This window comes from Aromatoleum aromaticum EbN1, from assembly GCF_000025965.1.
GTDB classification, from domain to species: domain Bacteria; phylum Pseudomonadota; class Gammaproteobacteria; order Burkholderiales; family Rhodocyclaceae; genus Aromatoleum; species Aromatoleum aromaticum.
In genome coordinates, this window is sequence record NC_006513.1 from 1,588,968 (window position 1) to 1,704,310 (window position 115,343).

Genomic DNA, 115,343 nt, shown 5'->3' on the forward strand with positions numbered 1-115,343 from the left:
GACCAGACGGTCGAGACCTGGCTGGCCTGCCACCGCAATGCGTTCCAGTGGTTCAACGGCGTCGTCAGAGCGGGCCCCGGAAATTCGGACAGCCGGATAGGTGGTAGCCTTGCCCCAGCGATGGCCGCGTGAGCGGCCCTGAAATGGAGCAAGAGCATGACGAGAAGGAAACGGCGAAACCACTCGCCGGCGTTCAAGGCGCAAGTGGCGGTGGCCGCGCTCAAAGGAGACAAGACGCTGGCCGAGCTGGCGCAGCAGTTCGACGTCCATCCGAACCAGATCGCCGACTGGAAGAGCCAGTTGATGGAGCGCGCCGCGCACGTGTTCGGTGACGCCTCGGCGACCGCGACCGCCGCACCGGATCTGACGAAGCTGCACGCCAAGATCGGGCAGCTGACGCTGGAGAATGATTTTTTAGAAAGCGCGCTCACCAAGGCGGGCCTGCTGAGCGCAAGAAAATGATCGACCGCACCCATGAACTGCCGCTGACGCAGCAATGCCGGATTCTGCGTCTGGCGCGCTCGTCGATGTACTACACGCCGCGAGAAGTGTCGGCGCACGATCTGGCGCTGATGCGCCGGATGGACGAACTGCATCTCGAGCACCCGTTTGCCGGAGCGCGGATGCTGCGGGATTTGCTGCGCGCCGAGGGGCATGCGATCGGGCGCAAGCACGTCGGCACGCTGATGCGCCGCATGGGCATCGAGGCGCTCTATCGCAAGCCCAACACGTCCCGGCGCCGCCGCGGTGACGAGATCTATCCGTACCTGCTGCGGGATCTGAAGATCGAACGCCCCAACCAGGCGTGGGCCGCCGACATCACCTACATCCCGATGCGCAAGGGTTTCGTGTATCTGTTCGCCATCATCGATTGGTCCTCGCGCCGAGTGCTGGCGTGGCGGCTGTCGAACACGCTGACCACCGACTTCTGCCCATGTCGTTATACACAACTCAGGCCGCCTCATCGCGTAGCGCCTGTATGGTGGCGGCGGCATCCATGACGCGCTGCAAGCCCAGCCAGATGGTCTTCACACCCGGCTCGCCGTCGCCCTTGCGCGCCAGGAAGCCGCCGAGGGTGGCGATCAGGCGCAGCACTTCGTTGATGGTGGGCGGGGTGGCGGGCGGTTTCTTCTTCGTGAGCAGATACGCGCCGCGGATCTCGTCGGGGTCGAAGAAGAGCGTGGCATCCAGCTCGGGGCAGGTTCGGCCGGTGCGCATCAGATGCGCGATGCGCCAGGCGACGACCATGAACAACGCCAGCGCGCGCTCCAGGCGCTCGATGGCGGACAGTTGCAGCGCTTCGATCCGACAGCCGTTCTTGAGCACGTGAAAGAAAGTCTCGATCTCCCAGCGCGCCCGATACCAGTCGATCAGCTCGACCACGTCGGCAGCCGTCGCAGCTTCCCGGTTGGTGAGCAGGCGCCACTCCACGGGCTTGGTGCCGGCCGGCGCGCCGATCTCGCGCGCCACGATGCAGGTGGCCGATACCGTGCCCGCCTTGCCCGCAGGCAGGCTGACCCGTCGGGCCCACAGTTGCTGGCGCACCTCGCGCGCCTTCTGGCCGTGGCGCGAGCCCATCGTGAACACGATCTCGCCCAGCGGCTCGCCTGCGCAGGTGTGCGACCACAGCTTCGCGCCCTCTGGCAAGCAACGGTTGTGCTTGGCCCGCACCAGCCAGTCGGCCGGCGTGCCCAGCGTCTGGGCGCGCAGCATCATTTCCATCAGATCCGCTTCGCGGTCGGCTACATACACCAGGCGGGTGGTCGCCATCCCCGTGGCCAACTCCGCGACCCGCTCGTAGCCTTCGGGCCAGCGCGCGCTCTCCTTGATGCTGGTGCGCTCGCCTGGTTCATCGACATCCTCGCGCGCCCACATCCACGCATCGAGCACGCCCAGCGGTTCGCGCTCGGGCGTCACCGCATAGGTCGGGTGCAGGTACATGCCGCGGCGCGCCTCGTAGTTCAGCCGCCCCAGACCCGCGATGCCCTGCCCGTTGAAGTCCAGCTCGGTCGTGTCCTGCAGGCACAACACCACCGGATGGGCACGCATGCGGCTGCGGGTGCGCTCCCAATGCGGCGCCAGGATCGCCTGCCAGTCGACCTCGTCGTTGCCCAGGAAGCGGTACGCGCCAACCGTCTCGCCCCAGCCCCGGCACGCCATCGGAATGCCCGCCGTCGGCTTCGCCGACAACCGCTCCATCAGCACCTTCGCCCGCTTGTTCAGTCTCTCGTCGCCCAGCGCCATCCCCGCAAACTCCTCCACCACCCAGCTCTTCGTCGCCAACAGGTCACCCAAATTGCAAAAGTAGACGCGTTTTTATATGGGTTTACAAGCACTTCGTGTAAGTCATTGAAGGTCAACGATTATTCAGATCGGCGTGCCGGCGGTGCGGAGTTGTGTATAACGAGATGACTTCTGCCTCGATGCGGTGCGCGAAGCGCTGCATCGCTACGGCCGCCCGGAGATCTTCAACACCGATCAGGGATGCCAGTTCACCAGCACCGATTTCACCGACCTGCTCAAAGACAACGGCATCCAGATCAGCATGGACGGCAAGGGCTGCTGGCGCGACAACGTCTTCGTCGAGCGGCTGTGGAAGAGCGTGAAATACGAAGAGGTGTACCTCAAGGCCTATGACAGCGTCGCCGAGGCCAAGGCCCACCTGGGCGCCTACCTGCGCTTCTACAACGAACGCCGGCCGCACCGCGCTCACGACGGGCGCACCCCCGACCAGGCGTACTTCGGCGCGCTCCGCGATGAGACGCCGCTGGCGGCATGACGGCACAAAGGCTGGCTCCGTGGATTTATGGACGATGCGCTTCGCGCACCGGGCCGCTTGCCGTGGAAAAGTCTGACGACTTTCCCACCGCGCAGCCCTTCGCCCACAAGCTCCACCGAGCTCGAACCGATTTTTATAAAATATGAGAAAGTCAAAACCAACCCAGACCTCGGGCCCCCGGCCCTAACCGGCAAGGCTCCACTTATCGAACCGGATTCCCTGTCCAGACAATCGGGGCCACCTCTGTCGCCCGGGTCATCATCGACAACCCCAAGTGCGCGATCACCCGCGCCTGCACCCGCGACCCGCAGGTGCAGCGCGCCTACGCCGAGTGTGCCGAAGGATTCGGTTTCAGGATCTCCCCGTGTCCGCCGGCCGATCCCCGTAAAAAAGGGATCGTCGAGTCGGGAGTAAAATATGTCAAACGCAACTTTTTGCCGCTGCGCGAGTTCAGGAGCCTCGCCGACGCCAACCGGCAGGTGGCCGACTGGGTCATGGGCGAGGCCGGCAACCGCTGCCACGGGACGACGCGCGAGAAGCCGCTGACGCGCTTTGCCTCGGTCGAGAAGGCGCTCCTGCTGCCGCTGCCGACGGTGCCGCCGGTCCTGGCCACTTGGGTGAAGGTGACGGTCCATCCCGATACGCACGTCAAATTCGGACTCTGCCTCTACTCGGTGCCGTTCCGCCTCGTCGGGCAGGAACTGTGGCTACGGGCGACGCACACCTCGGTACAGGTGTTCCACGAGCACCAGCTCATCGCCAGTCATCCGCGGCTCAAGGATCCGGGGCGCCGCTCGACGGTGCGCGACCATCAGCCGCTCGAGGCGCAGGCCTATCAGCTGCGCGATCCGCAGTGGTGCCTCGAGGCCGCGACCCGGATCGGTTCGGCCTGCGCGGCGCTGATCGAGGCGCTCTTCGCCGACCGCGTCCTCGACAACCTGCGGGCCGCCCAGGGCATCGTCCGCCTGGCCAAGACCTACGGCAGCGCGCGCCTGGAGGCCGCCTGTGTCCGGGCGCTGTCCTTCGGCAGCCCGCGCTACCGCACGGTCAAGACGATCCTTGCCAAGGGGCTCGACCAACAGGCGGCGCAGAGCTCGTTCGATGCGCTGGCCGAGACCTATACCCGCGGCGGGCGCTTCTGCCGCGATACCAAATCCCTGCTGACCCACTAAAGGCGCATCATCATGAATCCGATTCCCGAACTCACTGCGTTCCTCAAGCAACTGCGCCTGTCCGGCATCCTCGATTCGCTCGATCTGCGGAACCGCCAGGCGATCGAGGGCAAACTCGCCTACACCGAATTCCTCTCCATCCTGATCGGCGACGAGGTCGCCCGGCGCGACCAGAAGAAGGTGGCGATGCGCCTGCGGCGCGCCAATTTCCGCGGCGAGAAGACGATCGAGGCGTTCGACTTCGACCGCCTGCCGAACCTCAATCGCAGCCTGATCCAGGATCTGGCGACCGGCCGCTACCTGAGCGAGAAGGTGGCCATCCTGATCGCCGGCCCGTGCGGCACGGGCAAGAGCCATCTGGCGCAGGCGCTCGGCCATTGCGCCGTGCGCCAGGGGCATGACGTCGTGTTCACGATGCAGACGCAACTCGTCGGCTCGCTGCACGCCGCGCGCGCCATCGGCAGCTTCGAGCGGCGCTTCCAGCAATTGGCTCGTGTGCCACTCCTGGTGATCGACGATTTTGGTCTGAAACCCCTTCGTCCACCGCACGACGAAGATTTCCACGACCTCGTCGCCGAGCGCTACGAGCGCGCATCAACGATCGTGACGAGCAACCTGGACTATGACGAATGGGGCGATGCCTTCCCGGCCAACCGCATGCTCGGCGCCGCCACCCTCGATCGGCTGCGGCATGGCGCCTACCGCGTCGTCCTCGACGGTGAGAGCTACCGCGCGCCGAAGCCATCGCCGGACTCGACCAGGGCGCCCGCGCGCTCGCCGGCGGCGGCCAAGGCGCGCTGAGGACGCCAGCCGTTTGCAGCGCCGTCCTCGGCGCTGCAAACCCCTTCAGCGGCGATCCCGCGGCCTCAACCCCCTGGGGCTCCGCCCCACACCCCGCGCTCGCCGCGGGGCAGCCGCCGGGGATGAAAAACATCCCCGGCACCTCCCCGGAGCATTGGCCACCCTCCACGGCGTCAAGGGGCTTTCGCGGCATAAACGGGCCGATGAAACCGGCCCATTTATTCCACGGTCCCCGTGACCCCGTTCCAGGCGAAAAGCCGGCCCCGCATCGTCCCGCTTTCGCCGGCGTCCGCCGGGTCCGTCCGCCCCTTTCTGAGCCTTCCATAACGCATATTTCGGTCCAATTCGACCCTTGCGCTTATGAGCGTTTTACCCCATCCTCCGCACCGTTCGAAACGCCACTTTCAAACCCCTCCAAGTGGCGCCATTACGCCGATCATGCCCGGCGCCTTTATGCCGATCCGTGACACATGCACGCCGGCCGGGCGGACGAACTTGCAGCTCGGGCAGGCTTTCGGCTCGGACGGCTTGCGCTCCTCCTTCTTGCGGGCGGATGCGTTCGCCTTGCCGTCGTCCAGTTCGAGGGGTAGATCGTCAGTCGCAAACCCGAGTCGCAGCACGGTCCCGCTGTGATCCAGCAGCACGGCGCGTTCCTTGCCCGGATGCGGCCTGAGCACGCGGCCCACCATTTGAATGTAGCGAATCAGGCTCTTCGTCGGGCGGGCGAGGATCATGCACTCGGTCGCCGGGCAGTCCCAGCCTTCGGCCAACAATCCCACGTTCGCCAGGATCATGGTTTCACCGCGCGCAAAGCGATCCAGCACGGCGGCGCGTTCGTCGTCGTCGAAGTGATAGTCGATATGCGCGGCGGCGATGCCGGCCCGGATGAACTCGGTGACGATGTGCTGCGAGTGCGCGATGCTCGTAGCGAACACCACGGTCTGTTTCCCGCGCGCCAGCTTGAACCAATGCTGCACGATGTCGCCGATGAGTTGCGGCTTATCGACCGCTTCCGCGAGTTGCGTCTCGCTGTAGTCGAGTTCGCCACCGATGCCGCGCTGTGTCCGCACGCCGGAAAGATCCGGGTCGGCAGGCGCATAGCACTCCACGTCGACCAGATTGCCGAGTTCGACCAGTTCGCGGATCGTCGCGCCGATGACAAGCTCCTCGAACAGCGGCCCCCGGAGTTCGTCGTAGTGCTTGCCCAAGCCCGGCGCGAAGGGCGTAGCAGACAGACCGATGACCGGGACGCGGTTCAGCTTGAACATCAGCTCCCGGTATTTCTTCGAGCCCGCTGCTGCGTGCGCCTCGTCGATGATGAGGAGCGCCACGTCGTCCGGGATGCCGCGCACGGCGATGGTGTCGATGCTGCACACCAGCACCTTCGCGTCGAGGCTGCGCGTGTTGTCCCCTTGCAGGATGCCGTGCGGGATGCCGGCGCGGGTCAGGTGCGCGGAGGCCTGCGCCACCAGTTGCTTCCTGTTGGCGATGAACAGCACTCGCTTTCCCTTGGCGACCGCTCCGCGAATCATGGCCTCGGCGGAAACCGTCTTGCCTCCACCGGTCGGCATGTAGGCCAGCACCCTCCTAACCCCCCGGGCCAAGGCAGAGCGTGTCTCGTGAAGCGCCCTTTCCTGATACGGGCGAAGCTGGGTCGGGGCGCTCATACCTCACCCCCGATTCCCATGTCGCGTTCCGCGATCCGAACATCGTCCTCGAAGTCGCCCGAAACAAACTTGCTTGCCTTGGCCCGGGGGTTTTTGGGCTTGGGGTTGGCTCCTGCGCGCGGTGCGTGCTCCCTATCTTTCATTTGGAACTGCGATTCGCAATGCGATCGTAATGCGGTCGCATCGCCTTCGCATTTGTCATTATTCTGGCTGCCCGATTTTCCCTTTCCCCACCGGGCTTTCGCGGCAGCCCTACCGGCATTGCTCGCCTTGTTGATGGCGTCGTAGGCAGCTTCGAGTTCTTCGTCCAAGCGCCAGTGAAGCCATTGCCCGTGCAGCACATCGAAGAACGGTTCGACCATCGGGCGGATCTCGGCCCATTCATCAATCGACATACCGGCAATGCGGGCGAGCGTGCGGTCATCGTCCTTCGGCGGGCCGCTGCGCCAGTATGCGAACAGCAAGCGAAGGTATGCGCCGTGCTCTTCGGCGGTCAGATGAACGGTGTCTGCGATGTGCGCCGGCAGGTTGAGCACGAACTTATACGGCGTCTTGGGAGCGTAGCGTGCCGTCATGCCAGCCACCCCCACACAAGCGCCACCAGCGCGGCCACAGCGGGCGCGGAGACTGCCAGCAAGCCCAGCAGGTGCGGCGCAATGAATCCGCGCTGCCCGTACTCTGCGAGGCCTGCACGGGTCGCCGGGTCTTGCGGATCGATCCGGTATTCCGCGATGACGCGACCGTGGAAGGCAATGTCCTTCGACAGGATCGCCCATCCGTCATCGATCAATTCGTCGACATACGCGGCAAGTCGCCACGAATGCGGGAACGTCGGCTGCGACACCGGGCCGGCGATGAGCGCGGCAAGGGCCTTCGCCTTGACGGTTCCGGGCTTCGGCAGGATCGGCGCGCGGGATGCCGGCTTCAGTTCCGGAAAAAGGTCGGCGGAGGTAGAATGGCGCTTGTCACGGGCGCTCGCTTCCGAAGTTTGGGGGCGGGCGTTTTTCATTACGCCACCTCGCCAGATGCGAGTGCATCAACCTTCGCTGCATCCCACAGCAGACGGCCCCCCGGAAGCTTGGCGGGGCGAATGCCGTGGAAATGGCCCTTGAGGCACAGTTCGCGGCGCAGGGTTTGAGGCTGATACCGCACGACGGCGGCGGCCTCGGAAGTCGTATAACGGCGGGGGGTGTTGATTTGCATGGCACTCACTCCTTTTCAACGAGTGGTGCCACTTTGCTAAGCCGCTCTCAAGGGTTCGCTAACCCATGATTTTCAGCCGTTGCGCTTCTTGCGCTCCTCGCTGGCGACAGTGCAGAACCGCGCGTAGCTCATGTTCATGTGGGGGCCAGCTTTCGGACCCTCGATATACCGTCCGACTCGGTTGTCAAAAACCTGCCATCCCCTTGGCGGCTTCGCCTCGATGGCTTTCCAGAGGTCAGGATTCTTCAGTTCCGGCGACTTCGCCAGCAGTTTGGCGATTGCCTTGCGAACTGGCCCGGGCGTGTTTGGCTTTCTGCCGCGTTTGAATTTCACGCCTATTCGTGCTGCATCCAACATCCCGGCAGCCCGGCAGGCCATGTGCAATCCGCGCAAATGGGCTTCCATAAGTGCGATGTTTTTCCCGATGTATGCCTGCAATGCGTCGTGACGCATCCCGCGTAACAGCACAATGGTTTCTTCGGGCAAAGTCACCCCGTGCAAACCGTCAATGAAGTCATCTACGGCTTCAATCGGGTAGTCAAAGTGCGACAGGCACACAAGTTCGGCGTCGCTTTGGTCGAGATAGCGCCAGACGCCATTTTCATTCGTGCGGTTAGCTCTGCTTTCTGCCATGCATCGCGCTCCTTCTCGCGCTCCTTCGTTTGGGTGCCGCGCCAGCCGGGTGAAGGTGTCCCGGTTTTCCCTCCGTCGAGGTAGGCGCGGCATTGCTCGGTCAGGCGCTCAGGGCCTCGATGACAGCGGCCGGATTGCGATCGATGACGTTCAGCAGCACGAGTGCGGGGCCGTGTGGCGTGCGATCGCCTCGCTCCCAATGACGAAGGGTTGCAGTCGAGAATCCGAAGCGGGCCGCGAACTGCTCCTGCGTCATGCCCACCTTGGCGCGTAACGCCTTCACGTCCACCGGGCGCGGGCGGTGAACGCGGGTTGCCGGGGCGCGGCCTTCGGCGTGATCGATGGCCTCCATCAAACCGCGCTTGATGCTGTCGAATGCGGTGCTCATGCTCGTTTCCCTCTCCATGCTTTGACCAGTAGCGTCGTCAATCCCGCCAGTTCGTTGCGCTCCGCCTTGCTCAGGTTGGCCCGGTCGCCCTTGGCGAACAGCGTCAACAGGTACAGCGGCATGGCGTCGTCGTGGAAGTAGTAGATGACGCGAACGCCCCCGCTCTTGCCCTGCCCACCGCGCCGCCAGCGCAATTTGCGCACGCCTCCCGTGCCTTCCATTAGATCGCCGTCCTTCGGGTGCTCGGCCAGATAGCGGATGATGTCTTGCCGCTCTTCGGCGCTCAGCAGCTTGTCGGCGGTGCGGATGTACTCGGGCAGCTCGGCAACGGTTTGCATGGGTAGGAGTGTAATCCATTGGAACAGTTCAGGCACTGCGCAGGGTAACCACGTTGCCGGCCGGTTTCTCGCCTTTCTCGATGGCGTCGAGCCTCGCCTCCCACGCCACGAGTGCGGCGCGCTTCTCGTCGGTGTAGCTGTGTCGATCGTAGTGGGCGGCCTGAACTCCGCTGATGCCGTGGCTCAACAGTTGCGCGCGGGTGTCGCGTGATATTCCCATGCCGGCGAGCATCGTTTCGCAGGTGCGGCGGATGTCGCGCAGGTCGAAGGGCTCGCACTTCATGCCGACGCTGATTTCGGCGGCGCGCTTGCCCGGTGTCGTGAAAATCATCGCCACCTTGCCGTGCGTCGAGAAGAGCCACATGCCGCCCACGTCGCCGGGGGCTTCGCCGGCAGCTTCGGCGCGCTTCTGCTCGCGCTTCTTGGCCCGGGCCACCAGACCAGCAGCGAGTGCAGCGGCTTTCGGTGCCAGCGGCAGCAGGTGTTCGCGGGCGCTCTGCCGTTTGCCCTTGCCGTCCCACAGTCGAAGCGTCGCGGTGTCGGCGTCGTAGTCGCTCACCTTGGCGCGCAGCAGTTGCGCCATGCGCTGCCCTCCGGCGAGAAGCGCCAGCCGCAAGGCTTGGTCCGGCAGTTCGTCGCCAAGGGCTTTGATGTAGGCGCGCAGCTCGTCGGCGGACAGGGTGCGGTTTCCGGCCTGCACTGCGATGGCGGGAATGTTGTCGACCGGGTTGTGCTCGATACCGAAGGCGATTAGATCGGCAGGCATCGCGGAATCGAAGGGCGCGCGCTTGGCGGCATTGAAGGCGGCAGACAGGTAGCTGCGCAGTATCCCGGCGGCGCGTTCCTTGCCGGCCTCGCGCACCTTGCGCACCATCGCGGCGATCTGGTGCGAGGTCACTTCGCGGGCCGGGGCGGCGGCAATCGTTTCGTGCGTGAAAACGTGGCACTTGAAGGCGGAACGGGTTGCGGCGGCGCTCTTGTCCTTGCCAGTGCGTTCGAGATGGCCCGTGTAGGCGTCACACAGCGCGCGAAGGGTGTAGCGGCTGCGTTCGTCGGCGGTGCGCTTGGCGGCCTCTTGCGCGGCCTTGGCGGCGGCTTTCGCTTCGGCCTCCTGCCGGTCGAGTTCGCGCGGGTCGGTGCCGGACTCCACCAGCACTTGCAGGCGGTTCGCTTCTGCGCGGGCGTCGTCGAGATTCCAGGCGCGCACGTCGCCTATCGTGCGGCGGATGGTTTGCCGGTTCAGCTTCGCCTCGAAGATGTAGGACTTCGCGCCAGCCGTCGCGCGCACAGCAAGCCTGGGGGCCACGGTGTCCCACAGGAAAGCTTGCTTCGTCCCGTCCGGGCAGTTGAAGCGGCGGATGCGGTCGGGCGTCAGGCGTTCGCGTTGCATGATATGTCCTCTGGGTTCTGGCTACACGGGGTAGCCGGCCTCTGATGACACACGAGAATTTGGCTACACGCGCTCCCGTGTAGCCACGGTGTAGCCAGATTGTAGCAATATCGCTCAACACAAATCAACGTTCTGATTCGTGTAGCCTTAGCGCAATCAGTCACTTACTGCAATTTCGGTGTTGAATGGGAGTGGGCGGAATTGATGGAAATTGTGACTCTTAATCAGTAGGTCGTAGGTTCGAATCCTACTGCCCCCACCAACAGATTCAAGCACTTAGGCCAGTTCTCGCGGACTGGCCTTTTGCTTTCTGGAGGTCCGGGAACGACTGGGGAACGACTAGAAAAAATCCGACGGCGCACTGCATCGTCGATCCTGGTCCGGTAGAGCGATCCTGAGCCAAGTTTGGAAAGGTATCGACGATGAAGCCCCGTACACACCACCTTCGCAGAGCGCGCCGGCGCCGCGACACGTCGTACCTGTCCTCGAGCCACCCGCGCTGCTGCCGATCAGGGGTTGGGGCTATCGAAGACTCCAGCTTGGGCCGCAGCGATCTCGTCCCCGAAGCTGTGGCCGCGCTGGTCCGTCTTCAGGGCGACAGATGCCGCCGTGTCACGTCCTTCGTGCTGCAGCAGTCCCTTGATGACGTCGCCGAGGTTGATGCAGGGCGGCGTACATAGCTCGGATAGCCGACGGTGGACCCTCTCGTCGACCACGATCTGAACCTGCTCGCTCGCGGGACACTCCTGCTCCACCTCGCATACGGGCGCATGGATCCCCCGCTCCTGATGACGCAGCAACCCCTTGATGACCGCATTGACGTCGTTGTAGGGCGTGGCGCAAAGCCCCATCAACCGCTCATACACCGTGCGATCGACGCTGATCTGCATATGCTTTCCGGGATGCAGCAAGCTCTTGATGACATCATTGAGATCCCGATGGGGCTCGATGCAAAGCGCCATGAGCTTGTCGCGGATCTCCCGGCTGACGGCCACCTGGATCTGTTCACTCATTTCAGCCTCCTCGATCACACTGGATAACGCTGTAATCATAGTCAACGCTGGCGCGGCAGCGAGGGCGGCTCATCCGATCGTCTCAACGCGGTTCATTCCATCAACCCGGCGATCAAATACATCCACATCCGCTCGCCCTGAGCTTATCGAAGGGCGACGGCCGGAGTTCCCGAACTGCAGCAGCAGCATTCCCGGCGACGGCGGTCGAGCGGGGCACCTGCGTTCCCGTCGCGCGCCGCCCTCTCGGGAAGCCTGCTCGCCGGCTTGCGTCCGACGGAAGCGAGGCGTCCTTACTCGCTATTCGCGCGCGAGCCGTCGGTATGCCCCGCTGTGGAAAATCAGCGGCGGGTGGTCTTCGCGGTCGAAGCGGACGACTTCCGACAGGAACAGGAGGTGGTCGCCGCCCTCGTGGCGGACGGTGTTGCGGCACTCGAAGCGCGCGCAGCAGCCGCGCAGCAGCGGCACGCCGTACAGGCCCTCGTCGATGTCCAGGCCGGTGAACTTTTCATCGGAGCGCGTCGCGAAGAGTTGCGACAGGTGCTGCTGGTCTTCCGACAGCACGTTGACCGCGTAGTATTCGCAGGCTTCGAACACCGACAGGCTCTGGAGGTGGCGCGCCAGGCTCCAGACGATCAGCGGCGGGTCGAGCGAAACGGAGTTGAACGAATTGACCGTCAGCCCGATCGCCTCGCCGTTCGCCGCCCGGGTCGTGATCACCGCGATGCCGGTGGCGAACATGCCGAGCGTGTCGCGGAACGCGCGGGTGAATTCCTGGTGGGTGACGGGCGGCTGGGACATGGGCAGAGGCCGGGCGGCGGATCGCAGGTTTTCGCCTGCCGCGCCTGAAGTGAATGGAACCAGCGATTATCGCTGCGCAGGCGGCATCGGGCAACGCAGACGAAGGGAACAGCGGGCAATGGACACAGACAAGACTTTCGCCACCCGGCTCGTCGACTGGCATCGCCGCCACGGCCGGCACGACCTGCCGTGGCAGCACAGGTGCGACGGCGTTCCCGATCCGTATCGCGTATGGCTGTCGGAAATCATGCTGCAGCAGACGCAGGTCGACACGGTGATCCCGTACTACGCGCGCTTTCTGGCGCGCTTCCCGGACCTCGCGGCGCTCGCCGCGGCGCCGGTCGACGAGGTGCTCACGCTGTGGAGCGGACTCGGTTACTACGCCCGCGCGCGCAACCTGCACAAGGCGGCGCAGGCGGTGGCTGACTTTCATGGCGGCAACTTCCCGTCGCGCGCCGAAGCGATCGCCCGGCTACCCGGCATCGGCCGCTCGACGGCGGCGGCGATCGCGGCGTTCGCATTCGGCGAGCGTGCGGCGATCCTCGACGGCAACGTCAAGCGGGTACTGTGCCGCGCGTTCGGCGTCGCCGGCTTTCCCGGCCAGCGGGCGGTCGAGGCGCGGCTGTGGGCGCTGGCCGAATCACTGCTGCCGCCGACGGATGTCGGCACTTACATCCAGGCGCAGATGGACCTGGGGGCGACGGTGTGCAGGCGCAGCCGGCCGGCGTGTGCTCGCTGCCCACTCGCCGACTCGTGTGTCGCACGCCGCGAGGACCGTATCGCCGAGCTGCCGGCCGCGCGTCCGCGCAAGGCCGTGCCGCAGCGCCGCGTGCGCGTCGCAGTGATTCACGCGGCGGGGCGCGTGCTGCTCGAACAGCGCCCCCCTGCCGGCATCTGGGGCGGCCTGCTCGCGCTGCCGGAAATTCCCGACAGCGAGCCGGATGCCGGGCGCTGGCTCCAAACGCGCTTCGCCCTCGCGCCACGCGCGAGCCTCCAGCTCGCGCCGCTGAACCACGCGTTCACGCATTTCCGGCTCGAGATCACGCCGATCCGCTTCGACGTCGAGGACGCGGGGCGCAGCGTCGCCGAAGCCGGGCATCGCTGGCTCGCGCTCGCCGACCTGGACGCGGCCGGGCTGCCGACGCCGGTGCGGCGCATTCTCGACGCGCTCGCCAGCGCGGCGTGAGCCGCTTGTGTCGGGCGGAAAACGAAGTTTCGGCGCAGCCGAACGCCGAAAGCGCAGCGCTTTCCCGGCCACGGCTTCCCCAACGGACAGCACTCACTTCAGATAATCAGTCAGGATCACCCAACGGCCATCGCGGATCTGCGCGATGCGCCCGTGGCGGTTGCCGAGGTGGTCGTCGGGACCGAAACGATATTCCGGGCTGCCGAAGAAGTCGCGCGGCGTGTGCAGCGATTCCATCGCGGCGACGAAGCGCTCGACGCTGAGCTCGGGCCCGGCCTGCTCAGCGGCCTTGACGAAGAGGTCGGCAGCAGCGTAACCCATCACGCTCCAGACGTTCGGCGCGGCGCCGAAGCGTTTCCGGTAGCGTTCGATCCACTCGGCGAGCGGGCGACTCGCGCCTTCGGCGTAAGGGTGCGGCAGCACGCTGACGCCGTACAGCCCTTCGACGGTCTTGCCACCGAGTTCGTGCGTCTGCGCCGAATAGCCGGACGCGGTGACCAGCATGTCGACGGTCCAGCCGGTCTTGCGCGCTTCGGCGACTGCGGCGACGGTCTCGCGCACCACTGTCGCGAGGACGACGAAGTCGCAGCCGGCGCCCCGTAGCCGCGCGATCTGGCTCGACAGGTCGGTCGCGCCACGCTTGTAGCTGGTCTTCGCGGCGAGCGGCTGGTTCAGCGCCGCCAACGCCCGCTCGACGCCCTTCATGACTTCCAGGCCGTAGTCGTCGTCCTGGTACAGCACACAGACCTGCCGGTAGCGACGGGTCTGCATCATGAAGCGCGTTGCCGCGTCCATGTAGTCCTGGTATGGCGCGAACATCTGGAACTTCAGCGGATGGCGCGGCGCGTATGTCGATTCGTGCGGCGAGAACGGGAACAGGTGGGGCCGCCCGGCGCCGACGACGATCGGCATCGTCGCCATCACGACCGGCGTGCCGAGGTTCGCGAGGAACGCGAACACGTGGTCGCGCTGGATCAGCTTGCGCGCCGCGAGCACGGCTTTCTTCGGGTCGTAGCCGGAATCCTCGACGACGAGCCGCAATGTGCGCCCATGCACGCCCCCGGCCGCATTCGCGTCCTCGAAGCGCATCAGCATGCCGTCGCGCACCGGCACGCCGAGCAGCGCGATCGGGCCGGAGAGGTCCTGGATGCTGCCGACGACGATCTCGTCGCGGCTCACGCCCGGCGCTTCGGCGGCCGCGGTGCAGGAAACGGCCAGCGCAACGACGCCCAAGAGGCGGCGGATGAACGTCATGGCAGCGCAGCGATCGCCATCAGCATGACTCGGTGCAGTGCGGCGCCGCGGCAGCGCTTCGCAGCGGCGCCATGAGCGCCTCGAACGCGTCGGCCGCCAACGGTTTGCCGATCAGGTAGCCTTGCAGGTAGTCGCAGCCCAGCGCGCGCAGGAATTCGCGCTGTTCGGCCGATTCGACGCCTTCGGCGGTGACGCGCAACCCGAGGCTGTGCGCCATGTTGATGATCGCTTCGACGAGAGTCGCGTCGTTGCGGTCGTCCGGGCAGTCGCGCACGAAGCTGCGATCGATCTTGACGATATCGACGGGGAAGCGCTTGAGGTAGGACAGCGACGAGAAACCGGTGCCGAAATCGTCGAGCGCGAAGCAGATGCCCTGCTCCTTGATGTCGCACATGCGGGCCTCGACGTTTTCGCTCCCGCCCATCAGCACCGATTCGGTGATCTCGAAGACCAGGGAGCTGCGGGCCGTGCCGAATTCCGCGAGCAGCGTACGCACGAGCTCCGGCAGGCCGGCTTCCCGGAACTGGACTCCCGACACGTTCAGCGTGAGACGCAGCGGCGGATGGCCGCGCGCCAGCCAGTCGCGCCGTTGGCGCACGACTTCGCGCAGCACCCATTCTCCGATCGGGACGATCAGCCCGCACTCTTCCGCCACCGGGATGAATTCGAGCGGCGAGATCATGCCGCGCTCGGGATGCTTCCAGCGGATCAGCGCTTCGGCTCCGACGAGCGCGCCGCTCGCGCAGTCGACGATCGGCTGGTAATGCAGCTCGAACGCGCGCTGTTCGACGGCCATGCGCAGATCCGCTTCGAGGTGCACGCGCGCGAGCGCATCGGCCTGCATGTGGGGGGCATAGGGCTGGGCGCGGTTCTTGCCCGCCTGCTTGGCCTTGTACATCGCGATGTCGGCGTTGCGCAGCAGCGTCTGGACGTCGTCACCGTCATCGGGAAACACCGTGATGCCGACGCTGCCGGAAATATGGTGACGCGCACCACGCAGCGCGAAAGGCTCGCGCAGCACGGCGACGAGCTTGTCGGCGATCGCGCCGAGGTCCGCACGGTCGGCAAGGTCGTGCACGACGACCGTGAACTCGTCGCCGCCCAGGCGCGCGACCGTGTCCTCGTCGCGCACGCAGCTGTTGAGGCGGCGCGCGACATCCACCAGCAACTCGTCGCCGACGTCGTGGCCGAGCGAATCGTTGATCCACTTGAAGCCGTCGAGGTCGAGGAACAGCAACCCGACCTTGCACCCATGACGACGGGCGTGGGCGAGCGCGCGATCGAGGCGGTCCTGCAGCAGGCTGCGGTTGGCTAGCCCGGTGAGTGGGTCGAAGTTGGCCTGGCGCCACATCGCGACTTCCTGCTGCTTGCGCTCGGTGATATCGCTGAACAGCGTGACGTACTCGGCGATCCTGCCGTCGGTGTCGCGCACGGCAGTGATCGTGACCCACTGCGGATACCTGTCGCCGTCGCTGCGCCGGCTCCACACTTCGCCCGCCCAACTGCCGCTCTCGACGATCGACGTCCACATCGCATCGAAAAACGTTGCCTCGTGGCGTTCGGGCTTGAACATCGACGACTTGCGGCCGATGACTTCGGCGGCGAGGTAGCCGGTGATGGTGCAGAACGCGGGGTTGACGGACGTGATCACGCCTTGCGCATCGGTCGTCATGATGCCTTGGCTGGAGGCTTTGAACACCACCATCGCCTGGCGCATGCGCTCCTCGAAGCGCTTGCGTTCAGTGACATCCCGGACGATCGAGTAGAGCAGCTTCCTGCCGGCAATCTCGATTGGACTGCTCGCCACCTCGACGTCGCGCAACTGCCCGCCGGCGAGCCGGTGGCAGCAGCGGAACGTGTCGGGCTTGCGCGCCTGCACCATCTCGAAGCGGAGCGGCTCGCGACCAGGCACATTGATGTCCTCGATCTTCATGCGTGTCAGCGAGACCGGGTCGTAGCCGTAGTATTCGCAGGCCTTCGCGTTCGCCTCGACGATACGACCGTCGACGGGGTCGATGACGAGCATCACGACACGGCTGTTCGCGAACAGCTCGCGGTAGCGCAACTCGCTTTCGATCAGCGCCTGTTCCATGCGCACGCGCTCGGTAAGGTCGCGCACCAGCACGATGAAGCCTTCCGGGACGAGGCCGCTGCCGGCGAGGCGACTGACCGATGCGCTGAAATGGTGCCTGCCGCGCGGCAAATCGAGCGTGTATTCGACCTGCTTCGCCCCTCCCGTGGCGGAAATTTCCTCCAGCGCCTCATCGAGCTTCACGACCACTGCCGGCGGCAGCGTTCGCGCATACGGACGGCCGAGAAAACACTCCGGCGGCGTCAGCAGCAGTCCGGGATCAGGGGCGTGGAACTCCGCGATGCACCGGTTTTGGTCAACGACGAACATCAGGTCGGGCAACGACGCAATCAGCGCGGCGAGCTTCATTTCCCGATCGCGCAGCTCGCGCTCGGCCCGCTTCTGCAACGTGATGTCTTCCTTGACCGCGACAAAACCCGAAATCATCCCGTCGTCTGCCCGGATCGGGGCGATCGAGGCTCTCTCCCAGTAATGCGCACCGTCTTTGCGCACGTTCTCGAATTCGCCGCGCCACACGTGGCCGTGAGTGATCGTCGCCCACATTGCCGCGTATTCGTCCGCCGAACGATTGCCCGACTTGAGGATGCGCGGATTCTTTCCCACCACTTCCTGGGCGGTGTAGCCGGTGCTGCGTTCGAACTGCGGATTGACGTACTCGATGGTTCCGCTGCGGTCGGTGATCACGATCGATGCCGGGCTGCATTCGATTGCTGTCGACAACTTGCGCAACTGCTGTTCGCCGACATGCGCCACCGACTGGGCACGATCCAGTTCCGCCTCGCGCGCCCGCACTTCGGCGCTGCGTGCCGCCACCAGTCGCTGCAGATCGGCCCGGTGCGCGCGCAACTGCGCCATCTGGTTGGCCAACCCGCCGAGCAGCAGGCTGAACAGCAACACCACGGCGGCGTTCAGCGACAGCCCCAGGTTGTCGCCCGGGTGCCCGAGGCCGAGCACGAGCACGCCAGAAACCATTGCCGCGACAAGGAAAACGACGATGCCGACGACGAGCGGACGGCGCTGCCGAACGTACTCCGGCCAGTTCGCCATGATCACTCCGGCCCCGGTCCGGCCGGCGCATAAGACATCAAGAGTTCCTTCACGCCACCGCTCCCTGACAGGCAGAACACCACTTTAGTGCGACGCCGTGAAATTTCGATGCCAACCACTTCACCCTCATCCCCAATTCATCACGAGCTGCGCGATCCCCGGCCTGCCAGGCCTTCGGGCCGCAGCACGACCACTGCGACGACAACCGCGCCGAACAGCAGCGTCTCGAGACCCGCTGCAGCGGCCAGATGCGGGGGCAACACTTCGCTCGCGAGCGAAATGGCCTGCGGAATCCCGATCACCACCAGCGCGCCCCACAACGCGCCCGCAAGACGGCGCGCGCCGCCGATGAAAACCAGCATCAGCAGCTCGAACGACAGCGCCAGGCCGAACTGTTCCGGGCTGACGAAGCCGATCCAGTGCGCATACAGGGCGCCGGCGAGCCCCGACAGCCCCCCGCCAAGCACGAAAGCCAGCATTTTTGCACGGCCGAGGTCGATGCCGCTTGCCGCCGCGGCGGTCTCGTCCTCACGCACTGCGCGCCAGGCCCGCCCGAGCCGCGACGCCACCCAGCGCCGGCACGCGAACCACGCGAGTACGAGCGCGACGAGGCTCAGCGTCGCCTGCGCGGCCGCAGTGTCCGCGGACCAACTGCCCAGCGTCATGGTCGGCACCGCGAGCCCGGCCGCGCCGCCCGTCAGCGACTCCCAGCGCACCAGCGCTTCCTCGACGATCAGCGCGAACGCGAGCGTGCTCATCGCGAAATACAGCCCGCCCAAGCGCTGCGCCGGCAGGCTCGCGAACCAGCCGCCCGCCGCACCGAGCACGATCGCCAGCGGCAGCGACAACGGCGCCGGCACGCCGTGAAGCGCCAGCAGCGTCTCGGCATACGCGCCGAGCCCGAGCAACGCGCCCTGACCGAGCGGGATCTGGCCGCACTGGCCGACGACGAGAACCACCCCGAGCCCTGCGATCGCGTACGTGAACACGAACGCCGCCTGCGCCAGCACATACTCCGGCCCGAGCGCGCGCAGCGCCAGCGCGCCGAGCATTGCAAGCCCGATCATGCCCGCCGTCCACCGGACGATCCCGTCTGCCCGCATCACCGCGCCTTTCATCGCCGCCGCAAGCCGCCGGCAAGGCCGTGCGGAAACAGCAGCAGCGCGAGCATCAGCAGCACGTACGGCACGACGTCCTTCACCCCTTCGGGCAACGCGAACCCGGCGAGCGCTTCGACGACGCCGATGAACACTCCGCCGGCCAGCGCGCCTGGAAGGCTCGTCATGCCGCCGAGCACGGCGGCGGGAAACGCCTTCAGCGCGACGAGCCCCATGTTCGGATGCACGAACGTGACCGGCGCGAGCAGCAGCCCGGCCGCCGCTGCGAGGCCGGCGCCGAGCGCCCACGCGAGCGTATGCATGCCGGCCACCGATACTCCCATCAGCGCGGCCGCTCCGGGGTTTTCGGAACAGGCGCGCAGCGCGATGCCGGCGCGCGTGCGACGAAAAAACAGCGTCAGCGCCAGCGCGAGCACGGCCGTCGCGCCGATCACGACGATGTGCTCGGCGGCAATCGCCAGGCCGCCGAAGCGCCAGCTCTCGCCGGCGAACGGCAGCGCCAGGCGATGCATCGAATGCGTCGCCGCCGGCACCGAGCCGATGGCGCCGCGCAGCATCATGCCGAGACCGAAAGTCAGCAGCAGCGCAGTCAGGTGCGCCTGGCCGAGCGCCCGGCGCAGCAGCGTGCGCTCGAGCACGGCGCCGAACGCCGCCATCCCGGCGATGCCGCCTGCCGCCGCCCACGCGAGCGGCCAGCCTGCCGCCAGGTGCAGCGCAAGCACTGCGAACGCACCCGCCATCAGCAGCTCGCCCTGCATGAAACTGACCGTCCCGGTCGCTTTGTAGATCAGCACGAAGGACAGCGCGACGAGTCCGTAGATGCAGCCGGTCGCGATGCCGCTGCTGAGTACCTGGACGAGCGCTAGACCGGACATTTCATCGCATCGGGCTGGACGAAGGCTGCGCCGGAACGGGCGCGCGGCGACTCTATCACGGCGCGGCGATGCTATTCTCGCGCCCCATGATTCCGATCGATATTCTCGTCTATGGCATCGGCCTCGCCGGCGTCGCGGCGCAGGCGGCCGCCGGAGTGCTCGAAGCCGGGCGCAAGCGTTTCGACCTCTTCGGCATGGTCATCGTCGCGCTCGCGGCGGCGCTCGGCGGTGGCTCGTTGCGCGACCTGCTGCTCGACCGCACGGTGTTCTGGATCGCCGATCAGAGCTATCTGATCACCGCACTGACGGCCGGGCTCGCGACTTTCGCGCTGGTGCGCTTCGTGCGCCTGCCAGGCAGGCTCTTCCTGCTGCCCGACGCCGTCGGCCTCGCGTTGTTCACCGTCAGCGGCACGCAGGCGGCTCTTGCGCTCGGCACACCGTGGCTCGTCGCGAGCCTGATGGGCGTCGTCACCGGCGTATTCGGCGGCATCGTGCGCGACGTGCTGTGCAACGAAGTGCCGCTGGTGTTCAGCGGCGAACTGTATGCGACCGCATCCTGGGCCGGCGCGCTGCTGCTGATCGCGATGAGAGCGTCCGGCGCGACGCCCGGCCTGGCGGCACTCGCCGCCGGCGTCGTGGTGCTCGTGATCCGCCTCGGCGCGATGCGCTTCGGCTGGCGCCTGCCGGTGTTCAGCGCGCGCCTGTAGCCCTGTATTTGCGCGAACTTGTGGCAACCTGCGCGAATCGGCCGGTTCATGTCACGGAAGTATCATCGCGTCGCGAACGCAGCCCGGGCCAGGGCGCTGTGCATCGCCGCCGGCAGGCGCTAAGATGGCCCCGGCATCGGTTTCGCGGCGCCGTCCCGGAAGCCAACAACGACAGGAGAGTATCCGGAATGAGCTTTATGCGTGAGTTCAAAGAGTTCGCCATGCGCGGCAACGTCATCGATCTGGCGGTCGGCGTCATCATCGGCGCCGCGTTCGGCAAGATCGTCGACTCCCTCGTCAAGGACATCGTGATGCCGGTGATCGGACGGCTGCTCGGCGGAGTCGATTTCCGGCACTTGTACATCAATCTCGGCGACCAGACTTACGAGACGATGGAAGCCGCCGAGAAAGCCGGGGCGCCACTGGTGAAATACGGGCAGTTCATCAACACGACGATCGATTTCCTCATCATCGCGTTCGCCATCTTCGTCGCCGTCAAGGCGATCAACCGCCTCAAGCGCTCGGAACCGCCGCCCCCGCCCGCGCCGGTCGAGGCCGAAGAGGTCAAGCTGCTGCGCGAAATCCGCGACACGCTCAAGCGCGGCTGAACAGGCGAAGCCGTCGACACACTGTCGGGAACGGCCTCGTCCGCGCCGCCTCAGGCGTGGTCGCCGACGTACGGATTGCTGCGGCGTTCCTCGCCGAACGTCGAAGTCGGCCCGTGACCGGGGACGAAAGTGATGTCGTCGCCGAGCGGAAAGAGCTTCTGCCGGATCGAGCGGATCAGCGTCGCGTGGTCGCCCTGGGGGAAATCCGTGCGGCCGATCGAACCCGCGAACAGCACGTCGCCGACGATCGCCAGTCGCGCATCGGCGTGGAAGAACGCGACGTGGCCGGGCGTGTGGCCCGGCACGTGGATGACACGCAGCGTCTCGTCGCCGACCGTCACCGTGTCGCCATCGTGCAGCCAACGGTCGGGCTCGAAGCTCTCGGCGCCGGGGAAGCCGAACGTCCTGGCCTGTTGCGGAATGCCGGTGATCCAGAAAAGGTCCGCTTTCTCGGGCCCTTCGACCGGCACGCCGAGTTCGCGCGCGAGCTGCGCAGTGCCGCCGGCGTGGTCGATGTGACCATGCGTGATCAGGATCTTCTCGATCGTGACGCCGAGCTCCTTCGCTTTCGCGAGGATGCGCTCGAGGTCGCCGCCGGGGTCGACGACCGCGGCCTTGCGCGTCTTGTCGCACCACACGATGCTGCAGTTCTGTTCGAAAGGGGTCACGGGGACGATGCGCAGGTCGATCATGGCAGGCGGGGATCCGGGTTGAGCAGCGCGACAGTTTAGCCGTAAATTTCACTGCGCTAACGCAGCAGCGCGACGCCCTTGACCTGCGCATACACGTCGCGGCCCGGCACGATGCCGAGCTGCGCGGCCGAACGGCGCGTGATGCGCGCGAGCAGCGCCGTGCCGGCAACGTCGAGACGCACCAGCGTGCGCCCCGGATCGGCCTCGTCGAGCGACACGACGCGCGCCGGCAGCACGTTGAGGATGCTCGAATCGTGGCGCTCGGTGAGCGCCAGGCTGACGTCGCGGGCGAGCACGCGCGCCCTGACGCGCGACGCGAGCGGCATGTCGAGGCCGGTGATCCACAGCGGCAGTCCGGCGAATTCGAGCCGCGTCAGCGCGTAGGCCTCGTCATGCGCGGCAACGCGGGCATCGATGACGACGAACGCGTCTTCGTCGTGCGCGAACGGCAGATCGAGGCGCGCCATCACTTCGCCGATCGGCCCGGCGGCGAGCGCACGCCCGTCAGCGAGCAGCACGACGTGGTCGGCCAGCCGCGCGACTTCCTCGGGCGCGTGGCTGACATAGACAACCGGGATGTCGAGCTCGGCGTGCAGGCGTTCGAGGTAGGGCAGTATTTCCTGCTTGCGCTTGACGTCGAGCGCCGCGAGCGGCTCGTCCATCAGCAGCAGCCTCGGACTCGTCGCCAGCGCCCGCGCGATCGCGACGCGCTGGCGTTCGCCGCCGGACAGGCGCCCGGACATGCGGTCGAGCAGCGGCTCGATGCCGAGCAGCGCGATCGCCTGGTCGAGCGGGATGCGGCGCGACGCGGCCGGGACGCGCTTCAGGCCGAATTCGAGGTTGCGCCGCACCGTCAGGTGCGCGAACAGGCTCGCTTCCTGGAATACGTAGCCGAGCGGGCGCCGGTGCGTCGGCACGAAAAGGCGCTGCGCCTCGTCCTGCCACAGCTCGCCGCGCACTGCGAGATACCCGTCCGCGGCGCGTTCCAGTCCCGCGAGACAGCGCAGCAGCGTGGTCTTGCCCGACCCCGAATGACCGAACAGCGCGATCACGCCCCGCCCCGGCAACGCGAGGTCGACGTCGAGGCGGAAACCGGGCCAGCCGAGGCCGAAGCGCGCGCGGATCGCTTCGTCCCCAGTGATCGCGCCGGTTCGCACGGCCCCGGCGCCGAACGGCACAGCGCCGCTCACCGCACCACTTCCTTTTTCCGCCCGTACAGCGCGAGCAGCACGACGAAGCTGAACACGAGCATGCCCGCCGATAGCCAGTGCGCCTCGGCGTACTCGAGCGCCTCGACGTGGTCGTAGATCTGCACCGAGACGACGCGCGTCTTCTCCGGGATGTTGCCGCCGATCATCAGCACGACGCCGAACTCGCCGACCGTGTGCGCAAAGCCGAGGATCGTCGCGGTGACGAAGCCGGGCCGCGCGAGCGGCAGCACGACGCTGAAGAAGGTATCGATCGCGCCGGCGCGCAACGTCGCCGCGACTTCGAGGGGACGCTCGCCGATTGCCTCGAACGCGTTCTGCAGCGGCTGCACGACGAACGGCAGCGAATAGAACACCGAGCCGACGACGAGCCCGGCAAACGTGAACGGCAGCAGGCCGAGCCCGAGCGCCTGCGTGAGCTGTCCGACCGGTCCATGCGGCCCGAGCGCGACCAGCAGATAGAAACCGATCACCGTCGGCGGCAGCACCAGCGGCAACGCGACGACTGCGCCGACGACGCCTTTCCAGCGCGAACCGGTGCGCGCGAGCCACCATGCAATCGGCGTGCCGACGACGAGCAGCACTGCGGTCGTCACTGCGGCGAGTTCCAGCGTCAGGCGGATCGCGGCGAGGCCAGCGGCGTCGATCGCCATTCAGCGGTCGTATCCGTACGCGCGCACGATCGCCGCGGCCTCGTCGCCTGCGAGATAGTCGCGCAACGCATGTGCTGCCGCGTTGTCCCGGGCGCGGGCGAGGATCACGCCGTCCTGGCGGATCGGCGTGTGGAACTGCGGCGGCACGACCCACGCCGAGCCGCGACCGATCGTGCCGTCGGCCGCCACCTGCGACAGCGCGACGAAACCCAGTTCGGCATTGCCGCTCGCGACGAACTGGTAGGTCTGCGCGATGTTCTCGCCGGTCACGAGTTTTTCGCGCAGCACGTCGGCGAGCCCGAGCCGCTTCAGCACTTCGAGCGCGGCCGCGCCATAAGGGGCCGTTTTCGGGCTCGCGACGGCGAGATGGCGGAAGTTGCTGCGCTTGAGCACGTCGCCGTGCGCATCGACGAAGCCAGGCTGCGCCGACCACAGCACGAGCCGGCCGATGCCGTACGTGAAACAGCTTCCGCGCAGCGCGAGCCCTTCCTCTTCGAGCTTCGCCGGCGCCTTCGCGTCCGCGGCGAGGAAGACGTCGAACGGCGCGCCGTTCCTGATCTGCGCGTAGAACTTGCCGGTCGCGCCGAACGCGAGCAGCGCCTTGTGGCCGGTATCGCGCTCGAACGCGGCGGCGATCTGCTGCATCGGCGCGGCAAAGTTCGACGCCACCGCAACGCGCACTTCGCCGGCATGGGCCGGCAGCACGAGGGCAAATAGCGCGAGCGCGAGCAGCACGAGCACGACAGGGCGGCGCACCGTCGCGATCATCGCGGACCTCCCGGCGGCACCCGGTGTGCGTTGCCAGCTTCGACCATGCGGTCGATCAGGCCGCTTTCGCGCCGCGTCGGCGTGGCGCACGCCGCGAGCAGCACCGCTTCCGGCCCGGCGAGCACGACTTCGCGCGCGGCGCGCGTGACGCCGGTGTAGAGCAGTTCGCGCGTCATCACTTTCACCGGCGCCGCCGGCAGCAACAGCATCACTTTCGCGAACTCCGAGCCCTGCGCCTTATGCACGGTCATCGCGAACGCGGTGTCGTGGGCGGGCAGGCGCAGCGGCGCGAGTTCGCGCCAGCCGCCGGCGGGGTCGGGGAACACGACGCCCAGCTCGCCGTGCGCGTCCGGCAGGCAGATGCCGACGTCGCCGTTGTAGAGCCGCAGCAGGTAATCGTTCTTCAGCACGATCACCGGCCGCCCCGCATACCACGGCGACACAGCGAGGCCGGGCGCGTCGGCGAGTGCGGCGCGCGCGCGGCGCGACAGCCGTTCGTTCGTCGCGTCGATGCCGCGCGGCCCGCCGTGCACCGCGCACAGCACGCGAAAACGGTCGAACGCGGCGAACACCGGCGCCGGATCGCCGTCGTACGCGCGCAGCGCGTCGAAATAACCGGCATAACCCTGCTCCAGCCGTGCCAGCACCGCAGCGGACGGCGCATCGCCGTCGTCCGCGAGCCATTCGACTGACGAGTCCGCGCCTTCGCGCAGCCATGCGAGCACTTCGTCGCCGGCGCCGGCGTTGATGCCGGCGGCGAGCCGGCCAATGCCGGAGTCGGCGGCAAAGCGGTGGCTTTCGGCGAACCATACGACGCTGCCGGCGAGCGGCGTCGCGCGGCGCGGCGGCGGCGGTGCGATGCGCCCGGCCGGCGTGTCGGTCAAGGTCGCGAGCCGCGCAACGCAGGAAGTATCGAGCGACGGGTCGGCGCACAGCTCGGCGAACACCGCGCCGGCCTCGACCGCGGCGAGCTGGTCCTTGTCGCCGAGCAGGATCAGGCGCGCGTGCGGCGGCAGCGCGTCGACGAGCCGCGTCGCGAGCGCGAGATCGAGCATCGACGCCTCATCGACGACCAGCACGTCGAGCGCAAGCGGATTGCCGGCGTGATGGCGAAAGCGGCCGGGCTGCGGCGTCACGCCGAGCAGGCGGTGCAGCGTGTGCGAAGTCTGCGGCAGGCGCCCGCGGATCTCTTCCGGCACGGAGGTGCTGCGCGCGCGCAGTGCGTCGAGCATACGGGCGGCAGCCTTGCCGGTCGGCGCGGCGAGCGCGACCCGCAGTTCGGGTTCGGCGCTCAGGAGACACGCCAGCAGCGCTGCGACCGTCGTCGTCTTGCCGGTGCCGGGCCCGCCGCTGATGACGGTCAAGCGCCGTTCGAGCGCGAGCGCGACCGCGAGCTTCTGCCAGTCGGCACGCCCGTCGAGCCGCGCCGCGTTGGCGGCGAAAAGTTCGCCGAGGCGCTCGACGGCGGCCGGCGGCGGCGCTGGCAGCGCGCTTGCGGCGCGCGCGACGAGCGCAGTCGCGAGCCGCCGTTCCCAGTCGTAATGGCGGCGCAGGTACAGCCGATCGGCCGCGTCGAGCAGCAGCGGTCGCGGCTCCGGCGCCGCGGCGCGGCCGACGACGCCGCTCGCGAGCAGCGCCTCGCGCAGCCCGGCAACCGTCTCGTCCACGGCGACGAGCTCGGCGAGCGGCACGCACACGTGCCCCGCGGCGACGGCGAGGCTCGCGCGCATCGCTGCCGTGCGCAGCCGCGGCAGGCACGCGTCCGGCGCGCCGGCAGCGCGCGCCCAGCTCACGGCATGCGCGGCAAACCCGTGCGCGAGCTCGGCTTCGGCAGTCAGGTCGAGGCGCAGGTCGAGAGGGTTCATCGCACGGATTCCGGGGCGGGGACGCCGCCGATCAGGCGGTCGAGACTCGCGAGGGTCGCGGCGTCCGGACGGTGGAAATACACGCCGGCCGGATGCTCGCCGAGCCGCCAGCCGGGCCGCACGCCGCGCACGAAAAGATACAGCGCGCCGCCGAAATGGCGCTCGAAGTCGTAGCCCGGCAGCGTGCGCCCAAGATGGCGGTGCAGCGCGACAGCGTAAAGCAGATGCTGGAGATGGTAGCCGTGCGCCCGCATCGCCTCTTCGAGGCGCGCCGGCGCATAGTCTTCAGGCGTGAAACCGAGGTGGTTCGATTTCCAGTCGAGGACGTAGAAGCGCCCGTCATGCTCGAAGACGAGGTCGATGAAGCCTTTCAGGTAGCCCGCGAGCGCGCCGAACGCGAGCCGCGGCACATGATAGCCCGCGCGTGCGAGCCAGTCGTTCAGCGCTTCGGCGGACAGCCGCGGCGCCGGCAGGTGGAAACCGAGTTCGACGAGCTTGCGGCGGCAGTCGAGGCGGCCGAGCACGATGCCGCCGGGCAGCGGCGTCGCGAGCACGTCCTCGACGAGGCGCTCCAGCATGCGCGCCAGCGGCGCGCCGCCCGGTGCGCGCTGCGGGTGTTCAGTGAGTGCCGCGGCGATGGCCGGCGTGCGGCTCGCTGACGCGGGGAAATCGAGCCGTTCGAACACCGCGTGGATGCAGTCGCCGGCCGTGGGGCCGCGCGGGAAGAACAGGATGTCGTCGTCGCCGGGCGCTGCGGCCGGCGCGATCGATGTCGCGCCGTCGATCGGCGCCACCAGCAGGGCGCGGGCGTCGTGGTCCTGCGCCGCCGCCTCATGGCCTGCGCCGTGGCTCAGCGCGCTGAAACTGCCGATCCGCCACGCCGACGGCAGGCGGACCGGCGGCGGCAGCACATGCAGCGCGTCCGCGGCAGGTTCGGCACTCGCGAGCCGCGCACTGCCGCCCGCCGGCAGGTTGACGATCGCCAGATCGGGTTCGGCGCGCTCGAGCAGCCGCGCCCATGCCGCCTCGATGTCGTCCGTCGTCAGCTTGTGCCGGAGCCATTCCGCGTGGCTTGTGCCGGCGCCGGCGACGAGCCAGTTCAGCAGGCTGCGCGTGCTCTCGGTCGGCGAAGCGGTCTTGCCGTTCTTCTTCAGGTAACAGCCGGCGACAAGATAGCAGCGGTACACCGCGCGCGTCATCGCAACATAGATAAGCCGCAGGAACTCGGCGTCGCGCTCGCGGCGCATCACCGCCTTGACGTCGTCGTCGTCGCGCGCTGACGGACGGAAGTCGAGCAGCAGCCCGCCATCGGCGTCGTGATAGACGCAGCCTTCGCCGTCGTCGCCGCGGCCGGGAAAGCCGTCCCACAGGAAAGGGCAGAACACGACGCCGTATTCGAGCCCTTTCGAGCGATGGATCGTCACGATCTGCACGAGGTTGCGGTCGGATTCGAGCCGCACCTGCGTCGCCTCGCTCGCGCCCGCTTCGCGTCGCCGGGTCGCGAACCAGCGCAGCAGCGCATCCGGCGACGGGTGGTCGGCAGCGGCCTCATGCAGGCATTCGGCCAGATGCAGCAGGTTCGTCAGCCGCCGCTCGCCATCGTCGCGCGCGAGCAGCCGCGCGTTGATGCCCTCCTGCACGATCCAGCGCCGCAGCATCACGCCGAGACCGCGCGCGAGCCACACTTCGCGCAGTTCGGTGAAACGGGCGATCACGCGCAGCAGCTCGGCTTCATCAGCCGCGAGGGCGTCGAGCGCGGCAGCGTCGAAGCCCATCGGCGCGGTCGCGAGCGCGGCCGACAGCAGCGGCAGGTGCGCCGGCTCGGCGATCGCGACCAGCACGCGTTCGAGCTCCTCGGCGTCCGGGCTGTGGAAAACGCTCTGTTGCGACAGCTCGACGCTGCCGACGCCGAGCGCGGCGAGCGCTTCGCGCATCCGCGCGCCCTGGCTGTGGCTCTTGACCAGCACTGCGATGTCGCCCGGGGCGAGCGCACGGGGGCCGATCGTGATATGCCCCGCTGCACCTTCGCCGACGAGGCGGACGATCTCCGCCGCAGTCGCTGCTGCCGCCCGCGCGACGACCGCGGCGCGCAGCGGCAGCACGCCGTCAGCATCCGGCGCAATCCACCACACGCGCAGCGACGCCGGATCGGCCGCGGCCGACGAGTCGACGAACCGCTGGCGCGGTTTCGCGCCTTCGCTGACCGTCTCGTACGCGAGCCCGTCGAGCACGAACGCTGCGGGGTTCGCCGTGAACAGCGCGTTGCAGGCGTCGATCAGGCCGCCGACCGAACGCTGGTTATGGCTCAGCGTGTAGCGCGTGTCGGCTTCGCTGCGGGCGTGCAGGTACGTGTGCAGGTCAGCGTTGCGGAAGCTGTAGATCGCCTGTTTCGGATCGCCGACGAGGAACAGTCCGCCGTGCCGTCCGCCGGTGGCGTAGATGCTGCGGAAAATCTCGAACTGCAGCGGATCGGTGTCCTGGAATTCGTCGATCAGCGCGACCGGGTAGCGCTGGTGCAGCGCCGCCGCGAGCCACGGGTTGTCGGCGCCGGCGAGCGCTTCATGGACGTTGAACAGGATGTCGTCGAACGCGATGCGGCGCCGCTCGCGCTTGGTTTCACGCAAGCGCGTCGAGCCCGTTTCGAGAAAACGCCGTAGCAGCGCGAGGCGCGCGGCGTCGAGCGCGGCGATGACTTCGTCACGCAGCGCGAGTACGCGCGCCGCGGCGTCGAAGAAAGGGTGCTGCGGCGCGCTGCAGTGCTTTTTCACGCATTCATTGAGACGCATCGCCGAAAACAGCGCGAACTTGCCGCCCTGCACGTCGAGCGGTGCAAGCGGGTCGCCGCCGGCGAGCCAACTCGTCCAGCTCTTCGCCGCCAGCGCGACGCTGTCAGCCTTGTAGCTCGTCGCGCTCAGGCCAGGCAGGCCCGCGAGCAGCGCGTCACGGGCGTCGCGCCCGTTGCCGTGCCACAGCGCGCACGCGTCGGCGAACGCCGCCTGGACGGCAGCGAGGTCTGGTTTCACTTCGCCGCCGGCGTCGGGCCAGCGTTTTTGCGCGAGCGGGCGGGCGAGATAGCGGCCGAGCAGCGTGGCCCAGCGCTCCGGGCTGTCGCCGCGCGCGATCAGCAGTTCACCGAGTTCGGCCGCGCAGGCGTCGCTGGCGATTTCGCGGCGCCAGAAGTCGCGCGCCGCCTCCAGGCGCAGTTCGAGGTCGTCTTCGGTGAGTTCGAGTGCGAACGGCAGCGCGGCGGCGAACGGCGTGTCGGCCAGCGCGCGCTGGCAGTAGCCGTGGATCGTGAAAATCGCCGCTTCGTCGAACGTCTGCAGCGCCAGGTCGAGCCGCTCGCGGATCTGCGCGCGTGCGATCGCCTGCGATTCGAGTGCGGCGACGAGTTGCGCGACGAACGGGTCGCCGTCGGCGGCGGTGCCGTCGAGATACGCGAGCGTGCCGGCGATGCGCTCGCGCACGCGGCTTTTCAGTTCGGCGGTCGCGGCGCGCGTGAACGTCACGACGAGGATCGCATCGACCGCCAGCTCGCGCTCGACGAGCAGGCGCAGGAACAGGCCGCAGATGTTCCACGTCTTGCCAGTGCCGGCCGACGCTTCGATCAGGCGGATGCCGTCGAGCGGGCAGCCGAAAACGTCGAGCTCGTCGGCAGCGCCAGGGCCAGGTGCGGGCGTCGTCATGTCACAGCCTCGGGTCGTCGAGATGCGCGACGAGCGGCTGCAGCACTGTCGCGGCGTGGTCGTAGAACGCGTCGTCGAGCGGGTCCGGCAGCCCGCGGAACGCGAGCCGGATCGCCGCGTCGCGGCATTCGCCAAACTCGGGCCGGCCGCCACCGCGCCATTTCTGCTCCGCCTTGTAGCGGCTGCAGTCGTTGACGACCCACGCCCACGCCGATTTCGGAAAGAACGGCAGCGGCCGCATCAGGCCTTCGCGGTACAGCGCGACGAGCGCGGCGAGCTGTCCGCGTGCGTCGTCGCAGTGCCGCAGGCGATAGACGCCGTCGCGCGAATGCCATTCGGTGCACAGCTCCGCAGCCTCGGGCGCGGCCGCGCACAGCGCGAGATGCGCGATCCAGCCGGCGACATAGTCGTTCGCGCGCGCCTCGTCGTAGCGGTGGCGCACGAGCCCGGCCGGGCGCACATCGCCGAACGCGGCGTCGAGCGTCCAGCGTTCGCCGCGGATGTCGAAGTCGAAGTGGGCCTGCAGCGGCGGCAGCGGGTCGGGCGCGAGCGCCGCGCGCAGGCCGTCAGTATAGGCCCGGAGGACGTCGAGTTCGCGCTCGAGCAGGCGCTCGCCGAGCGGCCCGGCGGGGAATTCGCCACCGGCAGGCGCGAGCTCGCGCACGGCTGCGGGGGCGCGTCCGGCGAGCAGCGCCGGCAGCAGCCGTTCGGCGAGCGCCTGGCGCTCGCGCCACACCGGCAGGAACGCTTCGTCGTCGATGAGCTCCTCGTCGCCTTCGGGCACCGTCACGCCGAGCCGTTCGCGCAGCAGGAAGCGGGCCGGATTGCGGAAGAAACGAATCAGCCGGTCGAGCCCGACCGTTCGCCATTCGTCGGCCGGCAGCGGCAGCGGTGCGGCGAAAAACGGCGCTTCGCCGGACAGCCCCGATTCGCAGCCGTCGTCCTCGTCGCGCTCGTCGTCACGAGAGACGGCGCGCGCAGCGGGCAGCCCGCGCGCCGCTGCCTGCAGGCGCGCGCGCAGCGCATCGCAGTATTCGGCGTTGAAGCTCGCGAGCCGCGGGTCGCGCTGCGAGTCGGCGAGAAAATAGTTGCGCGAGAACGCCTGCAGCGGATGGACGACCGTCAGCCGGCGACGCGCCGCAGCGAGCGACGCCGCGTCGAGCGGATCGGCGGCGCACGCGCGCGCGGCGTAGTCGAGCAGCTCGTCCACCAGCACCGAAGGCGGCTTTTCGCTGTTGTCGCGCACGCTGCGGCCCGAGTACGACAGATGCACGCAGTCGCGCGCGGCAAGCAGCAGGTCGAGGAACAGGTTGCGCTCGTCGTCGCGGCGCTGGCGGTCGCCGCGCGCGCCGTGCTTCGCCATCAAGTCGAACTCGACGGCCCGCTCGGCGCCGGGGAACGCGCCGTCGTCGAGGCCGATCGCGCACACGACGCGGTACGGCAGGCTGCGCAGGCTCGTCATCGCCGAGAACGTCACCGCGCCGCAGGGCACGCCGCCGCGCGCCGGATCGTCGAGCAGCGCGGCGAGCGCGTCATGCACGAGCGCGAGCGGCACCGGGCTGCGCAGCCCCCCCGCCGTCATGTTCGCGTGCAGTTCGGCGCTCGCCGCGAGCACCGCGCGCCGGTCGTCGGCCCACTCGACATCGGGCGGGACCAGGCGGTCGAGCAGTTCGACGAGCAGCTTGCGCCAGCCGTCGGCGTCGAGAGGGCGGCGCGTGGCCGCTTCGAGCCACTGCAGCGTCTCGGCGTAGCGCCACAAGCGCCCCAATGCGAGCGCGTCGCCGCCTTCGGGATTGCCGGCGCCAAGGCGCCCGCCGAACAGCACGGGGCCACTGCCATCGCCGTCCTCGCCGGGGCATGCGCTTCCATCGCCGAGCGCATACGCGAGAAACAGCCGGTGCAGGCCTTCGACGAGGCTGTGACGGTCGACGCTTGGCAGGTCGAGCCGGCGGCGATGTGCGCCGTCGAGCCCCCAGCGCACGCCGGCTGCACGCAGCCATTCATGCACCTGCTCGAGATCCGCGCCGTCGAGGCCGAAACGGCGCGCGACCGGCGGCTGCTGCAGCAGGTCGAACACGCGGCTCGCCGGGAAACGGCTCGCCGCGAGCGCGAGCGCCGCGTCGAGCACGCGCGCGACCGGGTTGACGCGCGTCTGGCCGAGGCCGGTGATCGTCCAGGGAATGCGGCGCAACGTCGGCGCGGTGCCGAATACCGCTTCGATCAGCGGTGCCGCAGCGTCGAGATCGGGCGTGACGACGAGGATGTCGTCGGGCCGCGGCGCGTCCGGCGCGGCAAACAGCGCGAGCAGCCGGTCGTGCAGCACTTCGAGTTCGCGCGTAATTGAATGGCACACGTGCACTTCGACGCTGCGGTCGTCGTCGGCGAGCGCGATGCTGCCCGGCGCAGGGTCGACGAGGTCGAGCACCGCGTCGTGCAGTTGCGCCAGCAGGCTCGCGCCGCCGGTCGGGACGAACAGGCTGTCCTCGATCTCCGGCGCGCCTTCGCCTTCGAACAGCAGGTCGATGTGCGCCTGCGTCTGCCGCCCCCACGCGGCGAGCAGCCGGTTGCCGGATTCGAAATAGAGATCCTGCTGCTGGCCGGCGAGCCAGGCGAGGCGTCGCGGCTCGACGATCTCGAACCAGTATTCGCGGCACGGATTGAGCACGTACAGGCGCACGTCGACCCGTTGCGACAGTTCACGCAGCACGTCGCGGTACAGCGGCGGCATCGCCGGCAGGCAGAACACGTGCACCGACTCCGGCAGGAAGCCGGGCAACGCATCGCCGGCTGCGGCGATGACACGGAAAAAAGTTTCCGCCGGGTGCTCGCTGCGCGTCCCCAGTTCCGCCGTCAGCCGGCGCCACAGCCCGGCTTGCCAAGCTTCATCGGCGCGCGCGTCGTCCGGCAGGCCGGCGACTGTCCTCCCCGCGGACCATTCGGCGAGCCAGCGCGGGCGGTACGTGAGGTAGTGATCGAAGGCGCGCGCGACGCGTTCGGCGAGTTCGAAGCGCATCGTCGTGTCGGCTGTCCCGAGGTAACGCGAGAGCCGCGGGTGCGCGCCGGTCCAGGCAGCATCCTGGAACTGCTCGAAAATCCGCCACACGAGCAGCGCCGGCGCGAACGGGGACTGTTCGCCGACCGGGACGACCTTGTCGATCTGGCTCCACAGCCATTGCGCGAGGTACGAAAAGCGCAGGTTCGCCGCGACGCCTTCGCGTCGCGCCACCGCGAGCTCGACACTGCGGCGCAGCGCCGCACTCGGCACGACGATCTCGCGCCCGCCGAACGGACCCGGCTGCTCGACCGCGAGGCGCGCGAGCAGCGTTTCGAGGAGCACTTCGTAGCGGTTCGAGAAGGCGAGCGAGAGCATCGGCACGGGGCATGGCGGATCAGGGCGTCATGTTACCCGCTCCGCGCAGCTGCGGCGTCGCGCCGGCCTGCGGAGCGCGTACGGCGCAAGCAGGCAACCCGAGCTTCGGTCGCCGGGTTGCGTGACCTCCGCCCGGTCGGAAGCCCGGCTCAATCCGCCGGCAGGCCTGTCTGGCGCAGCTGCGCGCGCAAGCGTTCGACTTCATCGACGAGATCGGCGACGATCGCGGCGAGTTCGGGGTCGGCGTCGAAAGCACGTTCCAAGTCGCGCACGCGCCGCGCACGACGCAGGTCGCGACTCGTGAAGCGCGGCGCCGGCGTGACGACGACGCAGGTCAGCACGCCTGCCGCGACGCGCTCGAGCACCCACTGCGTGTCGACGCCGCACGCGTGCGCGAGCTCGTCGAGCGTCAGCGCCGCTTCGTCGAGCAGCAGGCCGGTGAAGACGTCCTGTCGGCTCATCGCTCAGCCTCCCAGACCCTGGCGCGGGTTGAACGCGAGCTCCTGCGCCATCGTTTCGTACAGTCGCCGCGCCGCGTCGGTGTCGGCGGGCGGCAGCACGACTTCGAGCACGAGGTAGAGGTCGCCCGGCTCCGCGGCCGGGATGCCGCGCCCTTTCAGCCGCAGCTTGCGTCCGGTCTGCGAGCCGGGCGGCACCCTGACCGACACCGTGCCTGCCGGCGTCGGCACGTCGATCGACGCGCCGAGCGCCGCTTCCCATGGCGCGACGGGCACTGTCTCGTGGACGTCGCGGCCGTCGACGCGATAGCGCCGATGCGGCCGGAAATGCACTTCGAGGTACAGGTCACCGGCCGTGCCGCCTCCCGTGCCCGGCATGCCCTGGCCGGCGAGCCGGATATGCTGGCCGTCGCGCACGCCTTTCGGAATCCGGACTTTCAGCACGCGCTCGTGCATCGACACGTGGCCCTGCGGGTCGAGCTGCGGCGCGCGCAGCGTGACCTCGCGCGTCGCGCCGTGGAACGCGTCATCCAGATCGATGACGATCTTCGCGTGGTGGTCCTCGCCGCGCGCACGAAAATGCGCCCCCCGCTGCCCATGCCCCATGCCGCCGAACAGGTCCGAGAAGAAATCGCTGAAGTCTCCCCCGTCGCCGCCGGGCCCACGGCGCGTGAATTCGAAACCGGCATCCCAGTTCGGCGGCGGACGGAAATCCTGTCCGGCATGAAAGCCGCGCCCGAGCTGGTCGTATGCCGCACGCCGCTCGGGGTCCGAGAGCACCGCATTGGCCTCGTTGATCTCCTTCATGCGCTGCTCGGCGTCGGCCACCTTGCTGACGTCCGGGTGATATTTGCGCGCGAGCTTGCGATACGCGCGGCGGATCTCGTCGGCCGACGCGCCGCGCTCGACGCCGAGCACCTGGTAGTAGTCCCTGAATTCCATCCGTCCGCGCCTCCCGATCGTGCCGCCGTGCCGGGTCCGGCACTGGTTCCGATTTCAAGATAGAGGCGGCGGCCCCGCTTGAAAAGGGGGCTTGAAGTCCGCCGCTCGCGACATCATATTGAATTTGCAGGGCGCCGCTGCGAATGCAGGCGCCGTGCCGGACGACGAAGTCCGTGCATGTTGAACCTGGATCGACAAGGAGGTTGTCATGTATGAATCCCTTCTGAGCTTTCCCGGCAGCCTGTTCGCCGATTTCGAGCGGCTGCAGCGCGAGCTGCAGCAGTCGCTCGGAGCGGTCGGCCAGCCGAGCAGCATCCGCGCCGTCGCGAGCGGCACGTTTCCCTCGATCAACGTCGGCAGCACACCCGGCTCGGTCGAAATCTACGCGTTCGCGCCCGGCATCGACCCATCGAAGCTCGACGTGCAGATCGACCGCGGCGTGCTGACGCTGTCGGGCGAACGCGAAAGCGCGCTGCCGACAGGCGAGGAGCGGCTCGCCCTCTATGCGTCCGAGCGCTTCGCCGGGCGTTTCCGGCGCACGGTGAGTCTGCCGGAGGACGTCGACCCCGAGCGCGTGACCGCGAACTACCGCGACGGCGTGCTGCATATCTCCGTCTCGCGGCACGAATCGGCGCAGCCGAAACGGATCGAGATCAAGTGAGTCACTGACCACGGAGGACATTGCGATGAACGACAAGCAGGAAGTCACAAAAGTCGAACCCAAGAACGATACCCCGGCGCTGCTGCCGCGGGTCGACGTGTTCGAGGACGGCACCGGCATCACGTTGCTCGCCGACCTGCCCGGTGTGCCGAAGGACAAGCTCGCGTTGCGCGTCGAAGGCGACACGCTGCAGGTGGAAGGCGAGATCACGCCCGAGACGCCGGGGAACATGGAGGCCATCTACGCCGAGCTGCGCTTGCCGCGCTATCTGCGCGCCTTCACGTTGAGCTCCGAACTCGACACCGAGAAGATCGAGGCGCAGTTCAAGGACGGCGTGCTCAGGCTGCGCATTCCGAAACATGCGCACGCGCAGCCGCGCAAAATCGAAGTGAAAGTCGCCTGACGGTCGTGAGACGGCGTTCGCGAAGAACCGGAGGTACGCAATGAACAGGATGACTGAGCTGAAACACGGTCTCGAAGAGGCCTGGCATTCGGTCGCCGAGGGGTGGCGGCAGCTGCGTGACCGGGCCACCGGCGCGCTGACCCACTTCAGCCCGGGGAAGTCGCCGTCGGTCCGCGATACGGGCACGTCCGAAGGGGGACAGTTTCCGGCAGCGACATGGGCGTTGCTCGCCGGCGACGTCCTGGAGGACGACGACAAGGTCGTCGTGCGCCTCGAAGCCCCGGGGCTCGAGAAAGAGGACTTCGACCTCGAAGTCCGCAGCGACGTGCTGATCGTGCGCGGCGAAAAGCGCTACGACCGCGAAACGACGCAAGGGCGTTATCGCGTGCGGCAATGCGCGTACGGCAGCTTCCATCGCGCGATCCCGCTGCCGGTGCCGGTCGAAGCGGACAAGGCGGCAGCGAGCTACCGCAACGGCGTGCTGCGGATCGAGCTGCCCAAATCCGAACACGCGCGGGCGCGGCGCATCGAGATCCGCAGCGCGTGACAGCGCGGCGGGACGGCGGGCAGTGCCCTGCGGGGTAACATGCCCGCTGCCTCGACACGCGACGGACGGACCGGATGGCGCGTATTTACCCGGAAGGCTGGCGACAAATGCCGGCGAACGGCAGGCTCGCGCGCGAGCTCGACACGCTCGCGACGCTCGCCGCCGGCCTGCCCGACGACCACGCTGTCTATCACGGCGTGCACTGGACTCGCGTCGAGCGCGAACACGCGCTGTTCGGCGAAATCGACTTCGTCGTCGTCGGGCCGACCGGCCGGCTGTTGCTGATCGAGCAGAAATCGGGTTTCCTCGACGAGACGCCGCAAGGGCTCGTCAGGACCTACGCGAAGGAAAAGAGCCACGTCGGCGTGGCGATGGCCCGCAGCGCCGGGCGACTGCGCGAGCGTCTCGCCGCTTTCCTCGACGGCCACCAGGCGGACGTCGACACGCTGCTGTACTGCCCCGACTATACTGTCCGCCAACCCGGCAGCGCCGGCATCGATCCGGCACGGATCGTCGACGCCGGGCGCCGCGAACATCTCGCCGCGATCGTGCAGAGCCTGTTGCGCGAAGGGCCGCGCGACTGCGTCGTGCTCGACAACATCCACCGCTTTCTCGCGGACCAGCTCGAACTCGTGCCGGACGTCAACGCGTTCATCGGCCAGGCCGAAGCGCTGTATACGCGGCTTGCCGGTGGCCTCGCCGAATGGGCGCGACGCATCGACATGGAACCGTTCCGGCTGCGCGTGACCGGCACTGCCGGCAGCGGCAAGACGCAGCTCGCGATGGCGGTGTTCCGCGACGCGCTCGAAGCCGGGCGCCGGCCGCTGTACGTCTGCTACAACCGCCCGCTCGCCGACCACATCGCGCTGATCGCACCATCCGGCGGCGTCGTTGCCACTTACCATCAACTGTGCGACCGCGTGCTGCGCGCGCATGGGAACGTGCCGGACTTCTCGCCCCCGGACGCGTTCGAGCGCCTCGAACAGGCGTTCCGCGAACTCGAGCCCGGCGAGGAGTGGCAGTTCGACGAGCTGATCGTCGACGAAGGCCAGGACTTCCGCGACGCGTGGCGCGATGCGCTGCTGCGCCTGCTGCGCCCCGGCGGGCGCGCGTGGTGGCTCGAGGATCCGCTGCAGAACCTCTACGGCCGGCCACAGGTCGCGCTGCCCGGCTGGGTGCGCATCACGAGCGAGCGCAATTACCGCAGCCCGTCGGACATCATCGACACGCTGAACCGCGCGCTGCCGCTGCCGCGCGCGCTCGAAGCCGCCAGCCCCCTCGGCGGCTCCGGGGTCGAGATCCTGACGTGGAAAGACGAGACCGCGCTCGTCGAGCAGACCAAGCGCGCGATGACGCGCGCGCTCGGCCTCGGCTTTCGCCGCAACATGATCGCGACAATCACGTTCCGTGGCCGCGAGCACTCGCTGTTCACGCCGTACGAGCGGCTCGGCGCGCACCGCCTGAAAGCCTTCACCGGCAGCTACGACCTGCTCGGCAACCCGGTCTACTCGGACGGCGACTTCCTGATCGACTCGGTGTACCGCTTCAAGGGCCAGTCCGCGCCATGTGTGATCTTCACCGAGATCGACTTCGACACGCTCGACGAGCTGACAGTGCGCAAGCTTTTCGTCGGCGCGACGCGCGCGAGCATGAAGCTGATCCTGGTCGCGTCGGACCGGGCGGCGCGGCTGCTCGCGCGGCAGCCGGAGTGACGCTGGCCCGGATATTTCACCAAAGCCCGATTCCACAGGAATCGGGGTAACGGGTTGAGCTTCCTTCGGCGGCGACTTTTCCCATAGGCGTGCTGTGGTCACGGTGCGACGGTCCCCCGACGACCGCCGCGAAACTGCGATTGCCCATGGCGGCGATAAGGCAGCCGGAAAGCGTGGTTGGCGACCTGTGTGAGGGACTCGACGTCACTCGGCAGACGTTGTGCCGGCACGTGTCACCAAGGGCGAGTTGCATCCAGCCGGTCTGAAGTTGCTTTCACGGGCTGATCTTGACTTGGAGGCGAATGGCTCACTACAGCCTGGAACAGTCACTCATTGTTTGGATGTGGCTGCCGCCCGATAGGCAACTTCCCTGAGAAAGGCGCCCGAGCCAACGCGCGCAACCGGCCGTATGCGGCGCTCGCGTACTCCACCTGGGATATCGCAAAGTCAACGGCAACGGCAACGGCAACGGCAACGGCAACGGCAACGGCAACGGCAACGGCAACGACAGAGTCATCCTGAAAGAGCGCGCCCGAAGTCGGTCGGGCGTATGATTCGCTCCCGAAGTGCGGTATCCGCCGCACTGCATCATGACCTCGAGATATCTTGAGTTGAGAATTCGAGAGATCCAGCATCCGGCTCGCGTCGTCCCACTGGCATTCCTGATCACCATCCTGATCGGGACTGGGTTGCTCATGTTGCCGATCTCCCGTCCCGATGCGGTAAGCGCTCCATGGATCGTGGCCCTGTTCACGTCCGTCTCGGCCGTGTGCGTCACAGGTTTGATCACCGTGGACACCGGCACCTACTGGTCGCCGTTTGGGCAGTGGGTGATCATGGCGCTGTTCCAGGTAGGCGGGTTCGGCATGATGACAGCTGCCACGCTGCTCGGGCTGATGGTGAACCGCTCCTTCCGGCTGCGTACGCGGCTCACCGCTCAGGCCGAAACGCACACGCTGGGCATCGGGGAGGTCTCCAGCGTGGCCAGGCTGGTGCTGTTCGTGACACTGATCGTTGAGGGGATCGCAGCGCTGGCGCTGATCGTGCGGCTGCGTACGGGTTATGAACTGCCTTGGGCCGAGGCGGCCTGGAGCGGTCTCTTTCACGCCGTTTCCGCCTTCAACAACGCTGGTTTCTCCATCCATGCGGACAGCTTGATGCGCTACGCGTCCGATGGCTTCCTGCTGACGCCAATCATGCTGGCGATTTTGATCGGTGGACTGGGCTTCCCGGTCCTGCATGATTTGCGCAGAAAACTTCGGAGTCCGCACCACTGGTCGGTACACACCAAGCTGACGCTGGTCGGCACCGGCGTGCTGCTGGCAGGTGGCACGATCATTCTGCTCGCCTTCGAGTGGTCGAACCCGCGCACGCTCGGTCCGATGGCGGTGGCCGACAAGGTGCTGTCGGCGATCTTCGCGTCCGTGTCTGCACGCACGGCCGGGTTCAATTCAGTCGACATCGGCGCTCTGACGCATGAAAGCCTTGGCCTGCACTACTTACTGATGTTCATCGGTGGCGGTAGCGCAGGCACGGCGGGTGGCGTCAAGGTGGGAACCGCGATGATTCTGGTGATGCTGGTCATTGCCGAGATCAGAGGCCGGATGGATACCGAGGCGTTTGGCCGGCGTATCAGCCATTCGGCCCAGCGCCAGGCCATCACCGTGCTTGTCCTCGGCAGCGCCGTAGTCGTTCTGGGTACGGTGTTCATCCTGCACACTACTCGAATCGCCACGGATAGAGTCATCTTCGAGGTGGTCTCAGCCTTTGGAACCGTCGGTTTGTCCACTGGCATCACGGCCGAGCTGCCCGCCTCCGCACAACTCATTCTGGCCCTACTCATGTATATCGGCCGGGTTGGCACCATCACCCTCGCGGCGTCGCTTGCGCTGGGAGAGCACCGCATGCCGTTCCGCTATCCAGAGGAGCATCCCGTTGTTGGCTAGGCTATTTACAGAGCAGTTCGCCTTTTCGAAGGGCGACAGTGTGGTCGTGATCGGCCTGGGCCGCTTCGGCGGGGCCGTCGCCAACTCCCTGATGCAACTGGGTCACGACGTGATGGGGATCGACCGCGATGCGGAGCCGGTTCACGAGTGGGCCGATCTGCTCACCCATGCGGTGCAGGCCGATTCGACCAACGCGATGACTATGCGCCAACTCGGCGTGGCCGATTTCGCGCACGCCATCGTGGGTATCGGCGGCGACCTCGCAGCCAGTCTGATGACGGTAATGGCGCTGACCGAACTGGAGATTCCCGACATCTGGGTCAAAGCCATGACGCCCCAGCACGGCAAGATCGCCGAGCGTATCGGCGCGCACCACATCGTCTATCCGGAAGCCGACATGGGCGAGCGCGTCGCCCATCTGATCAGCGGGCGGATGATGGACTATATTGAGTTCGAAGATGGCTTCGCAATCGCGAAGATCCACGCGCCCGCCGCCACCCACGACCTCACGCTCGCCGCGTCGGCCGTGCGCGAGAAGTTCGGTGTCACGGTCGTCGGCATCAAGCGTGCCCATGAAGATTTCCAGCACGGAAAGCCGAACAGTATCGTGCGCCCGGGTGATCTGTTGATCGTTTCCGGCCCCACCAAGAAGGTCGAGGCTTTTGCCGCCAGCGGCCGCCGCCGTTAGCGAGCCCGGTCACCTGCTGATGAGAACGGAGCTGTGCTCCGACCGGCGGGTTCCTGCTTCTACTTCTGAAAGGGCTTTCGGTACATGCTCAACTGGATCCTGAGTCAATTCAAGCGGCAGCGGACTGAAGATCTCGAGCGGGCGCGAGAAATGGTCAGGGCTGCCAAAAGTGGCAGGCAACGTATCGACCCCGTCAAGGCACGCGAGCTGGCCCGCGCACTCGGGATCGAAGTCGATGCCCATCAGAGCATTGATCAGGTAATTGACAAAATCCGACGCTATCTCACACGCATTGGCGAGAGGTGAAACTGACCGCCTGGAAGCACTGAACGAGAGTCAGGCAAGGTGAGCGCGGCCTCTGCTGGTGAGCCCTTTCGAATGACCGTAGTGCCTCGACAACAGGCATCAATCCGAGCGCGAACGAACGGCAGCAACGGGGCGGAAACGGCCATCGACTGTTCGGTATCGCCGCGTCTCGCCACCCAATCCAAATACTCACGTCGATTGCGGTGCGGTGCGCTTCAGGCTTTCGGGCAGTCGCCTTCTGGAAACGAAGCGGAACCCGGGCTTGCAAAAATGGGCAATCGGGCAGATCGCAGACGCACCGCGCCGTGCTCGCGAGATTGACAGGCAGGCTGCGCCTCGGGCATGGCCGAAAGCGACGCCCCGCTTCAACCTTTCTTCGCGAACTTCCCCACCAGCTGCTGCAGCTTCTCGGCCTTGCGGCGTTCGGCTTCCTCGGCGGCGCGCTTGGCCTTTTCGGCTTCGAGGGCATCCTTCTTGCGCTTCGCGGCTTCGGCGAAGCGCTCCTTCAGCGTCTGCTTCGCGTGGGCGCGCTGCTCTTCGGTGACTTCGCCTTCGGGCTTGCCGTCGAGGTCGAAGCGCGCCGTCGCCTTTTCCATGACTTTCAGGTAGCGCGTCGAGGCGGTGTGCAGGCGCATCGCGCTGCGGATCACCTTGCGGTCGAGCTCAGGGAAGCGGGCGGCGATCGCCTTGTCGATGCGCAGCGCGAGCGGCCTGACGTCGCGGAAAGTCGGCGAGGCTTCCTGCAGCTTCAGCAGCAGGCCGCGTGCGTCGAGGTGCGGGCGCTTCGCTGCGGGCTGCGCTTTGGCGGTCGCTTCAGCTGCGGTCGCTTCGGCGGTCTGCGCTTCGGCGGTCTGCGCTTCGGCTTCGGGGGTCTGCGCTTCGGCTTCGGGGGCTTGCTCGTCGAGCTGCGCTTCGGAACGGGTTTCGGTAGTCATTGCGGGGACGGAAATGCTTCGGCTGCGGACGGGAGCGCGCATGATCGCACGAAATACCGCAGGATGGCCGCCGCCACGCCGCGGCCATCCTCATGCATCACGCTTGCGCCCGGCTTTCGGCGCTCAGCTTCACCGCGCAGTACTTGAACTCCGGGATCTTGCCGAACGGGTCGAGCGCCGGCTGCGTCAGCAGGTTCGCCGCCGCTTCGACGTAGCAGAACGGCATGAACACCGAGCCGCGCTGCACCGCTTCGTCGGCGCGCGCTTCGAGCACGATCGCGCCGCGCCGCGTCTCGAGGCGCACGCGCGCGCCCGACTCGATCGCCTGCGCGGCGAGGTCGTCCGGATGCACCGAGCACCACGGCAGCGGCTCGAGCGCGTCGAGGACATCGGCGCGGCGCGTCATCGAGCCGGTGTGCCAGTGCTCGAGCACGCGCCCGGTCGTCAGCACCATCGGGTAATCGGCGTCGGGCAGTTCGGCCGCCGGCAGCGGCCCGACCGCGACGAAGCGCGCGCGGCCGCTCGGCGTGGGGAAATCGGCCTCGAACAGCACCGGCTGCGACGGCTCGTCTTCGGCGAACTTCGGCGCGACGACCGCTCCTTCGGTTTCGAGCGCCGCCCACGTGATGCCGGCGTAGCTCGGCAGCGCCCGGCGCAGTTCGTCGAAAATCTCGGCCGGGCCGGCGTAGTCCCACGCGAGGCCCAGGCGCTGCGCGATGCTCTGGATGATCCACCAGTCGGGGCGCGCGTCGCCGGGCAGCGGCAGCACCGGCTGCGACAGCTGCACGAGGCGGTCGGTGTTCGTGAAGCTGCCGGTCTTTTCCATCAGGCTCGACGCCGGCAGGATCACGTCGGCGAGCATCGCCGTCTCGGTGAGGAACAGATCCTGCACGACGAGGTGATCGAGCCCGGCGAGCGCGGCGCGCGCGTGCGCGAGGTCCGGGTCGGACATCGCCGGGTTCTCGCCTTCGATATACATGCCGCGGATGTCGCCCGCGAGCGCAGCGTCCATGATCTCGACGACGGTCAGGCCGGGCCTGTCGGACAGCTTCGTTCCCCACAGCGTCTCGAACTTCGCGCGCACGGCCGGATCGGCGACGTGCTGGTAGTCCGGGAACATCATCGGGATCAGGCCGGCATCCGACGCGCCCTGCACGTTGTTCTGGCCGCGCAGCGGATGCAGCCCGGTGCCGCGGCGGCCGATCTGCCCGGTCATCAGCGCGAGCGCGATCAGGCAGCGCGAGTTGTCGGTGCCGTGGATATGCTGCGAGATCCCCATGCCCCAGAAGATCATGCTGTTCGGGCTGCGCGCGTAGAGGCGGGCGACTTCGCGCACGGTCTCGGCCGGGATGCCGGTGATCGCTTCGACACGCTCGGGCGGGAACGCGAGCGCAGCAGTGCGGAACGCGTCGAAGCCGGTCGTGCGCGCAGCGATGAAGGCGTCGTCGGTCAGACCTTCGTCGATGATCACGCACGCGAGCGACAGCAGCAGCGTGACGTCCGCGTCCGGGCGGAACTGCAGGAAGCGGTGCGCGTGGCGGGCGAGCGGGGTTTCGCGCGGGTCCATCAGGACGAGTTTCGCGCCCCGCTCGACGGCGTTCTTCATGAACGACGCTGCGACCGGGTGGTTCGACGCCGGGTTCGCGCCGATGACGACAATCACGTCGGCAAATTCGACGTCGCGCACCGGGTTCGACACCGCGCCCGAGCCGATGCCTTCGAGCAGCGCAGCGACCGACGACGCATGGCACAACCGCGTGCAGTGATCGACGTTGTGCGTGCCGAAGCCCACGCGCACGAGCTTCTGGAACAGGTACGCTTCCTCGTTGCTGCCTTTCGCCGAGCCGAAGCCGGCGAGCGCGTGCGGGCCATGCGCGGCTTTTATGCGCGCCAGCCCTGCGGCAGCGAAGTCGAGCGCCTCGTCCCACGTCGCTTCGCGGAACGCTGCGAGCGGGTTCGACGGGTCGAGGTCGACCGCCTTCGGGATGCCCGGCTTGCGAATCAGCGGCGTCGTCAGGCGATGCGCGTGGCGCGGGTAGCCGAAGCCGTAGCGTCCTTTCACGCACAGCCGTCCGGCGTTCGCGGGACCGTCACGGCCTTCGACGTGGACGATTTTCGCCGCCGGGCCGTCGCCGGCGACGTGATAGGTCATCTGGCAGCCGACGCCGCAGTACGGGCATAGCGAGTCAATCGCGCGCATTGCGGGCTTTGCCAGGGGCGCGGCCGGCTCGACGGGCAGCGCGCCCGCCTCCGGCTTCGCCGCGAACGGGCCACCGGGGCGAGGGACTGCCGCGTCGGCGCTTGTGCCCGGGAAATCCGCAAGCGCCGCCGGCAGCAGCGCACCGGTCGGACAGGCCTGCACGCACTCGCCGCAGCCGACGCACGAGGACGTGCCCATCGCGTCGTCGAAGTCGAACACGATCGCGGTGTCCGCACCGCGCCGGGCGAGCCCGATGACGTCATTGACCTGCACTTCGCGGCACGCACGCACACAGCGCGTGCACTGGATGCACGCGGCAAGGTCGACCGCGATGCCGGGGTGGCTGCGGTCGGGCTGCGGCTGCGCGCGCGGGGCGAAGCGTGAGTCCGTCACGCCCAGTTCGTCGCACCAGTGCGCAAGCTCGGAGTCGGGCTTCTCGGCCGCGGCGGGCACGTCGGCGCGCAGCAGTTCGAGCACCAGGCGCTGCGACGCGCGAGCGCGCTCGCTCGTCGCTTTCACCTTCATGCCGGGTTTCGGGGCGCGGCAACAGGACGGCGCGAGCACGCGCTCGCCGTCGATCTCGACGACGCACGCGCGGCAGTTGCCGTCGGCGCGCATGCCGTCGGTGTAGCACAGGTGCGGGATATCGACGCCGGCGCGGCGCGCCGCAAGCAGGATCGTTTCGCCGGGTTGTGCATCGATTTCGCGGCCGTCGAGTTCGAAGCGGACGGGGTTCGTCGGAGCGTTCATGCCGCGCCCTCCTCGTTCTTGCCGGCCACACCCACTTCGTGCGGGAAGAAGCGCAGCACCGATTGCATCGGGTTCGGCGCGGCTTGGCCGAGGCCGCAGATCGAAGCGTCCATCATCACTGTTCCGAGTTCGGTCAGCAGCGCAGCGTCCCACGCCGGCTGTTTCATCAGTTCGGCCGCTTTCGCAGTGCCGACACGGCACGGCGTGCATTGGCCGCAGGATTCGTGGGCGAAGAATTCCATCGCGTTTTCGGCGAGCACGCGCGCGCGGTCGTGCTGCGAGAACACGACGATCGCCGCCGAGCCGATGAAGCAGCCGTATTCGCCAAGGGTGTCGAAGTCGAGCGGCATATCGGCGAGGCGCGCCGGCAGCATGCCGCCGGACGCGCCGCCGGGGAAATAGCCGTACAGCTCGTGGCCTGGCAGCATGCCGCCGCAGTGCTCCTCGACGAGTTCGCGCAGCGTGATGCCGGCGTCGGTGACGACGACGCCGGGCTTCGCGACGCGGCCGCTGACGGAGAAGCTGCGCAGCCCCTTGCGACCGTTGCGGCCGCGGCTCGCGAACGGGCCGGGCTCGCCCGCGAGCGCGGGGGCGACGATGTCGCGCACCCACCACAGCGTCTCGAGGTTGTGTTCGAGCGTCGGGCGGCCGAAGAGGCCCACTTCGGCGACGTACGGCGGGCGCAGCCGCGGCATGCCGCGCTTGCCTTCGATCGACTCGATCATCGCCGACTCTTCGCCGCAGACATACGCGCCGGCGCCGCGGCGGATCTCGATCGACGGCACATCCGGCCACGCGGCGCGCACGCGGTCGAGTTCCTCCGCGAGCAGCCGGCGCAGCGCCGGGTATTCGTCGCGGATGTAGATCCAGATGCCGTCGATGCCGACGACGTGCGCAGCGATCAGCATGCCTTCAATGAAGCGGTGCGGATCGGTCTCGAGGTAATGGCGGTCCTTGAACGTGCCCGGCTCGCCTTCGTCGATATTGACTGCCATGAACCGCGGTGCGGGCTGTGCGGCCACCGTGCGCCACTTGCGCGCAGCCGGGAAGCCTGCGCCGCCGAGGCCGCGCAGGCCGGCGGCGTCGAGCGCGGCGACGACCGCATCACCTGCGATTTCACCGCTGCGCACCGCATCCCACAGCCGGTAGCCGGCGGCCGCGCGGTACGCGTCGAAACGGATCGCCTCAGGCAGCGGCTCGTCGCGCTCGCCGCCCGCGACTACTGCGGCGACGCGATCGGCATCGGCGTGCAGCACCGGGCGCTGCCCGACGACTGCGACCGGGGCACTGTCGCAACGCCCGACACACGGCACGCGCTGCACGCGCACCTCCGCCCCGAGCTGGCTCGCGAGCGACGCGGCGAGTTCGGCGCCACCGGCCATCGCGCAGCCGAGCGATTCGCACACGCGCACGGTCAGCGCCGGCGGCGCTTTCCCGCCGGCGGGGACGAAGTCGAAATGGTGATAGAAGGTCGCAACCTCGAACACCTCGGCGCGCGCGAGCTTCATCGCCTCGGCGAGCGCGGCAAGGTGGTCGGCGTGGAGCGCGCCGTGCTCGTCCTGCAGGCGGTGCAGGTATTCGATCAGGCGGTCGGCGCGCGGCGTCTCGCCGGCGAGCGCAGCCGATGCGGCGAGCCGTGCCGACGCCGGCAGCGGCTCGCGCCCTCGCGGCCGGTCCGCCGATCGTTCGCGGGATCCTTTGCCCGGGCGTGCGCCCGCGCTGCGCTCTTTCTCACCGATCATGCTCGTGCTCACGATTTCGCCTCGTCCGCTCCTTCATCCGTGTCAAACCGTCGCCGGTTTTCCATCCTCGGCGACGGTAAAGTTGCTCTTCGGCGTACCGCAGTCCGGGCACACCCAGTCGGCGGGCACGTCTTCCCACTTCGTGCCGGCGGGGATGCCTTCGTCGGGCAGGCCGTCGGCTTCGACGTAAGGGAAATAGCACGCGGTGCATTGATACGTGGCCATGATGTCGGTCCTTGTCTCTGTGGTTCGGGGTCGGGGGCGGGTCTGTTTGTGGTGTTGCTGTTTTGTCTGGCTTGCGTTCGGGCTTCAGGACGGCGCGAGGAAGCGGCTGAAGCGTTCGCGCCATTCGCCTTCGATCGGCGTCGCGCGCGGCGCCCCGCCGAGATCGGCCCAGACGACGGTCTGCTTGGCGCGGAAGCGCACTTCGTCGCCCATCGAGGCAGTGGTCGTGATGTCCATCGACGTGTTGCCGATGCGGTTCACGACCAGCGTGAAAGTGAGGTCGTCACCGTGCATGCTCGGTGCGATGAAATCGACTTCGAGGTGGCGCATCGGCACGCCGCGCCGGATTTCGGCGTGGAGCTTGTAGAAGTCGATGCCGATGCCTTCATCGAACCAGTCCTCGATGACTTCGTTGCACAGCACCAGGCACTGCGGATAGAAGACGATTCCGGCCGGGTCGCAGTGGTGGAAGCGGATGGATTTCTTGCACACAAATTCCATGTTCAGTCCTCGAGAATGCGGGATACGAATTCGCCGACCGCATCAATCACGGCGGCCGGCTGGTCCTTGTGCGGCGAATGGCGGCAATCGGCGAGCTTGACGAGCTCCACGTCAGGCGCCTGCGCGGCGATGCGCTCGATCTGCGCCATCGTGCCGTATTCGTCGTCCTCGCCCTGGATCGCGAGCACCGGGCAGAGGATGCGCGGAACATATTCCTCGATGTTCCACGCACGAAAATCCGGGTGCAGCCAGATGTCATTCCAGCCCCGGAAGGCCGCGTCGACATCGGCGTGGTGCTTGGCCAGGCGCGTGCGCAGGTCGGTCGTCTGCCACGCGACTTTCGCCTGCGCGATGCTCGACACCGAGATGTCCTCGACGATCACGTGCGGCGCCATGACGATGACGGCAGCAAGCTCCGTCGCGGTGCCGCCGGCGCAGATCAGCGCGATCGACGCACCGTCGGAATGGCCGAACAGGATCGGCCGCTCGAGCCCCAGCGCGGCGAGCAGCGCTGGCAATACCTGAAGGCCTTCGTCGTGCATGTAGCGCGTGTCGCGCGGCAGTCGGGCCGGATCGGACCGGCCGTAACCGGCGCGCGAATAGACGAGCGCTTCGCAGCCGGTCGCGTCCGCGATTTTCTGCGGGAAATCGCGCCACATCGCGACCGAACCCAAGCCTTCGTGCAGGAACACGATCGCCGGGGCGCCGCCGCGCGGATGAGCCGATGGCAGGCGGACGTACTCGAGGTGCGTATCGCCGACTTGTACCTGTTTCACTTCAAACTCCCGATGTTTCCTGAACCGGTGATTATTGCCCGCCGCGGTCAGCACGCAGCGGGCACGGACCGCCGCGCCCCGGCGCCCTGCCGCACGCCGGAACAAGCGGATCGACAGGGATGAAAAACGCGCGCCGCGCTTCTTACATCGAGCAGCCGCGCGCGGGATCGGCGAGCCCTTTCTGGGCGACGCCGACGAGCTTGTTCTCGCGGCCTTCGACTTCGCGCAAATAGACGTCCTGCACCGGGTTGTGCGCTTTCGACATCGTGAACGCGCCGCGCGGGCTGTCGATCTTCGCCGCTTCCATCGCAGCGATCATTGCCGCCTGGTCGAGCTTGCCGCTCTTGACCGCTTCGAGGCCTGCGCCCAGGAGCTGCGCTGCGTCATAGCCGTGCACCGCGTAGACGTCCGGCTTCAGGTCGTAGGCTGCTCTGTACGCGGTGCGGAAGCTCTTGTCCTTCTCGTTCGTCAGGCCGTCAGCGTAGTGCAACGTCGTCAGCACGCCTTCGCCGGCGCCGTTCATCGCGTCGAGCGTGCCTTCGGTGAGGTAGCCCGTGCCGTACAGCGGGATTTTCGCCTTCAGCCCGGCGGCGTCGTAGTCCTTGACGAACTTCGCCGCGCCGCTGCCGACGAAGGACGCGAATACCGCATCCGGCTTGACGTTCGCGATGTCGTCGAGCAGGTGCCGGAAGTCGACGCTCGGGAACGGCACGAAAAGCTCTTTCGCGACCTTGCCGCCAGCCTGCTCGAACGCTTCCTTGAAGCCGGCGGCCGACTGATCGCCGAAGGAATACTTCCACGACACCGTGACGACGTTCTTGTGCCCGCGCTCGGCCGCGAGCTTGCCCATCGCGTACGCCGGCTGCCACGTCGACATCGAAGTACGGAACACGGTCGGCGCGCACAGCGAACCGGTCAGCTCGTCGTTGCCGGCGGTCGGGATGATCAGCAAAGTGTTGGTGTCGCGCGCGACTTTCGCCATCGCCAGCGCGGCGCCCGAATGCACCGTGCCGACGAGCACGTCGACCCGGTCGCGCTTGATCAGCTTGCTCGCGTTCTCCGTCGCCGTCGCCGGGTCCGACTTGTCGTCGGCGAAGAAGTATTCGACTTCGCGCCCGCCGAGCTTGCCGTCGTGCTCGGCGACATGCTGCTTGAAGCCGTTCGTGATGGCGTTGCCGATCGCCGCGTAAGTGCCGGTGTACGGCAGCAGCAGCCCGACTTTCACCTTGTCGGCGCCGTGCGCGAGCGTGGGCAGCAATGCCGCAGCAGCCAGGCTGACTGCGCCGGCAAGGCCGCGCCACTGTGGTTGCGAATGCTTCACTGGTCGTTCCTCCTGTCATCGGGATAATGGGACTATGTCGTCCCATTATCCTTTACGACCCGGGCAACACGCCATCAACGCCCGGCACCCTGCGCGCGCAGCTTGAAGCGCTGGATCTTGCCAGTTGCGGTTTTCGGCAGCTCGTCGACGAACTCCATCCAGCGCGGATACTTGTAGGGTGCCAGATGCGCCTTGACGTGCTGCTTGATCGATTCGGCGAGCGCCGGTGTGCCGCGCACGCCCGGCTTGAGGACGATGAAGGCTTTCGGCTTGATCAGCTGGCCGTCGTCCTCGTGCCCGACGACCGCCGCTTCGAGTACCGCTTCGTGCTCGATCAGGCACGATTCGACTTCGATCGGCGACACGTAGATGCCGCTCACCTTGAGCATGTCGTCGTTGCGCCCGGCATATATGTAATAGCCGTCGGCGCTGCGCGAATACTTGTCGCCGCTCCGCGTCCACGGCCCCTGGAACGTGTCGCGGCTCTTCGCGCGGTTGTTCCAGTACATCGCGGCGCTGGTCGGCCCGGCGATCTGCAGTTCGCCCGGTTCGTCCGCGCCCTCGATGACGAAGCCGGCATCGTCGATGAGGCGCAGCTCGTAGCCCGGCACGGCCTTGCCGGTGGTGCCGTAGCGGACTTCGCCCGGGCGGTTCGACAGGAAAATGTGCAGCATTTCGGTCGAGCCGATGCCGTCGAGGATCTCGACGCCGAAACGCTCGGTCCAGCGCCGGCCGATGTCTTCCGGCAGCGCTTCGCCCGCCGACGTGCAGACGCGGATCGCGAGTTCGCCTTTTGCCGGGCAGTCCGGGCTCGCGAGCATCGATGCGTACAGCGTCGGCACGCCGTAGAAGATCGTCGGACGGTGCTCGCGCAGGCGTCTGAAAGCTGCCTCGGGCGTCGGCCGCTCGGCCATCAGCACTCCGGTCGCGCCGGCCGCGAGCGGGAAAGTCAGGCCGTTGCCGAGACCGTAGGCGAAGAACAGCTTCGCCGCCGAGAACACGACGTCGTCCTCGCGGATGCCGAGGATCGGCTTCGCGTACAGCTCGTAAGTCTGGATCAGGCTCGAATGCACATGCACGGTGCCTTTCGGCGCACCGGTCGAGCCCGACGAGTAGAGCCAGAAGCACGGTTCGTCACAGGTCGTCGGCGCAGTGCGGAACTGGTCGGAAGCGCTGTCCATCAGCGCGGCGAGCGAATCCGCAGCTTGCGGCGGAGCTTCCGCGCCGGCGATGACGAGACGCTCGAGTGTCGGCACGCAGTCGAGCAGCGGCGCAAACGTCTCCGCGAGCGGGGCGGACACGACAGCGATGCGCGCACGGCTGTCGCCGAGCATGTATTCGTAGTCGGACGCGGTCAGCAGCGTGTTGACCGCGACCGGCACGACGCCGGCCTTGATCGCGCCGAGGAACACCGTCGGGAAGTCGATCGTGTCATGGACGCACACGAGGATGCGCTGCTCGCGCATGATGCCGAGCGCACCGAGCGCGTTTGCGAAGCGGTTCACGCGCGCCGCGAGTTCGTCATAGGTATAGCTGCCGGCGTCGTCGATGAACGCGACCTTGCTGCCGCGCCCGGCGGCCAGGTTGCGTCCGATCAGGTCGTCGGCCGCGTTGTAGTCGCGGGGCAGGGTGATTTTCGGCGAACCCGCACCGGGCTGCGCCGCGCTGAGCGTGTGCATTCTGTCTTTTCTCCGTTTGCCCGGCTCGTGCCGGGTCGTGTCGTCCGTTACCGGTCTTGGCGCCGGTGCTTTCCCTGGTTTGAAGCCATCGCCGGCAGATCCGGCAGACGTGGTGCGGTGCCGCTGTCGATCGGACGCGCGGATTCAGGCCGCCGCCCGGGTGAACTCGATCGCGCCTTGCGGCAGCAAATACAGCACGTACGCGCGACCGCCACTGACGGTGGGGCGATGCACGCTGCCCGGGCCATAGACGAACCAGCCCGCGCCATGGCCGTCGAACTTCGCATCGCCTTCGAGCGGCATGATCATGTCGATCTCGCCGTTCGGGTGCGCGTGCTGCGGCCCGACGACGTCCGACATCTCGACGACGTCGACGCTGAAGCCGTGGATCTCCGGACACGGCTTGACGACGCGACCGAACTTGATGCCGCCGTGCTCGCGCTCGCACATCCAGCCGGCGGCGACGGCGTCGCGGCACGCTGCGGCAATCGCCTCGAACTCCGGACTGCCGGGCGGAAAGCGTTCGTTGAGGAATGCTTCGAGCTGCTTGTCGAGCGGCCGGTCCTGGATCTGTCCGGTCACGTTCGCGATCAGCGCCTGGAAGTTTTCGACGGTCATCGTCGGTGTCTCCTGTCGGGATTGGGGGTGCAAATCTTATTATTTATAGCTGGTTTCAGCTGCCGAGCAGCGCGGCGTCGGCGGCGTCGCGCGACAGCGCTTCGAGCAGCGCCGGGCCGCCCTGGACGACGCAGCGCCGGTGGTACGTCGCCAGCGCGCGCAGGCCGCCGAGCTCCTCGCCGCCGCCGGCACGCCCCGGCCCGCCATGCAGGCAGGTCGGCATGACGTTGCCGTGGCCGGTGTGGTTCGCGCCGACTGCCGCATCGACGACCATCACGCGCCCGTGCAGATCGGCGATGCCTGGGACGAGCTCAGCGAGAAACGCCGCGTCGCCCGAATACACCGACGCGACGAGCGAGCCGCGGCCACGGCGCGCAAGTGCGATCGCCTCTGCCGTGTCGGCGTACGGCACGATCGTCGCGACCGGCCCGAACACTTCGACGTCATGGACGTGCCGGGCGTCGAGTCCCTTGTCGCAATACAGCAGTGTCGGCTGCACGAACGCCGAGACGGCCGGATCGGCATCGACCGGGGCGAAATCCACGCCGCCGCCGAACACCGTCTCGCATTCTTCGCGCAGCTTCGCCAGTCCTTCGAGCGCCGCGGCCTGCTGCGCGCGGCTGACCAGCGGCCCGACGCGCACCCCTTCGCTCTTCGGATTGCCGACGCGGTACGAGGCGAGCTTCGCGGCGACCGCGTCGGCGAGCGACCGGCTTGCTGCCGCGGGCGCGAAGACGCGCCGGATCGCCGTACATTTCTGCCCGGTCTTGATCGTCATCTCGCGCACGATCTCCTTCACCGCGAGATCGAACTCGGGCGTTCCGGGCTGCGCATCGGGCCCGAGGATCGCGGAATTGATGCTGTCGGCTTCGATGTTGATGCGCACCGAGCGGGCGACGACATTCGGATGCGTGCGCATGCGCGCCGCGGTGTCGGCCGAGCCGGTGAAGGAAACCACGTCGCATTCGCCGACGTGGTCGAGCAGGTCGCGCGCCGAGCCGCACACGATCGACAGCGCGCCCGCGGGCAGGATGCCGGCCTTGACGACGTCTTCGACCATGCGCTGCGTCAGCCAGGCGGTCGGCGTCGCCGGCTTGACGAGCACCGGCACGCCGGCGAGCAGCGCCGGAGCGGCTTTTTCCCACAAGCCCCAGGCCGGGAAGTTGAACGCGTTGATGAACACTGCGACGCCGGTCAGCGGCATCAGGAAATGCTGGCCCTGGAACGCGTCGGTCTTTGCCAGCGCGACGCGGGCGCCTTCCTTCAGGTGACGCGCCGGGCCGAGCGCCTTGCCGGCACGCGCATAGCTTTTCAGCGTGAAGATCGCGCCATCGACGTCGAACGCGGCGTCCGCTTCCGTCGAGCCGGAATTGCGCAGCGCAATGTCGAAATATTCCGCACGTTTCGCGCTCAGCACTTCGACGATCGCGCCGAGCAGCGCGGCGCGGCCTTCGTAGCCGAGCGCCCGCAATGCCGGCCCGCCGCTCTGGCGGGCGAATTCCAGCGCACGCCCGGTATCGATGCCTTCGGACGAGACCCGCACCAGTTCTTCGCCGGTGACCGGATCCTGCAGCGCGATGCCGTCGCCGGCCCCTTCGAGCCATTGCCCGTATACGTAATTAGCCAGTTTCACGTTGTCTCCTCGTCCTCTTGTTTCTGCATCGCACCCGGACACTCAAGGTCGATGACCGGTTGGGTGGTCGCGCGTCTGGCGCAACTCGTGGAAATAGAATACACCCGCCTTATTCTCCGTCAAGAACTTTACTGCACTATTTTGCTCGATCGCCTCTTCAAAACTGCACTCCTGATCGCATAACCAGCACTGCACTCTGCTTATTGTGGCAATTTTCTGCAGACTGCTTCATTACCCGGTAAAACAAAATGCACTTTACCTCTTGACCTTGCTTAACTCCTGCACTATTGTTCAACCCAACAGCACAGGCAACTGCACAACAGGAACCACGATGAGCTTCAAGACCGACTCCGACGCGAACCAAGTGGATCACCGTGACGACACCGTCACCGGCGCGTCCACGCTGCTGCCGACGCTCGGCCGGCGGGTGCGCGAGATCCGGGACCGGCGCGGCATGACCCGCAAGCTCGTGGCCCGCGAAGCCGGCGTTTCGGAACGCCACCTCGCGCACCTGGAAGGCGGCGAAGGAAACGTGTCGATCATGCTGCTCGACAACATCGCCCGTGCGCTGGACGTGTCGCTGGCCGACCTGCTCGCGCCGGAGACCGAAGACACGGTCGAACGCCGCCTGATCCGCCGCTTTCTCGAGCGCCTGCCGCAGCACCGCCTCGAAGAAGTGGTGTTCCGGCTGATGCGCGACTTCGGCCACGACGAAGCGGTGCGTCGCAAGCGCATCGCGCTGATCGGCCTGCGCGGCGCCGGCAAGTCGACGCTCGGCGGACGGCTGGCGCGCGAGGAAGGGATGCCGTTCATCGAACTCGACCGCGAGATCGAGAAGGAAACCGGGATTCCGGGACGCGAGATTTTCGCGCTGTACGGCCAGCCGGGATATCGCCGCATCGAGAAGCGCACGCTCGAACGCGTCATCCGCGAGCATCAGCGCGCAGTGATTTCGATCGGCGGCGGCGTCGTGTCGCAGCCCGACACTTACGAGCTGCTGCTGTCGAACTGCCTGACGATCTGGCTCAAGGCGCAGCCGGAAGAACACATGGCCCGCGTCATGGCCCAGGGCGACCTGCGGCCGATGGCGGGCAACGACGAGGCGATGGATGACCTCAAGCGCATCCTCCAGGCCCGCGAGCCGCTGTATGCGAAAGCGGACACCGTCCTCGACACGACGGGCGAGACGGTCGATCAGAGTTTCATGAAGTTGCGCCAGCTCGTAATGAGCTGACCCCCCACGAGAGAAGAGGAGACAGAGATGGAAGCAGTCGCGAAGAACCAGGAAACCGCCGTCGAACGCGTCGATTACCGTACCGAGCCGTCGAAGTACCGTCACTGGTCGCTATCGACCGATGGCGCCATCGCCACGCTGACGCTGAACATCGACGAGGACGGCGGAATTCGGCCGGGCTACAAGCTGAAGCTCAACTCGTACGACCTCGGCGTCGACATCGAGCTGCACGACGCGCTGCAGCGCGTGCGCTTCGAGCATCCTGAAGTGCGTACCGTCGTCGTCACGTCGGGCAAGCCGAAGATCTTCTGCTCCGGCGCGAACATCTACATGCTCGGCCTGTCGACCCACGCCTGGAAAGTGAACTTCTGCAAATTCACGAACGAAACGCGCAACGGCATCGAGGACTCCAGCCAGTACTCGGGCCTCAAGTTCCTCGCCGCGTGCAACGGCACGACTGCCGGCGGCGGCTACGAGCTGGCGCTGGCGTGCGACGAGATCGTCCTCGTCGATGACCGCAACTCGTCGGTGTCGCTGCCCGAAGTGCCGCTGCTTGGCGTGCTGCCCGGCACCGGCGGGCTGACGCGCGTCACCGACAAGCGCCGTGTGCGCCGCGACCACGCCGACATTTTCTGCACGATCTCGGAAGGCGTGCGCGGCAACCGCGCGAAGGAATGGCGCCTCGTCGACGACGTCGTCAAACAGCAGCAGTTCGCCGAGCAGATCCAGGCGCGCGCCGAAGCGCTCGCTGCGCAATCCGACCGCCCTGCCGGCGCGAAAGGCGTGCAGCTGACACGGCTCGAGCGTACCGACGATGCGAACGGCTACCACTACGAATACGTCGATGCGGCGATCGACGCCGCCGCCCGTACGATGACGCTGACCGTGCGCGCCCCGTCGGCCGTCACCGCGAAGACCGCCGCCGAAATCGAGGCTGAAGGCATCAACTGGTGGCCGCTCAAGATGGCGCGCGAACTCGACGACGCGATCCTGAACCTGCGCACGAACCACCTCGACGTCGGCCTGTGGCAGCTACGCACGACGGGCGACGCCCAGGTCGTGCTCGACATCGATGCGACGATAGTCGCGAACCAGGACAACTGGTTCGTCCGCGAGACGCTCGGCATGCTGCGCCGCACGCTCGCGCGCATCGACGTGTCGTCGCGCAGCCTGTTCGCGCTGATCGAGCCGGGTTCGTGCTTCGCCGGCACGCTGCTCGAGATCGCGCTCGCCGCCGACCGCAGCTACATGCGCGACGCAGCCGATGCCGAAAACCGCATCGGCCTGTCAGCAATGAACTTCGGCCCGCTGCCGATGGTGAATGGCCTGTCACGCATCGACGCGCGCTTCTATCAGGAAGAGGGTCCGATTGCTGCGGTGAAGGCGAAGGAAGGCACACTGCTGTCGGCCGCCGAAGCGATGGAGCTTGGCCTCGTGACTGCGATCCCCGACGACCTCGACTGGGCCGACGAGATCCGCATCGCGATCGAGGAACGCGCCGCGCTGTCGCCGGACGCGCTGACCGGCCTCGAAGCGAACCTGCGTTTCGGCCCGGTCGAGACGATGAACACGCGGATTTTCGGCCGTCTGTCGGCGTGGCAGAACTGGATCTTCAACCGCCCGAACGCGGTCGGCCCGACCGGCGCACTGAAGCTCTTCGGTTCCGGCAAGAAGGCGCAGTTCGACTGGAACCGCGTGTAAATACGACGCAACCCATACATACAAAACACCCCAGAGGAGCACAGAGATGATCAACTACAGCGAACGCATCCCGAACAACGTCAATCTGTCGGAAAACAAGACGCTCCAGCGCGCGCTCGAGCAGTGGCAGCCGTCGTTCCTGAACTGGTGGGACGACATGGGCCCGGAGAACTCGACGAACTACGAAGTCTACCTGCGCACCGCCGTCAGCGTCGATCCGAAAGGCTGGGCGGACTTCGGCCACGTCAAGATGCACGACTACCGCTGGGGGATTTTCCTCGCGCCGCAGGACGGCCAGAAGAAGATCACGTTCGGCGAGCACAAGGGCCAGGACGTGTGGCAGGACGTGCCGGGCGAGTACCGCTCGACGCTGCGCCGCATCATCGTTACCCAAGGCGACACCGAGCCGGCGTCCGTCGAGCAGCAGCGTCACCTCGGCCTCACCGCGCCATCGCTGTACGACCTCCGGAACCTGTTCCAGGTGAACGTCGAGGAAGGCCGCCACCTGTGGGCGATGGTCTACCTGCTGCACGCGCACTTCGGCCGCGACGGCCGCGAGGAAGGCGAAGCGCTGCTCGAGCGCCGTTCGGGCGACGCGGACAACCCGCGCATCCTCACCGCGTTCAACGAGAAGACCCCTGACTGGCTGTCGTTCTTCATGTTCACGTTCATCACCGACCGTGACGGCAAGTTCCAGCTCGCCTCGCTCGCCGAATCCGCGTTCGACCCGCTTGCCCGCACCTGCAAGTTCATGCTGACCGAGGAAGCGCACCACCTCTTCGTCGGTGAATCGGGCGTCGCCCGCGTGATCCAGCGCACCTGCGAAGTGATGAAGGAGCTCGGCACCGACGATCCTTTGAGGCTGCGCGCCGCCGGCGTCATCGACCTGCCGACGCTGCAGAAGTACCTGAACTTCCACTACAGCGTCACCAGCGACCTGTACGGCGCCGAAGTGTCGTCGAACGCCGCGACTTACTACACGAACGGCCTCAAGGGACGCTTCGAAGAAGAGAAGATCGGCGACGACCACCAGTTGCAGAACTCGGAGTACACGGTCATGGACGTCACCGGTGAGCAGATCCTGACCCGCCAGGTGCCCGCCCTGTCGGCGCTGAACGAGCGCCTGCGCGACGACTGGATCGCGGACGTGCAGGCCGGCATCGACCGCTGGAACCGCATCCCGGCCAAATTCGGCTTCAACTTCCGCTTCACGCTGCCGCACAAGGGCTTCAACCGCCGCATCGGCATGTTCGCCGGTTCGCATGTCAGCCCGGACGGCCACCTGCTGTCCGAAGCCGAATGGACGCACCAGCACAGCAACTGGCTGCCGACCGAGAGCGACCGCCTGTACGTGCATTCGCTGATGGGCCAGTGCGTCGAGCGCGGCAAGTTCGCGAACTGGATCGCAGCGCCGGGTCGGGGCATCAACAACCAGCCGATCGACTTCGAGTACGTGCGTTTCAACTAAGCCATCGAAAAAAACGGGGGCCGGGCGCCGGCCCGCCCCCGTCCAGTGGAGAAGAGACAGCCATGAACGCGCCCGTAGAGCACGCAATCGCCAAGCAGCATCTGATCGACCCGGAAATCTGCATTCGCTGCAACACCTGCGAAGAGACCTGTCCGATCGATGCGATCACGCACGACAACCTGAACTACGTCGTCAATTTCGATATCTGCAACGGTTGCCTCGCGTGCGTGCCGCCGTGCCCGACGGGCGCGATCGATTCATGGCGCAACGTCGAACGCGCCAAGCCGTACAGTCTCGAAGAACAGTTCAAGTGGGACGTGCTGCCCGACACCACCGAGCTCGACAACGTCGACGCGCCGTTCGCGGTCGCGCGCCCCGACGACGAGCTGCCGGCCGAAGTGCAGCACATCACCGAAGTCGCCACTGCCGGCCAGGGCGGCCCCGCGCTCGCGCCGTGGTCCGCGTCGCACCCGTATGTAAACCTTTATGCGCCGACCCGCCCGATCACCGCGACCGTCACCGGCAATTACCGGCTCACCGACGCGGACGCTTCGAGCGACATCCACCACGTCGTGCTCGATTTCGGCTCGACGCCGTTCCCGGTGCTCGAAGGCCAGTCGATCGGCATCATCCCGCCCGGCACCGACGACAAGGGCCGCCCGCACCTGCTGCGCATGTACTCGGTCGCGAGCCCGCGCAACGGCGAGCGTCCGCACTACAACAACCTCGCGCTGACGGTCAAACGCGTCACCGAGGACCATGAAGGCAAGGCTGCCCGCGGCGTCGCGTCGAACTATGTGTGCGACCTGAAGAAAGGCGACAAGGTGCAGGTCACGGGACCGTACGGCTCGACCTACCTGATGCCGAATCACCCCGCCTCGTCGATCATGATGATCTGCACCGGCACCGGCTCGGCGCCGATGCGCGCGATGACCGAGCGCCGCCGTCGCCGGATCGCGCAGAACGAAGGCGGCGAGCTGGTACTGTTCTTCGGTGCGCGCGCGCCGTCCGAGCTGCCATACTTCGGCCCGCTGCAGAAGCTGCCGAAGGACTTCATCGACATCAATTTCGCGTTCTCGCGCGTCCCCGGCGAGCCGAAGAAATACGTGCAGGATTCGATCCGCGAGCGCGCCGACAAGGTGTTCCGGATGCTCAACGACGACAACTGCTACATTTACATCTGCGGCCTGAAAGGCATGGAATCGGGCGTGCTCGAAGCGTTCCGCGACATCTGTCGCGCGAACGGCGCGGACTGGGAGGCGCTGCAGCCGAAGCTGCTGGCCAACGCGCGCTTCCACGTCGAAACCTACTGACCATCAATGCAGAAGGAAAAGGAAATCCGCCATGACCCGCCCCGTCTATATCTGCGATGCGATCCGCACCCCGTTCGGCCGCTACGGCGGCACGCTGTCCGGCGTGCGCGCCGATGACCTCGCCGCGCTGCCGATCAAGGCGCTCGTCGAGCGCAACCCCGGCGTCGACTGGCAGGCCGTCGACGACGTGCTCTACGGCTGCGCGAACCAGGCCGGTGAAGACAACCGCAACGTCGCGCGCATGGCCGCGCTGCTCGCCGGCCTGCCGGTCGAAGTGCCCGGCAGCACGATCAACCGCCTGTGCGGCTCCAGCCTCGACGCGATCGGCATGGCCGCGCGCGCGATTCGCTCAGGCGAAACCGAGCTGATGATCGCCGGCGGTGTCGAGAGCATGAGCCGCGCGCCGTTCGTGCTCGGCAAGGCGGACAGCGCGTTCTCGCGCAGCGCGAAAATCGAGGACACGACGATCGGCTGGCGCTTCGTAAACCCGCTGATGAAAGCGCAATACGGCATCGACTCGATGCCCGAGACCGCCGAGAACGTCGCCACCGACTTCGGCGTCAGCCGCGCCGACCAGGACGCGTTCGCGCTGCGCAGCCAGCAGCGCTGGGCCGCCGCTGCCGAGCGCGGCTTTTTCGAGCGCGAGATCGTGAAAGTCGAAGTGCCGCGCAAGAAAGGCGAGCCGCTCGTGCTCGCTGCCGACGAGCATCCGCGCCCGGACACGACGCTGGCGACGCTCGCGAAGCTCAAGGGCGTCGTGCGCCCCGACGGCAGCGTCACCGCCGGCAACGCGTCCGGCGTCAATGACGGCGCATGTGCGCTGCTGCTGGCTTCCGAAGCGGCGGTCAAGCGCCACGGCCTCACGCCGCGCGCCCGTGTCCTTGGCAGCGCCGCGGCCGGCGTCGCGCCGCGCATCATGGGGATCGGCCCGGCACCGGCGACGCTCAAACTGCTCGCGCGGCTCGGCATGTCGGTGCGCGACTTCGACACGATCGAGCTCAACGAAGCGTTCGCCGCGCAGGGACTGGCGGTACTGCGCCAGCTCGGCCTGCCGGACGACGGTGCGAATGTGAACCCGAACGGCGGCGCGATCGCGATCGGCCATCCGCTCGGCGCCTCCGGTGCACGACTCGTGACGACGGCGCTGAACCAGCTCGAAACCACCGGCGGGCGGTTCGGCCTGGCGACGATGTGCATCGGTGTCGGCCAGGGCATCGCGCTCGCGATCGAGCGGGTGTAATCCGTCCCGCGCCGGGGAAAAAGGTCCAGCCGTGAAACCGGAAGCCATCCAGATCATCAGGGACGAGCACCTCGCGATCAGCGCGGTGCTGTATTCGCTGCGCTACCTCGTCAAGGAGATGCGCCGCGGCGCGGCGCCGAACTTCGCGGTGCTGCGCGCGATCCTCGACTACATAGTGTCCTATCCGGATCGCTGGCACCATCCCAAGGAAGACAAGTACCTGTTCGCCGCCGTCCGGCGTCGCACGCGCGAAGCCGACGGGCTGATCGCACGGCTCGAACGCGAGCATGCACTCGGCTATCCGATGGTCGACGAGCTGAAGAAGCAGCTCGTCGCTTTCCAAAGTGGCGCCAGCGGCGCGCGTGACGCATTCTTCACCGCCGCCGACCGCTACACGGAACTGGAATGGGAGCATCTGCGCACCGAGGAAGACGTCTTTCTGCCGATCGCCGAACGCGTGCTCGATGCGGAGCAGTGGGCGGAGATCGCAGCCGCGTTCCGCGAGAACGACAACCCCTTGTTCGGCATCAAGCCGCGGGAAGAAGCCGAAGCGTTATACCAACGCATCCTGAAGCTGGCACCGGCGCCGATCGGCTTCGGCAGCAACGGCTGAACCGTTGCTTCGTAACAAATGTTGCAATGCACAAAACATCTTGACCTGCCGCGACCTGTGACTACAATGGGATTGTGCACTGCAGCAGGATGAGTCTCCCCGATGTCGGGCCTGCGTGCGACTGCCGAATGTTTCGACCCCTCCAGGAGCCTGCCATGACCAATCCCCCCAACCAGCTCGGCGACCTCGCCAAGACCGCGTTCGACACGTACCTGAAATCCGCGAGCACCGCTTTCGAGTCCGTCGAACGCCTGATTGCCCTGAACCTGAACACGGCACGTTCGACGCTGGAAGACGGCAGCGGATTCGTCCGTGCGCTGCTTGCAGCGAAGAGCCCGAACGAAATTCTGGACCTGCAGTCGTCGTTCGCCCAGCCGCTCGCGCAGAAATCGCTCGCGTACTATCGCAGCGGCTACGAGATCGTCGCGCAGAGCCTCGAAGAGTGCCTCAAGCCTTACGAAGCGCAGTTTGCGGAAGCGAACAAGCTTGCGATCATTGCGATCGAGAAAGCGGCTCAGTCCGTGCCGGGGGGTGGCGAAGTTGCAGTCGCCGCGATGCGTTCGGCGATTGCGGCAGCGAACTCGACCTACGAGAGCGTGACAAAGGCAACCCGGCAGGCTGTCGAAATCACCGAAGCCAACGCCGCTGCGACGGCCGACGCAACGATCAAGGCGATCGAAACAAGCGCTGCCGCAACGCACAAGAAGAGCGCCTGATTTTTCCGCGACGGCGGCCTCGCGGCCGTCGTCCTCATTTGCGTTAGATCCTCCGGCGCCTTCGGGCGCCGGAACTTTTTACGGCCGGACCATCGTCGTCCGGAACCTCTTCGATCGCGCCTGCGTCAAAAGTGCAGGGCTCGTTGCCCGTCGTTGCCTCGTCAGGAGCACGACCGTGACCCAGCAGACCGCCTCGGCGCACTCCGCCCCCCTGCCACACCGCCCACGTCAAGTCTCACCCGTGTCCCGCGCCGGAACGCGCTCCGGGTTTCTTCCATCCGGATGCACCGGTGCGAGCCGCTGACGAATGTTTCACGCCATTTCACTGCTGATCATGCTGTCGCTTCCGGTGCTCCTCAATCCCGCCTCGGCGCAGATGCCACCACTCGGGGCGGCTGCGGCCGGCGAACCCGCCGTCTCCTACCGGCTCGCCGTGCGCCTCGACCCCGGCCGGCGTGAACTGTCCGGCGAAGCCGAAATCACGGTCGACAGCGAAGCCCCGTTCGAGCTGCTGCTGAACACTCGCTTCGAGGCGGGCCCGCTGCGCATCGACGGGGAGTCCGTCGAGATACGGCCGCACCGTCACGGCGCGCTGCAGCGGTGGCTGGTTCCCGCAGGCGCGGCCGGACGTACTCTGGCACTGTCCTGGCACGGCACGCTCGCAGCTCTTGCACCCGGTGTCGAACACCGCGACACGCTCGGCATGCAGGAGCCCGTTGCGGATCCTCACGGCAGCTTCCTGCCGTCCTCCAGCGCCTGGTATCCGCTGGTTGCGCACGAAGGCCGCTCCCTGCTGCACGCGTTCATGCTGAGCCTCGACCTTCCCGAAGGGCAGCACGGCCTCGTCGCAGGCCACCTGCAGTCGGAGTCCGTACGCGGCGGGCGGCTCGTCGCCCGGTTCGACTTCCCGCATCCGGCCGAAGGCATCGACCTGATCGCCGGCCCGTATCGCATCACCGAACAGCATGTGCGCTCGAGCGACGGGCGACCGATCGTGCTGCGCACTTATTTCCATGTCGAACTCGAACCGCTCGCGGCAGGGTATCTCGACGCGGTCCGCGACTATCTCGCGCTGTACGAAAGCTGGATCGGCCCCTACCCTTTCACGAGCTTCGCCGTCGTGTCGAGTCCGACGCCGACCGGCTTCGGCATGCCGACGCTGACCTATCTCGGCATCGAGGTGCTGAAGCTGCCGTTCATCAAGGACACGTCGCTCGGCCACGAAGTGCTGCACAACTGGTGGGGCAACGGCGTCTATCCCGACTACGCGAGCGGCAACTGGAGCGAAGGGCTGACGACGTTCATGGCCGACTACCATTACGCCGAGCGCGCCGGCGCCGACAAGGCGCGCGCGATGCGCCAGGGCTGGCTGAGGGACCTGTCGGGTATTCCGCCGGGCGCCGACCGGCCGCTGGCGGCGTTCACGTCGCGCACGCACGACGTCGACCAGGCGGTCGGCTACGGCAAGGCGGCAATGATGTTCGTGATGCTGCGCGACCGCATCGGCGAGCCGGCGTTCGATCGCGCGATCCGGCGCTTCTGGCAGACGCAGCGCTTCCGCGTCGCCGACTGGGACGACCTGCGCGCCGCGTTCGAAGCGGCTTCCGGCCAGTTGCTCGAACCTTTCTTCACCCAATGGCTCGAGCGCGCCGGCCTTGCCGAAATCGCGCTGAGCGGCGGACGCGATGCGGGCGACGGCGTCGGCGTGACGCTCGCGCAAAACGTCCCGCCGTACGTGCTCGAGGTTCCGCTGCGGATCGACACCAGCGCCGGACCGACGCTGCGCCGCGTGCGTTTCGAGCAGGTCCGGCAGGACTTCGAGATCGAGCTCGATCCGGGCGACAGCGCGACGCGCATCACGCTCGACCCCGACAGCCTGATCCTGCGGCGCCTCGATCGCCGCGAAACGCCGCCGATCCTGCGCGAACTGCAGTTCGACCGGCGCACCGCACTGCTGACGCTCGGCGACGACGCGTTCACGTCGGCGGCGCGCGCGCTCGCGGCCCGGCTGCTCGACCATGCCGCTGCCGCGCACCCGGCCGACGTCGCGCCCGGCCCCGACCCGCTGCTCGTGATCGGGGACGAAGCCCGGATCGGCCACTGGCTGGCGCGCCACGATCTGCCGCCCGCGCCGCCTGAAGTCGCGCACCGCGGCACGGTCCGGGCGTGGACGCTGCGCCTGTCGTCCGGCGCTGCACTGGGCATCGTCGCCGCCGACAGCGCGCCCGCGCTCGCCAATGCGACCCGGCCGCTGCCGCATTACCGCCAGCAGAGCTGGCTGGTGCTGCAGGATGCCCGCACCATCGCGCGCGGCGTGTGGCCGGCCGAACCGCTGTCGGTGCCGGTCATGAGGCACTGACGGAACGGCTCGGGGCATGCGCCAGTCAGGGCGCGGCCGTTACAGCGATGTCCGACGTTCGCCGCTCCGGGACCCTGCACATCGGACGTAACGCCCGCGCCTGGAGCTACGTCCTCTCGGCCGCCGCGCGGTTGACGCCGATTCCCGTCGCTGCGGTGGAAGTCGGTGGGACTGCGTGAGACGAAAGCGGCAGCATCTTCAGACGCCTCGTTTTTGGCCGGAGCTTGAAATCCACGAGCGTCTCCGCGCCGCTGCGGACATCCTGCACGAATTGCAGCTGCTCGGCCTGGTATCGCCCGCCGGGCGGCAGCGTACGTTCGTCGACGCTCACGAGCCATCTTCCCGGCGGAAGCCCGTCGATCCTGAACCGTCCGTCGGCGTCGGTCAGGCGCCGATACTTGAGTTCGCCGCTCGTCAGCGTCACGAGCGCCCCGGCGACGCCGACCCCTCCGGTCAGTGCATCGTCGCCGTTGTCGCGATAGGCCTGCGACGGCATCTCGGCCGCGGACTCGTAGCGCTGCACGCGTCCCTTCATCATGCCCGGCTGCACGAAGCGGAGCTCGACGTAATTGTCGCCATCGGCGCGAATCTCCGTCTCGAGCGGCAACGGCCGCAGCGGCACCTTGCCCGCAGCGCCGGTGCCGGCGAGCGTCAGGAAGCGGCGCCCGATCTTTGCCGCGTCGTAGCGGAAGAAGCCATCCGCATCGGTCATGACGATCGCGCCGTCGAGGCTCAGCGTGACCCCTGCGAGGCCCGCGCCGGTTTCCGCGTCGAGCAGCCGTCCGCGCAGCGGCGCGAGGTCGGGCCGGCGCGCGACCGGGATGCCGAACGGCAGCGTCAGGCTGAGCTCGGCATCGGTCTGACGCGAGAATTTTCCCGAGGTGCTGCGCACGAACAGCGAGACGATCTGACCGCCGCGCAAGGTCTGCTCGAAACCGAGCGTGACGAAGCGATTCGCGTTTTCGGCTACGCTGCGCTGGACGTTCAGATTCAGCCGCGCGCGTTGCCACAACTGCACTCCGGCGCTGACGCCGGCGGTCGAGCCGACTGCCTGACGAATCGTCGAATACGTGTTGTCGTCGCGGATCAGATACAGGCTGTAGGACTGCCGTTCGGACGGGCGCCAGTACATCGACAGCAGCCCGAGCGAAGTCGCGTAGCGCCGGTCGCGCACGCGGTCCTCCGTTGCGCCGAACTCGCCGCTCGCGGCAAGCCCCCAGTGCCCCCTGCTGTACGAGCCGTTGACCCGGAAACCCGGATGGACGAGATCGACGTCCCGGTTCGGCCGCAGGTCGCGCTTGCGACGCAGGAACAGGTCGGCCGACAGGTTGATGCCGAGCGCATCGGGGAGCGCGACCCCGAGCGCGAGCCGCGACTCCTCGAGCGCAGGCCGGCTGACGACGCGATCGAGGTTCGTGCGCTGCCAGAACGCCGTTGCGCGCATTCCCCAGCCTTGCGCGAGCGAATAATCGCCCGACGCACTGACGAACGCCTGGTCGCGATAGTAGCCGGCAAAGCCGGGCTCGGCGTACAGTGCGGTGCCGCTGTAGCGCAGATCGCCCGTGGCGCCATAAACGTAAGTGCGAAACGCGTTGCCGGCGTCATCGCCTTCGCTCGCCGCGAGCTCGGCTTCGGCCGACAATCCGGCGCGCTGCTCGATCGCCTGCAGGCTGTAGATGTTCGCGGTCCGCTCGCCGGATTTCGCGAGATAATTCAGTCCAAGTCGGGAGCTTGCCGACAGCGCGCGGCTCGCTCGCGCGCCGAGCTGCCGGTTCCCCGTGTCGGTGAAGCGGTCGCCCATCTCGTACAGGCCGAAGTCCCACGCGCCCGACGTGTAGCTCGCCTGCACGCCACGGCCGTAGCGCCCATATTCGGTCAGCGGGCTCAATCCGTAGGCGAGATCGCCGACGCCGACCGCGAGCCCCTTGCTCGTGTATTCGAAGCGGTATTCGTCCCAGCGGCCGAAGGTCGCCGCGTGCCGCGCATCCGGTCCGCGCAGCAGGAAAGCGACATGCCGCTCGCCGGCTTCGTCGATCGCGCCCGCGCCGGAAAGCTCCGTCTGCCAACCGGTCTTGATCTCGCCGTCGCGGTCCTGCGCGAGATAGATCAGCCTGGCCTGGCCGGCGATCGTGCGGTACAGGCTCTCGCCGCCGCCGCCGACCGGAAGCAGCTTCACCGCGCGCGACGCCTGCGCCGACAGCTCCGTGCCGTCGCCAACGTTCAGCGAAATCTGGTCGAAGCCGAGTCGCGGCAGCGCCTCGGTGCGGACGTCGAGCGCGAGCTCGCGCGACTCGCGCGGCGCGAGCTCGAGGCGCCCTTCGGCCGGCGCCACCGGATGGCCGAGCGAGCTGCGCGCGCGAAAATCCACCGTGACCGCGGCATTGCCGGCGTTGCGCACGACGAAGACGGCACGATACGGCTGGCCAGAGATCACCGCGTCGGCCAGGTCGAGCGGCGCGACTTCGAGACAGCGCATCGCCTTCACGCGGATCGATACCGTGTGCTCGGCGAAGAGCTCCGGCTGCAGGCGGTTGCGAACGAGATAGCGCACCGCGTGATCGGCCGCCGGCGCACCGTCCGGAACGACGAAGCTGACGAAGCGCACCGTCGTCTCGCCCGGTGCGAGCGTAAACGGCAGGTCCGGGGTGACCGCGCGCCATCCCGGCGGCAGCTGCAGGCGCGGTTCGAGCTCCTGCGCGCGCTCGGAATCGTTGCCGACGCTGAACGCGAGCGTGACGACGTGCCGCGGCTCGACGCTCGCGAGCTCGTGATCGACCGCCTGCACGCGCAGACCGTGCGCCTGCGCGAACACTTCGACCCAGCACAGCAGCAACAGCCACGCGAGCGCGCGGGCGCGAAACGTAAGCACGGGGAGCGGGGAGTACAGGCGGTGAAGGTGCTCAGCGAAGCTCGATCTGCAGCTCGGTGCCGTACAGGTTTTCACCGTCGCCATCCGCGACCAGCAGCGCGCGGTACCTGCCCGGCGGGATCTCGCCGACGTTGAAGCGCGCCCGCACCGATGTGCCCGGGTAGATACGGTATTTTTCGCCGTCGATCTTCGCCTGCGGCTGCCCTTCGAGCGTGTAGAGCTCGAGCCAGAAGCTCGCGCGCACCCAGCGCTCGCCGTCGTTGCCGACGTCGATCGAGAACAGCTTGCGGCCGTCGAGCACCGAGGTCGCGGGATTCGTGAAGGCCAGTGCCGGTTCGGCGCCGGCGCCGACGTCGGTGACGATCTGCACCGCGTAGCGGATCGACTGCGTCAGCTGCACGGTGTTCTTCTTCGCCGCCGCCGGCGCGGCTTCCGCGGCCGCGAGCGGCTCGACCATGATCATGCTCCAGTACGAGCCTTTCAGGCTCGCGTCGTCCGGGACGCGAACTTCGTATGGCGCATGCACGACCTCGCCCGGCGGGATGTGGAACTGTGGCTGCCCGGGCCGGATCCAGCGCGCGTTCGAGCGCGGCAGGCTGCCGGGCTCGGCGTAGTCGTTGCGGCCGCTCGCGTCGAAGCGGTAGTCGGTCTGGTAGAGCTTGACGTCGGCCGGTGTCTTGCCGGTGTTGCGGATCGCGAGCGTGCCGCGGTAGGTCTCGCCGGTCTGCGCGGCCTTTTCGTGCGACAGCGAGCCTTCGACATTGATGCCGGCGATGGCCGCCGAGGACAGCAGGAACAGCGCTGCGGCCGATGCCGCGAGCGTCTTGCAGGAACGTGTCATGGTGTTTCGGTCAGTTGCTGACCACGGAGTAGGTCAGGGTCGTGCTGTAGGTGCCGGGGCCGACGCTGCGCACCGAAAGCCCGCTCGTCTTCAGCCGGATCTGGATGCCGCTGCGGTCGCCGCTGCCGGTGAAAAACGTCTGCGGCGCGCCGCTCACGGTGACGTACGCGGTGCCGCCGCCAATAGTGCCGCTGCCGCTGCCGTCCGACGTGCGCAGTGCCGCGACCGCGACGTCCGACGGCCAGCTCGCGTCGCTGCGCGCGAGCTGCACCGTCCAGCTCGCGCCGCCGGTATTCGTCACGTCGAGCGTCGCGACGTTCGCTGCGCTCTCGATCGGGCTGCGGACGTCGCTGCCGGCTCCGGCTGCGAGGTCGGCCTGATCGACCGTCTCGAACCAGCTGCCGGTGACGACGATGTCGGCGGCGTGGATGGCCGGGGCGGCGAGCAGCGCGAGCGCGCACAGCGCGCCCGCCCACGACGGGCTCCGCAGGGGAGCCGGTCTAAGGGATTTCATGCGGTCCGACTTCTCCGCGATCAGATAGTCGCGGCGATGGTGTACGTCACCGTCTTGCTGGCTGACGTGACGACACCCGCCGCCGAGGTCGCGTCCAGCGTGTAAGTGATCACCTTTCCGCTCTCGTTCAGCGTCGAAATGCCGGTCACGACGTCGGTGGCCACAGTCCCCAGGGTCACCGCGCCAGCGGAAGTGGCGCCAGTCGGCGCGGCGAGACTGACCTTCAGCGTCACGCCTGCGGGCATCGCGGTATCAATCGCAGCGGTAATCCTGCGCGTGCTCTCGTTGGTGGTAATCGCGTAGCTCGACGTAGCGTCGCTCACCTGGTTGGGTGCCGAACCAGCGGTTGCCGCGTTGATCACCAGAGCGCCGGGGTTTCCCGAAACCGACAGTTCATTGATCGGCTGGACTTCATACGTCGCGGATTGCGTAGCGGTGTCCGCGGCAAACGCAACGCCGGCAGCACCGGCGAGCAGAGTGGCCAGCGCGAGCTTGCGGCCGGATGGGAAAGTGCGGGTGGTCATGATCGTTCCTTTATGCGTAGGGAGATGGGCGGAAAGGGGGATCACGCAAGCAATCGCTTTCGGCGACCCACGGCATGCAGCTCTCGCCTTCGAGCAGCCCGCGGATCCGCGAGTCGCGTGAGAACCTCCTGCCGGTGTCGGGCGTCGATCTGCCGGATGAATCCCTCATTCCGTGGCTCGCACAGTAGCAGCACGACGTCGACGTTGCCCGTGCAAACGATCACGGACCGGTCGATTCTCCGCTGCCGCATCCGCTCCATCCGCTCGAGTCCGCCGATCGCCGGTATCGGCTGCGCAGCCTTCCGAAAAGATTCGTCGTCATCGACGATGAGTGCCGTCTGCACGCCGATCATGCAACAATCCTTGCGCCGCGGGAGTCAGCGCCGGGGCCAGGTCCAGGCAATTCCGCGTATCGAAGGTGGAATTTTTACGGAATATCCACCCGTCCCCGGCACTGCGACGCGCGAAACAGCGCCCCGGGCCGCCAGAACCAGGCAACGACGCAAAGTCCACTAGAATGCCGGTTTGCCAGACGCCCGAACCATGACCGCCAGCTCCCCGTTACGCCCGTCCCCTGAACTCCTCGCTCCCGCCGGTTCGCTGCAGATGATGCGCACCGCGTTCGCGTTCGGCGCGGATGCCGTCTATGCCGGCCAACCACGCTATTCGCTGCGCGTGCGCAACAACAGCTTCGGCAAGCTCGAGGCGCTCGCGCAGGGCATCGACGAGGCGCACGCGGCCGGCAAGGCTTTTTACCTCGTCAACAACATCTACCCGCATAACACGAAAGTGCGCAGCTTTCTCGCCGACCTCGAACCGGTCGTCGCGCTCGGTCCCGACGCGCTGATCATGGCCGACCCGGGCCTGATGATGATGGTGCGCGAGCGCTGGCCGGACGTCGACATCCACCTGTCGGTGCAGGCGAACACGACGAACTACGCGGCGGTGCGCTTCTGGGCGTCGATCGGCGTCAAGCGGATCATCCTGTCGCGCGAACTGTCGCTCGATGAAGTGGCCGAGATCCGCGACGCGTGTCCGGAAGTCGAGCTCGAGCTGTTCGTGCATGGTGCGCTGTGCGTCGCCTATTCGGGCCGCTGCCTGCTGTCGGGCTACTTCAACCACCGCGACCCGAACCAAGGCAGTTGCACGAACTCATGCCGCTGGGACTACAAGGTGCATAACGCCGCCGAGGATGACAGCGGCGACGTGCGTCGCGTGCCGCAAGACGCGGGGCTCGGCGGCGGCCCTCGGCACGCCGCGGGCGAGCGCGTATGGCTGATCGAGGAAGGCACACGGCCCGGCGAGCTGATGCCGGTCGAGGAGGACGAGCACGGCACCTACATCCTGAACTCGAAGGACCTGCGCGCGGTCGAGCACGTCGCGCGGCTGGTCGCGATCGGCGTCGATTCGCTGAAAATCGAGGGCCGCACGAAAAGCCCGTACTACGTCGCACGCGCGAGCCAGGCCTATCGGCGCGCAATCGACGACGCGGTCGCCGGCCGGCCGTTCGACGTGCGCCTGCTCGGGGAGCTCGAAGGGCTGGCGAACCGCGGCTACACCGACGGGTTCTACGAGCGCCATCACACGCCCGACCACCAGAACTACCTGCGCGGCCACTCCGAGTCCGGGCGCAGCCTGCTGGTCGGCGAAGTGCTCGGTTTCGACGCGACGCGCGGCCTTGCCGAAGTGGAGGTGAAAAACGCTTTCGGCGTCGGCGACCGGATCGAATTTGTGCATCCGGGCGGCAACGACATCGTGCGCCTCGAACGTCTCGAAGATGCTGCCGGCGCACCCGTCGGGCGCGTCCCCGGCGCCGGGCGGCGCGTATGGCTGCCGCTGCCCGCTACGGTCCAGGGCGCGAGCCCGTGCTTCATCGCCCGCTTCTTGTAGCGACTCGCGCGGCTAAGGCTGGTCGGGCTTGCCCGGAGGCCCGCCGGGCTTGGCCTGGCTCCACGCGAGCATGCCGGCGAAAAGCATCAGCCCGCCCGCCAGCGCGAGCGCAAGTGCCGGGAACGTGAAGAGGAACACTCCCCACCGCAGCTCGCGGAACACCATCGCATCATCCGGGTCGGAGGGATTCACCCACACCGTGATTCTTGGTGAAGCCTGCAGGCCGGCGACGATCGCCTGGCTCGAGTCGCGCGCGTACTGCCCGTCGTGCGGATCGTAGCGGATGCCGTCGTGGTCGACGTCGCCGACGCGGTAGCGATAGCGGATCTGCACCGAATCGAGCGGTGGATGCAGGCTCGACGGCGGCCCCTGCAGGCTCACGGATTCGATCGATGCCTCGACGGGCTGCCAGCTGCGACTGCGCAGCGACTCCACCGAAGGCAGGACGCCATACGATACGACCCCAAGCAGCCCAACCATCAACAATCCAACGCCGATCAGGGGCAAGCCGATGCCCAGGGCCACGGTGCGAAACGCGGCAAGCGGGGAGGGCGGCAGCTGGCGGATCGGCGACATACTCGAAGTTTGACGCCGACAACGCGGCGACACCAGAGCTGTACGAAAAAAATGGGATCAAATCCCACACTGAGACGACGGCTCCGGCACGTGACCCCGGTCTGCGCTATAATACAAAGCTTTGTTTTATCTGAAAATCAGGATTCGCCGTGCTCGTCGCCGCCAACATCACCATGCAGTTCGGGGCCAAGCCCCTGTTCGAGAATGTCTCCGTCAAATTCGGCGAAGGCAACCGCTACGGCCTGATCGGCGCCAACGGCGCGGGCAAGTCGACGTTCATGAAGATCCTGTGCGGCGAGCTCGAGTCGTCCGCCGGCAACGTGTCGAAGGATCCGCATGAGCGCATGGCCTACCTCAGGCAGGACCAGTTCGGCTTCGAGGACGTGCGCGTGCTCGACGTCGTACTGATGGGCCACGAGCAGATGTGGGCCTGCATGGTCGAGAAGGACGCGATCTACGCGAACCCCGAGGCGACCGAAGACGACTACATGCACGCCGCCGAGCTCGAAGGCAAGTTCGCCGAGTACGACGGCTACACTGCCGAGGCGCGCGCCGGCGAACTGCTGCTGGGCGTGGGCATCGGCACCGAACTGCACAACGGGCCGATGAAGAACGTTGCGCCGGGCTGGAAGCTGCGCGTGCTGCTGTGCCAGGCGCTGTTCGCGAATCCGGACATTCTGCTGCTCGACGAACCGACGAACAACCTCGACATCAACACCATCCGCTGGCTCGAGGACGTGCTGAACCAGCGCGACAGCACGATGGTGATCATCTCTCACGACCGCCACTTCCTGAACCAGGTGTGCACGCACATGGCGGACCTCGACTACGGCACGATCACCGTGTACGCCGGCAACTACGACGATTACATGGAAGCGGCGACCCTCGCGCGCCAGCGCCAGCAGTCCGCCAATGCCCGCGCAAAGGAAAAGATCCAGGACCTGCAGGAGTTCGTGCGCCGCTTCTCGGCGAACAAATCGAAAGCCAAGCAGGCGACGAGCCGCCTGAAGCTGATCGACAAGCTGAAGCCCGAGGACGTCAAGCCGTCCAGCCGCCAGTACCCATGGATCCGCTTCGACTACGACGACAAGGACAAGCTGCACCGCCTCGCGTGCGAAGTGCAGAACCTGTCGTTCGCATACGAAGGCATGGCAAAGCCCCTGATCGACAAGTTCTCGATCGCGATCGAGGCGGGCGAGAAAGTCGCGATCATCGGCGAGAACGGCGTCGGCAAGACGACGCTGATGAAGCTGCTCGTCGGCCGCGAGGCGGGAGGCCTCGCGCCGCAGAAAGGTGTCGTGAAATGGGCCGAAAAGGCGAAGCCCGGCTACTACGCGCAGGATCATGCGGCCCAATTCGCCGGCACCGAAAGCCTGACCGAATGGATCGCCGACTACGCACGCGTCACCGTCGACTCGCAGGGCGGCGATCTCGAGACGCTGATCCGCGGCACGCTCGGCCGGCTGCTGTTTTCCGGCGACGACGTGAGAAAGCCGGTCAACGTGATTTCGGGCGGCGAACAGGGCCGCATGCTGTTCGGCAAACTGATGCTGTCGCGGCCGAACGTGCTGCTGATGGACGAGCCGACGAACCACCTCGACATGGAATCGATCGAGTCGCTGAACACCGGCCTCGAGAAGTTCTCCGGCACGCTGATCTTCATCTCGCACGACCGCGAGTTCGTATCCTCGCTGGCGACCCGCATCCTCGACATGCGGCTCGACGGCACGATCACCGACTACCGCGGCACCTACGAGGAATACCTCGCGAGCCAGGGGCTCGAGTGAGCTGAGCCTCGACGGCCTCGCGCCCGGGCGAGGGCCGCCCACGAGGGCGGCTTTTGGTGCCCGGTACCGCACCGCATCGTTGCGTCCGGTAGGCCGGACTACGGCATTCGCGGCAGCGGCCCCTTCGTCGGCTACAATCGCCGAAACACTTCCCTCGTCCACCATGATCGGCATCTTCCTCATCACGCACGGCACGCTCGGCGAATCGCTGATCCAGTGCGCAAGCCACGTGCTCAACAAACGCCCCGCGCAAACCGTTCAGCTCGGCGTCTCCGCCGAGGACGATCCCCTCGACATACTGCCGCTCGCGCGCCAGATGCTCGTGTGGGCCGACAGCGGCCATGGCGTGCTGGTGCTGACCGACGTCTTCGGCGCGACGCCGTCGAACATCGCAGCGAAGCTGGCGGTGCCGGGGAGCATCGAAGTCATCGCCGGGGTCAACGTGCCGATGTTGCTGCGCGTGCTGACTTACCGCGAACAGGACATGAACACGCTCGTGCAGCGCGCCGTCGCGGGCGGCTGCGACGGCGTCGTGCACATCCAGTGACCAGGCGGAGCCGCGATGCCGAGAGCTGAAACCGAAATCATCAACAAACTGGGCCTGCACGCGCGCGCGTCGGCGAAACTCACACAGACGGCGAGCAGCTACGGTGCGGACATCTGGCTCGAGCGCAACGGCCGCCGCGTCAATGCCAAAAGCATCATGGGGGTGATGATGCTGGCTGCCGCGCAGGGATCGCGAATCACCATCGATACGTCGGGACGGGATGCCGACGCCGCCCTCGAGGCCATCCTGGAGCTGATCGCGGACCGATTCGGCGAGGGAGAGTAAACGATGCCCTTCACGATGCACGGCCTGCCGGTTTCACAGGGCATCGCGATCGGCCACGTCCATCTCGTCTCGCACGCGATGCTCGAGGTCAATCACTACCACGTCGCGAGCAAATACCTGCCCGAGGAAATGGACCGCCTCGACGAAGCGGTGGCGACGGTGCAGGGCGAGCTGATCGGCCTCAAGGCTGCCGCGACCGCAGGCCAGTCGCACAGCGAAGTCGGCGCCTTCGTCGACCTGCAGTTGATGATGCTGTCCGATCCGATGCTCGTCGACGCCGCGCGCGAACTGATCGAAGCGCGTCGCTGCAACGCCGAGTGGGCACTCGTTCAGCAGATGGAACACGTCGTCGAGCAGTTCGAGCAGATCGAAGATCCGTACCTGCGCGAACGCAAGGCCGACGTCGTGCAGGTCGTCGAGCGCCTCGTCAAGGTGCTGCTCGGCCATCCGGGCCACCTGCCGCCCAAACGCCGTGACGGGCTCGGCACGATCGTCGTCGCGCACGACCTGTCGCCGTCCGACACGATCGGTTTCCGCGACCATAACATCGGCGGCTTCGTCACCGACGTCGGCGGCCCGACCAGCCACACCGCGATCGTCGCGCGCAGCCTCCGCATCCCGGCGGTCGTCGGCCTGCACCACATCCGCCAGCTCGTCGAGGAGGACGAGCTCCTGATCATCGACGGCACGCGCGGCGTCGTCATCGTCGGACCCGACGAGCATATCGTCGAGGAATACCGGCTGCGCCGCACCGAGCTCGAAGTCGAGCGCTCGAAGCTCAACCGGCTCAAGGACACGCGCGCGACGACGCTCGACGGCGAGAACGTCAACCTGCTGGCGAACATCGAGGGGCCGAAGGACCTCAACCAGGTCAAGGCCGTCAATGCCGACGGCGTCGGCCTGTACCGCACCGAGTTCCTGTTCATCGGCCGCGACGCGCTGCCCGACGAGGAGGAACAGTACGAAGCCTATCGCGCAGTGCTGAAATCGATGCCCGGCAAGCCGGTGACGATCCGCACTTTCGATGTCGGCGCGGACAAGGCGCTCAACGGCGTCGGCACGCGCTTCGAACCGAATCCGGCGCTCGGGCTGCGCGCGATCCGCTACTCGCTCGCCGAACCGCAGATGTTCAAGACGCAGTTGCGCGCGCTGCTGCGCGCGTCGGCGCACGGGCAGCTGCAGATCATGATCCCGATGCTCGCGCACGCGCACGAAATCGACCAGACGCTGACGCTGATCGAAAAGGCCAAAGTCGAGCTGCGCGCCGAACGGGTCAAGTTCGACGAACGGCTCGCCGTGGGCGGCATGATCGAAGTGCCGGCGGCCGCGCTCGCCCTCGGCATGTTCATCCGGCGTCTGTCGTTCCTGTCGATCGGCACGAACGATCTGATCCAGTACACGCTCGCGATCGACCGCTCGGACGAAGCCGTGGTGCATCTGTACGACCCGCTCCACCCGGCAGTGCTGAAGCTGATCAGCGGCACGATCCAGGCCGGCGCGCGCTTCGGCCTGCCGGTGTCGGTATGCGGCGAGATGGCCGGCGACGCGGCGTATGCGCTGCTGCTGCTCGGCATGGGGCTGCGCAATTTCTCGATGCATCCCGGCAACATCCTCGAGATCAAGCAGCAGGTGCTGCGCGCGGACGTCGGCGAACTCGCGCCGCGGGTGCAGCGCATCCTGAAGATGGACGAGCAATCGAAGATACGCGAGGCAGTGCTGCGACTGGCTGGCTGAGCCGGCGCACCGACGCAGCGATACGGGGAACGGGGAGCGGATTTGGGATTGCGGGGGAAATCGGGCCTGGGGCTCGCGGCGCTGTTGGCGCTGCTGGCGCTGTTCGCGCTGCTGGCCGGACGGGTCGGCCTCGACGCCTTCCGCGATCATTTTGGCGCCGGCTTCGCGCGCAACCACGCGCTGCTGCAGGCGCAGAAACTGGTCACCCTGATCACGCGCGAACTGAGCCTGTCGCAGCGGCTCGCCGAACTCGAAAGCGTCCGGCGCTTCCTGCGCGGCACGGACGACTCGGGGCAGGCGGGCGTCGATGCGGAACGGTTCCGGCGCGCGTTCGCCGACGCTTCGGTGTTCCTCATCGCCCATGACGGCGGACACTACTACTTCAGCGACGGCACCGCGCCCGATGCCTGGGTGAAGCCGAGCTACACGCTGCAGCGCGGCGACCCCAAGGACGAGTGGTATTTCGCCACGGTCCGCGACGCCCGCCCGTATGCGCTGAACGTCAACGTCGACGAAAAGCTCAAGGTCACGAAAGTCTGGTTCAACGTGCTGGTGCGCGAAGACGAAGGCGGGCGGGTGCTCGGCCTGGCCGGCTCGGGCCTCGACCTGACGCGCTTTCTCGCCACTTTCGTCGGCACCGTCGATCCGGGCGTCACGAACTTCATCATCAATGGCGAAGGCGCGATCCTCGCCCACCCCGACCAGTCCCTGATCGAGTACGCGGCGCTGACCAGGGCCGCTCCCCGGCGCACGCTGCACGGGCTCGTCGCGGACGGGGCGGACCGCGAAGCGCTGGACGGCATGCTCGCGAGCCTGCACGACGCGCCGGGCAGCGGCGGCGCCCTGCGCGTCGATCTGCAGGGCCAGCCGCGCGTCCTCGGTGCGGCCTACGTGCCGGCGCTCGACTGGTACGTGATCACCGCGGTGGACCTCGGCGCCGCGCAGGTCATCGACGAAACCGTGCTGTGGCCGCTTGCGCTCGGCGCGATCGCGCTGCTGCTGCTGTTCGCCGCCGCCGTCAGCATGGGCGTCGACCGGCTGATCCTGCGGCCGCTGGTGCGGCTGACCGATTCCGCACAGCGCATCGCCGCGGGAGATTATCGCCAGCGCCTGCACACGCGACGCAACGACGAACTCGGCTCCCTGACGCGCGCCTTCGACGGCATGGCGCGCCAGATCGACGCCCACACCAGCGAGCTCGAAAGCCGCGTCACCGCACGCACCCGCGATCTCGCCCAGGCGCGCGACCGCATTGCGGCAACGCACCGGCAGATCCAGGACAGCATCCGCTACGGCGCCCTGATCCAGCACGCGATGCTGCCGCACCGCGAGCTGCTGCACGCGCTGCCCGACGACCACTTCGTGCTGTGGCAGCCGCGCGACACCGTCGGCGGCGATTTCTACCTGTTCCGCGAGGCGCCGGGGCAGTTCCTCATCGGCATCGTCGATTGCGCGGGGCACGGCGTGCCCGGCGCGTTCATGACGATGATCGCGCACGCCGGCTTCGACCTGGCCGTCCAGGAACTCGGACTGTCCGATCCCGCAGCGCTGCTGACGCGCATGGACAGCGCGACGCGTACGCTGCTGCCGGGCGATGCGGCGAGCCGCCACCTCGCGACCAGCATGGACGTGGGCCTGTGCCACGTCGATGTCGCGACCGGCTGCGTGACCTTCGCCGGCGCGCACGCCGATCTCTACCGCTGCGAGGGCGCGCGGTGCGAGCAGATTCGCGGCAGCCGGCGCAGCATCGGCGAGCGGCGGCGCACGATTTACGAGAATGTCATCCTCGCCGACGGCCCCGGCTGCACGTATTATCTGACTACCGACGGGTTCCTGGACCAGGCCGGAGGCGAACGCGGGTACGGCTTCGGCAATCGCCGCTTCGCAGCCGCGCTCGGCGGGATCGCGGCGCAGCCGATGAAGAGCCAGGAAGAAGCGCTGCGGCGACGCCTGGCCGATCACCAGGGAAGCTGTCCGCAGCGCGATGACATCGCGGTGATCGGTTTTCGTGTTCCCGGTCGGGCCGCCGCGCCCGACCCTGTTTCCGGGGGGTGAGAATGGAAGAGGTGGATGTGTTGTCCCTGCGCGAAGCGTTCTCGCGCCAGGGAATCATGCTGGGCTTCAACGGCCCGTTCTCGGCCACGCTGATGGAGGAGATCGGCAAGGCCCTGCGCAAGCACATGGAGGGGCTCGCCGAATCCCCCTCGGCGATCACCGACGTTTTTTCGGCATATATCGAGCTGAGCCAGAACATCCGGCACTACGCCGCGTCGAGCGGCGCGAGCGGCGCCGCGGCCGAAGCGACGATCATCGTTTCGCGCGACGAGGCGGGGCATTACGTGGTCAGTGCCGGCAATGTCGTGCTCCATGACGACGGCGAGACGCTGGTCGCGCGCATAGACGAACTCGCCGCGCTCGACAAGACCGCGCTGAAAGCCGCGTTCAAGACCCAGATGCGCCAGCCCCGCGACCCGCAGGCGAAGACCGGCGCCGGACTCGGGCTGATCGACCTGGCGCGCCGCGCCAGCCAGCCGCTCGCCTGCAGCGTGAAACCCCTTGACTCCCAGCACGCCTTCTTCAGCCTGCGCGTGGTGATTTGAACCGAGGTCCGAAGTGAACGATTTCGAGATTCCCGCCACCGAATCGACTCCCCTCATCCGCGCCGACCGGACAGCCGGGCGGCTGGAAATGAGCGGCGACTCCTATCCGGAAAATTCCTTCGAGCTGTTCCAGCCGGTCATCGACTGGCTCGCCGGCTTTCTCGACAAGGTCCTGCAGCCGCTGACGCTCGAGCTGAAACTGCTGTATCTCAACACGAGCAGCGTGCGGGCGATGATGGACATCTTCGACGCGCTGCAGGACGCGCACGAGCGGGGGCAGGCGGTCGCAGTGAATTGGCGCTATGACAGCGACAACGAGCGCGTCGCCGATCTGGCGGCCGAATTCAAGGAAGACTACACCTTCCCCTTCGAGATCATTCCCGGTCCCTGACGATGAATCCGGGATTTCCCCTGCCGCCCGGCGAGCGCCCGCTGACCGAACGCATCGATGCGCTGCTGAGCAATGCCGAACACCGGGACAACCCGTTGCGCGCGCCGCTTGCCGAGCTCTACGACGTCTTTTCCGACCACCTCTGCCAGCTCGAGCGCATCACCCGCATCAGCGATCACTACCAGGCCGCCGAGCGCGACCGCGGCGCCGGCCATGCCGTCAATTACCGCCGTCAGCTGCGCAGGCTCGAAAAGATCGTGCGCATCAGCGACCAGTACCAGGGCATGCTGCGCGAACTCAACCAGCGCCTCGAATGGCTGTCCCATCGCGACGCCCTCACCGGGCTGCCGAACCGGCGGCATGCGCTGATGCGGTTGCGCGAGGAGCATGTCCGTGCCCAGCGGGGTGGGCGCTCGTTCGTCATCATGATCATCGACATCGACCACTTCAAGGACATCAACGACACCTGGGGGCACGAGCTCGGCGACCAGGCGCTGACGGCCGTCGCCGCGCGCCTCGCAGCGTCGGTGCGCGAATACGACGTGTGCGCGCGCTGGGGCGGGGAAGAGTTCCTCGTGATGCTGCCGGACACCGAACCCTGCACCGCAGGCGACAACGCCGAACGCTTGCGGGCCTGCGTCGGGAACGATCCGGTCATCATCGGCGAGCGGCAGCTGCGCATCACCGTCTCGCTCGGCGTGGGCAGCTGCCGCCTGGGCGAGGAGCTGGCGGAATTCATGAAACGGGTCGACGATGCGCTGTACTTCGCCAAGCACGAGGGGCGGGACCGCATCGCATTCGCCGCGTGAGCCGGTCGTGAGCCGGTCGTCCGGAGAATTTGACAATTGCGCACGGTCACGCTAATTTTTCGCCTCCACGCGCCGATTTGAACCACAGCTTGCGGGCGCTCAATAAATCCGGCTAAAGCGAGGGCGACCCAGTCCGCGTTTCCCAGCCGGCTGGGTTTTTTGTCTACAGCGAACAATATGATCCAACCCCAATCCGTCGGTGCCGTCGTCCCGCAGCGGGCGCATTTCGCCGAGCCGCTGCCGCTGCGCAGCGGCGACGCGCTGCCCGAATACGAACTCTTGTACGAGACCTACGGCGAGCTCAACGCCGCGCGCAGCAACGCCGTGCTGGTATGCCACGCGCTGTCCGGCTCCCACCATGTCGCCGGCCACTATGCGGACGACCCCGGCAACATCGGCTGGTGGGACAACCTCGTCGGGCCCGGCAAGCCACTCGATACACGCAAATTTTTCGTCATCGGCGTCAATAACCTCGGCGGGTGCCACGGCACTACGGGCCCCGCCTCGATCAATCCGGCGAGCGGCAAACCGTGGGGGGCGGATTTCCCGTTCGTCACCGTCGAGGACTGGGTCGCGGCCCAGGCGCGGCTTGCCGACCGGCTCGGCATCGAACGGTTCGCGGCAGTCGTCGGCGGCAGCCTCGGCGGCATGCAGGCGCTGTCGTGGACACTGCAGTACCCGGAGCGCATCGGGCACGCGGTGCTCGTCGCGTCGGCGCCACGGCTCACTGCGCAGAACATCGCATTCAACGAAGTCGCGCGCCAGGCGATCCTGAGCGATCCGGACTTCCACGGCGGGCACTACTACGAGCATGGTGTCGTGCCGGCACGCGGGCTGAAGCTGGCGCGCATGCTGGGCCACATCACTTACCTGTCCGACGACGCGATGGCCGACAAATTCGGCCGCACGCTGCGCCACGGCAAGGCCGTGTACAGCTATGACGTCGAGTTCGAGATCGAGTCCTACCTGCGCTACCAGGGCGACAAGTTCGCCGGCTTTTTCGACGCCAATACCTATCTGTTGACGACCAAGGCGCTCGACTACTTCGATCCCGCGTTCGAGCATGGCGGCATCCTGCGGGCGGCGCTGGCGCGCGCGAGCGCCGACTTCCTCGTCGTGTCGTTTTCGACCGACTGGCGCTTCTCGCCGGCGAGAAGCCGCGAGATCGTCTACAGCCTGCTGCACAACCGCCGCAACGTCAGCTACGCGGAGATCGAGAGCGACGCCGGGCACGACTCGTTCCTGCTCGACGACGCGCATTACCACGAGCTGCTTGCAGCCTATTTCGACCGCATCGAGGTCTGACGATGGCCTACCGCTACGACTACGAAGTGATCACGAAGTGGATTTCGCCGGGCGAGCGGGTGCTCGATCTCGGCTGCGGCGACGGCAGCCTGCTCAGGCACCTCGCCGACGTCCGCCAGGTGCAGGGGTACGGTGTCGAGAACGACGCGGACAAGCTGCGGACCTGCATCCGCAACGGCGTCAATGTGATCCAGATGGACATGGAAAAAGGCCTCGCCGGCCTCGAGGACGGCTTCTTCGACCACGTCATCATGAGCCTGTCGCTGCAGGCGATGCACAACACCCAGGGAATCCTCGCCGAGATGCTGCGCGTCGGGCGCGAAGCGGTCGTCAGCTTTCCGAACTTCGGCTACTGGCGCCACCGCCAGAGCATCCTCAACGGTCACATGCCGGTATCGGAAAGCCTGCCGCACCAGTGGTTCAACACGCCGAACGTGCGCTTCTTCACGATCGCCGACTTCGACGCGCTGTGCGCGATGAACGGCATCGTCGTGCGCGAGCGACTGGCTTTCGACGAGAGCACGCTGATCGAGGAAGAGCCCAACTTCCTTGCCAGCGTCGCCGTGTATCGCCTCGGCCGCCCCGACTGAACTGACCGCCGGGCGCGGCCGTACAACGCGGCCGCGGGGACCAGGGAGTGCCGCGAACCCCGCTTTCCCGAACCCCCTGGTGTCGGCAGGCAATCCCATACGCCAGCGTATCGTTGCAGCGCAGGATTGTAAGCCTGGAGACTGGCTGTCAGAATCTCCCCAAACTGGGCTGGTCCTGCGCGGATGGGCTCCGGATCGCAATACTCCCAACCGCTCATAACCTCCCGGCATGTTTTCGCACAAGACGGTTCTCCTTTCATCCGCATTGTCCATCGTCCTCGTTGCACCAGCCGGTCTCGCGCTCGCCTCAGGTACGGCTGCCATCGAGAGCGACACCCCGGAAACTCCCGCGCCCGCCACTGCCGGTTCTGGCACCGGAGTGCTGACGCTGGCGGCGCTGCTCGCCGCAGGACAGCAATATCTCGCCGCTCCCGTCGCCGCCGCGAGGCACCCGCTGCCGGGCGACTTTCCGGCCCAGCCAAGCCGGGCATCTTCATGACGGCCGATGCCGGCATCGCCGCGGACAACTCCGGCGAAAACGAAGTGGTGCAGCGGGCGGCGATGCTGGAGACGATCCTCGACAGCATTCCGTGCGCCGTGTCGCTCGTCGACCGCGAGCTGCAGCTTGTCGCGTGCAACGAGGAATTCAAGCGCCTGCTCGATTTCCCCCCGCACCTGTTCGCCGGCAGCCTGCCGTCGCTCGAGACGCTGTTCCGCTACAATGCGGCGCGCGGCGAGTACGGCCCCGGCGACCCGGACGAGGTCGTCGCCAGTCTTCTCGCCCGTGCGCTTCATCCGGCTCCCCACAGCTTCGAGCGCCGCCGGCGCGACGGCACGGTACTGCTCATTCAGGGTCGGCCGCTGCCGCAGGGCGGTTTCGTCACGACCTACACCGACATCACAGCCCGCAAGCGCGACAAGGAGCGGCTCCAGCTCGCGGACAAGGTGTTCGAGAACAGCCGCGAGGCGATCGTCATCACCGACCTCGGCCATCGCATCGTTTCGGTCAACCCTGCCTACACCGAGATCACCGGGATCGCGGCAACCGCCGCACAAGGCACGTGCTTCCGGCCCGGCAGCGACGATGGGGACAGCGGCGAGGAGGGCGAGGGCGCAGGCGGGCCGGATTCGCGCACCGTGTGGGCGATCGTCGGCGAACACGGTTCGTGGTCGGGGGAAACGACAGGCGTGCGCTGCGGCGGGCAGCGCTACCCGCGCACGTTGATGATCAACGGCGTGCGCGACCCCGAGACGCGGGAGATCACGCATTTCATCGCGATTTTCTCGGATATCACCGCCCGCAAGCGCGCCGAGGCGGATATCCAGCATCTGGCTTACCACGACACCCTGACCGGCCTCGCGAACCGCTTCTCACTGACCGCCCGACTGCAGCTGTCGGTCGCCGAGGCACGGCGCAACGGGCAGCGACTGGCGGTGATGTTCCTCGATCTGGACCGCTTCAAGCACATCAACGACTCTCTCGGCCATCCCGTCGGTGACGAACTGCTGAAGCAGGTCGCGCGGCGCCTGCGGGACGCGGTGCGCGAAACGGACACCGTCGCGCGCCTCGGCGGCGACGAATTCGTCGTCGTGCTGCAAGGCATCGGCGGCGCCCACGACGTCACGCACGTCGCGGCGAAGCTGCTCGCGCAGCTCTCCGCCCCGTATTGCGTCGACACCACCGAGCTTCATACGACGGCGTCGATCGGCATCAGCCTGTTTCCCGACGACAGCGCCGACCCGGCGGCGCTGATGCGCAACGCCGACACCGCGATGTATCACGCCAAGGCCGCGGGGCGCGCGAAGTTCCAGTTCTACACCGACGAGATGAACCGTGCCGCGACCGCGCGGCTGGATCTCGAGCGCAAGCTGCGCGGCGCTGTCGCACGCGGCGAATTCGAGCTGTGGTACCAGCCCCAGTTCGACTCGCGCCACGGGCATCTCACCGGGCTGGAAGCGCTGGTGCGGTGGCGTCACCCGCAGGACGGGCTGATCGCGCCGCTGCGCTTCATCCCGCTGGCCGAGGAAACGGGAGTCATCGTCGAGATCGGCACGTGGGTTCTTCGCGAGGCCTGCCGGCAGGCGCGACAGTGGCTCGATGCGGGACTGCCGGAGCTGCGCATCTCGGTCAACCTGTCGGTGCGCCAGCTGCGCGAAAAATGCCTCGTCGACACGGTGTGGACGACACTTGCGGCGAGCGGCCTGCGCCCCGGGCTGCTGGAACTCGAAATCACCGAAAGCGCGGTCATGGACAACCCGGACGAAGCGGTCGCGCTGCTGCAGGCGCTGAAGAATCTCGGCGTGCGCATCGCGATCGACGATTTCGGCACCGGGCACTCGTCGCTGTCCTATCTCAAGCTGTTTCCGCTCGACCACCTGAAAATCGACCGCTCCTTCATTTCCGACATCGAGCACGATGCGAACGACACGATGATCGTCGCCGCTGCAGTGTCGCTCGCGCACAACCTCGGGCTTTCGGTGATCGCCGAAGGGGTCGAGTCCGCGGTCCAGGTCGCGCGCCTGCGCGAACTCGGCTGCGACGAGCTGCAGGGTTTCCATTTCAGCCGCCCGGTGACCGCGGACGTCGTGGAAAATTTGCTGCGCAGCGTGTGGCGGACCGCCTGACCGGCTTTCGGTCGTCGCCTCCGCATTACGGCAACGCGGATCGCTGGCGCAATCTGGGATAATGCCCGCCACCCTTCGCCGAGTGTCCCCTCGTGTCCGAATTGCGCCGCCCCGCCTGGCTCGAAGTCCTGCTGAACCGTCGCATGCTGATCTGCATCTTCACCGGCTTCGCGTCGGGGCTGCCGCTGTACCTGCTGCTGAACCTTGTGCCGGCCTGGCTGAAGACCGAAGGCCTGTCGCTGAAAGCGATCGGCGCGTTCGCGCTGATCCAGTTCCCCTACACCTGGAAGTTCCTGTGGGCACCGCTGCTCGACCGCTTCGGCATCCTGCCGTGGCTCGGCCGGCGCCGCGGCTGGATGCTGGTGTCGCAGCTCGGGCTGGTCGCCGCGATCGCGTGGCTCGGCCAGCTGTCGCCGGTCACCGACCTCGGCCTCGTCGTCGGGCTGACCGCCGCGATCGCGCTGCTGTCGGCGACGCAGGACATCGCGCTCGACGCCTTCCGGCGCGAAATCCTCCCCGAGATCGAGCTCGGCCTCGGCAACGCGATCCACGTGAACGCATACCGGGTCGCCGGCCTCGTGCCCGGCTCGCTGTCGCTGATCCTCGCCGACCACCTCGCGTGGGGGCCGGTGTTCGTGATCACCGCGCTGTTCATGCTGCCGGGCGTCGCGATGACGGTCTTCTCGAACGAGCCGCGCGAAGCCGCGGGCACGCCGCGGACGCTGCGCGCGGCCGTCGTCGAGCCGTTCCGCGAGTTCTTCGGCCGCCACGGCCTGCGGTCGGCGCTGCTCGTGCTCGCGTTCCTGTTCCTCTACAAGCTCGGCGACTCGCTGTGCACCGCGCTCGCGACGCCGTTCTATCTGGACATGGGCTACAGCAAGACCGACATCGGCATCGTCGCGAAGAACGCCGGCCTGTGGCCGTCGGTGATCGGCGGCATCCTCGGCGGGCTGTGGATGCTGCGGCTCGGCATCAACCGCGCGCTGTGGCTGTTCGGCCTCGTGCAGGTCGTCACGATCCTCGGCTTCGTCTGGCTCGCGTGGCTCGGGCCGATGCCGTCGGATGCGGGCCGCCTCGCGGTGCTCGCGATCGTCATCGGCGGCGAAGCGATCGGCGTCGGCCTCGGTACGACCGCGTTCGTCGCGTACATGGCGCGCACGACCCATCCCGCCTACACTGCGACGCAGCTCGCGCTGTTCACGAGCCTGATGGCGATGCCGCGCACGTTCATCAACGCCTCGGCCGGCTGGCTGGTCGAGCGCATGGGCTGGTACGATTTCTTCTGGGCATGTTTCTTCCTCGCCATTCCGGGCATGCTGCTGCTGTTGAAGATTGCGCCGTGGAACGGCGAAGCGAAAGCGGTCGCCGTGATGCCGGGCCGCGCCTGACAGGCCACATGTCATGACGACCGCCCCTTCCGTCCGCACCCTGATCGCCGCTGCCCGCACCTTGGCCCGGGAAGTCGACGGCATGCGCTTCGCGCCCCCCGTCAGCCACGTCTACAACCCGCTCGACTACGCGTGGACGATCCACGAGAGCTATCTGCGCCGCTATGGCGCCGGGCCCAAGCGGGTGCTGTTCATCGGCATGAATCCGGGCCCGTTCGGCATGACCCAGACCGGCGTGCCGTTCGGCGAAGTCGCAGCGGTGCGCGACTGGCTCGGGCTGGCCGGCGCGATCGGCAAACCAGCAGAGGAAAACCCGAAGCGTCCGGTCGAGGGCTTCGCGTGCCCGCGCTCCGAAGTCAGCGGGCGCCGCCTGTGGGGACTGTTCCGCGAACGCTTCGGCACGCCGGAAGCGTTCTTCGCCAGCCACTTCGTCGCCAACTACTGCCCGCTGACGTTTTTCGCCGAAGGCCGCAACCTCACGCCGGACAAGCTTCCACCCGCCGAATCCGGGCCACTGCTGGCGGCCTGCGACGAACACTTGCGCCGCGTCGTCGATGCACTGGAACCGGAATGGGTGATCGGGGTCGGCGCCTGGGCGGAAAGCCGTGCCGCGGAGGTGCTCGCCGGCCGGCCGCTGCGCGTCGCGCGCATCCTCCACCCGAGCCCGGCCAACCCGACAGCGAACCGTGGCTGGGCCGAAGCGGCGACCCGCCAGCTCGAAGCACTCGACATCTGGACTCCCTCCTAATCACTGCCGAGACGAAACGATGCACGAAATCGATCAGCTGTTCACCAATAACCGCAACTGGTCCGAGCGCATCCGCGGCGAGGATCCCGCCTATTTCCGCCGCCTCGCGAACCAGCAGTCGCCGCAATACCTGTGGATCGGCTGCTCCGACAGCCGTGTGCCGGCAAACCAGATCATCGGCCTCGCACCGGGCGAGGTCTTCGTCCATCGCAACGTCGGGAACGTCGTCGTCCATACCGATCTCAACGCACTGTCGGTGATCCAGTACGCCGTCGACGTCCTGCAGGTCAAGCACATCCTCGTCGTCGGCCACTATGGCTGCGGCGGCGTGAGTGCGGCGCTCAACAACAGCCGGCTCGGCCTGATCGACAACTGGCTGCGCCACGTGCAGGACGTGCGCGACCTGCACGAGACGATGCTGGCGGCGATCGAAGATCCGCTGCAGCGCATCAACCAGCTGTGCGAGCTCAACGTGATGCAGCAGGTCGTCAACATCAGCCAGACTTCGGTGCTGCGCGAAGCGTGGGAACGCGGCCAGCCGGTGATGCTGCACGGCTGGTGCTACGGCCTGTGCGACGGGCTGGTGCGCGATCTGGGAGTCAGCGCGACGTGCCGCAGCGAAGCGCTGGAACGTTACCGCGACGCGGTGAACGCTGCGCTGCGCACGAAGCCCCGCTGAGACCGGGGCAGTTGCGGCCGGCCCGCTTCATCGCGGATCACACTTCCAGCGGGTCGACATCGAGCTGCCAGCGCAGGTCGCGCGGCAGCCGCTGGGCGCGCAGGACGCAGATCCAGCGGCCGACGAATTCCTGCAGCAGCGCCCGTTCCCCGGCCTCGACGAGCAGCTGCGCGCGCTCGCGGCGCGCGAGACGGGTCATGCGCATCGGCACGACGTCGAACACCTGCAGTCCTTCGGGCGCGCTGTCCTGCGCGAGGCGGCGAGCATGGGCGAGGAATTTCATCGCGTCGTCGAGCGCCGGCGCGTCGGCGCGCAGCATCGCCTGATGGGTGAAAGGCGGGAACCCCGCCTGGCGGCGCTCGTCGAGCGCACGCGCGGCAAAGGCGTCGAAGTCGTGGCGCACCAGACAGCGGTACAGCGGATGTTCCGGGTATTCGGTCTGGATCAGCACTTCGCCGGGCAGGTGCGCGCGGCCGGCGCGCCCACCGACCTGCATCAGCTGCTGGAACAGGCGCTCGGGCGCGCGGAAGTCGGCCGCGTGCAGCGAGGCGTCGGCGCCGACCACGCCGACCAGCGTGAGTCGCGGAAAATCGTGCCCTTTCGCCATCATCTGCGTGCCGACGAGGATGTCGGCCTCGCCGGCGGCGATCGTCGCGAGCATCGCCTCCCACTGCTTTCGCGTGCGCGCCGAGTCCCGGTCGACGCGCAGCACGCGGGCGTCAGGAAAAAGCTCGACCAGCCGCGCCTCGATGCGCTGCGTGCCCCGGCCGAACGGCTGGATGTCCTGGTTGCCGCACACCGGACAGACGCGCGGGATCGCACTGTCGCAGCCGCAGTGGTGGCAGCGCAGCCGGCGGTCGGCGAGATGCACGACGAGGTTCGCCGAGCAGTGCGGACACGGGCTCACCCAGCTGCAGGATGGACACGACAGCACCGGCGCGTAGCCGCGGCGGTTGATGAACACGAGGCTCTGTTCGCCGCGCTCAAGGCGCTCGCCGATCGCCGCCTGCAGCGCCGGGCTGAGCCCCTCGTCGAGGCGCGCTCGCCGCGTGTCGATGCGGCGCACCGCCGGCAGCGTGCTCGCGACCGCGCGTACGGACAGGCGCAGGCCGCGGTAACGCCCGACCCGCACATGCTGCCAGCTCTCGAGCGACGGCGTCGCCGAACCGAGCACGATCGGCACGTCGCGTTGCCGCGCGCGCCACACGGCGACGTCGCGGGCCGAATAGCGCACCCCTTCCTGCTGCTTGTACGACGCATCGTGCTCCTCGTCGACGAGGATCAGCCCCAGCCGCGGCAGCGCGGCGAACACCGCCAGCCGCGTGCCGAGCACGATGTCGGCGCGGCCTTCGAGCGCCTGCACGAAGCCGCGCGAGCGCGCGCCGGGGGCGAGTCCCGAATGCAGGCTGATCACGGTTGCGGACGGGAAGCGGCCGGCGACGCGTGCTTCGAGCTGTGGCGTCAGCGCGATCTCCGGCACCAGCATCAGCACCTGGCGGCCGGCTTCGAGCGTACGGGCCGCAAGCCGCAGATAGACCTCGGTCTTGCCGCTGCCGGTGACCCCCTGCAGCAGCCACGGCACGAAGCCCGGGCCGGCGGCGAGCACGGCGTCGATCGCCGCACCCTGCTCGGCCGTCAGCTGCGGCAGTTCACCTGCGGCGTCGGCGGGATTGGTGCGCCGCACGGGGACGATCCAGCCGCGGCGCAGCGCGTCGGCGAGCGCGTCACCGGACGGCAGCGCCCGCACCACGCTGTGCCGCACGACGCCGAGCGCGACCAGATCGCGCAGCAGCGCGAGCGCCCGGCTTGGCCGCCGTGGCACCGCAAGCGCGGCGCGGCCTGCGTCGCCGACGTCGAGCAGCGGATCCGCTTCGCGGTCGCTGACCGCGTCCGCACGGCGCAGGCCCGGCGGCAGCGCCAGCGCGATGACTTCCCCGAGGGGCGCGTGGTAATAGCGCGCGACGAACGCGACCAGTTCGAGCCAGTCGCGCGGCAGGGGCGCGACTTCGCGCTGGACGTGGCGTACGGCTTTCAGCCGCGCGGCCTCGATCGCGGAATCGTCTGCAATCGCGACAATGACGCCGCTCTTCTCGCCGCGCCCGAATGGCACGCGGACGCAACGCCCGACATCCCCTTCGGTCGCATCTTCAGACGTGTAGTCAAAAAGCTGCGGCAGAGGAACCGGCAGGGAAACGCGAACGATCCGCATGTCTGATTCAGACCTTCGTGGGTCTTTCTTGTGCGCTCAAAAACCTGCCGAAGCAGTCAGGTCGCGGCGTGAAAAATCGAAGCTGGTATCTACCGGATTACCGTTAAGCGGCTTGTCCACATATTCTGTGGATAACTTTGTGAACAGCTTGGGTGAAACGCCCTGAATCCGGTATGCAGCAAGCCATTCAGTCACTTTGCCTTAACACTGAGCAAATTTTTCTTCATGATTTTCAGTGACTTATTCTAGGAGCGTAATATCGGGAGCGCTTGTGGCACAGTTTCGGCCCGGAACGGCACAGTGTGCATAAGTCAAGCTGTTTCTAAATATTTTCTTCTTGACAGCCGCCGTTCGGCGCAGGGCCTCCGATGTCGTGAAGGCACCGCTCCCGGGAACGGAAACCACCCGTCGCAGCGCGACAGGCCGGGGGGTGGGGCAGTTTCCGATACCGCGCTCAGCGTCCGCCGCGCAATTTGCGGCTGTGCTGATGCACGGTGTCGACGAGCACCGATACCGCCTCAGGGGGGGTGAACTGCGAGATGCCGTGGCCGAGGTTGAACACGTGCCCGGGGTGCGGGCCGAACGCGTCGAGCACTCGCTTCGCCTCGGTCGCAATCGTTTCGGGCGGTGCAAACAGGATCGCCGGATCGAGATTTCCCTGCAGCGCAACCTTGTCCCCGACGAGCGCGCGGGCACGGCCGATATCCATTGTCCAGTCGAGTCCGACCGCATCGCAGCCGATCGCGGCGATGCTCTCGAGCCACAGGCCGCCGCCTTTGGTGAACACGATGCTCGGTATACGCTCGCCGTCGCGCTCGCGGATCAGGCCGGCGACGACGCGCTCGAGGTAGGGCAGCGAGAACTCGCGATAAGCCGCTTCCGACAGCACGCCGCCCCAGGAATCGAACACCATCACCGCCTGTGCCCCCGATTCGATCTGCGCGTTGAGGTAGGCGACGACCGAGTCGGCAGTGACGCGCAGCACGTGATGCAGCAGGTCGGGCCGGGTATAGGCCATGGTCTTGATGCGGCGATAGTCGTCGGACGAGCCGCCTTCGACCATGTAGCAGGCGAGCGTCCAGGGGCTGCCCGAGAAACCGATCAGCGGCACGCTGCCACCGAGCGCGCGGCGGATCTCGGCGACCGCATCCATGACGTATTGCAGTTCGGCGTGCGGATCGGGCGCGACCAGGTTGCGGATTTCCCATTCGTCGCGCAGCGGGCGCTCGAAGCGCGGGCCTTCGCCTTCGGCGAAGTACAGCCCCAGTCCCATCGCATCCGGCACCGTGAGGATGTCCGAGAACAGGATCGCCGCGTCGAGGTCGTAGCGTGCCAGCGGCTGCAGCGTGACTTCGCACGCGAGCGCCGGACTCTTGCACAGGTCCAGGAAGCTGCCGGCGCGGCGCCGCGTCTCGCAGTATTCGGGCAGGTAACGCCCGGCCTGGCGCATCATCCAGAGCGGCGTGTAGTCGGTGGGCTGGCGCAGCAGCGCGCGCAGGAAAGTATCGTTCTGGAGACGGCTCACGGTTACGTCCTTTAGTCTGCCGGTTCGAGGCAAAGCGCAATTATCCGCGTTTTGCGGCGTCATGCCGACCCCGCCCTGCAATGGCGCGGCGGGTCCGCCTCAGCGCCGCCAGAACACGGGCGTCAGCACGACGAGCAGCGTGAAGATTTCGAGTCGTCCGAGAATCATCGTGAACGCCAGTGTCGCGGTCTGGAAATCGTTGAGGCCGGCGTAATTGGACGCCGGGCCGATCGCACCGAGTCCGGGGCCGGTGTTGTTGAGGCATGCGACGACCCCGGAAAAAGCGGTGATGATGTCGAGGCCGGTGGCCGTGAGCACCAGCGTCAACGCGACGATGCTCACCATGTACATGAAGCTGAAACCCAGCACTGCGTGCAGGATGTCCTCCGACACCGGCTGGCTCCCCAGGCGCACCGGATGCACTGCATTCGGGTGCAGCGAGCGGACGATCTCGCGGTACACCTGCTTGTACAGGATGATCGCCCGCATCATCTTCATGCCACCGCCAGCGGAACCGGAACAGGCGATGAAGCTGCCGAGGAACAGGATCCACATCTGCGCGAACATCGGCCACAGCGTGTAGTCGTAGATCGTGAGCCCGAGCGACGTGGACATCGACACGACATGAAACGCGACATAGCGCAGCGTATTGAGGAAGCCGGCGTGGGCCTCGACGCTCATCAGATAGGCGGTCAGCACCGCGACGCTCGCGAGCAGCACGCCGAAATAGAACGGCAATTCGGGATCGGACAGGTACGGGCGCGCGCTGCGGCGCACCAGCGCGAGGTAGTGCGTCGCATAGTTCAGTCCCGCAAGCAGCGCGAACGTGATCGCGACCATCTCGACGGGCACGCTGTTGAAATGGCCGAGCGAGGCGTCCTTGCTCGAGAAGCCCCCCAGGCCCGTCACCGAGAACGCGTGGATCAGCGCTTCCCAGCCGTCGAGGCCGGCGAGCCACAGGCTAAGCCCGCAGGCGGCAGTGAGCAGGATGTAGGCTGTCCACAGGCCTTTTGCCGTCTCCGTGATGCGCGGCGTGAGGCTCGACTCCTTCATCGGCGTCGGCACTTCGGCGCGGAACAGCTGCCGGCCGCCGATCCCCAGCAGCGGCAGGATCGCAACCACCAGCACGATGACGCCCATGCCGCCGATCCAGTGCATGAAGGTGCGCCACAGGTTGATCGATATCGGCATCCGGTCGAGGCCGCTGAGGATCGTCGCCCCGGTCGCGGTCAGGCCCGACACCGCCTCGAAGTAGGCATCGATGACGGACAGACCGGGCACATAGCCGAACAGCGGAATCGCGCCGAAGACCGGCGTCACGACCCACGTCAGCGCGACGAGCAGGAAGCCGTCGCTCGGCTTCAGGTCGCGCTTGACGCGGCGCGTCAGCGCCAACAGCACGACCCCGACTGCGCAGGTCAGAAGCACTGCGTGATCGAACGCGCGAGTCGCGCCGTCGTCAAGGAAAAACGACACCGCGAGCGGAAACCCCATCAGCACACCGAACATCGTCACGATCAGGCCGAGGGCGCTGAGGACCGGGAAGTAGCTGCGCATGATCTACAGGAACGTGAAGCCGACCTGGAACAGCTTCTCGACCTGGCGCACGAGCTTCTTGTGCGTGCAGAACACGATCACGTGGTCGCCGCCTTCGATCACGGTGTCGTGGTGCGGAATGACGACGCCGCGCCGCATCACCTTGCCGTCGGGACGCCGCTCCTCGCGCACGATCGCCCCGATCGTCGCGCCCTTCGGCAGCGCGATGTTCTCGATCGTGCGGCCGACGACGTTCGAGTCCTTCTCCTTGCCGTGCGCGATGATCTCCAGCGCTTCGGCCGCGCCGCGACGCAGGCTGTGCACGGCCACCACGTCGCCGCGCCGTACGTGCGCGAGCAGCGAGCCGATCGAGGTCTGCGCCGGCGAGATCGCGATGTCGATCGGCCCCCCCTGCACCAGGTCGGCGTAGCTGCGGCGGTTGATCAGCGCCAGGGTGCGGCGCGCACCCATCCGCTTCGCCAGCGACGTCGACATGATGTTGTCTTCGTCGTCGTTGGTCAGCGCGAGGAACAGGTCGACCTCGTCGATGCCTTCGTTCTCGAGCAGCTTCTCGTCGGTGGTGTCGCCGCGCAGCACCAGCGCCCGCCTCAGCTGCGTTGCGATCGCCTCGGCGCGGTGCTTGTCGACTTCGAGCACCTTGACGTTGTAGTCCCCCTCGATCGAACGCGCGAGCCGCAGGCCGATGTTGCCGCCGCCGGCGATCATGACGCGTCGTGTGACCCGGTCCGAGCGGCGCATCTCGCGCATTACCTGGCGGATATGCACCGTCGCGGCGAGGCAGAACACTTCATCGCCGGGCAGGATCGTCGTATCCCCTTCGGGGATCAGCGGTTCGCCATGGCGGTAGATCGCCGCGATCCGCACTTCGATATTCGGCATGTGGTAGCGCAACGCCTTCAGCGGATGGCCCACCAGCGGCCCGCCTTCGAACGCCGTGACGCAGATCAGGCTGAGCACGCCGTCGGCGAATTCCAGCACCTGAAGCGCTTCCGGAAATGCGATTAGGCGCTTGATGTAGTCGGTGACGATCTGCTCCGGGCAGATCGAGAAATCGACCGCGAAGTTGTCGCTGTTGAGCAGCTCCGGATGCTCGACGAAATCGGTCGAGCGCAGTCGCGCGATACGCGTCGGCAGGTTGAACACCGTCTTCGCGACGCGGCACGCACAGAGGTTCGTCTGGTCCGACTGCGTCACCGCGATCAACAGGTCCGCGTCATCGGCACCGGCGTCGCGCAGCACCTGAGGCGACGCTCCGTTGCCGAGCACGGTTCGCAGCTCCAGGCGGTCGCGCAGGATTTCGAGGTGCTCGGGGTTGGTGTCGACGAGGGTGATGTCGTTCGCTTCGGAGACGAGGTTTTCCGCGACCGAGGCGCCCACCTGCCCGGCGCCGAGGATGATGATCTTCACCGCCGGGATCTCCTGGAGCGCATTGCGGAGGCGCGCCCGTCAGCGGCCGGGAAGCCGCAGTTCGTGCCGCTGGCCGGGTTCAATTTTCCTCGCTCCGGCGTCCGGCCTGCAGGCCGAGCTGTTTGAGCTTGCGGTACAGATGGGTGCGTTCGAGCCCGCTTTTCTCGGCCAGCCGAGTCATGTTGCTGCCTTCGAGGCGCAGATGATGCTCGAAGTACAGTCGTTCGAACGCCTCGCGCGCCTCGCGCAGAGGCTGGTCCAGGGACACGCCGACGTGACCTTCGGTGGAGGGGATCAGCAGCCGCCGAACGTCGGCGATGCCGATCTCCTCGTCGAGCGTGCCGAGCGCGAGCGACTTCACCGCGGCGCGCAGTTCGTTGTATCCACCGCTCCACGGCTGTGCGCGCAACGTATTTAGCGCGCCGGTCGAAAACTGCCGCCGCGGCACTTCGCCCGCCTCGACCAGATGCAGCAGCAGCTGTGCCGCGAGTTCGGGCAGGTCGTCGCGCACGTCGGCGATCGACGGCGGCGCGAGGCTGACTTCGAACAGCCGCGCGACGAGCGACTCCTCCCACCCCTCGCGGACCAGCGCCTCAAGCGTGTGGTCGGTCGCGACGACAAGGCGCAGGTCGTAGCGCTCGAGGCGCTCGAGCGCGAACGCCAGGTTCTTCTGCTGGGTGCGCGCCAGCCGCGACAGTTCGGGCACGAACAGGACGCCCCCCTGGCAGGCCTGCAGCTGGTTGACGTCGAGCGGCGGCGACACCGTGGACAGATCCAGCCAAGGCGCCCCTTTTGCCTGGAAACTGCGCCCCGCGAGCTCCGCGAGGCTGCCGGCGCCGATGCGCAACAGCAGCACGCGGGAAGTCACCGCGACCTGCTGGATCAGCCGCTGCAGCTCGCGCAGCGGCACCGAACGGGTAAAGGCGGCGAGCGTCAGCGGCGACGGCGCACCCGGTGCGGCCGGGCGCTGCAGCCCGCGCTTCACCGCGGCGAGCAGTTTTTGCAGGCCGATCGGCTTTTCCAGGTAGTCGATCGCCCCGATGCGCGTCGCCTCGACCGCGGTGTCGATCGTGCCGTGGCCGGACATCATCACCACCGGCATCGTCAGCTGCCCGTTGGCGGACCACTCCTTCAGCAGCGTGATGCCGTCGGTGTCGGGCATCCAGATGTCGAGCAGCACCAGGTCCGGGCGCGCGGCGTTGCGCGCGGTGCGAGCCGCGGCAGCGTTCTCCGCGAGCACGATGTCGTGCCCTTCGTCGCTGAGTATTTCGAAGAGCAGCTCGCGGATGCCGACTTCGTCGTCAACTATGAGTATGTTCGCCATGGGTCACTTGTCGCTGGTCTGGGGTGCGAGCCGCAAGCGGATGCGGACTTCGGCACTCCCGGAGTCTCTGTTCATCAGGCGGATTTCTCCACCATGTTCGTCGATGATCTTCTTCACCATCGCGAGGCCGAGGCCCGTCCCGCGGCTCTTCGTCGTGAAGTACGGCTCGAACGCGTGGGCCAGCACAGTTGCCGGGAAGCCCGGCCCGTTGTCCCGTATCAGCAGCCCGGCGTGGTCCCCTTCCCCGCGCGTGACGAGCGTCACGACGCCGTCGTCCTGTTCGGCCAGCGCATCCTCGGCATTCTGGAGCAGATTGTGGATGACCTGCCGCAACTGGGTCGCATCGCCCGCCACGGCAGGCAGGCCGCGCTCGAGCTCGGCGCGCACATGCACCGGCGAGCTCTCGTAGAGATTCAGGATCTCGGCGATCAGTGCATTGAGGTCGACGCTGCCGATGACCGGGCCCGGCAGTCTCGCATAATCGCGGAACCCATTGACGAGATTCTTCATCGACTCGACCTGGTTGATGATCGTGCGCGTCGCCCGTTCGAGTATCTCGCGCCCTTCCGCATCGACCCGGTCGGCGAGCTTGTAGGCGAGGCGTTCGGCCGACAGCTGGATCGGCGTCAGCGGATTCTTGATTTCATGGGCGAGCCGGCGCGCGACTTCCGCCCAGGCGGCAGTCCGTTGAGCGGCGACCAGCCGGGAAATGTCATCGAAAACGACGACGAGGCCGCCGCCGGAAGCGGTCGGCAGGCGTGCACCGTGGATCAGCAGCGTCTGCGTGCTGCCGTCGGCGCCGGGCAAGTCCACCTGTTCGTGCCAGTCGCCGTCATGCTCATCGAAACCTTTCAGCAGTGCGTCGCGGAAACTCTGGTGGCGCGGCCACTGCGCCAATGACACCTCCTCGAAACCTGTCAGCTCGTCCTCGAGGATCGCCATCGCACCGGCGTTCGCGGCGCGCAATGTACCATCCCCGGCGAACGCGAGCACGCCGGTCGACAGGTTCGCGAGCACGCTTTCGAGATAGGCACGCGCAGATTCGACTGCGGCGCGGTTGCGATCGGCGGAATCGCGCGCCTCGACGAGCTGGCGCGTCATGCGGTTGAACGACTGCGTCAGCACACCGAGCTCGTCGTGCGCCGGCAGCGCCTGGCGCGGGCTGAAATCGCCCTGTGCGACGGCCTGCGTGCCTTCGGCGAGGATCAGCAGCGGCGCGACGAGGCGGCGTGACAGGATGAACGCGACCGCGACCGCCGCAAGCAGCGCGAGCAGCAGCGTCAGCGTCAGCGTCAGCGTGTAGATGCGGTTCAGCCCGGTACGGCCGAGCGTGAGCTGCTGGTATTCGCGGTACGCTTCCTGGACTGCTTCGGCATGGCGCGCGAACGTTTCCGGGACCGGCTGCGTCAGCTGCAGATACTGCGACTCGGCAGTGAGGATGCGCGACGGAATCGGCACCACGACGCGGATCCTCAACCCGTCCCCGGGCCGGGTATCGACGATGTGATAGCGCTGAGTCTGGCGCGCCTGGCGCAGCTGCGCGACCGTCGGGAGGTCGGGCAGGAAACCGCCGAACTCGCCCGACACGGTCACCAGCACCTGGCCGTTGGAGCCGATCACCGAGGCGCTGCTGACGCCGGCACGTTCGCGCAGGCGATTCAGCAAAGTCGGCGAGACGGGCGTCATCCCTTCGAGTTCCAGCGCCATGTCCTGGGCCTTGTCACCGACCTGGGATGCCAGGTAGTCGAGCGCGTTCTGCCCCAGCGCAATGCCGCCTTCGAGCGCGGAGTCGACGCGCACGTCGAACCACGACTCGATGCTGCGGACGACAAACTGCAGCGATACCGCATAGACGATGATGCCGGGGACCAGCGCCATCAGGGCGAACATCAGCATCAGCCGGTACTTGATCCGCGAGCCGAACTGGCGGTCGCGGTACTCGCGCCACAGCGCGCGCAGCTGGAAACCGACCAGCCCGCCGAGGGCGACGGCGACCGCGCCGTTGATCGCGAGCAGATACGGATAGCTCTTGGCGAAGAGCTCGGTGTTCGAACTCGCCGACGCCAGCAAAAACAGCGAGATGCCGGCGAGCGCCGCGACGACGATCAGCAGGACCCGTTTCATCGCGGAGCACCGGCGAGGAACGTCCACCGCATCCAGTCGGTCCCGAGGTTCCAGTCCCGGCTGCCGAGTGCGGTGACCTGGAACGGCTTCGGCAGCAGGCTGGTGTCGAGGAAAAAGCGCAACGCGGCACGATACGATTCGCCCGTATCGAGTTCGTCGATCGGGACGATCTGCCAGTTGCGGATCCGCAACATCGTCCGCACCGCCGAATCCAGCGTGTCGAAACTCTGGTGGAAGTTGCCGACCGACAGGCGGAAGCTGCGCGTGATCGCGTGGTACGAAAGGCGGAAATTCAGCGAGCGCTCGACGACAGTCTCGTCGAACCAGTACCAGCGCGGCTGCTCAACGATGAATTCGGCGGTGAAATACAGCGATACACCATGGGTCACCGCATCGGCCAGCCGCTCGTTGAGGTCGAGGTCGATGTCGGCGTTGACCACGTAACCCTCTTCGCTCGCGACGATCTCGGCGTAACCGATATCCCCTTCCGCGACCGCCGGCAGCGGCAGCAGGCCGACGACCAGCGCGAGCAGCGCGGCTCGCAGCAGCTTAGCGACGCTTGCCGAGGAGCGCGTAGAAAAAACCGTCATGGTCCGTAGCAGGCAGCAACTGGCGCTCGAGCCGGCCGTCGATTTCGAGCCGCTCGAGATCGGGATGGCGGGCACTCAGCCGCGCGATCTGGGCTGTATTTTCTTCGTTGAAAACGGAGCAGGTGACGTAAAGCATCCTGCCACCGGGCGCCAGCGTCGGCCACAGCGCGTCGACGATGTCGGCTTGCTGCGCGGCGAAGCGGCGGACGTCCTCGCGTCGCCGCAGCCACTTGATGTCCGGATGCCGGCGCGCGACACCCGACGCCGAACAGGGAACATCGGCAAGAATGCGGTCGAACGGCCGGCCATCCCACCACGTGTCGAGAGCGCGGCAATCGGCCCTCAGCACTTGCGCGTCCAGGCCGAGGCGCTCGAGGTTGTCGCGGATGCGCTGGACGCGTTTCGGATCGAGCTCCAGCGCGACGAGTTCGACCGGCTTCGTCTCGAGGATATGGGCAGCCTTGCCGCCCGGCGCCGCGCACGCGTCGAGTACCCGCTGGCCCGGCGCGAGATCCAGCCACCGCGCTGCCCACTGCGCTCCCGCGTCCTGCACTGAAACGCGCCCAGTCGCGAAACCCGGCAGGCTCGCGACCGGCACCGGCTTGTCGAGCACGAGCGCATCGTTCGCGAGCCGCCGGGAGCCGATTCCGGCGTTACGCAGTTCCGCTTCGACCGCCTCGACACTCGCTCGCGTGCGATTGACTCGCAGCGCCATCGGAGGCCGTTGGTTGCCCGCTTCGAGCGCGGCCTCCCAGTCGCCGGGCCAGGCAGCACGTACCTGCGCCACCCACCATGCGGGATGGCGATAGCGCGCCGCCTCATCCGCTTCGACGAGCGCCGCCAGCTCGTGCTCGTCGCGCAGCCGCTTGCGCAACACGCCGTTGACGACGCCTTTGAGCCCCGGCGCGAGAACTGCCGCCGCATCGACCGCCTGGTCCACGACCGTGTGCGCCTGATCCGGACGGTGCTCGAGGCGATGCAGCGCAACCAGCAACAGGGCATGCAGCGCGACCGGCAAGGGTTTGTGCAACAGGCGGCGCAGGACGACGTCGCCACGCCCGTAGTCGCGCAGCGTTCCCCATGCCAGATCGCGCACCGCACCGCGCGTCGCATCCGGCCAGCCCGGATTCGCGCGCAACAGCCGCTCGTAAGCCTCGGTCAAATTGGCACCTCCGAGGACCGTTTCGACGAGAGATGCCGCTTGCAGCAGGGCGTAGCCAAGACCGTCGCTCGGAAGCACGGGGCGGCCTTTGGCCGGTCGGGAGGAAAGGGTCACGGGAATCGAAACTTTGCTGGATGGCACCCTGCCCCGCAAGCTACGCGAGGCGAAGTACTCAGGTAATTTGGCAACGTCTGCTGATGCAGTGCGTCGCGCCATTGTAATACTGCAGCGCGATAATTCCGCGCCCGGCAAGGCGTTTATCGGCGCATCGTTGGAGGATTGCAATCCTTCGGCGTCAGTCGCTCCCACGGAACAATATGACTCGGCTATCGCAAACCCGGCCTTCGAGCCCGGCGGGACAAGCGCACGGACGTGTTCCACGTGAAACTTTCGTCACCCGACGATGACATCGAACAGCATCTTCCCGATCAGCGCCGTTACGACACCGAGAAACATTTTCCGTACGAAGCCCGCGCCGTGACGCAGCGCAAGCCGCGAACCGACGAGTGCGCCAACGAGGTTGGAGCAGGCCATCACGCCGGCGGCCTGCCACAGGATCGCGACATGCGAAGTGAAGAACGCGATCGCCGCGAGGTTCGTCGCGACATTCACGATCTTCGCCGTCACTGACGCGCGGAGAAAGTCCATCGCCAGGAAGCGGACGAACAGGAAGATCAGGAAACTTCCGGTTCCCGGCCCGAAGAAACCGTCATAGAACCCCACGCTTGCACCGATCAGCAGCGCCGGCGCAGTCGCGTGCAGTGGTTCGGCCGTGGCATTTGCCGTGCCAAAGTCCTTCCGAATGAACGTGTAGATTGCGACCAGTATCAGCAACAGCAGGATCACCGGCTTGAGCGCTGTCGGCGACAGATATGCGACGGCACGCGCTCCGAACCATGCTCCGGCAAGCGCAGAGGCCGCAGCCGGCAGCGCGACCCGCCACGGAATTGCCACCCGCCGCGCATACTGAATCGCCGCGCTGCTCGTGCCGACGATGCTCGCCAGCTTGTTGGTACCGAACAGCGTCGCCGGCAGACTTGCGGGGAAAGCGGTGAACAGCGCCGGGATCTGCACGAGTCCACCGCCGCCGACCACCGCATCGACAAACCCGGCAAGAAACGCGGCAAGCCCGAGAAAGAACAGCAGCGTTTCGGAATCGGACATCAATGTGAGCCTGTTTCACGTGGAACAACAAGTCGAAGGGAGACAGCTGCCGTATCGAAACAATTGACCGTTTCGCGCCAACACTGCAACAAACGATGCAGAAGCACGCAAATCGACTAAGCTCCTTGCCACGAAAGAGATTCAAAAACGGTCATGGCATCGCCCGCTTGACGCGATCTTGCCGGCTGGACACGGAAAGCACTCCCTGATCTTCCTGTTCGCAAGCCGCCGGCAGCGGCTGATGCCCGGTTATCGCCTCTGGCTGCTGCGTCTGTCATGACGAGGGAGGCACGATCATCGGCCCAGAAACCCCCGCTCGATGAGCGCCGCCGCGATCCCACGCATCGCCTCGACTCCCGTCATCGCCAGCGACACGCCACGATCGGCGACGGTCTTGGCCTCGTCGCGGTTGATCCGGATGATCGGCGCGTCTTGACCCTCGCCGAAGAGGCGCACGGACGGGATTGCCGTACCGGCGCCGACCTCGATGACCAGCAGCCGGTCGACCTTGCTGCGCCACGCGTCCAGTCGAGCGAGTTGGGTCCGCATGCGATGCTCGATCCACGTGCCATCCCCAAACATCAGGACATTCGGCCGGGCCAGCCCCTTGCACCATGGACAAGCCGGAAAATCGTTCAACAGCATGCATGCCTCCTCGTCGATCTCCGGCGCGAAGGCGTCGGCGGGCCACACGTCCCCCATGCAGCCGTCCAGGCACTGCAGGTGATGGATCGAGCCGTGGCATTCGACAATACGCCCCGAATCGAAACCCGCCCGCTGAAACTGGCCGTCCACGTTGCTGGTAAAAACGAAAGCGCCATCAGACAGCCGGCGTGCAATCGCGCGGAGGATGTGGAACGTCGGCGCGGGCTCGGTCTGCCGGTAGAGCTTCAGCCGGTGACCGTAGAAACCCCAGGCAAGCCGCGGTCGCTCGCGAAACGCATCCGGGCATGCGATGTCCTGGAAGTGCAGACGCGCACGACCGAGAGCCGGATACACACGCCAGAAACCCCCGCTACCGCGAAAATCCGGCAACCCTGAATCGACACCCAGGCCGGCGCCGGCGGTGATCAGCAGTCCATCGGCCTGCTCGATCAGGCTGGCGCATCGGGCGAAGCACTGTGCTGACTCATCCGTTCGACCCATGCGCATCAGTCTTCGCAATACACTGGGGCAGCGGATGGATCTCGGTCCGATTTCCCTCGAAACTGCCCCGGAAGCATCGCTACTTGCCGATGCAGAACCGCGAAAAAATCACCCCAAGCAGATCGTCGGATGAAAACTCTCCGGTTATCTCGCCGATGCGGATTTGAGCCAGCCGGAGTTCCTCCGCGAACAATTCGAGTGCACCGCACTGGGATCGCGCCGCGACCACGTGGGTCAGCGCGTCGCGCAACGCGACAAGATGGCGTTCACGCGCAAGCACGACGTCGTCGCCATGCGCGTGCCAGCCTGCCACCCTCAGCAGCTCGCTGCGCAGCAGGTCCACGCCGAGCGCGAGCTGGGCGGAGAGCTGGATCACGACGCCATCGTCGTGCTGCAGCCGCGCCGGTTCGAGTCCGCACAGATCGATCTTGTTGAAGATCGTGATCCGCTCCACCCCTTCGGGCAGAGCCGCATCGATCGCGTCGTCACCCGGTTGCGGACCGACTCGCGCATCGACGATACGCAGGATCACGTCCGCGCGCGCGATCTCGCGCCACGTCCGCTCGACTCCCAGGCGTTCGACCGGATCGGCCGTTTCCCGCAGTCCTGCCGTGTCGATGACATGGATTGGAATGCCTTCGATCGCGATCGTCTCGCGCACGGCGTCGCGCGTCGTGCCGGCAATGTCGGTGACGATCGCGCGTTCGTCGCCGGCGAGGCAGTTCAGCAAGCTGGACTTGCCGACGTTCGGCTGACCGACCAGGACGACATTCATCCCGCTGCGCAGCAGTGCTCCCTGGCGCGCGCGCTCGAGCACCCTTTCGAGCTTGACGCGGATCGCGTCGAGTCGCTCCAGGGCGCGGGCGTTTTCGAGGAACTCGACGTCTTCGTCGGGAAAATCCAGCGTCGCTTCGACGAGCATCCGCAGGTCGATCAGGGCGTCGGTGAGCCGATGCATTTCGTCGGAAAACACCCCCGACAGCGAACGCACCGCCGAGCGTGCCGCAACCACCGTCGACGCCTCGATCAGGTCTGCGACCGCTTCGGCCTGGGCGAGGTCCATCTTCCCGTTGAGGAACGCGCGCCGCGAAAACTCGCCCGGCTCGGCGAGCCGGGCGCCGAGCTCGAGACAGCGCGCAAGCACGAGCTGCAACACGACCGGTCCGCCGTGCCCCTGCAGTTCGATGACGTCCTCGCCCGTGAACGAATGGGGCGCCGGGAAATAGAGCAGGATGCCTTCGTCGATCGGTTTGCCGACTGCGTCGACAAAATGCGTGAACGCCGCGTGCCGGGGTTTCGGCTCCCTCCCCGTCAGCGCACGGGCAAACGGCGCGAGCGCCGCACCGGAGACGCGAACGACTCCGATGCCACCGCGCCCGGGTGCGGTCGCGAGCGCCGCGATGATGTCAGGCAGGCTTGGCGCCGGACTTCTCACTTTCGATCATCCGCGTGATCTGCCATTGCTGTGCGATCGACAGAATGTTGTTGACGACCCAGTACAGCACCAGGCCCGACGGGAACCACAGGAACATGAAAGTGAAGATCACCGGCATCGCCATCATGACTTTTGCCTGGATCGGATCCGGCGGCGTCGGGTTGAGCTTCATCTGGATCAGCATCGACACGCCCATGATCACCGGCAGGATGAAGTACGGGTCCTTCGCCGACAGGTCCTGGATCCAGCCGAGCCACGGCGCTTGGCGCATTTCGACGCTGCCGAGCAGCACCCAATACAGCGAGATGAACACCGGGATCTGCACCAGGATCGGCAGGCAGCCGCCGAGCGGATTGATCTTCTCCTTGCGGTACATCTCCATCATTTCCTGCTGCATCTTCGCCTTGTCGTTGCCGTACAGCTCCTTCAGGCGTTGCATGCGCGGACCGAGCACCCGCATCTTCGCCATCGACTTGTAGCTCGCGGCCGACAGCGGGAAGAACATCAGCTTGATCAGGATCGTCACGATGATGATCGCCCAGCCCCAGTTGCCGACCACGCCGTGGATCCACGACAGCACCCAGAACAGCGGCGCGGCGATCACCGTCAGCCAGCCGTAATCGACGACCAGGTCGAGCCCGGGAGCGATGTCCTCGAGCTTGTCCTGTTCCTGCGGGCCGGCGTAGAGGCTCGCCTCGACGCGTCCGCTCTGTCCCGGCTGGATCGCCGCCACCGGCACGATCACCCCGGCCGAATACAGGTCGTTGCCGACTTTCTGCGCGAAGAACTCGCGTTCCGTCCCGCCTTGCGGCAGCCACGCGCTGACGAAGTAATGCTGGACCATCGCGATCCAGCCGTCACTCGCCTTCTTGACGAACTTCGCCTTGCCTTCGGCGATTTCCTCGAACTGGACTTTCTGGAACTTCTCGGCGTCGGTGTAGAACGCCGGGCCGGTGAAAGTCGTGACGCCGAACGCCTCGACCGACTCGGCCGGCTTGCCGTCGCGCGTGAGCTGGTAATACGCGTGGGGCGAAAGCGTGCGCTCGCTGCTGTTCACGATCTCGTAGGCGACGTCGACGAGATAGTTGCCGCGATGGAAAGTCATCACTTTCGTGACCTTGACGCCATCCTGCTCCGGCGCCTCGAGCCGCACGACGAGACGGTCCTCACCTTCCTTCAGCACCTGTTCGCCCTGCGGCAGGGCGAACGTCGTCTTGTGGGTCGGCAGGTCCTCGCCGATCAGCCCGGATTGCGCCGCATACAGATGGATCGTGCCGTCGTCGAACAGCACGAAGTTCTTCGTCTTGTCCGCTGTCGCTTTGTGCTGGGCCAGTTCGAGCCGGACGATGTCGCCGCCCTGCGCCGAAACTTCTGCGACCATCAGGTCGGTGCGCACCACCATGCGCGGCGCGGTCGAAGCGGTCGCTGCGCCAGGCACGCCGGGCACGGCAGTGGTCGCTCCCGGCGCAACACCGGTGGTCGGCGTCGGCACGCCGGCCCCTTCGACACCTGCGGTCGCAGTGACGGCGGTCGGCGCGGGCTGGCTTTGTTTCAGCCAGGCATTCCACAGCATCACGAGGGAAAGGGAGAAGACGAGGAAGAGTACGAGGCGGCGCTGATCCATCGGATTATTGTTCGATCTGAAATTGTTCAGGGGACGGGATCATACCCGCCGGGATGGAATGGGTGGCAACGGCCCACCCGCTTGAGCGCAAGCCAGCCGCCACGCATCGCGCCGTGGCGCTCGACAGCTTCCTGCGCGTACTCCGAGCAGCAGGGATGAAAGCGGCAATTACGGCCCAGCATGGGGCTGATCGCGTACCGGTACACACGCAGCAGACCGAGCACCAGCGCTTTCATCATTCGCGAAACCGCCCGAGCAGATTCACGACATCGTCGTTGATCATCGCGCGCGTCGCCATCTTCACCGGCACATGCAGGCGCACGACGAGATCGTGGTGCGCAAGCGCCGGCCGCGCCTTGCGGAACTGTTCGCGCACGATGCGTTTCAGCAGATTGCGCACGTTGGCCCGTTTCGCGAGCTTCTTCGCGATGACAACTCCAAGGCGCGCCGTCCCGAGTTCGTTGGGGCGATAGTGGGCAATGAAAAACCGCCCCTTGAACGCCCGCCGAAAAGCAAAAACGGATGAGTACTCATCCGTTTTTCGTAACCTGTAGGCGTCGAGGAATCGCTGGTCAACGCCCGGCCGGCTGCTCACCTCAAACGGCGAGACGGTGACGGCCCTTTGCACGACGGGCGCGGATCACTGCGCGACCGCCACGGGTCTTCATGCGGACCAGGAATCCATGGGTGCGCTTGCGACGGACGACGGAAGGCTGATAGGTGCGTTTCATTTCGGTCTGCCAGTATTTGGGTCAAACGCGAGATTTAATTGGATAATGCACTGTTTGTCAAGCACAATTTTTGCCCCGACCTGTGGATAACTTTTGCGGCGGGGGGTAGAATCCGCGTTTCCGCTTTCGGTCGATCACAGAGCAGGAGCAGCGTCGCTGCACCGCGCTCTGCATCACTTCCGCGAAAGCGTCCCTATAACCCACATCAAGCTGCCGCCGTCTTTTCGCCGCCTTGGTGAACAGTGGAGAGGGTACGCTTTGAAAACCGTGCCGCAAGTCCAAACCGTCGAACCCGTGAGCCAAGATCTCTGGTCCTTCTGCCTGTCGCGCCTGGAGCACGAACTGCCGCCGCAGCAGTTCAACACGTGGATCAAGACGCTGCAAGCCGATGAGGAAAAGGCCGGCGCCAGCGTCGCGTTGCGCCTGGTCGCCCCGAGCCGCTTCGTGCTGCAGTGGGTGCGGGAGCGCTACCTGCGCCGGATCGGCGAACTCGGCGCCGAATTCCACGGCGCCCCGATCGAAATCGAACTCGTGCTGCCCGCTGCCGGCGCGGCCCGCCCGGCCGCGCGCCCCGTCATCGGCAGCGGGCCCGTCGCTGGCCCGGCCCCTGCCCCAACCCCCTCCCAGGCACCTGCAGCCACAGCTGCCGCCCCGGCCGTCGTCACGCGCCCGGCCGAACCCGAATCCTCCATCGTCACCGCGTCGGACCTCGCCTACGAGAAGACGCGCCTGAATGCCGACTTCACGTTCGACACGCTGGTCACCGGGCGCGCCAACGACCTCGCGCGCGCGGCCGCAATGCAAGTCGCGCAGAACCCCGGCACGTCGTACAACCCGCTGTTCGTCTATGGCGGCGTCGGCCTCGGCAAGACCCACCTCGTGCACGCGATCGGCAATGCAGTGTACCGTCACAACCCGCGCGCGGTGATCCGCTACGTGCACGTCGAGGACTACTACGCCGACGTCGTGCGCGCGTACCAGCAGAAAAGCTTCGACGCCTTCAAGCGCTATTACCGCTCGCTCGACCTCCTGCTGATCGACGACATCCAGTTCTTCAACAACAAGAACCGCACGCAGGAAGAGTTCTTCCACGCGTTCAATGCGCTGACCGAGGCACGCAAGCAGATCGTCATCACCTGTGACACCTACCCCAAGGATATCCAGGGCCTCGAGGACCGGCTGATCTCGCGCTTCGACTGGGGCCTCACCGTGCAGATCGAGCCGCCGGAGCTCGAGATGCGCGTCGCGATCCTGCAGAAGAAAGCCGAGGCGCTGCGCGTCGATCTCCACGACGACGTCGCCTTCCTGATCGCGAAGAACCTGCGCTCGAACGTGCGCGAGCTCGAAGGCGCGCTGAACAAGGTCGTCGCCTTCGCGCGCTTCCACGGCCGCGGCATCACGCTCGAAGTCGCGAAGGACGCGCTGAAGGATCTCCTGAACGCGCACAACCGCCAGCTCACCATCGAGCACATCCAGAAGACCGTCGCCGACTACTACAAGATCAAGGTCGCCGACATGCACTCGAAAAAGCGCACGCGCGTCATCGCCCGGCCGCGTCAGGTCGCGATGTGGCTCGCGAAAGACCTCACGCCGATGTCGCTGCCGGCGATCGGCGAGGCATTCGGCGGGCGCGACCACACCACCGTGATGCACGCGTGCCGCACGATCGCCGAGCTGCGCCTTGGCGATCACCAGTTGAACCACGACGTCCACGTGCTCACCCAGGTTCTCAGGGGATGAGCACCGCAGCCCCAGCCCTTTTGATTGCGCTTCGCGCCAAGCCCGGAACCACCTAATCCAAACCGGAAAGACTCTGACGCCATGCTTCTGCTCACCACCACCCGCGACGCGCTCCTCGCCCCGCTGCAGTCGGTCGCCGGCATCGTCGAAAAACGCCACACCCTGCCGATCCTGTCGAACGTGCTGATCGAGAAGCACGGCGACCAACTGACGCTGCTCGCGACCGACATCGAGATCCAGATCCGCACCACCACGGCCGGACACATCGGCGGCGAGGACGCATCGATCACCGTCGCTGCGAGGAAGCTGCAGGACATCCTGCGCGCAGTGCCCGAAGGCGACGTGACGGTCATGCTGGACGACAAGCGCCTGACCGTGAAAGCGGGGCGCAGCCGCTTCGCGCTGCAGACGTTGCCGGCCGCCGACTACCCGCGCATGAACCCGCCCGACGGCGACGCGACGCACTTCTCGGTGAGCCAGAAAAGCTTCAAGCGCCAGCTCGCCCAGGTCGCCTACGCGATGGCGCAGCAGGACATCCGTTATTACCTCAACGGCCTGCTGCTGATCGCCAGCGGCAGCGAGCTGCGCATGGTGGCGACCGACGGCCACCGCCTGGCGTTCGCGTCGAACCCGCTCGCTGGCGACGTCCCGCATACGGAAGTGATCCTGCCGCGCAAGACCGTCATGGAGCTTGCCCGCCAGCTCGCCGACAGCGAGGATCCGCTCGAAGTGATCCTCGCCGGCAACCAGGTCGTGTTCCGCTTCGGCCCGATCGAACTGGTGTCGAAGCTGATCGACGGCAAGTTCCCCGACTACGAGCGCGTGATCCCGCAGAACCACCCGAAGCTGCTGACTTTCGAGCGCATGCCGCTGCTGGCGACGCTGTCGCGCGTCGCGATCCTGACCAACGAGAAGTTCCGCGGCGTGCGCCTCGTGCTCGGCGACGGCAGCCTGAAGATCGTCAGCACGAACGCTGAACAGGAAGAAGCCCTCGAAGAGCTCGAAGTCGATTACCACGACGACCCGCTCGACATCGGCTTCAACGTCACCTATCTGCTCGACGTGCTGAATAACGTTACCAGCGACACGATCGAATGGCGCTTCAACGACGGCAACTCGAGCGCGCTCGTGACGCTGCCCGGCAACGCCACGTTCAAGTACGTCGTCATGCCGATGCGGATCTGACCGACGCGGCGCACCGCCGCCGCAGGCTTTTCGCCCCTGTGCAGCCGGGGGCGCGTTCTTTGATGAATCACTGAGATGACCATGTCCGAATCGCAAGTCCTACCGCACACTCCCGAACCCGACGCCTACGACGAATCCAGCATCCAGCAGCTCGAAGGGCTGGAAGCGGTGAGGAAGCGTCCCGGCATGTACATCGGCGACACTTCCGACGGCACCGGCCTGCACCACATGGTGTTCGAAGTCGTCGATAACGCCATCGACGAGGCGCTGGCCGGGCACTGCGACGACATCGTCATCACGATCCACGCCGACAACTCGATCTCGGTGGCCGACAACGGCCGCGGCATCCCGGTCGGCGTGAAGATGGACGACAAGCACGAGCCGAAGCGCTCGGCGGCCGAGATCGTCATGTGCGTGCTGCATGCAGGCGGCAAGTTCAACCAGAACAGCTACAAGGTGTCGGGCGGCCTGCACGGCGTGGGCGTGTCGTGCGTCAACGCGCTGTCGAAGTGGCTGCACCTTACCGTCGCCCGCGACGGCAAGAAACACTTCATCGAGTTCCACCACGGTGTGCCGCAGAACCGCGTCATCGAGCTCGTCGACGGCGTCGAGGTGAGCCCGATGCGCATCACCGGCGAGACCACCAAGCGCGGCACGCGCGTGCATTACCTCGCCGACGAGGAGATCTTCGGCACCGTCGAATACCACTACGAGATCCTCGCCAAGCGCCTGCGCGAGCTGTCGTTCCTCAACAACGGCGTCAAGATCCGCCTCGTCGACCAACGCAGCGGCAAGGAAGAGGACTTCGCCTTCGCCGGCGGCGTCAAAGGTTTCGTCGAATACATCAACCGCACGAAGAGCGTGCTGCATCCGACGGTGTTCTACGCTGCGGGCACGACGCGCATCCCGACCGGCCACGGCCACGACGCCGAGCTCGGTGTCGAAGTCGCGATGCAGTGGAACGACAGCTACGCCGAACAGGTGCTGTGCTACACCAACAACATTCCGCAGGCCGACGGCGGCACTCACCTCACCGGCCTGCGGGCGGCGATGACGCGCATCATCAACAAGTACATCGAAGAACACGAGATCGCGAAGAAAGCGAAAGTCGACATCACCGGCGACGACATGCGCGAAGGCCTCGCGTGCGTGCTGTCGGTGAAAATGCCCGACCCGAAGTTCGCCAGCCAGACCAAGATGAAGCTGGTCTCGTCCGAGGCCCGTCCCGCGGTCGAGGAAGTCGTCGCCAACAAGCTCACCGACTTCCTGCAGGAAAACCCGCTCGACGCAAAAACAATCTGCGCGAAGATTGTCGAAGCCGCGCGCGCCCGCGACGCCGCGCGCAAGGCGCGCGAAATGACACGCCGCAAAGGCCTGCTGGACGGCGTGGGGCTACCCGGCAAGCTCGCCGACTGCCAGGAAAAAGACCCGGCGCTGTGCGAGATCTACCTCGTCGAGGGCGACTCCGCAGGCGGCTCGGCGAAGCAGGGCCGCGACCGCAAGTTCCAGGCGATCCTGCCGTTGAAGGGCAAGATCCTCAACGTCGAGAAGGCGCGCTTCGACAAGCTGCTGCAGAGCCAGGAGATCGCGACGATGATCACCGCGCTCGGCACCGGCATCGGCAAGGACGACTACAAGCCCGAGAAGCTGCGCTACCACCGCATCATCATCATGACCGACGCGGACGTCGACGGCGCACACATCCGCACGCTGCTCCTGACCTTCTTCTACCGCCAGATGCCCGAGCTCGTCGAGCGTGGTCACATCTACATCGCGCAGCCGCCGCTATACAAGATCAAGCACGGCAAGAACGAGATGTACATCAAGGACGAGAACGCGCTGAACCAGCACCTCCTGAAGCTCGCGCTCGACGGCGCGGTGCTGCTGCCGCGCGAAGGTGCCGCACCGATCGCCGACGAAGCCCTCGGCGGCCTCGCGCGCAGCTACCTGCTCGCCGAAGCCGTCATCAACCGCCTCGCCGGCTACGTCGACCCGGCAGTGCTGCACGCGATGCTCGCGCAGAACCTCGCCGTCAACCTCGACGACGAAGCCGCCGCCCGCGACTCGGCCGCTCGCATCCAGCCGCACCTGCCCGCTAGCGTGACGATCCGTCCCGAATACCACGACGAAGCCGAGAGCTGGCGCCTCGCGATCGAGCGCATGCATCACGGCAACCTGCGCCTCGCGTGGATCGACGAGGAATTTCTCATCACCGGCGACTACCGCAGCATCCGCACCGCCGCCGAAGCGATCTCCGACCTCATCGGCGTCGGCGCCGAGATCCGCCGCGGCGAAAAAAGCCACCCGATCACGCGCTTCTCGGAAGCGATCCGCTGGCTCCTCGGTGAAGTCGAACGCGGCCTGACGAAGCAGCGCTACAAGGGCCTCGGCGAAATGAACCCCGAGCAGCTGTGGGAAACGACGATGGACCCGGCCGTGCGCCGCCTGCTCAAAGTCCAGATCGACGACGCGATCGCCGCCGACGAGATCTTCACGACGCTGATGGGCGACAACGTCGAGCCGCGAAGAGCGTTCATCGAAGGGAATGCGCTGTATGCGAGGAACATCGACGTGTGATGCGCCAGGTTGATGAAAAACCGGTGACAAATGTAATGAAAAAAGCTCCCGCGGGAGCTTTTTTCATGGCTGCCTCGCACGTTTTCAAGGTCCGCCCCGATTTCGGCCGTAACGGCAACCGGGGGCGAGTTGCCTGAGCGGGGGCTCGTTCGGCAAACTGCCGATCCAACTCCCGGCGCGCTCACATCAATCGCAGAACGGTCGCGCCACGACGCGACAATCATCTCAAGGAACCGAAACCCAGCCTTCAAGCGCCTGGTGGGCCGCCTCGTCCAGGGTCTTGGGGCCGAAAGGATCGCCGTAGTTGCGATCCTGTTGGTCCTCCAACATCTGACCGAGCGTGCCGAGTCGGTTGGAATAGTCCCATATGCCGCCGCGCACGGCGCTCATCCTCTTGGCGTCAAGCGTTTCGGTGGCGGGCAAATCGTGGATAGTGAGGTGGGCCATGGCGGTCTCCTGAAGAGTGCGTCGCGTTTCGGTAGTGAGCCGGATGCTGCGCTCGCTACTCCTGCTGCAGAAAGCGGGCCAGGTGTTGGCCTAAGCACTGTGAAGTCAGCCTAATCCATTGAAAAACAAATAATTTTAGCCGATCCGATGGCGGTTGAAGGCGATGACGGCACCGCTGCCGGAGCCCAACGGTGGGGTAATGCCGAACAGGTTGACGAGCGGTGTCGGGTCTGCACAATCACAGTCGAAAAACAGCAGTCCGATATCCCCCAATACCTGAGCCGGCCCCTCAATACTGTTTTTCGAGCAACTGAAATGTGCGAGACGCTCTGGCGACTCTTGTGGCCGATCCAGCCATGGCTCGTAACCCTAACTGGATAAAACCGCCACGTTGGCCCGCGCCCTGTGCAGTTTTTCGTAGCTATCGATCAGACGCTGGTGCCGATCGAGCCCTTCCAGTTTCGTGCTCGTTGGCGTCAAGCCGAAGAAGCGCACGCTGCCATCCACCGACCCCATCACCGCATCCATCCGCGGGTTGCCGAACATCCGGCGGAAATTGACCACGTAATCGTCCAGTTCCAGGTCATCGTCCAGCAGCACCTCCAGCACCCCGTTCAAGGCCTGATAGAACAATCCGCGCTCGACCGTGTTCTCGTTATATTGCAGGAAGGTTTTCACCAGTTCGTGTGCCGCTTCAAACTGCCGCAAAGCAAGGTTGATCAGCAGCTTCAACTCGAGAATCGTTAACTGACCCCACGCCGTATTCTCGTCAAATTCGATGCCAATCAAGCTGATGATGTCGATGTAATCATCCAGCTCACTGTCTTCCAGACGTTCGAGCAGTGCCTGCAGGCTGGCATCGTCGAGGCGGTGCAAGTTGAGGATATCGTCGCGGAACGCCAGCGCTTTGTTGGTGTTATCCCAGATCAAGTCTTCCACCGGATAGATTTCCGAATACCCCGGCACCAGGATGCGGCAGGCCGTTGTGCCGAGCTGGTCATAGACCGCCATGTACGCTTCCTTGCCCATGTCTTCGAGAATGCCGAACAAGGTGGCGGCTTCGTCGGCATTGGAGTTTTCACCTTGGCCCGAGAAGTCCCACTCGACAAAATCGAAATCGGCTTTGGCGCTGAAAAAGCGCCATGACACCACCCCGCTGGAATCGATAAAGTGTTCGACAAAATTATTCGGCTCGGTGACAGCGTTGCTTTCAAAAGTGGGCCGGGGCAAATCGTTCAGGCCTTCAAAACTGCGCCCCTGCAGCAACTCGGTCAGACTGCGTTCCAGCGCCACTTCCAGGCTCGGGTGCGCCCCGAACGACGCAAACACACCGCCGGTACGCGGGTTCATCAAAGTGACGCACATCACCGGAAATTCCCCGCCCAGCGACGCATCCTTGACCAGCACCGGAAAGCCCTGGTCTTCCAACGCCTGAATGCCGGCTTGAATGCCGGGATATTTCGCCAGCACTTCGTGCGGCACATCCGGCAGCGCGATTTCACCTTCCAGGATTTCGCGCTTGACCGCGCGTTCGAAAATTTCCGACAGACATTGCACCTGTGCTTCGGCCAAGGTATTGCCGGCACTCATGCCATTGCTGAGGAACAGGTTGTCGATCAGGTTGGTCGGGAAATACACCACTTCGCCGTCCGACTGGCGCACATAGGGCAGCGCACAGATGCCGCGCTGGATATTGCCGGAATTGGTGTCGTAGAGATGCGAGCCGCGCAACTCGCCATCGGCGTTGTAAATTTCCAGGCAGTATTCGTCGAGAATCCCGGTCGGCAGCGCATCTTTCCGGCCCGGCTTGAACCAGCGCTCGTGCGGGTAATGCACGAACGCCGCGTTGGCAATGTCTTCGCCCCAGAACTGGTCGTTATAGAAGTGATTGCAATTCGCCCGCTCGATAAACTCGCCCAGCGCCGACGCCAGCGCGCTTTCCTTGGTCGCGCCCTTGCCGTTGGTAAAGCACATCGGCGAATGCGCATCGCGGATATGCAGCGACCAGACGTTGGGCACCAGATTGCGCCACGAAGCGATTTCGATCTTCATGCCCAGGCCCGCCAAGACGCCGGACATGTTGGCGATGGTTTGCTCCAGCGGCAGATCCTTGCCGGCGATATAGGTGCTGGCTTCCGACGCCGGATTCAACATCAGCAAGGCCTGAGCATCGGCATCCAGATTTTCCACCTCCTCGATCACGAACTCGGGCCCGGTTTGCACCACCTTTTTCACGGTACACCGGTCGATGGAGCGCAGAATGCCCTGCCGGTCCTTGTCGGAGATATCCGCCGGCAACTCGACCTGGATCTTGAAAATCTGCTGGTAGCGGTTTTCGGGATCGACAATATTGTTCTGCGACAGGCGGATGTTTTCGGTAGGAATATTGCGCGTGTCGCAGTACAGCTTCACAAAGTAAGCCGCGCACAAAGCCGATGAAGCCAGAAAGTAATCGAACGGACCAGGCGCCGAGCCGTCGCCCTTATAGCGGACGGGCTGGTCGGCGATTACCGTGAAGTCATCGAACTTGGCCTCAAGACGAAGCTTGTCGAGAAAGTTGACCTTGATTTCCATGCGGGAATCCCAAAATAGCGTTCAAAACGAATTGGCCGCTATTATAGGATTTTCCCAGTGGAAAAACCGTGCTTCTCAGCAGGTCCGGCTCCGGGATGCTGGCGCCGCCAACCGCATGCACGGCGCGACGAACGTTTCAAGAATCAGCCCCACCCAAGCCCGACCCGCTTTACGAAGGCGCATCCGAAGAAACCCGCCAGAGGGGTGCCTACAGGTCCGCCGACGTAGAGCCAGTTCACACAGCTGGACGTCAGCTGCCTACCAACCTGCGCAGATTGAGCGGCGGCAGTGCCGACACCTGCCGCTCGGCGCTCGCCGCCGTCGAACGGCTGGCCTCTGCGCTCATCGAATTGGTGGTATCGACCCGTTGCTGCCCCTGGGCTCGCCCTCTGGGTCAAGATAGTTGTCGCCTCGATAGAATCCGAAACCCGAGGGCGATAACGGAAGAACGAAGTGGCCAGATACGGACAAGCATTCAAGGACAAGGCGGTAGCACGGTTGTTGCCACCGGAGAGCGCATCGGTGGAGACGGTTTCCCGCGAACTGAGCATTTCAACGGCCACGCTGGAGCGGTGGCGCGCGGATGCGCTGTCCAGGCCCGCTCGCGAGCGGGCCTGGACAGCGCCGGCCCGATTCGAGGCAGTGCTGGTCACCGCAGCGATGGACGAGGCGAGCAAGAGCGCCTGGTGCCGGGAGAACGGCGTGTATCCGCAGGAGCTCGAGCAATGGCGCACGGCGGCCACACAGGCGCTGGCCGACCCCGAAGACGCGGCGCGCACCAGCCACCGGGAACAGAAGGCCGACCGGCGTCGCATCAAGGACCTCGAGCGCGACCTGCGCCGCAAGGAGAAGGCCTTGGCCGAAGCCGCCGCGCTGCTGGTGCTGTCAAAAAAGCTCGAGGTGATCTTTCCAACGGACAAGGACGAGGACGCATGATCGGCCTGGAAGATCGCCAAACGATGGTCCGCCACATCGAGACTGCTCACGCAGCCGGTGCGCGCTTGCGCCCGGCGTGTGAGCTCGCTGGCATCACCGTGCGTACCCTGCAACGCTGGAAGGCCGAGGACGGCCTGCAGGTCGGAGACCGCCGGCCTCTGGCCGAGCGCCCGACGCCCGCGCATGCGCTCACCGACGAGGAGCGCGCCCGCGTCCTGGCGGTGGCCAACGAGCCGCGTTTCGCCGATCAGCCGCCGGCGCGCATCGTGCCGGCGCTGGCCGACGAAGGCGTCTATATCGCCAGCGAATCGAGCTTCCAGCGCGTGCTGCGCGCCCACGGGCAAACTCGTCACCGGGGTCGCGCCCGGGCGCCCCAGCGCTCGCGCACGCCGACCACGCATGTGGCCACCGCGCCCGGCCAGGTCTGGTGCTGGGACATGACCTATCTGCCCACGCAGGTGCAGGGGCGCTGGTTCTATCTCTACCTGATCCAGGACCTCTACAGCCGCAAGATCGTCGGCTGGGAGATCCACGACGCCGATGACGCTGACCATGCGGTGAGCCTGCTCAAGCGCACCGCGCTCTCCGAAGGCGTCCACGCGATGATCGACAAACCCGTGCTTCACGGCGACAACGGCAGCACGCTCAAAGCCACCACGGTGCTCGCGATGCTGCACTGGCTGGGCGTCAAACCGTCGTACTCGCGCCCGCGCGTCTCCGACGACAACGCCTACGTGGAGTCGCTCTTCAAGACGGCGAAGTACCGCCCCGAATTCCCGGCGCGCGGCTTCGCCACCCTGGAAGACGCCCGCCTCTGGGGACACGACTTCGTGCGCTGGTACAACTTCGAGCACCGCCACAGCGGCATCCGCTACGTCACGCCGGCGCAGCGACACGCGCTGGAGGATCGGGCGATCCTGGCTGCACGCCATCAGACGTATCTCCAGGCCCGCGAGCGCCACCCCGCACGCTGGTCCCGTGGGACACGCGACTGGACCCCGATCGGCGCGGTCACGCTCAATCCGGAGCGCGACGCGGTCGTACGCGACCACTTGCATGCTGAAGACATAGGGCGGTTGGTTGCATGAATCAGGCGACAACTATCTTGACTTGTTCCGCTCGGTTCGGAGCAGACGTTCAACTGTGGATTCCAGGTGTCCCCCCAAGCCATAGGAACCGCCCGGTC

96 protein-coding genes and 4 pseudogenes (1 of these 100 only partly in view) are annotated in these 115,343 nt (G+C 66.7%); 43 read left to right on the forward strand and 57 right to left on the reverse strand.

Features of this window, described 5'->3' with window-relative positions; all coding sequences use genetic code 11:
• Both EBN1_RS07535 and EBN1_RS07540 read left to right on the forward strand, forming a co-directional pair.
• Positions 1-66 (forward strand): annotated as a pseudogene (locus EBN1_RS07535) (transposase) (its annotated part extends 531 nt beyond the left edge of the window); the annotation flags it as partial.
• A gap of 90 nt (positions 67-156) precedes the next feature.
• Positions 157-932: pseudogene (locus EBN1_RS07540) on the forward strand (IS3-like element ISAzo18 family transposase); the annotation flags it as partial.
• A gap of 19 nt (positions 933-951) precedes the next feature.
• On the opposite strand, the gene EBN1_RS07545 reads toward EBN1_RS07540, so the two are convergent.
• Complete coding sequence (locus EBN1_RS07545; RefSeq protein ID WP_083782911.1) at positions 952-2,295, reverse strand: IS4-like element ISAzo5 family transposase; 1,344 nt, start codon at positions 2,293-2,295, stop codon at positions 952-954.
• A 115-nt stretch (positions 2,296-2,410) separates the two neighbouring features.
• Between EBN1_RS07545 and EBN1_RS07550 the strand changes: the two are divergent.
• From EBN1_RS07550 to istB, 3 genes and pseudogenes are all read left to right on the forward strand, one after another.
• Positions 2,411-2,779: pseudogene (locus EBN1_RS07550) on the forward strand (transposase); the annotation flags it as partial.
• Between the two features lie 245 nt (positions 2,780-3,024).
• Positions 3,025-3,951: pseudogene (istA, locus tag EBN1_RS07555) on the forward strand (IS21-like element ISAzo12 family transposase); the annotation flags it as partial.
• A 12-nt stretch (positions 3,952-3,963) separates the two neighbouring features.
• Positions 3,964-4,752 (forward strand): IS21-like element ISAzo12 family helper ATPase IstB, encoded by a 789-nt coding sequence (gene istB / locus EBN1_RS07560; RefSeq protein ID WP_011237347.1) that lies wholly within the window; start codon positions 3,964-3,966, stop codon positions 4,750-4,752.
• Between the two features lie 404 nt (positions 4,753-5,156).
• On the opposite strand, the gene EBN1_RS07565 is transcribed toward istB, so the two are convergent.
• From EBN1_RS07565 to EBN1_RS07610, 10 genes are all read right to left on the reverse strand, one after another.
• Entirely contained in the window at positions 5,157-6,419 is a 1,263-nt protein-coding gene (locus EBN1_RS07565; protein ID WP_241762824.1) for a DEAD/DEAH box helicase, read from the reverse strand.
• Positions 6,416-6,994, reverse strand: a complete 579-nt coding sequence (locus EBN1_RS07570; RefSeq protein WP_011237349.1) for a YdaU family protein — start codon at positions 6,992-6,994, stop codon at positions 6,416-6,418. Before EBN1_RS07570 ends, EBN1_RS07565 begins: the two co-directional genes overlap by 4 nt.
• Positions 6,991-7,428, reverse strand: coding sequence for a hypothetical protein (locus EBN1_RS07575; RefSeq protein WP_041645987.1), 438 nt, complete (start codon positions 7,426-7,428; stop codon positions 6,991-6,993). The genes EBN1_RS07570 and EBN1_RS07575 overlap by 4 nt, the downstream gene beginning before the upstream one ends.
• Entirely contained in the window at positions 7,428-7,622 is a 195-nt protein-coding gene (locus EBN1_RS07580; RefSeq protein ID WP_041645990.1) for a hypothetical protein, read from the reverse strand. The genes EBN1_RS07575 and EBN1_RS07580 overlap by 1 nt, the downstream gene beginning before the upstream one ends.
• Positions 7,623-7,694: 72 nt before the next feature.
• Positions 7,695-8,255: a hypothetical protein gene (locus EBN1_RS07585; protein ID WP_011237351.1), complete on the reverse strand. Its 561-nt coding sequence runs from the start codon at positions 8,253-8,255 to the stop codon at positions 7,695-7,697.
• Between the two features lie 100 nt (positions 8,256-8,355).
• Positions 8,356-8,643: a helix-turn-helix domain-containing protein gene (locus tag EBN1_RS07590; protein WP_011237352.1), complete on the reverse strand. Its 288-nt coding sequence runs from the start codon at positions 8,641-8,643 to the stop codon at positions 8,356-8,358.
• On the reverse strand, positions 8,640-8,981 hold the full coding sequence (locus EBN1_RS07595; protein ID WP_041645992.1) for a type II toxin-antitoxin system RelE/ParE family toxin: 342 nt from the start codon (positions 8,979-8,981) through the stop codon (positions 8,640-8,642). Before EBN1_RS07595 ends, EBN1_RS07590 begins: the two co-directional genes overlap by 4 nt.
• Positions 8,982-9,009: 28 nt before the next feature.
• On the reverse strand, positions 9,010-10,371 hold the full coding sequence (locus EBN1_RS07600; RefSeq protein WP_011237354.1) for an integrase family protein: 1,362 nt from the start codon (positions 10,369-10,371) through the stop codon (positions 9,010-9,012).
• A gap of 509 nt (positions 10,372-10,880) precedes the next feature.
• Positions 10,881-11,384 (reverse strand): hypothetical protein, encoded by a 504-nt coding sequence (locus EBN1_RS07605; RefSeq protein ID WP_011237355.1) that lies wholly within the window; start codon positions 11,382-11,384, stop codon positions 10,881-10,883.
• Between the two features lie 297 nt (positions 11,385-11,681).
• Entirely contained in the window at positions 11,682-12,182 is a 501-nt protein-coding gene (locus tag EBN1_RS07610; protein WP_041645995.1) for a flavin reductase family protein, read from the reverse strand.
• A gap of 118 nt (positions 12,183-12,300) precedes the next feature.
• Here EBN1_RS07610 and mutY point away from each other — a divergent pair, with 118 nt between their 5' ends.
• The gene (gene mutY / locus EBN1_RS07615) at positions 12,301-13,368 is read left to right on the forward strand and encodes an A/G-specific adenine glycosylase (protein WP_011237357.1); all 1,068 of its coding nucleotides are present in this window, start codon (positions 12,301-12,303) and stop codon (positions 13,366-13,368) included.
• Between the two features lie 93 nt (positions 13,369-13,461).
• Here the strand turns inward: mutY and EBN1_RS07620 are convergent, their stop codons facing one another.
• From EBN1_RS07620 to EBN1_RS07635, 4 genes are all read right to left on the reverse strand, one after another.
• Entirely contained in the window at positions 13,462-14,622 is a 1,161-nt protein-coding gene (locus EBN1_RS07620) for an ABC transporter substrate-binding protein (protein ID WP_011237358.1), read from the reverse strand.
• 19 nt (positions 14,623-14,641) lie between these two features.
• Entirely contained in the window at positions 14,642-17,761 is a 3,120-nt protein-coding gene (locus EBN1_RS07625; RefSeq protein ID WP_011237359.1) for an EAL domain-containing protein, read from the reverse strand.
• A 140-nt stretch (positions 17,762-17,901) separates the two neighbouring features.
• Positions 17,902-18,828, reverse strand: coding sequence for a branched-chain amino acid ABC transporter permease (locus EBN1_RS07630; RefSeq protein ID WP_041647038.1), 927 nt, complete (start codon positions 18,826-18,828; stop codon positions 17,902-17,904).
• A 47-nt stretch (positions 18,829-18,875) separates the two neighbouring features.
• Positions 18,876-19,754 carry a branched-chain amino acid ABC transporter permease gene (locus EBN1_RS07635; RefSeq protein WP_011237361.1) on the reverse strand — a complete coding sequence of 293 codons (879 nt, stop codon included), beginning with the start codon at positions 19,752-19,754 and terminating at the stop codon, positions 18,876-18,878.
• An 86-nt stretch (positions 19,755-19,840) separates the two neighbouring features.
• Between EBN1_RS07635 and EBN1_RS07640 the strand changes: the two genes are divergently transcribed.
• Both EBN1_RS07640 and mscL read left to right on the forward strand, forming a co-directional pair.
• Positions 19,841-20,461, forward strand: a complete 621-nt coding sequence (locus EBN1_RS07640; RefSeq protein ID WP_041647039.1) for a trimeric intracellular cation channel family protein — start codon at positions 19,841-19,843, stop codon at positions 20,459-20,461.
• 188 nt (positions 20,462-20,649) lie between these two features.
• Complete coding sequence (gene mscL / locus EBN1_RS07645; protein ID WP_011237363.1) at positions 20,650-21,069, forward strand: large conductance mechanosensitive channel protein MscL; 420 nt, start codon at positions 20,650-20,652, stop codon at positions 21,067-21,069.
• Between the two features lie 50 nt (positions 21,070-21,119).
• Here mscL and EBN1_RS07650 read toward each other — a convergent pair whose 3' ends face one another.
• From EBN1_RS07650 to EBN1_RS07690, 9 genes are all read right to left on the reverse strand, one after another.
• Positions 21,120-21,761 (reverse strand): MBL fold metallo-hydrolase, encoded by a 642-nt coding sequence (locus EBN1_RS07650; RefSeq protein ID WP_011237364.1) that lies wholly within the window; start codon positions 21,759-21,761, stop codon positions 21,120-21,122.
• Positions 21,762-21,817: 56 nt separating this feature from the next.
• Positions 21,818-22,951 carry a molybdenum ABC transporter ATP-binding protein gene (modC, locus tag EBN1_RS07655; protein ID WP_011237365.1) on the reverse strand — a complete coding sequence of 378 codons (1,134 nt, stop codon included), beginning with the start codon at positions 22,949-22,951 and terminating at the stop codon, positions 21,818-21,820.
• Positions 22,948-23,622 (reverse strand): molybdate ABC transporter permease subunit, encoded by a 675-nt coding sequence (gene modB / locus EBN1_RS07660; RefSeq protein WP_011237366.1) that lies wholly within the window; start codon positions 23,620-23,622, stop codon positions 22,948-22,950. The genes modC and modB overlap by 4 nt, the downstream gene beginning before the upstream one ends.
• Positions 23,623-24,390, reverse strand: a complete 768-nt coding sequence (gene modA, locus EBN1_RS07665; RefSeq protein WP_011237367.1) for a molybdate ABC transporter substrate-binding protein — start codon at positions 24,388-24,390, stop codon at positions 23,623-23,625. It abuts the gene before it with no gap.
• The gene (recD, locus tag EBN1_RS07670) at positions 24,387-26,255 is read right to left on the reverse strand and encodes an exodeoxyribonuclease V subunit alpha (RefSeq protein ID WP_011237368.1); all 1,869 of its coding nucleotides are present in this window, start codon (positions 26,253-26,255) and stop codon (positions 24,387-24,389) included. The genes modA and recD overlap by 4 nt, the downstream gene beginning before the upstream one ends.
• A complete protein-coding gene (recB, locus tag EBN1_RS07675; RefSeq protein WP_011237369.1) occupies positions 26,252-29,941 on the reverse strand; it encodes an exodeoxyribonuclease V subunit beta in 3,690 nt (1,229 codons plus the stop codon). Before recB ends, recD begins: the two co-directional genes overlap by 4 nt.
• Position 29,942: 1 nt before the next feature.
• The gene (gene recC, locus EBN1_RS07680) at positions 29,943-33,311 is read right to left on the reverse strand and encodes an exodeoxyribonuclease V subunit gamma (protein WP_011237370.1); all 3,369 of its coding nucleotides are present in this window, start codon (positions 33,309-33,311) and stop codon (positions 29,943-29,945) included.
• Positions 33,312-33,460: 149 nt separating this feature from the next.
• Positions 33,461-33,772, reverse strand: coding sequence for a chaperone modulator CbpM (locus EBN1_RS07685; RefSeq protein WP_011237371.1), 312 nt, complete (start codon positions 33,770-33,772; stop codon positions 33,461-33,463).
• 3 nt (positions 33,773-33,775) lie between these two features.
• Positions 33,776-34,711 carry a DnaJ C-terminal domain-containing protein gene (locus EBN1_RS07690; protein ID WP_011237372.1) on the reverse strand — a complete coding sequence of 312 codons (936 nt, stop codon included), beginning with the start codon at positions 34,709-34,711 and terminating at the stop codon, positions 33,776-33,778.
• 208 nt (positions 34,712-34,919) lie between these two features.
• Here EBN1_RS07690 and EBN1_RS07695 point away from each other — a divergent pair, with 208 nt between their 5' ends.
• The 7 genes from EBN1_RS07695 to EBN1_RS07725 all read left to right on the forward strand — a co-directional run bounded on the left by EBN1_RS07695 (position 34,920) and on the right by EBN1_RS07725 (position 40,974).
• Positions 34,920-35,372 carry an Hsp20/alpha crystallin family protein gene (locus EBN1_RS07695; RefSeq protein ID WP_011237374.1) on the forward strand — a complete coding sequence of 151 codons (453 nt, stop codon included), beginning with the start codon at positions 34,920-34,922 and terminating at the stop codon, positions 35,370-35,372.
• A gap of 25 nt (positions 35,373-35,397) precedes the next feature.
• Positions 35,398-35,775, forward strand: a complete 378-nt coding sequence (locus EBN1_RS07700; protein ID WP_011237375.1) for an Hsp20/alpha crystallin family protein — start codon at positions 35,398-35,400, stop codon at positions 35,773-35,775.
• Between the two features lie 40 nt (positions 35,776-35,815).
• Positions 35,816-36,322, forward strand: a complete 507-nt coding sequence (locus tag EBN1_RS07705; RefSeq protein ID WP_011237376.1) for an Hsp20/alpha crystallin family protein — start codon at positions 35,816-35,818, stop codon at positions 36,320-36,322.
• Between the two features lie 74 nt (positions 36,323-36,396).
• On the forward strand, positions 36,397-38,034 hold the full coding sequence (locus EBN1_RS07710; protein ID WP_041645998.1) for an ATP-binding domain-containing protein: 1,638 nt from the start codon (positions 36,397-36,399) through the stop codon (positions 38,032-38,034).
• A gap of 590 nt (positions 38,035-38,624) precedes the next feature.
• A complete protein-coding gene (locus EBN1_RS07715; RefSeq protein ID WP_049780223.1) occupies positions 38,625-39,980 on the forward strand; it encodes a TrkH family potassium uptake protein in 1,356 nt (451 codons plus the stop codon).
• Positions 39,970-40,668, forward strand: a complete 699-nt coding sequence (locus tag EBN1_RS07720; protein ID WP_241762825.1) for a potassium channel family protein — start codon at positions 39,970-39,972, stop codon at positions 40,666-40,668. Before EBN1_RS07715 ends, EBN1_RS07720 begins: the two co-directional genes overlap by 11 nt.
• 84 nt (positions 40,669-40,752) lie before the next feature.
• On the forward strand, positions 40,753-40,974 hold the full coding sequence (locus EBN1_RS07725) for a hypothetical protein (protein WP_041646000.1): 222 nt from the start codon (positions 40,753-40,755) through the stop codon (positions 40,972-40,974).
• 365 nt (positions 40,975-41,339) lie between these two features.
• Here EBN1_RS07725 and EBN1_RS07730 read toward each other — a convergent pair whose 3' ends face one another.
• The 10 genes from EBN1_RS07730 to EBN1_RS07775 all read right to left on the reverse strand — a co-directional run bounded on the left by EBN1_RS07730 (position 41,340) and on the right by EBN1_RS07775 (position 53,354).
• A complete protein-coding gene (locus tag EBN1_RS07730) occupies positions 41,340-41,909 on the reverse strand; it encodes a ProQ/FINO family protein (protein ID WP_157866596.1) in 570 nt (189 codons plus the stop codon).
• 97 nt (positions 41,910-42,006) lie between these two features.
• Positions 42,007-44,859 (reverse strand): formate dehydrogenase subunit alpha, encoded by a 2,853-nt coding sequence (gene fdhF, locus EBN1_RS07735; RefSeq protein WP_011237383.1) that lies wholly within the window; start codon positions 44,857-44,859, stop codon positions 42,007-42,009.
• Complete coding sequence (locus tag EBN1_RS07740; RefSeq protein WP_011237384.1) at positions 44,856-46,613, reverse strand: NAD(P)H-dependent oxidoreductase subunit E; 1,758 nt, start codon at positions 46,611-46,613, stop codon at positions 44,856-44,858. The genes fdhF and EBN1_RS07740 overlap by 4 nt, the downstream gene beginning before the upstream one ends.
• 30 nt (positions 46,614-46,643) lie before the next feature.
• Positions 46,644-46,826: a rubredoxin gene (locus tag EBN1_RS07745; protein WP_085938653.1), complete on the reverse strand. Its 183-nt coding sequence runs from the start codon at positions 46,824-46,826 to the stop codon at positions 46,644-46,646.
• Positions 46,827-46,910: 84 nt separating this feature from the next.
• Entirely contained in the window at positions 46,911-47,327 is a 417-nt protein-coding gene (locus tag EBN1_RS07750) for a benzoyl-CoA thioesterase (protein ID WP_011237386.1), read from the reverse strand.
• A gap of 2 nt (positions 47,328-47,329) precedes the next feature.
• A complete protein-coding gene (locus tag EBN1_RS07755; RefSeq protein WP_011237387.1) occupies positions 47,330-48,103 on the reverse strand; it encodes an alpha/beta fold hydrolase in 774 nt (257 codons plus the stop codon).
• Between the two features lie 142 nt (positions 48,104-48,245).
• On the reverse strand, positions 48,246-49,424 hold the full coding sequence (locus tag EBN1_RS07760; RefSeq protein ID WP_011237388.1) for an ABC transporter substrate-binding protein: 1,179 nt from the start codon (positions 49,422-49,424) through the stop codon (positions 48,246-48,248).
• Between the two features lie 74 nt (positions 49,425-49,498).
• Entirely contained in the window at positions 49,499-51,103 is a 1,605-nt protein-coding gene (locus tag EBN1_RS07765; RefSeq protein WP_011237389.1) for a benzoate-CoA ligase family protein, read from the reverse strand.
• A 144-nt stretch (positions 51,104-51,247) separates the two neighbouring features.
• Positions 51,248-51,721, reverse strand: a complete 474-nt coding sequence (locus EBN1_RS07770; RefSeq protein WP_011237390.1) for a DUF4863 family protein — start codon at positions 51,719-51,721, stop codon at positions 51,248-51,250.
• A 55-nt stretch (positions 51,722-51,776) separates the two neighbouring features.
• Complete coding sequence (locus EBN1_RS07775; RefSeq protein ID WP_011237391.1) at positions 51,777-53,354, reverse strand: 3,4-dehydroadipyl-CoA semialdehyde dehydrogenase; 1,578 nt, start codon at positions 53,352-53,354, stop codon at positions 51,777-51,779.
• A gap of 331 nt (positions 53,355-53,685) precedes the next feature.
• Here EBN1_RS07775 and EBN1_RS07780 point away from each other — a divergent pair, with 331 nt between their 5' ends.
• The 8 genes from EBN1_RS07780 to EBN1_RS07815 all read left to right on the forward strand — a co-directional run bounded on the left by EBN1_RS07780 (position 53,686) and on the right by EBN1_RS07815 (position 63,998).
• Complete coding sequence (locus EBN1_RS07780) at positions 53,686-54,588, forward strand: helix-turn-helix transcriptional regulator (RefSeq protein ID WP_011237392.1); 903 nt, start codon at positions 53,686-53,688, stop codon at positions 54,586-54,588.
• A 27-nt stretch (positions 54,589-54,615) separates the two neighbouring features.
• On the forward strand, positions 54,616-56,289 hold the full coding sequence (gene boxC, locus EBN1_RS07785) for a 2,3-epoxybenzoyl-CoA dihydrolase (RefSeq protein ID WP_011237393.1): 1,674 nt from the start codon (positions 54,616-54,618) through the stop codon (positions 56,287-56,289).
• 46 nt (positions 56,290-56,335) lie between these two features.
• Positions 56,336-57,757: a benzoyl-CoA 2,3-epoxidase subunit BoxB gene (gene boxB, locus EBN1_RS07790; RefSeq protein WP_011237394.1), complete on the forward strand. Its 1,422-nt coding sequence runs from the start codon at positions 56,336-56,338 to the stop codon at positions 57,755-57,757.
• 62 nt (positions 57,758-57,819) lie between these two features.
• Entirely contained in the window at positions 57,820-59,070 is a 1,251-nt protein-coding gene (boxA, locus tag EBN1_RS07795) for a benzoyl-CoA 2,3-epoxidase subunit BoxA (protein ID WP_011237395.1), read from the forward strand.
• 31 nt (positions 59,071-59,101) lie between these two features.
• Positions 59,102-60,310: a 3-oxoadipyl-CoA thiolase gene (gene pcaF, locus EBN1_RS07800; RefSeq protein ID WP_011237396.1), complete on the forward strand. Its 1,209-nt coding sequence runs from the start codon at positions 59,102-59,104 to the stop codon at positions 60,308-60,310.
• 31 nt (positions 60,311-60,341) lie between these two features.
• Entirely contained in the window at positions 60,342-60,923 is a 582-nt protein-coding gene (locus tag EBN1_RS07805; RefSeq protein ID WP_011237397.1) for a hemerythrin domain-containing protein, read from the forward strand.
• Between the two features lie 155 nt (positions 60,924-61,078).
• On the forward strand, positions 61,079-61,639 hold the full coding sequence (locus tag EBN1_RS07810) for a phasin family protein (RefSeq protein ID WP_011237398.1): 561 nt from the start codon (positions 61,079-61,081) through the stop codon (positions 61,637-61,639).
• A 307-nt stretch (positions 61,640-61,946) separates the two neighbouring features.
• The gene (locus EBN1_RS07815) at positions 61,947-63,998 is read left to right on the forward strand and encodes a M1 family metallopeptidase (protein WP_011237400.1); all 2,052 of its coding nucleotides are present in this window, start codon (positions 61,947-61,949) and stop codon (positions 63,996-63,998) included.
• Between the two features lie 106 nt (positions 63,999-64,104).
• Here EBN1_RS07815 and EBN1_RS07820 read toward each other — a convergent pair whose 3' ends face one another.
• From EBN1_RS07820 to EBN1_RS07840, 5 genes are read right to left on the reverse strand one after another with little or no spacing between them, the layout of a single operon-like run.
• Entirely contained in the window at positions 64,105-66,867 is a 2,763-nt protein-coding gene (locus EBN1_RS07820) for an NEW3 domain-containing protein (RefSeq protein ID WP_041646004.1), read from the reverse strand.
• Positions 66,868-66,898: 31 nt separating this feature from the next.
• A complete protein-coding gene (locus EBN1_RS07825; protein WP_041646006.1) occupies positions 66,899-67,708 on the reverse strand; it encodes a hypothetical protein in 810 nt (269 codons plus the stop codon).
• A gap of 10 nt (positions 67,709-67,718) precedes the next feature.
• Positions 67,719-68,222, reverse strand: a complete 504-nt coding sequence (locus EBN1_RS07830; RefSeq protein ID WP_011237403.1) for a hypothetical protein — start codon at positions 68,220-68,222, stop codon at positions 67,719-67,721.
• Between the two features lie 20 nt (positions 68,223-68,242).
• A complete protein-coding gene (locus tag EBN1_RS07835) occupies positions 68,243-68,746 on the reverse strand; it encodes a hypothetical protein (protein WP_011237404.1) in 504 nt (167 codons plus the stop codon).
• A 41-nt stretch (positions 68,747-68,787) separates the two neighbouring features.
• Positions 68,788-69,099: a hypothetical protein gene (locus tag EBN1_RS07840; RefSeq protein ID WP_041646008.1), complete on the reverse strand. Its 312-nt coding sequence runs from the start codon at positions 69,097-69,099 to the stop codon at positions 68,788-68,790.
• Positions 69,100-69,289: 190 nt separating this feature from the next.
• Here EBN1_RS07840 and trhP point away from each other — a divergent pair, with 190 nt between their 5' ends.
• Positions 69,290-70,636: a prephenate-dependent tRNA uridine(34) hydroxylase TrhP gene (gene trhP, locus EBN1_RS07845; protein ID WP_011237406.1), complete on the forward strand. Its 1,347-nt coding sequence runs from the start codon at positions 69,290-69,292 to the stop codon at positions 70,634-70,636.
• 12 nt (positions 70,637-70,648) lie between these two features.
• Here trhP and EBN1_RS07850 read toward each other — a convergent pair whose 3' ends face one another.
• A complete protein-coding gene (locus EBN1_RS07850; RefSeq protein ID WP_011237407.1) occupies positions 70,649-71,212 on the reverse strand; it encodes a DUF3592 domain-containing protein in 564 nt (187 codons plus the stop codon).
• Positions 71,213-71,361: 149 nt separating this feature from the next.
• Between EBN1_RS07850 and EBN1_RS07855 the strand changes: the two genes are divergently transcribed.
• The 15 genes from EBN1_RS07855 to can all read left to right on the forward strand — a co-directional run bounded on the left by EBN1_RS07855 (position 71,362) and on the right by can (position 86,700).
• Positions 71,362-72,999 (forward strand): ABC-F family ATPase, encoded by a 1,638-nt coding sequence (locus tag EBN1_RS07855; protein ID WP_011237408.1) that lies wholly within the window; start codon positions 71,362-71,364, stop codon positions 72,997-72,999.
• 163 nt (positions 73,000-73,162) lie between these two features.
• A complete protein-coding gene (locus EBN1_RS07860; protein WP_011237409.1) occupies positions 73,163-73,546 on the forward strand; it encodes a PTS sugar transporter subunit IIA in 384 nt (127 codons plus the stop codon).
• 15 nt (positions 73,547-73,561) lie between these two features.
• On the forward strand, positions 73,562-73,831 hold the full coding sequence (locus tag EBN1_RS07865) for an HPr family phosphocarrier protein (RefSeq protein WP_011237410.1): 270 nt from the start codon (positions 73,562-73,564) through the stop codon (positions 73,829-73,831).
• A 3-nt stretch (positions 73,832-73,834) separates the two neighbouring features.
• On the forward strand, positions 73,835-75,565 hold the full coding sequence (gene ptsP, locus EBN1_RS07870) for a phosphoenolpyruvate--protein phosphotransferase (protein ID WP_011237411.1): 1,731 nt from the start codon (positions 73,835-73,837) through the stop codon (positions 75,563-75,565).
• 48 nt (positions 75,566-75,613) lie between these two features.
• A complete protein-coding gene (siaA, locus tag EBN1_RS07875) occupies positions 75,614-77,620 on the forward strand; it encodes a biofilm regulation protein phosphatase SiaA (RefSeq protein WP_241762826.1) in 2,007 nt (668 codons plus the stop codon).
• A 2-nt stretch (positions 77,621-77,622) separates the two neighbouring features.
• Positions 77,623-78,165 carry a biofilm regulation protein kinase SiaB gene (siaB, locus tag EBN1_RS07880; RefSeq protein ID WP_011237413.1) on the forward strand — a complete coding sequence of 181 codons (543 nt, stop codon included), beginning with the start codon at positions 77,623-77,625 and terminating at the stop codon, positions 78,163-78,165.
• Positions 78,166-78,178: 13 nt separating this feature from the next.
• On the forward strand, positions 78,179-78,556 hold the full coding sequence (gene siaC, locus EBN1_RS07885; RefSeq protein ID WP_011237414.1) for a biofilm regulation phosphoprotein SiaC: 378 nt from the start codon (positions 78,179-78,181) through the stop codon (positions 78,554-78,556).
• A gap of 2 nt (positions 78,557-78,558) precedes the next feature.
• Entirely contained in the window at positions 78,559-79,365 is an 807-nt protein-coding gene (gene siaD, locus EBN1_RS07890; protein WP_049780225.1) for a biofilm regulation diguanylate cyclase SiaD, read from the forward strand.
• A gap of 177 nt (positions 79,366-79,542) precedes the next feature.
• Complete coding sequence (metX, locus tag EBN1_RS07895; protein ID WP_011237416.1) at positions 79,543-80,670, forward strand: homoserine O-succinyltransferase MetX; 1,128 nt, start codon at positions 79,543-79,545, stop codon at positions 80,668-80,670.
• A 2-nt stretch (positions 80,671-80,672) separates the two neighbouring features.
• Positions 80,673-81,260: a methionine biosynthesis protein MetW gene (metW, locus tag EBN1_RS07900; protein WP_011237417.1), complete on the forward strand. Its 588-nt coding sequence runs from the start codon at positions 80,673-80,675 to the stop codon at positions 81,258-81,260.
• A 265-nt stretch (positions 81,261-81,525) separates the two neighbouring features.
• Positions 81,526-81,759 (forward strand): hypothetical protein, encoded by a 234-nt coding sequence (locus EBN1_RS07905; RefSeq protein WP_241762827.1) that lies wholly within the window; start codon positions 81,526-81,528, stop codon positions 81,757-81,759.
• Complete coding sequence (locus EBN1_RS07910) at positions 81,756-83,885, forward strand: putative bifunctional diguanylate cyclase/phosphodiesterase (RefSeq protein WP_241762828.1); 2,130 nt, start codon at positions 81,756-81,758, stop codon at positions 83,883-83,885. Before EBN1_RS07905 ends, EBN1_RS07910 begins: the two co-directional genes overlap by 4 nt.
• A 92-nt stretch (positions 83,886-83,977) precedes the next feature.
• Entirely contained in the window at positions 83,978-85,273 is a 1,296-nt protein-coding gene (locus EBN1_RS07915; RefSeq protein WP_011237419.1) for an AmpG family muropeptide MFS transporter, read from the forward strand.
• Between the two features lie 13 nt (positions 85,274-85,286).
• A complete protein-coding gene (locus tag EBN1_RS07920) occupies positions 85,287-86,021 on the forward strand; it encodes a uracil-DNA glycosylase family protein (RefSeq protein ID WP_011237420.1) in 735 nt (244 codons plus the stop codon).
• Between the two features lie 19 nt (positions 86,022-86,040).
• Positions 86,041-86,700: a carbonate dehydratase gene (can, locus tag EBN1_RS07925; RefSeq protein ID WP_011237421.1), complete on the forward strand. Its 660-nt coding sequence runs from the start codon at positions 86,041-86,043 to the stop codon at positions 86,698-86,700.
• Positions 86,701-86,737: 37 nt separating this feature from the next.
• Here can and EBN1_RS07930 read toward each other — a convergent pair whose 3' ends face one another.
• The 15 genes from EBN1_RS07930 to rpmH all read right to left on the reverse strand — a co-directional run bounded on the left by EBN1_RS07930 (position 86,738) and on the right by rpmH (position 104,698).
• Positions 86,738-88,909, reverse strand: a complete 2,172-nt coding sequence (locus EBN1_RS07930; protein WP_011237422.1) for a primosomal protein N' — start codon at positions 88,907-88,909, stop codon at positions 86,738-86,740.
• A 454-nt stretch (positions 88,910-89,363) separates the two neighbouring features.
• The gene (hemE, locus tag EBN1_RS07935; RefSeq protein WP_011237423.1) at positions 89,364-90,434 is read right to left on the reverse strand and encodes a uroporphyrinogen decarboxylase; all 1,071 of its coding nucleotides are present in this window, start codon (positions 90,432-90,434) and stop codon (positions 89,364-89,366) included.
• Between the two features lie 99 nt (positions 90,435-90,533).
• Positions 90,534-91,991: a TrkH family potassium uptake protein gene (locus tag EBN1_RS07940; RefSeq protein WP_011237424.1), complete on the reverse strand. Its 1,458-nt coding sequence runs from the start codon at positions 91,989-91,991 to the stop codon at positions 90,534-90,536.
• A 3-nt stretch (positions 91,992-91,994) separates the two neighbouring features.
• On the reverse strand, positions 91,995-93,398 hold the full coding sequence (trkA, locus tag EBN1_RS07945) for a Trk system potassium transporter TrkA (protein ID WP_011237425.1): 1,404 nt from the start codon (positions 93,396-93,398) through the stop codon (positions 91,995-91,997).
• A gap of 79 nt (positions 93,399-93,477) precedes the next feature.
• Positions 93,478-94,722: a sigma-54-dependent transcriptional regulator gene (locus tag EBN1_RS07950; RefSeq protein WP_011237426.1), complete on the reverse strand. Its 1,245-nt coding sequence runs from the start codon at positions 94,720-94,722 to the stop codon at positions 93,478-93,480.
• A 3-nt stretch (positions 94,723-94,725) separates the two neighbouring features.
• Positions 94,726-96,846 (reverse strand): sensor histidine kinase, encoded by a 2,121-nt coding sequence (locus EBN1_RS07955; protein WP_041646012.1) that lies wholly within the window; start codon positions 96,844-96,846, stop codon positions 94,726-94,728.
• A complete protein-coding gene (locus EBN1_RS07960; protein WP_041646014.1) occupies positions 96,843-97,436 on the reverse strand; it encodes a DUF4390 domain-containing protein in 594 nt (197 codons plus the stop codon). The genes EBN1_RS07955 and EBN1_RS07960 overlap by 4 nt, the downstream gene beginning before the upstream one ends.
• Entirely contained in the window at positions 97,396-98,676 is a 1,281-nt protein-coding gene (gene rsmB, locus EBN1_RS07965) for a 16S rRNA (cytosine(967)-C(5))-methyltransferase RsmB (protein ID WP_041646016.1), read from the reverse strand. Before rsmB ends, EBN1_RS07960 begins: the two co-directional genes overlap by 41 nt.
• Positions 98,677-98,991: 315 nt before the next feature.
• A complete protein-coding gene (locus EBN1_RS07970; RefSeq protein ID WP_011237430.1) occupies positions 98,992-99,762 on the reverse strand; it encodes a sulfite exporter TauE/SafE family protein in 771 nt (256 codons plus the stop codon).
• 294 nt (positions 99,763-100,056) lie between these two features.
• Positions 100,057-100,914: an SIR2 family NAD-dependent protein deacylase gene (locus tag EBN1_RS07975; RefSeq protein ID WP_011237431.1), complete on the reverse strand. Its 858-nt coding sequence runs from the start codon at positions 100,912-100,914 to the stop codon at positions 100,057-100,059.
• 73 nt (positions 100,915-100,987) lie between these two features.
• Positions 100,988-102,343, reverse strand: a complete 1,356-nt coding sequence (gene mnmE, locus EBN1_RS07980; protein WP_011237432.1) for a tRNA uridine-5-carboxymethylaminomethyl(34) synthesis GTPase MnmE — start codon at positions 102,341-102,343, stop codon at positions 100,988-100,990.
• Positions 102,315-103,967 carry a membrane protein insertase YidC gene (yidC, locus tag EBN1_RS07985; RefSeq protein WP_011237433.1) on the reverse strand — a complete coding sequence of 551 codons (1,653 nt, stop codon included), beginning with the start codon at positions 103,965-103,967 and terminating at the stop codon, positions 102,315-102,317. Before yidC ends, mnmE begins: the two co-directional genes overlap by 29 nt.
• A gap of 26 nt (positions 103,968-103,993) precedes the next feature.
• On the reverse strand, positions 103,994-104,203 hold the full coding sequence (gene yidD / locus EBN1_RS07990; RefSeq protein WP_011237434.1) for a membrane protein insertion efficiency factor YidD: 210 nt from the start codon (positions 104,201-104,203) through the stop codon (positions 103,994-103,996).
• Positions 104,203-104,595, reverse strand: coding sequence for a ribonuclease P protein component (gene rnpA / locus EBN1_RS07995; RefSeq protein ID WP_241762829.1), 393 nt, complete (start codon positions 104,593-104,595; stop codon positions 104,203-104,205). The genes yidD and rnpA overlap by 1 nt, the downstream gene beginning before the upstream one ends.
• Positions 104,564-104,698: a 50S ribosomal protein L34 gene (gene rpmH / locus EBN1_RS08000; RefSeq protein ID WP_002926183.1), complete on the reverse strand. Its 135-nt coding sequence runs from the start codon at positions 104,696-104,698 to the stop codon at positions 104,564-104,566. The genes rnpA and rpmH overlap by 32 nt, the downstream gene beginning before the upstream one ends.
• 294 nt (positions 104,699-104,992) lie before the next feature.
• Between rpmH and dnaA the strand changes: the two genes are divergently transcribed.
• From dnaA to gyrB, 3 genes are all read left to right on the forward strand, one after another.
• A complete protein-coding gene (gene dnaA, locus EBN1_RS08005) occupies positions 104,993-106,438 on the forward strand; it encodes a chromosomal replication initiator protein DnaA (protein ID WP_011237436.1) in 1,446 nt (481 codons plus the stop codon).
• Positions 106,439-106,519: 81 nt separating this feature from the next.
• A complete protein-coding gene (gene dnaN / locus EBN1_RS08010; RefSeq protein WP_011237437.1) occupies positions 106,520-107,623 on the forward strand; it encodes a DNA polymerase III subunit beta in 1,104 nt (367 codons plus the stop codon).
• 81 nt (positions 107,624-107,704) lie between these two features.
• Entirely contained in the window at positions 107,705-110,200 is a 2,496-nt protein-coding gene (gyrB, locus tag EBN1_RS08015) for a DNA topoisomerase (ATP-hydrolyzing) subunit B (RefSeq protein WP_011237438.1), read from the forward strand.
• A gap of 225 nt (positions 110,201-110,425) precedes the next feature.
• Here the strand turns inward: gyrB and EBN1_RS08020 are convergent, their stop codons facing one another.
• Both EBN1_RS08020 and EBN1_RS08025 read right to left on the reverse strand, forming a co-directional pair.
• Complete coding sequence (locus EBN1_RS08020; RefSeq protein WP_041646018.1) at positions 110,426-110,647, reverse strand: hypothetical protein; 222 nt, start codon at positions 110,645-110,647, stop codon at positions 110,426-110,428.
• A gap of 369 nt (positions 110,648-111,016) precedes the next feature.
• A complete protein-coding gene (locus tag EBN1_RS08025) occupies positions 111,017-113,221 on the reverse strand; it encodes an OsmC domain/YcaO domain-containing protein (RefSeq protein WP_011237441.1) in 2,205 nt (734 codons plus the stop codon).
• 453 nt (positions 113,222-113,674) lie between these two features.
• On the opposite strand from EBN1_RS08025, the gene EBN1_RS08030 reads away from it, so the two are divergent.
• A protein-coding gene (locus EBN1_RS08030) for an IS3-like element ISAzo10 family transposase (RefSeq protein ID WP_085938654.1) occupies positions 113,675-115,245 on the forward strand; the annotation gives its coding sequence in 2 pieces (ribosomal slippage) (positions 113,675-114,107 and positions 114,107-115,245; 1,572 coding nt in all).
• The last annotated feature ends 98 nt before the right edge of the window (positions 115,246-115,343 follow it).

Coding starts and splice junctions, on each gene's coding strand:
- EBN1_RS07815 (WP_011237400.1), top strand. CDS start 61,947: ATGTTTCACGCCATTTCACTGCTGATCATGCTGTCGCTTCCGGTGCTC.
- EBN1_RS07810 (WP_011237398.1), top strand. CDS start 61,079: ATGACCAATCCCCCCAACCAGCTCGGCGACCTCGCCAAGACCGCGTTC.
- modB (WP_011237366.1), bottom strand. CDS start 23,622: ATGGCGATCGACGCCGCTGGCCTCGCCGCGATCCGCCTGACGCTGGAA.
- EBN1_RS07840 (WP_041646008.1), bottom strand. CDS start 69,099: ATGATCGGCGTGCAGACGGCACTCATCGTCGATGACGACGAATCTTTT.
- EBN1_RS07780 (WP_011237392.1), top strand. CDS start 53,686: ATGAGCTTCAAGACCGACTCCGACGCGAACCAAGTGGATCACCGTGAC.
- EBN1_RS07585 (WP_011237351.1), bottom strand. CDS start 8,255: ATGGCAGAAAGCAGAGCTAACCGCACGAATGAAAATGGCGTCTGGCGC.
- EBN1_RS07750 (WP_011237386.1), bottom strand. CDS start 47,327: ATGGAATTTGTGTGCAAGAAATCCATCCGCTTCCACCACTGCGACCCG.
- can (WP_011237421.1), top strand. CDS start 86,041: ATGCACGAAATCGATCAGCTGTTCACCAATAACCGCAACTGGTCCGAG.
- EBN1_RS07730 (WP_157866596.1), bottom strand. CDS start 41,909: ATGACTACCGAAACCCGTTCCGAAGCGCAGCTCGACGAGCAAGCCCCC.
- rpmH (WP_002926183.1), bottom strand. CDS start 104,698: ATGAAACGCACCTATCAGCCTTCCGTCGTCCGTCGCAAGCGCACCCAT.
- EBN1_RS07580 (WP_041645990.1), bottom strand. CDS start 7,622: ATGCAAATCAACACCCCCCGCCGTTATACGACTTCCGAGGCCGCCGCC.
- yidD (WP_011237434.1), bottom strand. CDS start 104,203: ATGAAAGCGCTGGTGCTCGGTCTGCTGCGTGTGTACCGGTACGCGATC.
- EBN1_RS07605 (WP_011237355.1), bottom strand. CDS start 11,384: ATGAGTGAACAGATCCAGGTGGCCGTCAGCCGGGAGATCCGCGACAAG.
- EBN1_RS07770 (WP_011237390.1), bottom strand. CDS start 51,721: ATGACCGTCGAAAACTTCCAGGCGCTGATCGCGAACGTGACCGGACAG.
- EBN1_RS07940 (WP_011237424.1), bottom strand. CDS start 91,991: ATGCGCAGCTACTTCCCGGTCCTCAGCGCCCTCGGCCTGATCGTGACG.
- metX (WP_011237416.1), top strand. CDS start 79,543: ATGATCCAACCCCAATCCGTCGGTGCCGTCGTCCCGCAGCGGGCGCAT.
- boxC (WP_011237393.1), top strand. CDS start 54,616: ATGGAAGCAGTCGCGAAGAACCAGGAAACCGCCGTCGAACGCGTCGAT.
- EBN1_RS07850 (WP_011237407.1), bottom strand. CDS start 71,212: ATGTCGCCGATCCGCCAGCTGCCGCCCTCCCCGCTTGCCGCGTTTCGC.
- EBN1_RS07635 (WP_011237361.1), bottom strand. CDS start 19,754: ATGTCCGGTCTAGCGCTCGTCCAGGTACTCAGCAGCGGCATCGCGACC.
- EBN1_RS07625 (WP_011237359.1), bottom strand. CDS start 17,761: ATGGCGAACTGGCCGGAGTACGTTCGGCAGCGCCGTCCGCTCGTCGTC.
- EBN1_RS07960 (WP_041646014.1), bottom strand. CDS start 97,436: ATGACGGTTTTTTCTACGCGCTCCTCGGCAAGCGTCGCTAAGCTGCTG.
- EBN1_RS07910 (WP_241762828.1), top strand. CDS start 81,756: ATGACGGCCGATGCCGGCATCGCCGCGGACAACTCCGGCGAAAACGAA.
- EBN1_RS07595 (WP_041645992.1), bottom strand. CDS start 8,981: ATGCAAACCGTTGCCGAGCTGCCCGAGTACATCCGCACCGCCGACAAG.
- pcaF (WP_011237396.1), top strand. CDS start 59,102: ATGACCCGCCCCGTCTATATCTGCGATGCGATCCGCACCCCGTTCGGC.
- trhP (WP_011237406.1), top strand. CDS start 69,290: ATGACCGCCAGCTCCCCGTTACGCCCGTCCCCTGAACTCCTCGCTCCC.
- boxB (WP_011237394.1), top strand. CDS start 56,336: ATGATCAACTACAGCGAACGCATCCCGAACAACGTCAATCTGTCGGAA.
- EBN1_RS07920 (WP_011237420.1), top strand. CDS start 85,287: ATGACGACCGCCCCTTCCGTCCGCACCCTGATCGCCGCTGCCCGCACC.
- EBN1_RS07975 (WP_011237431.1), bottom strand. CDS start 100,914: ATGCGCATGGGTCGAACGGATGAGTCAGCACAGTGCTTCGCCCGATGC.
- EBN1_RS07575 (WP_041645987.1), bottom strand. CDS start 7,428: ATGAAAAACGCCCGCCCCCAAACTTCGGAAGCGAGCGCCCGTGACAAG.
- EBN1_RS07640 (WP_041647039.1), top strand. CDS start 19,841: ATGATTCCGATCGATATTCTCGTCTATGGCATCGGCCTCGCCGGCGTC.
- fdhF (WP_011237383.1), bottom strand. CDS start 44,859: ATGAACGCTCCGACGAACCCCGTCCGCTTCGAACTCGACGGCCGCGAA.
- EBN1_RS07565 (WP_241762824.1), bottom strand. CDS start 6,419: ATGAGCGCCCCGACCCAGCTTCGCCCGTATCAGGAAAGGGCGCTTCAC.
- EBN1_RS07950 (WP_011237426.1), bottom strand. CDS start 94,722: ATGGCGAACATACTCATAGTTGACGACGAAGTCGGCATCCGCGAGCTG.
- ptsP (WP_011237411.1), top strand. CDS start 73,835: ATGCCCTTCACGATGCACGGCCTGCCGGTTTCACAGGGCATCGCGATC.
- mutY (WP_011237357.1), top strand. CDS start 12,301: ATGGACACAGACAAGACTTTCGCCACCCGGCTCGTCGACTGGCATCGC.
- EBN1_RS07745 (WP_085938653.1), bottom strand. CDS start 46,826: ATGGCCACGTATCAATGCACCGCGTGCTATTTCCCTTACGTCGAAGCC.
- siaB (WP_011237413.1), top strand. CDS start 77,623: ATGGAAGAGGTGGATGTGTTGTCCCTGCGCGAAGCGTTCTCGCGCCAG.
- EBN1_RS07710 (WP_041645998.1), top strand. CDS start 36,397: ATGGCGCGTATTTACCCGGAAGGCTGGCGACAAATGCCGGCGAACGGC.
- EBN1_RS07650 (WP_011237364.1), bottom strand. CDS start 21,761: ATGATCGACCTGCGCATCGTCCCCGTGACCCCTTTCGAACAGAACTGC.
- boxA (WP_011237395.1), top strand. CDS start 57,820: ATGAACGCGCCCGTAGAGCACGCAATCGCCAAGCAGCATCTGATCGAC.
- dnaN (WP_011237437.1), top strand. CDS start 106,520: ATGCTTCTGCTCACCACCACCCGCGACGCGCTCCTCGCCCCGCTGCAG.
- recB (WP_011237369.1), bottom strand. CDS start 29,941: ATGACGACGCCCGCACCTGGCCCTGGCGCTGCCGACGAGCTCGACGTT.
- gyrB (WP_011237438.1), top strand. CDS start 107,705: ATGTCCGAATCGCAAGTCCTACCGCACACTCCCGAACCCGACGCCTAC.
- EBN1_RS07705 (WP_011237376.1), top strand. CDS start 35,816: ATGAACAGGATGACTGAGCTGAAACACGGTCTCGAAGAGGCCTGGCAT.
- EBN1_RS07765 (WP_011237389.1), bottom strand. CDS start 51,103: ATGCACACGCTCAGCGCGGCGCAGCCCGGTGCGGGTTCGCCGAAAATC.
- EBN1_RS07700 (WP_011237375.1), top strand. CDS start 35,398: ATGAACGACAAGCAGGAAGTCACAAAAGTCGAACCCAAGAACGATACC.
- EBN1_RS08025 (WP_011237441.1), bottom strand. CDS start 113,221: ATGGAAATCAAGGTCAACTTTCTCGACAAGCTTCGTCTTGAGGCCAAG.
- mscL (WP_011237363.1), top strand. CDS start 20,650: ATGAGCTTTATGCGTGAGTTCAAAGAGTTCGCCATGCGCGGCAACGTC.
- EBN1_RS07970 (WP_011237430.1), bottom strand. CDS start 99,762: ATGTCCGATTCCGAAACGCTGCTGTTCTTTCTCGGGCTTGCCGCGTTT.
- metW (WP_011237417.1), top strand. CDS start 80,673: ATGGCCTACCGCTACGACTACGAAGTGATCACGAAGTGGATTTCGCCG.
- EBN1_RS07630 (WP_041647038.1), bottom strand. CDS start 18,828: ATGATCGGGCTTGCAATGCTCGGCGCGCTGGCGCTGCGCGCGCTCGGG.
- recD (WP_011237368.1), bottom strand. CDS start 26,255: ATGAACCCTCTCGACCTGCGCCTCGACCTGACTGCCGAAGCCGAGCTC.
- EBN1_RS07860 (WP_011237409.1), top strand. CDS start 73,163: ATGATCGGCATCTTCCTCATCACGCACGGCACGCTCGGCGAATCGCTG.
- modA (WP_011237367.1), bottom strand. CDS start 24,390: ATGATCGCGACGGTGCGCCGCCCTGTCGTGCTCGTGCTGCTCGCGCTC.
- EBN1_RS07955 (WP_041646012.1), bottom strand. CDS start 96,846: ATGAAACGGGTCCTGCTGATCGTCGTCGCGGCGCTCGCCGGCATCTCG.
- EBN1_RS07620 (WP_011237358.1), bottom strand. CDS start 14,622: ATGACGTTCATCCGCCGCCTCTTGGGCGTCGTTGCGCTGGCCGTTTCC.
- EBN1_RS07600 (WP_011237354.1), bottom strand. CDS start 10,371: ATGCAACGCGAACGCCTGACGCCCGACCGCATCCGCCGCTTCAACTGC.
- yidC (WP_011237433.1), bottom strand. CDS start 103,967: ATGGATCAGCGCCGCCTCGTACTCTTCCTCGTCTTCTCCCTTTCCCTC.
- EBN1_RS07825 (WP_041646006.1), bottom strand. CDS start 67,708: ATGACACGTTCCTGCAAGACGCTCGCGGCATCGGCCGCAGCGCTGTTC.
- siaD (WP_049780225.1), top strand. CDS start 78,559: ATGAATCCGGGATTTCCCCTGCCGCCCGGCGAGCGCCCGCTGACCGAA.
- EBN1_RS07695 (WP_011237374.1), top strand. CDS start 34,920: ATGTATGAATCCCTTCTGAGCTTTCCCGGCAGCCTGTTCGCCGATTTC.
- EBN1_RS07725 (WP_041646000.1), top strand. CDS start 40,753: ATGCTCAACTGGATCCTGAGTCAATTCAAGCGGCAGCGGACTGAAGAT.
- EBN1_RS07865 (WP_011237410.1), top strand. CDS start 73,562: ATGCCGAGAGCTGAAACCGAAATCATCAACAAACTGGGCCTGCACGCG.
- EBN1_RS07690 (WP_011237372.1), bottom strand. CDS start 34,711: ATGGAATTCAGGGACTACTACCAGGTGCTCGGCGTCGAGCGCGGCGCG.
- recC (WP_011237370.1), bottom strand. CDS start 33,311: ATGCTCTCGCTCGCCTTCTCGAACCGCTACGAAGTGCTCCTCGAAACG.
- EBN1_RS07830 (WP_011237403.1), bottom strand. CDS start 68,222: ATGAAATCCCTTAGACCGGCTCCCCTGCGGAGCCCGTCGTGGGCGGGC.
- EBN1_RS08020 (WP_041646018.1), bottom strand. CDS start 110,647: ATGGCCCACCTCACTATCCACGATTTGCCCGCCACCGAAACGCTTGAC.
- EBN1_RS07835 (WP_011237404.1), bottom strand. CDS start 68,746: ATGACCACCCGCACTTTCCCATCCGGCCGCAAGCTCGCGCTGGCCACT.
- EBN1_RS07590 (WP_011237352.1), bottom strand. CDS start 8,643: ATGAGCACCGCATTCGACAGCATCAAGCGCGGTTTGATGGAGGCCATC.
- EBN1_RS07715 (WP_049780223.1), top strand. CDS start 38,625: ATGACCTCGAGATATCTTGAGTTGAGAATTCGAGAGATCCAGCATCCG.
- EBN1_RS07610 (WP_041645995.1), bottom strand. CDS start 12,182: ATGTCCCAGCCGCCCGTCACCCACCAGGAATTCACCCGCGCGTTCCGC.
- EBN1_RS07570 (WP_011237349.1), bottom strand. CDS start 6,994: ATGACGGCACGCTACGCTCCCAAGACGCCGTATAAGTTCGTGCTCAAC.
- istB (WP_011237347.1), top strand. CDS start 3,964: ATGAATCCGATTCCCGAACTCACTGCGTTCCTCAAGCAACTGCGCCTG.
- EBN1_RS07930 (WP_011237422.1), bottom strand. CDS start 88,909: ATGCGGATCGTTCGCGTTTCCCTGCCGGTTCCTCTGCCGCAGCTTTTT.
- EBN1_RS07685 (WP_011237371.1), bottom strand. CDS start 33,772: ATGAGCCGACAGGACGTCTTCACCGGCCTGCTGCTCGACGAAGCGGCG.